A 113,792-nucleotide genomic window follows, 5' to 3' on the forward strand; every position below is an offset into this window, starting at 1 on the left:
AGCATGAAGAATGTCATGCCGAGCCCCGAAACGAACTGGGGCAAGCTCAGGGTCCAGAAATCGCTGTCGCTGGTCCAGAAGACCCGCATAAGCCCCACAGTCGATATCCAGAATATGCCTATCGAAACCAGCAAGCGGGGATCGAGCCGCGGCATCAGCATCACCACAAGAGGTGCTGTCAGAAGTCCGGCGATGGCGGTAAATGACGACGAATAGCCGGCTTGAGTCGCGGTGTAGCCCAACCAGGCCTGTTGCCACTGCGGGATAATCACAAAGCCCGCGAAATAGGCGCCAAAACTGATCGCGAGGACTACGAGGCTGACACTCAGCCCCCGATGCCGCAGAACCCGCAGATCGACGACCGGATGGTCTTCGGTGAGTTCCCAGACGACAAAAATCAGGAATGCGACAGCCGACGTTATCGCCAGCACGACGATCAGCGGGTCACCGAACCAGTCATGGTTGCGGCCAATATCGAGGATGACCTGCAAGCAGCCGACCCAGATCACCAGCAGCACAAGTCCAACATAATCGATTGGCAAGACGCGGCGTTCGGTTTCGATCGGGCGAAGGAGGACTGCCCCGCCGACGATGGCGAGCAATGCGACCGGCACGTTGATGAGGAATATCCAGTGCCAGGACCAGTTATCGGTCAGCCACCCCCCGATGATCGGGCCGAGTGCGGGGCCAAGCAACAAGGTCATCGCCCACATGCCCACGGCAATATTCTGCTGCTCGGGCGGGAACACCCGCAGCAGCAGGGTTTGCGACATCGGCATCAGAAAGGCGCCGAAAATGCCCTGTCCGATGCGGCACATCACCAGCATTTCGATCGAGACCGAAAGCCCGCAGAGCATCGAGAAGAAGCCGAACCCCAACATGCTGAACAGGAAGGTGCGAACCGAGCCGAACCGGAACGCGATCCAGGCTGTCAGGGGGACGCAGATCGCTTCGGCAATCGCATAGGAGGTGATAACCCACGCGCCTTGCTCGAGCGTGATGCCGAGGCTGCCTGCAATGTGCGGGATCGAGACATTGGCAATCGTCAGGTCGAGGATCACCATGAAGTTTGCAAAGGCCAGGGTCAGCCCCGCGACCAGTCGCAGCGAGGGCGGAATACCCGTCGAAGCGGTCGCGGAGCCGGTTGCCATTGTCAGTCGCCCGACACGTCGATTTCGACTTCCATCGACAGGCCGACCCGCAGCGGGTGGCGCTTCAGCTCGGCAGGATCGAGTTCGATCCGCACCGGCAGGCGCTGGACGACCTTGATCCAGTTGCCAGTCGCGTTCTGGGCGGGGATCACGGCCATCGACGCGCCGGTGCCGCCCGAAAAGCCGACCACCTTGCCGCGATAGGTCACACTCGAGCCATAGAGGTCAGCCGTCAGCTCGGCAGGCATGCCGATCCGCACCCGCTGCAACTGGTTTTCCTTGAAATTGGCTTCGACATAGACCTTGGTCAGCGGGACAACCGCCATGACAATCTGACCCGGATTGAGCCGTTGCCCGATCTGGACTTGTAGCTTGCTGACGACACCGTCGATGGGCGCGCGGATTTCCGTGCGGTCGAGATCGAGCTGTGCCGCATCGCGCCGCGCCATCGCAGCGAGCACGGCGGGATCGGTGTTCTCGCTCAATCCGCTTACCAGCGCGGTGTTCGCGGCAAGCTGGCCTTGCGCCGCGCGCCGCGACGAACTGGCCTCATCGATGGCGCCGCGCGCTGCATCAAGTGCAGCGAGCGTGGTGGCAAAAGTCCTACGCGCTTGGGTGAGTTCCTCGCCTGAAACCGCCCCGCTTGCGGCGACGTTTTCCCGGCGTTGCAGGTCGATCCGGGCTTTGTCATGCTCGGCCTGGGCCGTGCGATAGCGCGCCTGCACTTGGGTAAGGCCAGCGCCTGAGCTGTCCACCTGTGCCGCCAAAGCGGAGGTGTTGGCGACCGTCTGGCGGAACCGCCGACGCGCTGCGGCCAAATCTGCTTCCGCCTGCGCCAGCGCAATCTTTGCGTCGGCCTGATCGAGCCGGATAAGCACGTCCCCAGCCTTGACCTGCTGGGTGTCGCGCACAAGCACTTCGGTTGCCGACCCCGCAATCAGCGGCGTTACCTGCGCTGTCTGCGCGTTGACATAGGCATTGTCCGTGCTCACGAAATTTCGGGCGACCAGCACATACCACGCCCCCCAGGCAAGTCCGATCACGGCCAGCACAACGGCAAGGCGCACAAGCCATCGCTTCCGCGCCGCCTTGCGCGATTGGGTCAGCGCCGGATCGACGGCGGGGGTTTCGGGCGAAGTGTCGGTCATGGGTTGGTCGGTTCCGGTGAAGGTTGAGCGTCGGCAACAAATCCACCGCCAAGCGCGCGGATCAGGGCAAGCGTTGCGCCGCGCTCGAAGGTTTCCAGCCCGATCACGGCGAGCCGCAGTTCGTGAACACTCTTTTCGCTGGCCAGCACATCCAGCCGGCTGGCCAATCCTGCCGTGTAGCGATTGCGCACCAACGCCAGCGCATCTTCGCTCGCGTTCAGGGCAGAACGGGCTGCCGCAAGCCGCTTATCCGCCGACTCGCGCTGCGTCACCGCGTCGGCGACTTGCTGGAACGCGGAAATGACCGTCTGGTTGTAGCTCGCAACAGCCTCATCATAGTCGGCACCGGCGCGGCCATATTGCGCCCGAAGCGCGCCGCCCTGAAAGATCGGCAGGCTGATCGCCGGGCCGACCGCCCCGAACTGAGACCGGGAATCGATCAGATTGCCAAAGCCAAGCGCCTGCAGCCCGATCAAGGCGCTCAGATTGACCGATGGAAAGAATCCGGCGCGCGCCACCTTGATGCGGCTCGCCGCCGCCTCGACCCGCTCGCGTGCCGCCACGATGTCCGGACGCCTGCCCAGCAGGTCTGTTTTCAGCCCGGGCGGAATGCTCAGAGGGGTTGATGGTGAAAGCGGCGGCCTGGTGACGGCAAGGCCCCGATCGGGCCCCGCCCCTAACAATGCGGCGAGCTGATTTCGGCGCAGGCCGATGCTTTCTTCGACCGCAGCAAAGTCCTGCTCGGCATCAGCCAGCTCTGCTTCGGCACGGCGCACATTTATCCGATTGTCGAGGCCGTTGCGCTCACGCTCGGCAACAAGGGCCAGCGTGGCGCGGCGATTGGCCAGCACGGCGTCGGCATTGTCGCGTTCGCGGTAGTGCCTGCCGAGTTCCGCGTAGGCTGCCGTGATCGCCACCGAGAGCACGAGCCGCGCCTGGGCGGCATCGACCACCGCTGCGCGCGCGTCGGAAGTCGCGGCGGCATGGGCGGCGCGATTGCGGCCCCACAGGTCAAGGTCGAAACCGAATGATAGCGAGGCCTGGCCATAGTCTCGCCAGCTATCGGGGAGGAATTGCGCAGGAATGCCGGTGTTGCCGCTCTGGCGGCGCAATCCGCCTTCCGCGTTTGCCGTGACGGTCGGCAGCCGCGCCGCGCCCACACGCTGTGCCTCTGCTTCCGCGCGCCTAATTCTGGCCAGGGCAATCGCCACTTGCGGCGAGTTGGCGAGACCTTCCTCGATCAGCAAAGTCAGCTGCGGATCGCCCGCAAGCCGCCACCACTGGTCTGGCAACCAACCTGTATCGCCGCGAGGAGCGAGCGTCTGCGTAGCTTCGATGGTCTCGGCAGTCAGAATGGCGGGCCTGTCCCCGCGTTCCGGGATTGATGCGCACGCCGACAGCGCAAGCGCCGCGCCAACAACCGGGAATAGCCTCAGGTCAGCTAACATAGGCCCCCCTGCCACTCGCGAGCAGTCGGTGCGCAGAATCCTCGATTCTGGTTTCCGCGACGCTCAACTGCTTGCCCAGTTTGACCACACTGCCAATCGCGCGCAGCGGCCCGGAGGTTGCAGGACGGTGAAAATCGACGCGGAGGTCGGCAGTCGCCCGGGCGGTGCCGCCCAACGCGTTGACGGTGTAAAGTCCGGTCAGGTCGATCAATGCCGACAAGATGCCGCCATGCGCCGACCCGATCATCGGGTTGGATACGATCTCGTCCCGCCACGGCGTTTCGAGGATCAGTTCCCGCTCGGTCAGATCGACAATATCGAGGCCGAGCCAGCGGTGAAACGGCGCGATGTGAAGCATGTTGCGCAGGTCGGCGAGTTCGGGCCGTTCGGTGCGGCTGGTCATTTTGCATCGCTCATTGCATGCGTTTGCATCAGGAAGCCGGCAATCGCCGCGCCGAAAACATCGTTCTGGTCGCCGACCACCATGTGCGTGGCATCGGCAATGTCGCTGTAGGCGGCATGCGGGACCAGGTTGCGGAAATGCGCCACCGCTTCCGGCGAGACGAGATCGCTCGAACCGCCCCTGACCAGATGCACCGGTAGCGAGAGGTTCATCGCGGCTGTGTTGAGTTCGCTCCGCCCGTGATCACCCAGATCGCCGTTCTGCGCGTGGCGACGCATCACTCCATCGATAAAGGCTGGATCCCAGTGCCAGTAATAGCGCCCGTCGGGCTTTTGGCGCAGGTAATGGGCGAGACCCGCCGATGCCTTGCGGCTTGGGCGATGCGGCAAATATTCGGAAATGATGCGCGCGGCTTCGTCCGGGGAGGCAAAGCCCTCGCGCGCATGGGCGGCCATGAAGCCGACAACCCGGGCAACGCCGGTTGCTTCCATCTGCGGGGTAATATCAACCAGCGTCAGCGAGGCGAAGCTGCCGGGGGAAAGCTGCCCTTCGGCGACTAGTCCAGCAAGCCCCCCCAGCGACGCGCCGATCAGCGCTGGCTTGCGATCCAGCTTGCCGGCGATGGCGACAAGGTCGCTGGCGAAGTCGGCAACGTCATAGGCTCCGTCGCTGGCCCAATCGCTATCGCCATGTCCGCGCAGATCGATGGCGATGGCGCGGAAGCCATGACCGGCGAGCAGGGTCGAAATCTTCTTCCAGGCCCGCCGGGTCTGCCCGCCGCCATGCGCAAGAATGACCGGCATTCCCGTAGCGGGGCCTTCAGCGTCGGCTGCAATCCGGTGTCCGGCACGGCCAACGAGTGTCAGGTTCGAAGTCATGCTCGCCTCTTACTGTAAAATAACTTACAGTAAAGCCTTTTCCTTCACAGGCAAATGTGTTAGTGGCCATTTCCATGCTGAAAACAGCGCCAGGAAAGGGATATCTTACCGAGGCTGACGAGCTCGTCTTCTTGCTCGAGGAGGTGCCGCGCAAATTGCGCAAGCTGTTTGACGCAAGTACCGTCAAATTCAGCCTTTCCCGCACCCAATGGCGCGCGCTTGGATATATTTACCGGACCCCCGGCCTCACCCAGACAGAGCTAGCGAAACACCTCGAAAGGGAACGAGCGAGCGTCGGCCATGTAATTGACCAACTCGAGAACGCTGCACTCGTCGAACGCCGTTCCGCCGAAGGGAACCGCAGAATCTGGGAGCTCCACCTGCTACCCAAAGCGTTCGAACTTCTACCATCGTTGCGAATGGAAGCCGATAAGACTTATGATCGGGTTCTGGCCGGCCTTGGCGAAGACCAGGTTGCTATGTTACGAGAAATGCTCGCGACAATGTCCTCTAATCTTGAAGATTGAAAACCGGGAAGCGAACCAAGGCTGAACTTGAAAGATGACGGGACAGAGTCCCTTCAGACTCAAGCACCCAGCAACCTCAGTGGCTGCGAGACCGATCCGTAGCCAGCGTCGGGCGGTAACACCAGGACGCGCTCTCCGTTCTCGACCGAAACCTTCGGCAGCACTGTCACAAGCCTGCGTTGCCGTGCACGCGCAAGACAATCTTGCGCGCCTTCAGCCTCGGCGAGCAGCTTCAGGTTCATCAAGGTGGGGAAAATGATGGTCCGCTCGCCCGACGCCGCCAACCGGATGGCCTCGGATGGCGAAATCCATTCCGCATCGACAGTTTCGCGTCCATCGCATGCCGCGACCTGTCCCGGCGGCGCGCTCATGGCGTAGAACCAGGTGTCGAACCGTTTTGGCATGATGGTCGGGGTAATCCACCGGGCAAAGATGGCCAGTTCGTCCAGCCTGAGGCGGACATCCAGTTCGCGAACGACATCGATGAACGCGACTTCGCCCGCATCGACCGCGCTTCGCACCGCCACGTCACACGGGTCCTCGAACGGCGCGCCCTGAGCCGTTTGCGCCAGCAGAATTCCGGTTTCCTCGAACGCCTCACGGATCGCCCCGACCCGCAAAGTCCGTTGAACCGCGTCCAGATCGTCCCAGCCGATCGCATGACTCGTCCAGCGCTCGTCGGCGTCGCCGCCATGCGTCTTGCCGCCCGGGAAAACCAGTGCCCCCGACGCAAAATCGATCTGGTGGTGACGCTTGACCATCAGGACCTGGAATTCGGGCTGGTCGCGGACCAACAGTACCGTCGCTGCGGGTTTGGGTTCGGGAGCTTGGTCTGAAGCGGTCATGATGGCCTCCCTGGCTGTTGCTGAAGCTGCGCGCCTCGTTGTGCGACCGACACGGCAAATCCGGCTGCCGCCGGTCGGTCTCGGCGGATCGGATGGAATCGGCGCACGATTCGGTCAGCCATGCTTGGACCATTCTTCAAGGACAGCACGCAAGGCCGTCGCGAAAGCCAATGGCTGGTCGAGCATCAGGTGATGCCGCGCTTCGAGAACCGCGATGACCGGGATGCTGCCTCCTCCCAGTTCACGCAGATATTCGCGTGAATCCGGCGTGAAAAGCTGGCTCTCTTCGCCATGGACGATCGCCTTTCTGCCGGGTGCAGCAACCACACGCGGACCGATTTCAAGCCACATGCGGTTCGAATTTTCGCGGTTGAACACGGCCGGAGAGAACTTCCAGGTCCAATCGGTCCCTTCGCGGCAAAGGGCATGATAGGCCATGTAGTCCATCAGAAACGGCTCACCGACCTGCTGGGAAGGGGACAAGACATACCTTTTGCGGGCGCTCGGGAAATCGGGATAGCGGCGATGAGGCCGATTGGGATCCCCCGAACCGGGACCGGTCCGGCCCTTGCTCCAGTATCTTTCCAGCGCCGAGGGGCGCAGGATCATCATGTCGCAGATCACGGTCCCGGCAAAGGCGTCGGGCGCGAGTTCGAGGGCATTCAGCGCCACGGCAGAACCGAAGCTGTGAGCGACCACGATCGGCTTACGGGCATGACCGAACAAACCGAGCGCCTCGGCGACCCCGATCATCTCGTGTCCGCGCGCCGTCATGTCGCAGTCGGGGCGCGGGTCGCTGTCGCCCATCCCGGACAGGTCATAGGCCACCAGGTGGTAATCGCCCGCAAGAAACGGCGCAATGAAGGCGAAGCAGCGCGCGTGCGACAGGAATCCGTGGGTCATCAGCACCGGCGGCGCGCCCGGATTGCCCCAGCGGAAGTAATGCATCCGCACCCCGTCGACCGTGACGAAACCTTCCTCGCGCGGAACAGCCAGGGCCTCGGCAAACCAGCCTGGCAGAACCGACGGGTCGGGCGCCCATTCAGGGACAATATCGGATGCAGCCGATTCCATGAGTTGCAATTCCCCGTTCATGCCAGCGTGAAGCCCCGGTATCCGTTCGCCGCCACGTCGCTTATGATGTTCGAGTAACCCACCACGCTCGGGTAGTTTATCAGCTGCCGCGGCTTGCCTGGAATGTTGTCGCCCATGTACCAGGACTTGGCCCGGGGAAAGAGCGTCATGGCCCCGATCGCGGCAACGCTTGCGGTCCATTCGCGCTCCGCTTCGGCTTCCGCTTCAAATCGCGTCAGACCGTTGTCGCACAGCTTCACCAGGAAGTCCCGCAGCCAGTCGCCCTGGATTTCCGCCGCGGTCGGACCGTTGGAAAAGCCCGAGGGACTGAGCGGTCCGTACAGGTAGGCCAGGTTGGGAAAGCCGTGGACGGCGGAGCCAAGATAGGCAGCCACCCCATCGCCCCAGGCATCTGCCAGGCTGCGATCGTCCCGGCCCCTGATCTCCATTTGCGTCAACCCGCCGCTCCCGGCATCGAATCCGGTGGCGAACACGATCAGGTCGCATTCGATGAGGCCCTGTGCTGTGAGGATGCCCTCGGGCACGATGCCTTCGATGGGAGCCTGCTTGAGATCGACGAGCGAAACATTCCGCTGCGAGAAGATCTCGTAATAGTTCTGCTCTAGCGAAGGCCGCTTGGTCCCGAAGGGATGCGGCGGCTCGCTCGGCGCAAGGGACTCGTGTAAAGCCGGATCAGCAATCCGCGCCCGGGTCTTGTCGCGCCAGAAATCGTAGGCGTGACGGTTGGCCCGTTCGTCGGTCAGCAGATCGGCGAAATTGGCATACCAGAAACGCAAACCACCGGCCTGCCATTGCCTTTCGAACAGGTTTCGGCGTGTTTCCTCATCGACTGCGAGCGCGGAGGCTTCGACGCTGCCCACATCAAAGCCGCCGCTAGTTAACCGGCGGGCGTCAAAGATCGCCTCGTAATCGGCTTTCTCCCGCTCCTGCTGTTCCGCCGTCAGCACTTTCTGCCGCATCGGCAGAGCGAGGATCGGGGTGCGTTGCAGCACGGTGAGATGCGCTGCCTCGGCTGCCGCTTCCTGCGCCACCTGGACTCCGCTGGCTCCGGTGCCGATGATTGCCACCTTGCGCCCGGCCATGGACAACCCCTCCTGCGGCCAGTGACCCGTGTGATGCCATTCGCCGGCAAAGGTTTCCAGTCCGGCGAGTTTGGGCACATGGGCTTTGGCGGCAAAGCCAAGACAGGGCAACAGATAGCGCGCCGTGATCGTTTCGCCCGAGCCGGTCGTGACCCGCCACTTGCGCCCGCCTTCTTCCCACGCCGCGCCTGTCATTCGGGTTCCCATTGTCATGTGGGGCCAAAGCGAAAGACGATCGCAGACATGGCGGAAATAGGCGCGCAACTCGCGCCATCCGGGATAGCGTTCGCGCCAGGTCCAGTCGCGCCACAGTTCGGGCAGCGACAATTCGTACAGCGGAACCTGCGAATCGACCCGCGCGCCCGGATAGCAATTCCAGTACCAGATGCCGCCCGGAGCTTCGGCTGCATCGATCAGCCTGGCGTCGATGCCTGCCTCGCGCAGGCGGTGGAGCAGATATATCCCGCTGAACCCGGCGCCGACGATCAGCGCTTCGCAATCATCACTAGGCGTGCCGTTCACCTCGCCGCGCCCTGGTTGATGGCGAAGTCCCTGACGGCGGCATAGTCGGCCTTGCCGTTCGATGCGCGCAGTGCGATGCTGGCCAGATAGACCGCCTTCGGAGTCTTGTATCCGGCCAGTTGCTGGCGGACATGGGCCTTGAGGGTGGCCTCGTCGAAGTCGGCGCCGCCTTCCAGGATCACGACGCCGGTCACGGCTTGGCCCCATTTCTCGTCGGGTACGCCAACCACCAGGGCATCGGCTACCGACGGATGGGTCTTGAGCGCCTCCTCGACTTCTTCGGGATAGACCTTTTCCCCGGCGGTGTTGATGCAGACGCTGCCCCGCCCCAGCAGGGTCAGGCTGCCATCGGCCTCCACCTGGCACCAATCGCCGGGGATCGAGTAGCGCACACCAGCAATGGTCCGGAACGTCTTCGCGGACTTTTCGGGGTCCTTGTAATAGCCCACCGGAATGGCGCCTTTGCGGGCAATGAATCCGGGGACTCCACTGCCAGCTATCACCTTGGCGTCGTTTTCGTCGAACACGTCGCAATGCTCGCCGATCACGAATTTCGCGGTCTGGACGGAACCCAGCGCAGTTGTCACCGAAAGGCCATAGCCGAGCCCCTCGGATGCACCGAAGGCATCCATCAGCGCGACTTGGCGAATGTGCCGAACCAGCCCTTCCTTGACCTCGCGGCTCCACATGACGCCAGAAGAGACGATCGAGATCAGGCTCGAAGTATCGTAGCGCCCTGGATCCTTGTCGAGCGCGGCGAGCATCGGCTTGGCGAAGGCATCGCCGACAATCGCGACCGACTGCACGCGGTGCTTTTCGACCGCATGCCACAACTCTTCGGCATCGAACGACGGGCTGTCGAGCGTGACGATGCAGCCGCCGGTCATCATGGTGCCCAGGGCGGAAAGCAGTCCGGTGCCATGCATCATCGGGCAGGCCGGAAGGAACACCCGGCCCGGCCCTTCGGCGGCCAGCATTGAGACGGCTTCGGCCATGTCCCGCGGCGCCGGACCAAGCAGGCTGGCGGAATCGAGTTGCGCCTGGCGCAGGTCATGATGGCGCCACATCACCCCCTTGGGCATGCCGGTGGTACCGCCAGTATAGATGAACAGCAAATCGTCGGGCGAGCGGGCTATGCCCAGCGGCGAACCATCGCCTTGTGTCGCCAGCGCCTCATAGGGTTCGGCAAATGGCGCGATTGCCGCCGGATCCCCGATTTCGACAAAGATCCGGACCTTGCCGAGCCGTTCTTTCAACTCGTCGATGCATTCGCGGAATTCGCTGCTGTAAACGATCACTTCGGCATCGGAATCGTCGAAGATGTAATGGACCTCGTCCGGCTTGTAGCGGTAGTTGATATTGACGTGGGTCAGCCGGGCCTTGAAGCAGGCGGCCATCGCCTCGCCATATTCGGGCCGGTTGCGCATGTAGAAGGCAACCTTGGCCCCAGGCTCGATCCCCCGGTCGCGCAACGCGCGGGCCATTTTGTTGGACCTCTCGCCCATTTCCGGCCAGGTGATACGCCGATCGCCGTGGATCAATGCCGGGGCATCGGGCGGGAGCACCGGTTCGATGGCATCCAGAATATCGCCGAAATTCCACTCGGTCATGGTCTTCTCTCCCGGTTGGCCCTACTGTGTCGTCGCTGTCAATCCCTGCAGTTGCGCCGCTTCATCCCTGACCCGCTCCGGTCCTCCCAGGACCTGACGGTCGAACCCGATCCGCTTGAACCAGAAATGCAGGCCCAGCAGGTCGGTAAAGCCCATGCCGCCGTGCACCTCGGTCGCGGTTCGCGCCACGAAACGGTGGACTTCGCCGGTGTGCGACTTGGCGTGGCAGGCCATCAGCGCCGCCTCGCCAGGGGCGGCGTCGAACGCGTGCGCGGCATACCACACCAGCGCCCGGCATGGCTCGTGCCGTGCGGCCATTTCCGCGCACATGTGCTTGACCGCCTGGAAGCTGCCGATGACCCGCCCGAACTGTTCGCGCTCCCCGGCATAGGCCACCGCCTTTTCGATCATCGCCTCTCCCGCGCCCAGGCTGTCCGCGGCAAGCAGGATCCGTCCGGCGTCGCGCAGCCGCCGCGCTGCGACGCCGCCGTCGCCGGCGAGCGGTTCGGCCGCCGCGCCGCTCAACCGCAGCTCGCCGACGCTGCGGGTGGCGTCGATCGTGTGCAAGGCAATCCGCTCGACTCCGTTCGCAGCGGCGTCAAGCAGATGCAGCCGCCCCGATTCGTCGGCCACAATGAAATGGTCCGCGTCGGCAAAATCGAGTGCGAAGAGCGCGGTGCCGGTCAGCCCGGCGGATTCGGCGCGGACCTTCGCGCCGTCGCGCTCCTCGACGATACCGGCGATGGCGACGCCGAACCGCACTTCGCCGGTCGCAATCCGGGGCAGCCATTGGGCCTGCTGCGCGGGCGATCCGGCCAGCACCAGCGCCAAGGGGGCGAGTACGCTCCGGGCCAGGAACGGGGCCGGCGCCACTGCCCGTCCGAGCTGTTCGGCAACCACCGCCGCATCGAGCAGGGTCATCCCCAGGCCGCCTTGCGCTTCGGGTACCATTAGCCCGGTCAGGCCGATGTCAGCAAGAGCGGCCATGACCCGATCGCTGGCCGCGCTGCCCGAATCCGCGCAGGCACGGACGTGATCGAGCGGGCAGGTTTCTGCAAGGCAGCGCCCGACTGTTTCGCGGAGCATTTCCTGTTCGGGGGAAAGACCGAAATCCATCAGGCGACTTCCTTCCTGCCGGATGAGGCTTCTTGCGCCAGGCGCGGCTCGCGCGGCATATTCAGCCCGCGTTCGGCAATGATGTTCTTCTGGATCTGCGCGGTGCCGCCGCCAATGATGAGACCCAGCTGGAACATGTAGTTCCATTGCCAGGTGCCGCCTTCGCGCTGGCGCGGGCTATCCGCATAGAGGATGCCCATTTCACCCATCGTGTCGATCGCCAGGGCTGAGATCTGGTGCGCCAGTTCGCAGCTCTGGAGTTTGACGATCAGTTTGGCCATGCCGCCCGGCTCGCCCTTGATCTGGCCGGAAAGCACCCGCATCCCGTTGTATTTCATCGCCGCGACTTCGGCCTGGAGGGCGATCAGTCGGTCGCGCAGCACCGGATTGTCGATCGCGCGGGCCGATCCTACCTGCTCCTCCTGCATCAGTCGGATCAGCGCCAGCAACCGGTTTTCCAAGGCATCGGGATCGCCCAGCATGCCGCGCTCATGACCGAGCGTCGCATTGGCGACGAACCAGCCCTGGCCGCGCAGGCCGACGATCTGATCGACCGGCACCCGCACGTCGGTGAAGAACGTCTCGTTGAATTCGGCGTGCCCGGTCATCGTCTTGAGCGGGCAGACCTCGATCCCCGGCAGGTCCATCGGAAAGATCAGATAGGAGATGCCTGCGTGCTTTGGCGCTTCGGACTCGGTTCGCACCAGGCAGAAGATCATGTCGGCCTGGCGCGCGGTGCTGGTCCAGATCTTCTGGCCGTTGATCACGAAATGCACGTTTTCCTCGCGGGCGCTGGTGCGCAGACTGGCCAGATCCGAACCGGCACCGGGTTCGGAGTAGCCCTGGCACCAGACCACTTCGCCGCGCAGCGTCGGTTCGATCCAACGGCGCTTCTGCTCTTCGGTGCCAAGTTCGAGCAGGGTTGGAACCAGCATCGAGATGCCTTGGTTCGACAGTCCGCCCGGCACACCCGCACGGGCGAATTCCTCGGCGATGATCCGCGCCTTGAGGATGTCTGGTTCGGCGCCGTAGCCGCCATATTCGCGCGGAATGGTCCGCGCGGTATAACCATGTTCCAGCAGCAGGTTCTGCCAGGCGACCGCCTCGGCCGAAGGCCGCGCTGCGCGGTTCGCCGAGTCCGGCGCAAGCTGCCCGTTGCGGTCCAGGAAATCCCGCACTTCGGCGCGGAAGCGCTCGTATTCGGGGCCATAGTCAAGGTTCATGGCCTGCGCCCTCCTTTCGCCGCCGGGCGGAACACTGGCAGCTGGAAATCGTCGCCCAGGGGCTCGAAGGCCAGTTCGACTGGCATGTCGATTTCGACCTTGTCCCGGGCGCAGTCGATCAGCCGGCTTGCCATGCGGACCCCCTCCGCCAGCTCGACGACAACCGCGATGAACGGAATCTCGTCGGTAAACGCGGGATGCAGCGCCTGGTGCGTGATGGTCCACGAAAACAGCGTGCCCGTGCCCGAGCTGGGCTGCCAGGCGAATTCGGGCGAGCCGCAACGCGCGCACATGTAACGCGGCAAGTGGCGCCAGGTGCCGCAGGAGCTACAGCGCTGGAAATGCAATCGGCCATCCTGGCAGCGCTGCCAGAATTCCTGCTCGATCGGGTCCTGCGGGCGCGGACGCGGCTTGGCCGGCCGGACCTGTGCTTCGGGCCGCTGCTTGGGAGGAAGGTCGGCGTTGTCGCTCATGCAAATCTCCGCAGGATGGCGATACTGCCATCGCCCAGATCGCCCCAGCCGGTGACCAAGCCGGTCCGGGCGTTTTCGACCTGCCGGTCGCCGCAATCGTGGCGCAGCTGCCGGACCGCCTCGACAACATGGTTGAGGCCCCAGACATGCGCCTCGCTGAGCAGTCCGCCATGAGTGTTGAGCGGAAAGCGCCCGCCGAGCTCGATCTGGCCGTCGCGGACGAAATCGAGCTGCGCGCCCGGCTCGCAGTATCCCAGCGCTTCCAGCTGCACCAGGACGACATAGGTGAAGCAATCGTAGATCTGGAGAAAGTCCATATCCTCGCGGGTCACTCCGGCCATCTCGAAGGCTTTGGGGGCAGCGTAGGAAAGCCCGATCTTGAACGGATCAGGACGCGAGGGAATATCGTCGGCCGGATAGGGGTGTCCTTCCGCCGCCCCGGCAATCGTCACCGGCACGTGGGGCATGTCACGGGCGCGGTCGATCCGGGAAACCACCACCGCGCAGGCTCCGTCGGTTTCAAGGCAACAGTCGTAAAGCCGGAACGGTTCCGATATCCAGCGCGATGACGCGTAAGTATCCCAATCGAGCGGGCGGCCATGGGTGAAGGCCTTGGGGTTGAGCTGGGCATGCTTGCGACAGGCCAGCGCCACCGCGCCCATCGCTTCTTCGCCAACCCCGAAAAGCCGCGAGTGCCGGGTCGCCAACCAGGCATACATCTGCACCGGCAGAAATACGCCATAGGGAATGTAATAGCCCTGGATCGTATTGGTCAGCGTGGTCATGTTCATCGACCGGGTCGGCGGCGCGCCGGGCTTGGGGCGCAGCGCGGAAAACCCGTTCCAGCCAAGCGTCACAAGAACATGATCGCACAGGCCCGCCGCGATCGCCATGGCCGCGTTCTGCAGCGCTGTCGTCGGACTCGCGCCGCCCATGTGAACCGTCGCGGCATAGCGCAGTACGTCGATTCCCAGGTTGGCGGCCAGTTCCTCGGAGGTCGTGTAGATCGGCGGCGGAACCATGCCGTCGATGTCGCCCGGCTTGAGCCCCGCGTCGGCGATCGCCCGGCGCGAGGCTTCGAGCATCATGTCGACCGCACTTCGCTCGGTGCCCTTGACGAAATCGGTCTCGCCGATACCAGTGATCGCGGCCTTGTCGGAAAATCCGGTCACGAGCCTCGCCCCGATCAGCGAAAACGGCTGGCCAGCGCGAGCGCGCTTTCGGCATCGGCAACGAGATCCGCCAGGACTGCGGCAGCGGGACGCACGGCATGGATCAGACCAATGCCCTGTCCGGCAAAGCCGGGCAGGATATCCTTGCGCTTGGCCTCGATGCCGGCTGCCATGACCGGACCGGCGATCATCGACTGGTACGGCATCGGCAAGGGCTCCTTGCCGGCTGCGACCCAGGCGTCGGCCCACTTGTTGCGGATCATCCGCGCGGGCTTGCCGGTGATCGACCGGCTGACCACGGTATCGGCATCGCCGCCCTCAACGATTGCCTCTTTCTGGAAATCCTCGATCCCCGCCTCTTCGGTGGCCAGGAACGCCGTGCCGACCCACGCGCCTTCGGCGCCGAGCATGAACGCAGCGGCCACACCGCGCCCGTCGGAAATGCCGCCCGCGCCCAGAACTGGCACGCGGTCGCCCACTGAATCGACCACCTGCGGGATCAGCGAAATTGTCCCGATCGGCGAATTGTGCCCGCCGCCGTCGTGGCCCTGGGCGACGATCATGTCGATCCCGCTTTCGACCACCTGCCGCGCGTGCTGGACCTTGCCGACCACCGCCATGACGACCGTTCCATTGGCGTGGAGCCTGTCCATCCACGGACCGGGGTTGCCAAGGCCTGCGGCATAGACCGGGACCTTTTCCTCGATCACCACTTCCATCTGGGCTTCGAAGAACTCTTTCGAGAACAGTGGCGGCCCGCCCTCGGCATCGCGCCCGCCGATCGCCCGCCGTACCGCCTCGCCATCGGCACTGGCCAATCCTTCGCTGGCCATGAAATCTGCGGCAAACTGGCGGTATTCGGCCGCCAGCGCCATCGGATCGGCGGGTGCTGCGCCGCTCTGCGGGGGCTTGCCCCGGCGTACCGAGGCCGGCAGCAGGGTATCGACCCCGAAGGGCTTGTCGGTCAGTTTTCGGGTCTGGCGAATCCAGTCTCGCAGACGCTCGGGCGCGCAGGCTGCTGCACCCAGAACGCCAAGCCCGCCAGCATTCGAAACCGCGGCCGCCAGCGCCGGCACGCTGGCCCCGCCCATCCCGGCGAGGACAATCGGGTATTCGATCTTCAGCATTTGGCAGATGCGGCTGTTCAGGGCCATCGTTTCTCTCCCTTTCAGGTTTCCCGGTTTGCGTTCCCCCAGCGGACCTTTTGGGCGAGCAGTTCGGGACTGCGTTCGGCCAGGTATTGGGTCGATCCAGCAATCAGCCGGTCCATCTGGCGCCGCGCGCCGGCCACGTCACGCATCCGCACGGCATGAAGCACACGCCCCAGGCACCGCAACTGGGTGTCGCGCTCCTGGGCCGAATAGCCCAGGCCCACCGACATGCTGCGGGTCAGTAGGTGCAGCGCGGAAATCAGCAGGCCAAAGGTCGGGTTCCCGCTGGCCCAGCCCAGCAGGTCGTGAAATCGCCGGTTGGTTTCTTCGAATTGCGGACTTTCGCGTTCGCGCTCGAGCTGCGCCAGGCAACCCTCGAGCGCGGCAAGATCTGCGGCGGTGGCCATTTGCGCGGCCCTTGCCGCTACTGTCGGGGCAATCGCTTCGCGCAATTCGAGCAGCGCCTGGAGGTCCGCATCCATGAATTGCAGGATCAGCGCCATCGAGCTGGCGAAATCGGCGGTCTGGGGCCGGGCGACGACCGGTCCACCACCCCGACCCTTGGTGAGATGGATCACGCCTTGCAGTTCGAGAAAACGCAGTGCTTCGCGCAGCGTCGCGCGCGCCACGTCGTAGCGCGCCAGCATGGCATCCTCGTGAAGCAGCCGGTCGCCCGGTCCTCGGGCGTTGCTCTCGATATCCTCCACAATCTCGCGCGCCAGCACCAAGGCGCGCTTGGCCTTGGCCCGGCCCAAGCTTGCGGCAGCGGACGGATGGCGAGGGGAGGCGTGATCTGAGCGCATGATATTCTGATAAGAATTTATCAGAATTCTGTCAATCACCACGCATGAGATCGCTCATACTGGGAACCTTGCATGTTAATCTGATCCTATTTATTGACCGACTTGCCATTTGTCTCTACCATCCCCGGCGCAGACCGAGGTGTAAGAGGCGGCCATGACCACACTGACGATAAGCCCTGACCAGGATAGCGCGGAATTGTCCCGGTTCGTTGCCGGAATCCCGCTTGCGGAAATCGACGTTTCCCGCCCAAGCCTGTTCCAGAGCGACAAGATCGGAGCCTTCTTCGAGCGGCTGCGGCGCGAGGATCCGGTTCATTACTGCGCCGAAAGCTCCTACGGACCCTACTGGTCGATCACCCGATACGACGACATCATGGCGGTCGACACCAACCACAAGGTCTATTCCTCCGAAGCCAAGCTCGGCGGAATCGCAATCCAGGACATGCACCGCGACCAGAGCAATCTTGAGCTCGAGATGTTCATCGCGATGGACCAGCCCAAGCACGATGCCCAGCGCAAGGCGGTGACGCCGGCAGTGGCGCCATCCAACCTGCTGCTGCTCGAACCGGTGATCCGCGAGCGCGCCGGCGCGATTCTCGATGCGCTGCCGGTTGGCGAGGAGATCGACTGGGTGAAATGCGTCTCGGTCGAACTGACCACCATGACGCTGGCGACACTGTTTGACTTTCCCTGGGACGAGCGGGCGCGCCTGACCCGCTGGTCGGACGTCACGACCGCCATTCCGGGAGCGGGAATTGTCGATTCCTTCGAACAGCGCCGCGCCGAGCTGATCGAGTGCGCGATGTACTTCAAGGGGCTGTGGGACCAGCGGATCGATCAGCCGGAGGGGAACGACCTGATTTCGATGATGGCCAATTCGCCCGCCACGCGCGACATGCCGTTCCTTGAGTTTCTGGGCAACCTGCTGCTCTTGATCGTCGGTGGTAACGATACCACCCGCAATTCGATCAGCGGCGGCGTCCTGGCGCTGAACCGGCACCCCGACCAGTATGACAAGCTAAGGCGCGATCCCGCCGTGATCAGCAGCATGGTGCCGGAAATCATCCGCTGGCAGACCCCGCTCACCCACATGCGCCGAACCGCGCTTGAGGATAGCGAGATCGGCGGCAAGCGCATCGCCAAAGGTGACAAGGTGGTGATGTGGTACCTCTCGGGCAACCGCGACGAAACGGCGATCGACCGACCTGAAGAGTTCATCATCGACCGCAAGAATCCCCGCCAGCACCTTTCGTTCGGCTATGGCATCCATCGCTGCATGGGCAACCGCCTGGCCGAACTGCAATTGCGGATCATCTGGGAGGAAATCCAGAAGCGTTTTGACTTCGTCGAGGTGGTGGGTGAGCCCGAGCGACTCCTGTCGAACCTCGTTCGCGGCATCACCCGCCTACCGGTCAAGCTTCACGCGCATTGATTTGCACGCCAAGGGAAAGTCAGATCCCATGATCAAGGTCACATTTGTAGCTCACGATGGCCGCAAGCTCCGCGTCGAAATCGGCGAGGGTTTGACGGCGCGAGAAGCGGCGCTGTTCAACGACGTTCCCGGCATCGACGGCGATTGCGGCGGCCAGTGCGCCTGTGCGACATGCCACGTCCAGGTCGATCCAGCCTGGATCGACCTGGTCGGGCGCCTTGCGGATGACAGTATGGAAGCCGATCTGCTCCAGTTTGCCGAAGGGACCACGGCGGAAAGCCGCCTTGCCTGCCAGATCAGGCTCGACGCACGGCTTGACGGACTTGTCCTCCATGTTCCGGAGCAACAATACTGAGCTCGGGCTGACGGTTGTCCAGCCGGTGATCTAGCTCCTCAACCTTGTTGCGCCTTTTCCCGGTGCGCCGCGGTCCAGGCGTACCAGGCTCCGAGTACGATTACCGCATGAGCCGCCAGCGTTGTGAAGACGACCCATGCCGCCTCGCCGCTGCACAGCAGGCTGTAGATGTCCCAGGCCGCGCCGACCGCTTCGGTGAGCACGATCACCGGGACCAGCGCGACATATTTCCACGGCTGCCGCGCGCCCCACAGGGCGACGACACCGATCGCGGCCAGCTGTATCCCGACGATCAGCCAAGCATCGAGCAGCAGGCCGAACACCGGCTTGCCCTGGCCCAGATCAATTCCCGGGTAGATCAGGGGCAGGGCCCCCGCATAGATCGGCGGCCAGAGCAGGACCAGATTACACAGGTACCAGATTCCGCTGGCGATGAAGAAGATGCGCAGGCTTTGCATGGTTCAATCTCCAAAGGCTGCGCCGGTCAGTCGGCGACCGCGAAAATGTCGGACGTTGCGCCGGCGATCCGTGCAGCCTTGAACGGCGCATAGTCGGGGCAGGCCATGAACGCTTGGACATCCGCCATCGCGGGGAAGCGGAAGATCACCGTATAGTGCGGCACCGCGCCTTCGCCTTCGAATCGTTCGAACCGGTTGGAGCGGCAGATCAGTTCGCCGCCGAACCGCGCAACCATCGGCGGGACATTGGCTTGGTAGTCCGCAACCCAGCCATCGTCGTGTGAGGTGACGGAAGCGATGAAATAGGCGGCCATGATTGTTCCCTCCGTGTCGTTACCGGTCTGGTCGGCGGCTCCCGGTTCGCCGCGTCAAAAAAATCGGTTGCCGGGGCGCGGCAAACCGAAATGATCGCGCAGGGTGGTTCCTTCGTAGTCCTTGCGGAAAATGCCCCGGCGCTGCAATTCGGGCACGACCAGATCGACGAAATCGTCGAGCCCCGCCGGCAGATAGGGGAACATCACGACGAACCCGTCCGAACCGCGCTCCTCCAGCCATTGCTCCATCTCGTTGGCAATCGAATCCGGAGTGCCGACGAAGGCGAGCCCGGCATAGCTGCCGGCTTTCGCGGCGAGCTGGCGGATCGTGAGGTTGTGCTGCCGGGCTTGCGTGACCAGCATTTCACGAGAAGTCTTGCTGGCGTTGGTATCGGGTATCTCGGGGAGGGGGCCATCGGGGTCGAACCCCGAAACATCATGATCGAGCATGCCGCACAGCGAGTGAATCCCGCTTTCATAGTGAACTAAGCTGTCCAGGTGAGCGCGCTTGGCCTTGGCCTGCTCGACCGTGTCACCGACAACGACGAGCGCGGCGGGCAGGATCTTGAGATGATCGGGATTGCGTCCGATCGGGATCATCCGCCCTTTCACATCGGAATAAAAGCTCTTGGCGGCGGCAAGATTCGAAGCGGCGGCAAAGACGACTTCGGCGGTTTCGGCGGCAAGCTGGCGTCCGGGATCCGAGGCCCCAGCCTGGAAGATGACCGGCCAGCCCTGCGGGGGGCGGGCGATGTTGAGCGGACCGAGGACCGAGAAATGCGGCCCTCTGTGATCGAGCACGTGCATCCGCGCGGGATCGAAGTAGATGCCGCTTTCCGCATCGCAGACGAAGGCGTCTTCCGCGAAGCTGTCCCACAGGCCAGTCACGACGTCGTAGAATTCGCGGGCGCGTCCGTAGCGTCCGGAATGATCGGGCTGCACCTCGAACCCGAAATTCTTCGCGCTGTCGGGGTTGGACGTGGTCACGACGTTCCAGCCGGCCCGCCCGCCGCTGATGTGATCGAGTGAGGCAAAGCGGCGCGCGACGTGAAAGGGTTCGTCGAAGGTGGTGGAAGCGGTCGCGACCAGCCCGATCCGTTCAGTCGCGCCGGCCAGCGCCGACAGCAGGGTGAAGGGTTCGAACGAGGTGACGGTGTGGCTGCGGCGCAGCGCCTCGACCGGCATGTTCAGAACACCGAGATGATCGGCCATGAAAAAGGCATCGAACTTGCCCGCCTCGAGCTTGCGGGCGAATTGACGGATCGCGGCGAAGTTGAAATTCGCATCCGGGATTGCCCCGGGGTAGCGCCAGGCGCCGGTATGGATGCTGACCGGCCGCATGAACGCGCCGAGGTGAAGCTGGCGTTGCTGGCTCATGCGTTTCGTTCCTTCAGGTTCGCGAAGACTGCCGGGGATCACCTTCCCGGCAGCTTTTCCAGTATCTGGCGGGTCAGGTCCGCTGTACTGCCGTCGCCACCTAGATCGGGGGTCAGGTCCGCTTGCGGATCGAGCAGGACCGCTTCGATCGCGGCCAGCACCATCGCCGCGGCTTCAGCTTCTCCCAGATGGTCGAGCATCATTGCCCCCGACCAGATCTGGCCGATCGGATTGGCAATACCCTGGCCGGCAATGTCCGGGGCCGAACCGTGCACCGGTTCGAACATCGACGGAAAGCGCCGCGGCGGATTGAGATTAGCCGACGGCGCGACCGCTATCGTCCCGGTTACGCCGGGACCGAGATCGGACAGGATGTCGCCGAACAGATTGGATCCGACCACCACGTCGAAGCGTTCGGGTGACATCACGAAGCGGGCCGCCAGAATGTCGATATGGTACTGGTCGGTGGCGATCTCGGGATATTCCGCGCCGATCGCCGCGAAACGCTCGTCCCAGAACGGCATCGAATGGTATAGCCCGTTGGACTTGGTGGCCGAGGTGACGTGCGGCCGGCCAAGCTTGCGCGCGAAATCGAAGGCGTAACGCAGGATCCGGTCGGTGCCGCGGCGGGTGAATACTGCCTGCTGGATGACGATTTCATCCTCTCCGGTGCCGGTGCGGCCGCCGATCCGGGAATATTCGCCTTCCGAATTTTCCCGCACCACCCAGAAGTCGATATCGCCGGTACTCTTGTCGCGCAGCGGCGAGCGAATGCCGGGCAGCAACCGCACCGGCCGGAGATTGACGTATTGATCGAATTCGCGCCGGATCGGCAGCAGCAAGCCCCACAGCGAGACGTGATCGGGCACCCCGGGATAACCGACCGCGCCAAGGAAGATTGCGTCATGATCGGCAAGCCGGGTGAGCCCGTCATCGGGCATCATTTTCCCGGTGGCAAGATAGGTTTCGCAGCTCCAATCGAAGTCGCGAAACTCGAGCGCGAAGCCGCATCGCTGCGCGACCGCCGACAAGACCCGCACCCCGGCGGGCAGAACTTCGCGGCCGATGCCGTCGCCGGGGATATTAGCTATGGTATAGCGGTTCAAGACTGTTTCCCGTGCCGAAAGGTCAAAGGTAGCTGTTCAGGGTTTTGAGGACCCGGTAAGCCCCCAGGAATGTCGGCGCATCGACGCCGAGGCGTTCGGCGGCCTCGGCGAGCGGCCCCAGCACTTCGTCAACCTCCATGCGCCGGCCGGCCACCAGGTCATCGTGCATCGAGGTCCGCGCCGGCCGGTTCTCCGGCTTGAACCGGCCGACCATGGCCATCACCCCGGCAAGTGCTTCGTCGAAACTTTGGCCGTTGATCTCGACGAGCCGTGAGACAGGGGCAAAGAAATTTCGCGGTTCGTAACCCAGCGCCTTGTAAATCGCCAGCAGGTCCTTGACGATCAGGACATACTGGGCCGCGCCTTCGCGCACCGCCACACCGTCGATGAAATCGAGCTCTTTGATGCCGCCCAGGGTGCTGGCGCTCCACGATGAAGCACTTCCGACCTGGACCAGTTTTTCCCAATGGACATGGGTGATGTCGGCAGTCGAGCGGGACCCCATCCCGGCCGAGTCCAGCGCCTCGGCCATTGTCCGGGTGCGATCGCTTTCCCCGCCTCCCAGTTCGCCGAAATAGGCGGTTACCGGGACGGCCATATTGTTGAGCGCGCGGCCGGGTTCGAGCAGGGTTGCGCCGTCCATGATCGACCCGCCGATCACCTTGTCCTTGCCGAACGCGGCCTGCAGCCGGCCTTCCTTGCCAACCCCGTTCTGCAAGGTGAGGGCGCAGGCTGTCCGGTCAACCAGCACTGTCGCATCGGCCAGCGCCTGATCGGTGCCCTTCGCCTTGGTCAGCAAGATGTAATAGTCGATCGCGTCCTCGACCTCAGCCGGGGTCTCGACCGCGAACAGGTTGTCGCGCTGCACGAACTGTGCACGCACCCCTTCGATTTGCAGACCGCCCTGACGGATTGCCTCGACATGGGGTTTGCGCGCAATCAGCGTTACCTTGTGTCCGCGGCGGGCCAGGAAGCCGCCGACAACGGAACCAAGACCGCCTGCGCCGTGGATGCAGAAATGCAATTGCTTTGTCATTGGTAGTGTCCTGCGTTCGATCAGGCGATGCCGAGCTCGATGAGCTTGGCTCTGATCTCTTCCTTCTTCTGCGGGGTCACGTCGGCAACCGGCGGCAGGATCGGGCCGGCCTTGAGGCCGATCGCCTCATACCACGCCTTGATGTTCGCCAGTGCCGAAGCATAGGTCGCGGTGCGCGCAATATCCCAGACGAACTGGTCATGGTAATATTCGCGGACATCGTGCAGGCCTTCCCACTTGGTGCGGGCCTCTTCCCATTTGCCCTGGTTGGCGAGGTTGATATAGTCGCGCGCGAGGTGGCGCTTTTTGCCATAGAGCATGAACGACAGTTCGCCCCAGCACACCGTCCCGCCCAGCCGGAGGTCTTCGAGGAAGAAATATTCGAACGGCTCCATGGTGTTGAAGCCTTCGGGCATCAGGCTGCGGATCTTGATCGTCTCGGCGCGGTTAAGCGCACCCTGCTTGACCCCGATCACGGTATCGAGATCGGCTAGGCGGCGCATCAGGTTCCAGCTCAGCACCGTGCCCGAAACCGGGGTGCGGTAGAGGCAGACCGCCATATTGCTGCGATCGGTCAGATACTTGAACCAGGCGAAAATCTCGTCGTCGGTTCGCAGCTGGACGACCGGGTTGATGACTTCGGCGCCGTTGAAACCCAATTTCTCGACGAACTGCATCTTTTCGAGCGCGAGGTGGACCGACGGGTCGAGGATGATCGTCCACAGGTCGAGCCGCCCGGCGTTGGCATCGGCGACGATCTCGTGAAAGCGCATCCATTCGGACGGAGTGACGTTCCAGCATTCGGCAATGAAGCCGCCGACAACCAGGCCATCAAGGCCCATTTCGACGTATTTGTCGATGTTGTAGCGGATCCCGTCGATATCAAACTTGTGGTCGGCGGTCATCGGGGTGATCGGGCACTGGTAGAACCCCCGGACTGTCTCGGTGGCCCACTTCTTGGCGTCTTTGCGATCGTAGTCCATGTTAGTATTCCTTCACCCTTTGTCTGGTTGACTTGTTGGCAATGTGCCGAGCTAGGTTGCGGCCAGCGCCGATTGGGCAGCGGCAAGGCGCGCGATCGGAACGCGGAACGGAGAGGCGCTGACATAATCGAGGCCGACCCTTTCGACGACGCCCGCGCCCTCGTGGCCGAGCACAGCCGGCAGTGGCGTCGGAAAATGCTGGTCGCGCACGGTCAGGTCGGTGTGACACATGCCGGCCGCAGCAATCTTGACTAGTACCTCGCCGTCGCGAGGATCTTCGAGCGATACGGTGTCGAGGACGAATTCCCCGCCCTGACGTTCGATGATCGCGGCATAGGCTTCCATGCAAATTCTCCCGATCTGGCGCCAAATCGCGCATTTCTAACAAAAGAAATACAGATTCTTGTCTTGCGTGACTCTCGCATCGAGGATAAGTTTTCGCCGGAAGACCTTGAAACCATTGCCGTCCTGGCGCAACTTGTCTTCACGCCCCAATGTATGCACCGTGACTTCAGTCTGGCGGCGGTTGCGGTAGACAAGGATGTTCGACAGGACGTCCAATTCGCCGTTTTCGGCTTCAAAGGCTTCGACATTCGACACGAAGTACCGGATTTTGGATGGCGGATCCTCCATCCAGACCTGACCTGAATAAAGCCGTTCGACACGCTGCTTGAGCTCTTCGAAGTCGTCGTTGTAAATTGCCGCATCGTCTGGCGTTGGGTCCGGGCGCCGGTCTCTCACGAAGCGCTGTTCGTAAATCGGCATCCAGTAATGGATGTCTTCGGCGACCATTCCGTGCAGCCATTCCCGGTACTGCCCGGTCTGCAACAGTCTGACCTCGGCACGATAGTGCGCTTCGACGGCGTAGTGCACATCCGGCGTCACCGGAACTTGTTCGGTCGACATGTTCTCTCCGTAGTTGTCGATATTTGGACCGGCTCTGGCGATCATTCGGCCGCGTTGAGCTTTTCGTTCCAGAAATTGCGATTCGTGAAGACCGAATCCCAATTGTCGTCGTTTGCCTTCACGCTCGCCCAATCGGGGGCATCGATCATTTCCTTCCAGAACCGGTAGAAGCCCCGGTAGGATGTCTCGCCAATGAAGCTGATGCCGACGATTCCGGGATAAACCGGATGCGGTCCTTCGTAGCCGACGCCCATGGTCGAATTCATCATGCCGTCACGCGTGATCACGCCACGGTTCACGTAGGTTGCCGAAGACATGTTTTCGCCGTCGTCGCTTTCCAGCGTCCCGGCGGTTCCGAATGTTCTCGTCGCTTCGCGCTGTATCGCACTCTTGGTAGCGGGATCGGCATCGCTCGGCACCATGGTATAGGTCCATACTTCAATCTCGTGCGGCCCGCGTGGATGCCAGATTTTGAAGGTGTTGGTGCCATACAGGAACGAGCAATTGGGGAAGATCCCGCCGTTCCAGTGCCCGACATAAAGCCGTTCGCGATCCGCGCCAAACTTGCGGCGCACCTCGCCGCGGGTGTCCTCAAGATATTTGTTCCAGCCGTCGCCCTTTCGGTGGATCCCAGCCGCCGCGTTGTCGACCAACCCAAAGCCATGACCATGCCGGGTCGTGAACTGCAATCCAAGATCGTCGAAGGGAATGTCCGCGCGGTTGCCGGCCAGTCCCGCAAACGGACCACCGATCTGACCAAGCGCCGCCGCATGGGTCCATCCGACATGATATCCGTCGCCGACAAAATTTTCGGCCGGCACTTTCCAGTTGCAGTGAAGCAGGCTCTTCATCGGCGGACCGAGCAGTTCCAGCCCAGCGCCCCCTCCTTCCCAGATGGTGTCGAGATAAAAACGGAATTCGCCCAGGTAGTCTTCAAGGCTTGGCGCTTCGGGATCATGGCAACCGAAAATGAAACCCTTGTAGGTTTCGACCCGAACAGACTTCGCCGCCAGCTCTTGCTTATCGAGTTTGTTGTGGTAACAGCGCGACTCGAGTGGGACATCGACCAACGATCCATCCTGCCCGTACACCCAGCCGTGATAATTGCAGACGAACGCCTTGGCGTTACCGCTGTCGGCGTGGCAAATCTGGTTGCCGCGGTGCGTGCACGAATTGATAAAGGCGCGGAAGGTCCCGTCGCTCTGGTGCGAAAGGATGATCTTGTCCTCGGCCATATAAGTCGTGATGAAGTCGCCCGGCTTCGGGAGAAGCGATTTGTGGCCGAGCATCAACCATGCCCGGGAAAAAATCCGCTCTATTTCAAGATCATAAACGTCTCTGTCCCAGAACACCTGACGGGACTGGCTAGCATTGACAGTGTCTACGAGTGTGGTGTCGCCGCTCATGGCTCTCTCCGGTTTCACGCCCCCGATTGTCTTCGGCAGAATCGTGCACTAAGGGCAATGCGATGCACGATATGCAAAAAGTCGACGCTATGCAAGTGGGATTGAAATGGTCGGGCCGTTCCGTCTGATGGGCGCTGCCAACTGTTCCCCAGGCTGGCGGCGTGCCCCAGGTTACCTGTGGAATTCACCATTCTTGCTGCTTTCGCTCGCTTCGCTGTTCTGGGCCTTGAATCCCATCGTCGGCCGGGCGGCGCGCGACTTGCTTTCTCCCCTGTCGCTGGCCTTTTGGCGTTGGGTGGTTGCTTTGCTGTTCGTTCTGCCATTTGCCTGGCAGCACATCGTGGCCGATCGTCTGGTCCTGCGCGAGTCCTGGCGCCTGCTCGCGGTATTGGGCGTATTCGGCGTGGGGGTGTTCGCCTTCATCGTTTACTGGAGCCTGCAACTCACTACAGCCACCAACAGCCTGCTGCTGCAATCGACCATGCCGGTAATGACTCTGGTCATGCCCAGCATCCTCTTTGGGGAGCGGATCAGGCCGCTATTGGTTGCCAGTGCGACGCTGTCCTTTACCGGAGTCGTCTGGATCGTGACCAGAGGGCAGCCTTTCGCGTTGCATCTTGGCGGGCTCAACCACGGCGACTTGCTCGCCCTGACCGGGGTCTTCCTTTACTCGGCCTATGCGACGTTCTTGCGCAAGGTGCCCGCCATACACCACATCACTCTGCTCGCGGTGCTGTTCGCGGTCGGCATGGGAGCGCTGGCTGTACCTTACCTGGTCAGCCTGGCCGACAGCGGGGTCGCCACGCCACGAATTGAAGTGATTAGCGCAGTGGTCTATGTTGGCATCTTTCCCTCGCTGATTGCCTATGCGTTCTTCAACCGCGCGGTAGTCCTGATCGGTTCAGTAAGAGCCGGCGTCTACATGAACCTGCCTACAGTGTTTGGTGTTTTTCTGGCGGTGCTGCTGTTGGGGGAGAGACTCGAAACCTATCACATGGTCGGAGCGGCCATTGTGGTGGCCGCGATATTCGTTTCGCGCCGAGCAGCGGCGGGCCAGACAGAAAACAGGGGAGAGCGGAAACCATGAGTGATGATCCCCGAGACGGTTTTCGCGATGCTGGCTTGCGCGCGGCCCGGTGTGATCCATTCCGTTGTGTTCGGCGGGTTCGCCCCACCCGAACTGGCCAAGCGGATCGACGATGCCACCCCCAAACTGGTGCTCACCGCTTCGTGCGGAATCGAGGGCAGCCGCACCATTGCCTGCAAGCCGTTGGTCGACGAAGCGCTGGTCCTTGCCGCCCACTCGGTCGAGCATGTCGTCCTGGTCCAGCGCGAACAGCTAACCGCGGACTTGATGCCCGTCCGAGACATTGACTGGCACGATCTGCGGCGGAGGACCGCCGATATGCCGGTGCCTCCATGCGTTCCTCTCGCCTCCGGCGATCCGCTCTACATCCTCTACACTTGGGGCACCACAGGAACTCCCAAGGGTGTGGTGCGCGACAATGGCGGACATGCCGTGGCCCTGTCGTGGTCGATGGCCAACATCTATGGCATCGGGGCACGGGACACGTTCTGGGCTGCCTCGGACGTCGGTTGGGTGGTGGGGCATAGCTACATCGTCTATGCCCCGCTGCTGGTTGGGGCCACGACCGTCCTGTTCGAAGGCAAGCCTGTCGGCACACCCGATCCCGGCACGTTCTGGCGGACCATAGCGCGCCATAATGTCAAGAGTTTCTTCACCGCGCCGACCGCGATTCGGGCGATCCGCAAGGAGGATCCCGATGCCCGGTACCTGAAGGAGATCGGCGTCGGCGCGTGCCGTGCCGTGTTTCTGGCCGGCGAACGCGCCGACCCGGAAACGATTGCCTGGCTGGAGCGGAAAAGCGGTTTGCCGGTGATCGATCATTGGTGCCAGACCGAGCTTGGCTGGCCGGCCATCGCTTCGTGCTTCGCGATGGGGGATCTGCGCCGCAAGCCTGGCAGCGCTGGCTTTCCGGTGCCAGGATATCAGTTCGCCATCCTCGACGACGAAGGATTTGCTCTGCCCGACAAGGCAAGCGGCAATGTTGTGATCAAGACCCCGCTGCCGCCCGGCACTTTCCGTTCGCTGTGGAACAACAACGCCACGTTTGTCCGAAATTTCGAGACGTTCCCTGGGTACTACGAAACCGGTGATGCAGGCTTTCGCGACAGTGAGGGCTTCATGCACATCATGGGACGAACCGACGACATCATCAACATCGCCGGTCATCGGCTGTCGACCGGACAGATGGAAGAGATCGTGTCGCGGCAACCAGGTGTCGCTGAATGCGCCGTCGTCGGTGCGGACGATAACCTCAAAGGTATGGTACCGATTGCTTTCGTCACCCCGCAGATTGGTTATGCGGCAGACAAGAGCATAGCCGAGCGCGCTGTCCTTGCCGTGCGTAGCGAGCTTGGTGCGATCGCGGCGATGAAGGCGGTGCTGGTCGTTGAGCAATTGCCCAAGACCCGTTCTGGCAAGATCTTGCGTAGCCTGCTCCGCAAGATCGTGAACCGCGAACCCTTTGATATCCCCGCGACAATTGACGATCCAGAAACGCCGGCCAAGATTGCGGCGGTTTGTCGGGAAGAATTGGGACTAGACGACCCTCATCTGCAAAATCCCGGTAAGTGATTGACCTGCATCATGAGTTTTCGACCGTTTAGAGCGAACGCTGCCGCTTCAGGATTTCATTGGCCGGGAAAGGAGGCGTTCGCGATCGCTCGGCGCGAGGAACTGCTCGGGACGGTGGTCAGCGACAAGGCAGAGTGAATAGCCCCTAGATTTCTGGACGCCTTCGATCCTAATTTTGAGGACAGGAGGCTATTATGGGGAAGCCCAACTTCAGTGATGAGTTCAAGCGTGATGCGGTGGCCCAGATCACCGAACGCGGGTATCTAGTGGCGGAGGTCTCGCAGCGGCTCGGGGTCAGCGCGCACTCGCTGTATGCGTGGAAGCGGCAGCTGGCGAAAGTCGTGTCTGGTGATGCCAGCAAGGATGCCGAGATCCGCCAGCTGAAGCGCGAGCTGGCCCGGGTGACCGAGGAGCGCGACATCCTAAAAAACGTAAGGCCCGCCCCCGTCTGCAAGGATAGAATGGATGGCGTAGTGGGTCTGCATCAACGTATCCGGTCTCAGGCTTGCTGTCCTGGCCAAGATGGGTTCCGCGCGGGTGGGGCCTCATAAAGCTATCGGCGTCATGCGCCACATTTTTAACCAGGCTAACCGCTCCGCCGGTTCGACCGTTATGCCATCTTTCTCACCTCCACAGACATGTCGAGCAGCCGGTTCTGCCAGGCCGCAATTGCGTCAGGTCAAGCTTGCTTGCGGCCGATATGCGTCGCCGCGCCGAAGGACAGCCCAGGCGATCCGAGCCAGCTTGGCAGCCAGCGCAACCACCACAACATTGGGATGCGCGCGTGCAAGCAGATTGCGGATCCAGGCCCCGAGTGCCGTTGGTCTTTCGGCGAAGTGCCGCATCGCCGCCCGCGCGCCGTGGATGAGCTGGGTTCGCAGGTAGCGATTTCCGCGTTTGCTGATCCCGAGCATTTTGGTTTTGCCGCCGGTTGAATGTTGGCGCGGCGTCAGACCGAGCCATGCAGCCAGATCGCGTGCCTTGGCGAACGCGCTGGCATCACCCACTGCGGCGACCAAGGCCGTTGCATTGATCACGCCGATGCCGGGAACCGTAACCAGACGCCGTGCCAGATCGTCTTCCCGCGTCATTGCAATCAATTCCTCGTCATAGGCGCTGATCCTGCGATCAAGGTCCGCCCATTCCTCTCGCAAGTCGTTCAGTAGACGCAGCATTCGGGCGCTGATCGCAAGTTCGCCCGACATAAGTTCGCCCAGTCGCCGGATCAGAGGAGCACGCCGTTGCGGCAGGATGATGCCACGCTCCAGCAAGACCGCGCGCAATTGGTTGGTTAGCCGTGTTCGCTCCGCAACCAGCCTCGCTCGCGCCCGATGCAGAATTTGTAAATCCAGCTGCGCTTCGCTTTTCGGCGTCACCAGGCGCATTGTCGGACGGGTCGCGGCTTCGGTGATAGCCTCGGCATCCCGGTCGTCGGTTTTCTGGCGCCTTGACGTAATGCTGAACGTATTCCGGCGACATCAATCGCACGACGTGTCCCTGCGTCACGAAGATGCGGCTCAGAAAGTGCGCCCCGCAGCATGCCTCCATCGCCACCACGCATTGCGGCAACTTCGAGACGAACCTGATCAGCCCCTCGCGCGTCATTCGCCGACGCATCACGACCGCGCCCGTGGCATCAAGGCCTGCGACGCTGCAGCTGTTCTTGCCAAGATCTACGCCCAAAATGCTGATCGCCGGATTCGTCATAGATCTTCTCCACTTCCATTCCGGCAGCATGATAATGCCGGTCGGTGAGGGGCGGGCCATCCCATAAAGCCACCGCGTATTTCGCCCCAGATGCAAAGTGAGGTACGCGTTCATCGCCGAGCATCGTGATCGTTTCCGTGTGCGGGCAATGTGCCGGTGCCTCGCCGTGCAGCCCAGTGGCTATTATGCCTGGCAGAAGAGTCCGCTGAGCCAGCGGGCTCGGGAAGACGCTCGGCAGACGGAGTTGCTGCGGCAAGCCTGGAACGACAGCGGCAAGGTCTATGGCTACCGCAAGCTGCACGATGTGCTCGATCGGGGAGAGACATCCTGCCCGAACCGTATCGCCCGCCTGACCAGACTGGCGGGTATCAAGGCGCAGATCGGCTACAAGCGCCGGCCGGGCAGCTATGGCGGCAAGCCATCGCTGGCGGTCGACAACACTCTGGATCGCCAGTTCGACGTGGCTGCGCCAGACCGGGCCTGGGTGACGGACATTACCTACATCCGCACCATGGAGGGCTTTGCCTATCTGGCCGTCGTGATCGATCTCTACTCCCGCCGGGTGGTGGGGTGGTCGATGCAAAGCCGGCAAACCACCGATGTGGTGCTGCAGGCGCTGCACATGGCTGTATGGCGGCGCAAACCGAAGCAGCGGGTGCTGATCCACTCAGACCAGGGCTCGCAGTTCACCAGCATGGACTGGGCTGCGTTCATCCGGGCTCACAATCTTGAGCACTCGATGAGCCGACGCGGCAACTGCCATGACAATGCCGTCGCCGAGAGCTTCTTCTCCTCGCTCAAGCGCGAACGCATCCGCCGCCGCACCTACAAAAACCGCGAAGAAGCCCGACAGGACGTGTTCGATTACGTCGAGATGTTCTACAACCCGGTGCGCAAGCAGGTCAGGAACGGGATGCTGTCACCCGTCGAGTTCGAACGGCAGCAGATTTTGAAAGCGGAAGGCGTCTAGTCATCTGGAACTGAAATAAGCTTCATTGTATGCTGCCTGCGCGAGAGGAGCGCAGTATGGCCAACGCTATCGGCAGACCGACGAAACCAGTGGTTCTGGAAGCGGAGGAACGGGAATATCTGGAGCGGCAGGTGCGCCGACGGCGAGTGTCCCGTTCGATGTCGGAACGATGCCGGATCATCTTACGATGTGCAGACGGCATCCAGAGCAAGGTCGTGGCGGCTGAGTTGGGCGTGCACGAGCACACAGTCGGCAAGTGGCGCAGGCGCTTTCTCAAGGATCGTATCGAGGGGCTGCTGGACGAAGCTCGACCAGGCAGACCCCGGACGATCGCGGATGATCAGGTGGCAGCCGTGATCGAGCGGACACTGCGCTCGAAGCCAGATGACGCGACCCACTGGTCAATCCGTTCGATGGCAGGCGCGACCGGCTTTTCACATACCACGATCCGCCGAATCTGGGCGGCCTTTGGATTGCAGCCGCATCGCTCGGAGACGTTCAAGCTGTCCAGCGATCCGCTGTTCGTCGACAAGGTCCGTGATATCGTTGGCCTATATCTGTCGCCGCCCAACCGCGCATTGGTGCTCAGCGTGGACGAGAAGAGCCAGATCCAAGCACTCGATCGCGAGCAGCCGGTCCTGCCGATGATGCCCGGCATGCCCGAGCGTCGCACGCACAGCTACGTCCGCCATGGCACGACCTCACTCTTCGCCGCGCTTGATATCGCCTCGGGCTTTGTCATCGGGAAATGCTACAAGCGGCACCGCGCCGCCGAGTTTCTCGACTTTCTCAAGCAGATCGACGCGCAGGTGCCGCCCGACCTCGATGTCCACATCATCATGGACAATTACGCCACCCACAAAACCGCGCTGGTTCGGACATGGCTCGCTCGTCGGCCGCATTACCACGTCCATTTCACGCCGACCTCGGCATCCTGGATCAACCAGGTCGAACGTTGGTTTGCAGAGCTCACCCGCAAGCAGTTGAAGCGCGGTGTCCATACCTCCACCAGCGAGCTGGAGCAGGACATCCGCACCTTCATTGAACGCCACAATGAGAACCCGAAGCCATACCGGTGGACCAAGTCGGCCGACGAGATCCTCGCCTCCGTCAAGCGCTTCTGCCAAACCGCAGAACGTACATTATGCGGCGAACTTTAGATTCAGATGACTAGCTCGTCGCCCCATATCTCATCGTTGTATAATGTGCAAATATTATCCCATTACGCCATTTGCCGCGACCGGAACGGCGGCCGCCACTCGGTCTGGAATGAGGCCTGTTCGGAGGCATCAAACCGCACGCGACTGAAGCGAGTGATACCCACCGGCGCGCCGGGCTTCGTCCAGGCGCATTCCCGCATCAACGGCGGCGAGGATCGCTTTTTCGGCGATTTCTACTTCTTCGGCGATCGCAACGACTTCCTCGACCCGGCCCGCCGGAATCGCGACGACCCCATCGGAATCCCCAACCAGCCAATCGCCGGGCTCGATCCGCACCTCTACAAGTTGAATCGGCACACCATAAGCATGCGCGGTGGATCTGTCTTTGGCAGTCCGCATTGTGACGCTGCGGGAGAATACAGGGTATTTCAGCAAAACACAGCAATCGCTGTCTCGGCAGACACCATCGATCACCGTGCCTGCGACGCCCTTCTTGTGCGCCACACGGGTCAAGATATCGCCCCAGACGGTCTGATCCAATTTACCGCCGTTGTCGATTGCTACCACTGCCCCTTCGGGCACGTCGTCGATATAGTCTCCGACTATTCCCTGGGTCAGTCCGACCGGAAGCATCTGAACCGTGAAGGCTGGTCCCGCAAACTTCATCCCCCGTGCTACCGGCAGGATTCCAATCGCCTGGCCGCTGATCGCCAGACGATCCAGCGCATCGGACAAGGCGGTTACACCCACTGCATTCAGCCGCCTAACGAGTGTTTCCTCGCTCATCTCTTTCCCTGCCTATTTCAGCATTTCTTCGTAGTTCGCACCCATCACGTGATCAATTGGAGCGCCTTGCTCAAGCGCAGCGATCATGGCGGTTTCACGGCCAAGGATTCGCTCTGCCTCTGCCAGAACTTCGTCCACATGTTGTTGGTCGAAGAACACGACGCCGCTTCCATCCGCCACAACCCAGTCCCCGGGGTTGACCACTATGCTGCCGATTGTGACTCGGCAGCCCCAGTCATGCTCCGCGACCCGACCGCGCGCTGTAAGCGGAACAACTGCGCTACCGAAGACTGGGAAACCAAGCTCGCTGCTTTCATCCAGATCGCGACAAGCGCCGTCGACGATCACGCCGGCAATGCCTTTCCGTGCCGCGGCCCGGCTCAGCAGGCCACCCCAGCCAGAGGCATCGGTCCTTCCGCGATGCTCGACGACCACGATCTCACCCGGTTGTGCCGCCATGATGGCAGAGGCCCCCAGGTGCCGTTTGGGTAGTCCTTCGATAGCCGGTCCGAGTTTCACGGTCACAACCCTGCCGGAAATGCGCTGCCTGTTTGCGGTCAACCGGACGAGACCTGGGACGGTTCCGCGGAGACCGAGTTTGTCGAGTGCGTCTGAAATGGTGCAGGTGTCAAGGGCGGCGACACGCTGAGTAGCTGCCAAATAAGACGTTGGTGAGATGTCTTCAGGCATTGTCCGGCACCATCGCTATCGCTTCGCACTGCACCAGGATGTTGCCCGGGAGGTCATCGTAAACCAGCATATGCCGAGCCGGCCGCGACGAAGGATCGGGAAAGTGCGTGAGCCACAATTCGTTGATTGCCGGTCTAAGCTCTTTCGTCTTCACATAGAAGGTCAGTTTGGCAACATCGTCGAAACGCGCGCCGGCTGCTGCCAAGATCCGGTCCAGGTGCCAGAATGTCAGGCGGACTTGATCGCCAGCGTCTTCCGCCACTTCACCGGTTGCCGGATCCAAACCGTAGACCCCACCTGTCACGACAAGACGGTCCACCCGGCTCGCGGCAGGGATCGGATTGCCGGAATGGTGAAGGCCTTCAACTTCGATGCTGCGTCGTGTCACGATCCCCAATCCTTGAGAGCGACCTGTTGAATTACCGGAAGTCGCCGAAAATCTGCATCGTCGCCAGGCACGCAATCAAACGTCGAGACGGGAAAACAATCGACGGGCATTGCCTTCGAAAACACCGTTTAGAGCAGCCTGGTCAAGTGAAGGAAGCGCCTCGATCACGGGCTTGAGATCGTCGTAGTGACGCCCTGAAACAGGATCGATGCCGTCTCCCGATCCGGGCCTTTCCGTTCCGAAACAGCATCGGTCGTGTCCCACGGTCTTGAACAGAAGCGCGAGCGAATCCGGGTTATGAAGAACCGTGTCAAACCAGAATTTTCGTAGAATTTCATCGAATTGGGGTGCATCGGCAGCGATACGCCCCTGGGCCCGGGCCATTTCCCGATGCGAGCGCCACCGTCCGATCTGGTAGGGAATGGGACCGCCGCCATGGCTAATCATCAACTTGAGGTCGGGGAACCGGTCGAACACGTCGGCCCGGTAGATCGAGGTAATCGCCAGTCCCTCTTCCGCAATGAAATGCTCATCATAGGTCTCGCGCCCGTTGCAGCATTGTCCCGAATGGATATGGGCGGCAAGATCCAACTCACACAATTTCTCGTACAGCGGGTACCAATAGGGATCGCCGAGCGGAGGCGACCCGTTCATCCCCTCACTGGGGTCAGGGTTCAGCAAGACGCCCACGAAACCAAGCTCATCCAGCACTCGCTCGATTTCATCGAACAACGAGGTGACCGGCCGATCAACTTGCTGCGGCAAGGCTCCCACTCCCCGGAAGCGATTCGGATGCATCCGAACTGTCCGGGCAATCATGTCGTTTGTGTCACATGTCCAGTCGACGATGTCATTCCACCGGGCAGTTCCATTCAAGGTCAGGAATGGTCGAGGAGAAAGCAACTGCAGGTCGGTCCCCACCGCATCCATGATCCTGACGTTCTGGTCCGCGCTCTCTTCCAGCAGACGCTCGGACACCTGTGCACGATAGCTGCTGCCATATTGCCCCCCTGAAACCACAAGATTGCTCCTGTGCGCGTAGAGCGCCGCAGGCGCGACAAGGTGAGCATGGGCGTCGATTATCATTGCTTTGCGATCTTTCAGAGAAGTCCGGCCCTGGCTGGCAATTTCAGCAATGCTCAGCAGCCGATATCAAATCGGATATACCAGATACCGGGGCAGGACGGACGTATCGAGCTCGGCCCGTCTGGACAGCAGCTTCAACGCACCGGCTTTTTCCAAACGGATGGTATCCAGATATTGACCCGCAGCCAGGACTTGGGTGATGCCGCTATCGGTGGGCGTCATGAAGACCGAGAAATTCGATCGCATCGAGATAGTAGAGGCATCGGCGCGTTGATACGCGACGCGCTGGACGAAGTGACGGGTGCGATAGTCCTGGAACGTATCGACCCAGATATCGTTCACGAAAGTGACGCGATCCTCGAGCCGGGATCGGCAATCATCGTACATGAAACCCAGGGCGAGACCATTTTCCGAATTTTCGGCGGCACGGCAGATATAGGAGGCCTCGTCTTCCTCGGAATAGTTGGCGAGCCAGCCCTCCATGTCCTTGCCGTCAAGCGCGCTGGAGTCCGCTAGCAGAAGAGCGTCGAGCGCGGCCTCGATCGCAGTGTCGGTCTGCGTCATGCCTCGGCCCTCTCGAAACCCATCACCGACCGGTAATATTCCCAACGGGGAAGATTGCCGCTCTCGTCGTTCTGGAGGAATTCCGACTCCAGCTTCGACTGGTCGTGCACTCCCTTCTGGAAAATAGCATTGCCAGGGGTGTGATTGCCGATGTGGATGCGATGGAAGACCGACGCGTCCTCCATGCTGATCAGGCCGCAGGGGCCCAGCAGGTTGGAACTTTGCCGTAGGCGATGGCTGACCATGTCCTCATCATCGTCCTGGTGTGCGAAATAGGCGTAGTGGACTTCAACCGTCTCTTCGTCGATCGGGGTCGCGAAGCGCAGATTGATCACATCGAGATGCTTGGTCGAAACGAAGGTCGGGAAGAGCGAAACGATGCGCGACCCGACCGAGGGATCCTGCCCCTTGAAGGCGATCAGCGAAGCGTCCTTGAGCACTGTGGGGCCACTGACCACCGACAGCGCCGATTCGAAACAGATGTGCACGTGTTTCGTCGCGGCGAACTGGCGTCCCTTACCGCCTTGCCAATTGAGCATCTTGAATGCCTGGTGGAGCAATGGCGCATGGTAGCCATCATTGTCGGTATAGGACTTCCAGTTGCTGTCGTAGCGCACCTTCTGATAGCCCAGCAGCTTGAGCCTGCCGTCCCCTCCCAGCAGTTCGCGCAAGGTGTTCTGCGAATCGCCGAGGAATTCCGTCAACGTTTCGGTTTCAGCCGAAAGGGTCACGAAAATCAGGCCGTAGAAACTGTCGAACCGGGGCTGCGCCAAGGGATAGTCGGACTTGTCGAAGCCGGGCAGGAAATCGCGATGGTTGGGGCAACCGACCAGATCGCCCTTCGAATCGAAAAGCCAGCGGTGATAGGGGCATTCGAATTCGGTCTTGTTCCCCATCACCGCGGTTTCGAGCTGGTTGCCGCGATGCGAACAGGCGTTGTAAAACACCCGTACCAGCCCTTCAATATCGCGGGCAATCAGCAGCGGGACGCCAGCCAAGCGGAAGGTTTTGAAATCGCCTGGATTGGGCAATTCGCTTTCATGCGCGACCGGGTGCCATTCCTGCCCGAAAAAGATGCGCTTGATCTCCTCCGCGTAGATGTCCTTGCGGGTGAACGCCGCTTTCGGAACCTCGTTGAAGTTCTTGGGCCAGGTCAACCCCGTTTCGGTCATCGCGAACCTTCTAAGCGGCAGCCCCCAAATCTTCAGCTTCGAGCGCCTTGCCCAGTTCGGCCCACATCTGACCGGACTTGCGCGCGCCTGCCAGATAGGGCTCCGGACAGAGATGGTATGGCGGACGCACCGGCCCAGCCTTCATCCAGCCACCGGCGTCCATCCGCGCCTTTTCCAGCGCAATATTGTAGGTCGAGAATTCCTTGAAGCTGCCGTTCGGGAACAAGGGTGCCGCGGTCGGGCCGAGGCGGCCCATGAACGCCTTGGCCGCGCTCCAGTCGCCGCTTGCGCGAGCCTGGACGACCAGGTCGCGCAGGGTCGTGGTTACCAGCGGGTGGCAGACCGCGCCGCTCGACCAGAAGGCATCGACCGAATCATCCATCCGCGCCGCTCCGTAATAGTCGAAGTCGATCGGCAGCAGCTTGATCCGACCGCGGATCGCGGCCAGGTCGGGCAAGAGGTTGGCGACGCCGATATATTTGGCGGTCACGACCTGAGGAATTTCAGCCACCTGAGCCCAGAACGGCCGCGGGAAATCGAATTTGAAGGCTTCCGGGTTCGCGTAGATCGCGATGTTCATTTCCGGCACGGCCTCGGCAACGTCCTTGTAGAACTGGACAGCGACGTCGAGGCTCGGCGCGCACCACATCGGCACGCCGAGCATTGTGCCGTCGGCGCCCAGTTCAAGCGCCTGGCGCGTCAGCGCCACCGTATCGCGGGTGTTGATGCAGGTCGTGCCGACGAAGACCGGAACCCGGCCGGCCGCCGCGTCGACCAGCGCACGCATGAAATCCAGCTTTTCGTCAAGGGTCATGGTCGCCGCTTCACCAAGCGTTCCCATGCTCAGGATGCCGTTGATCCCGGCATCGATCAGCCCGTTGACCACGCGAGCGGTTTCATCGAGATCGACGGTTTTGGTCGCACGCCAGTCCGACGCGTTAGCCTTGGACGGGGTCGGAATGATTGCCCAAGCGCCCTTGACATCGGTGGCGCTCAACAAAGTCTTTGCCATGGCTCATGCTCTCCCATTGGAAATAGCCCCGCCTAAAGCGGGACGTTCCCCATTGTGTAATGCTTTTCCTTATGCCACTTCAAGTCCTAATATCGGATTCTCGCCGCTACTGGCCGAATTTTCCGAAAATCGAATAGATCTGGCGGCGCCAGGACGGACGCAAGGGAGGTTGTGTGGACGAGACTCTGTCGAAGCGATTCCATGACAAGGTGGCCGTGGTCACAGGCGGAGCGCAAGGTATTGGCCTAGCGACCGCAAGGCGCCTGGCCGAGGAAGGCGCAAGCGTGGTCATCGCCGACCGCGCAGCGGAGGCGGCTGAGGTTTCGGCCGCACAGCTTCAGGCAGAAGGCAGCAATGCTCTGGCTGTCGCGGTGGACCTGGAGCATTGCGAGGGCGCGGTCGAGTTGTATCAGTCGGTCATCGACCGCTTCGGGCGAATCGACGTCGCCGTCCACAACGTCGGCGGTACGATCTGGGCCAAGCCCTACTGGGACTACGCCCCGCAGGAAATCACCGCGGAAATCAACCGGTCGCTGTGGCCGACCCTGTGGTGCTGCCACGCAGTGCTGCCCCACATGCTGGCGGCAGGGCGCGGCGCGATCGTCAACATCGGCTCGGTTGCGACACGCGGGGTCAATCGCGTGCCTTACGCCGCTGCCAAGGGCGGGGTCGCTGCGCTGACCGCTGCGCTTTCGCTTGAACTCGAAGCCAGCGGCATCCGCGTCAACTGCGTCGCGCCGGGCGGGGTCAACGTGACCAGAGTCACCCCGCGCAATCCGGCTGCGCCCACCGACGCGGATCGCCTGGGGTTCGGCCAAGTGATGGAGCAGACGCTGCGCGATACGCCGATGGCCCGCTTTGGCGAGCCCGAAGAACTGGCCGCGGCGATCTGCTTTTTCGCCTCCGACGATGCGTCCTATGTCACAGGCCAGACGCTGTACGTGGCTGGGGGCGGCATCGGCTGACCGCGCCGCCGGAAATCAGCCCGCCTGCTTGAGCAAGTCCCGCAAGGAAACATTGGCGTCTGCCAGGCTTGCGGCGCTGGCGCGGGCTCGCCTTTCGACGAGCCGCTTGCCCACCCCCATGTCGGGCGCGCGGTTGACCGTCAGTACGCCTTCGATCGTTTCACCGGCCAGGAAGAAGGCGACGAAGGTGTTGCTGTCCATCTCGCCGCGAATTGCGATATCGGCTTCTACGGGAATTTGCCCGCAGAACTGGATGTTGAGATCGAACTGATCGCTCCAGTACCACATCGGCTTGCAGTAGGAGACCTCCTGCCCCAGCATCGCCAGGGCGCCCGCCTGCGCCTGGTCGGCAGCGTTCTGGTAGGTTTCCTGCCTGAACCGTCCGCCGAAAAACCCGTCCTGCTCGGCCACGTCGCCCGCCGCGAATACCGCCGGGTTGCTGGTCTGGCATCGACGGTCGACGATGATCCCGTTGTTGACCTCGATCCCGGCATCGCGGGCCAGCGAGGTGGCCGGCACGATCCCCACCCCCACGATCACGGCATCGCACGGAATCACGGTGCCATCGTCTGCCACGACCGCGCTGACACGGTTGCCGGCAAACCTGAAGCCGGTCACGCCGCAGTTGAAATGGGTCGCTACTCCCCGCCTGCGATGCTCCTCGCCCAGCCATTGCCCAAAGCGCCGGCCGAGCGCTCTTTCCATCGGCACTGGCATCGGCTCGACGACGGTGACCTTGCAGCCGAGTTTTACCGCACTGGCGGCGACTTCGGCGCCGATTACGCCCATGCCGACGATCACGATGCTGGCACCTTCGCGCAGGTCGAGCGCCATGCGGGTCGCATCGTCTCGTGTGCGCAGATAATGGACGTTCTCGCAATCGGCCCCGGCAAGGTTGAGCTTGCGGGCGTGACCGCCCGTGGCGAGCAGGATCCGGTCCGCCTGAACCAGCTCGCCCCCTGACAGGCGGACCCCGCCGCTCGCAAGGTCGATTGCTTCGGCTCGGGTGCCCAGGCGCATGTCGATACGGTTATCGTCGTACCAGGCCTCGTCCTGCAGGAAGAAATTGTCCGGAACATTTGCCGGTTCCCACAGCACTTCCTTGGAGAGCGGCGGCCGTTCATAAGGACGCCACGGTTCTTCGCCGATCAAGGTGATCCGCCCGTCGAACCCTGCCTGCCGCAGGGCTTCGACTGCGCGCCCACCGGCCAGGTTTGCACCAACTATAGCAATCGAGCGCACTTAGTTCTCTCCCAAATTTCTGTTTGCCACGTCAGGGCTGTTCAGGGCAGCCGCGGTGACTGTCTATCTTTGCATATTATACAACTCGTTGCAAGTGATGGATGATGAGGCACTCTCTACCGCCCGATCTTTTCCAGGCGCGATGCAGGTTGCCGGCGAGTCATGCCAAGGTCTCGAGCTACCTGCGCGACATTGCCCTGTGCAGCCTCAAGCGCTGCTTCGACGATCGTGCATTCAAATGTTTCCAGCCCTTCCCCGTTCTGTCGCAACAGTCCGACCAAGTGACTGATCGACTGATCCTGTTCTTTACCGACCTCGGCGCCCGACACCCGTCCATCGTTGGTCAAGGCCAGGTCGGCCCTGATGCACGCGCGACCCGAGCCGAGGAACAGGTGCCAAAGGTCGATCGCCTCGCCATCGTTCACCAGCAAAATCGCACGTTCAACCATCGTTCGATTTCCCTGACATTGCCCCCTCGTGGCCCTCATATCGCCCTCTATCTCGTATCCGCACTCCTGCTTGACCCGGAGAACCTTGCTCTGAGCCAGCGGGGACAGCATCGAGATTTCATCAAGGAACAGTGTGCCGCCATGCGCCAACTCGAACCGTCCCGCTCGGCCCGCCAGAGTCAGAGCCTTTATCATACTCAAATTATGTGTAGAGCGTTCGGCCATTCTGGCGCTCGTGATCGGGCGCGCTGGCAAAGATCGCGTTGGTCAGACCGCGCGACCCCCAACCGACAGTTGCACCCGAATGGGAATTTTTCTCTCTGATTACCCCCTTGCAACTTAGTCTAGGCCGCATCCCTTTTCGGGGATGCCGCGACTTCCATTTTACGCCATTCATGGCCAAGCAAGTACGCAGAGCCAGACCGAAGTCGATCGGGCAAACCCAGCTCTCAGTTATCGACCAGGATCATCTTTCGCACCATGTCCTGAACATCCACTTTTGCCTTGTTGTCCAGCAGCACGGCAACCCGGTTGATGGTTGCGATCACCGAGGTGTACTGGCCATGCGCATAATAGGCATCGATCGGGTAGACGACTGTCTTGTCGACCGGCGCCCGCTGGTAGCTGAGCTGGCCGATGCCATAGATCGCAAGCCCGCCTGCTTCGGCATGGCCCATCATGCGTTCGGCCCGATCCCGAGTGATATCGCCGCCGAATTCGACCAGTTCCGGCGGTGCAATCGTTGGTCCCACATGGGTTGGCTTCCACCGCGCGGCGCCGATCACACCCGCCACGTTCAGCAGTTCCTTGAACTCGAATTTTTCGGCCATGGTTCTCGATCCTCCACATTCGGATACAGGGTGTCGTTCCTGCGGTGTTTGCCGTCTGGCCGAACCGGCGGATCAGGCGTCGGGACGCTTGCCGATGCCGACGCCGCCGTCGCTGAGCAGGACCGTTCCGGTCATGTATGCGGAATCGCGGCGCGAAGCCAAAAGCGCGTAGAGACCTGCATGATCGTCCGGCTCGGCGATCCGCGCCAGTGGCGTCATGCCCGCGATCATTCCGTCCAGGCCAGGCATCTCCTCCATCTTGGTTTCGGAAAACCCGCCAGTCTTGGTGCCGCTGAACGGAGTTCGGGTGCCGCCCGGCGCGACGCCATTGACCCTGATATCGGGTGTCAGTTCCCAGGCCAGCTGCCGGATCAGGCCAAGCACCGCGTGCTTCGATGCGACATACAGCGTCCCGCCGCCGCCAGTGTAGTAGCTCGACGTCGAGGCGGTAAAAACGATGCTGCCTTTGGTTTTCCTCAGTTCGGGGAGAGCGGCGCGCGCACCGAAGAAATACCCCTTCAGGTTGACGTCAAAGATTTCGTCGAATGTCTTTTCCAGAATCTTGGGATCCTGCTGCTCGAGTGGCACCATGAAATCCCAGATCCCGACATTGCCGACAAAGACATCCAGCTTGCCAAATGCCGCGACAGTCTCGGCAACGGCCCGGGCATTGTCTGCAAAGGAACGGACGTCGCCCGCGACCACGGTGACCTTGTCACCGTGGCGCGAACGCACCAGCTGGGCCTGATCGTCGTCGCGGACGAGCACGCCGACCCTGGCCCCTTCTTCGATGTAGCGGGCGACCACCGCCGCACCAATTCCGGTTGCGCCGCCGGTCAGCAGCGCAACCTGTCCTTCAAGCCTTGCAGACAATGCCTCTCTCCTCTTCAAACCGATTGTACGGGTTGGACAACCTTACTGGTCGAACATCCCCACGCGCCCTTCCTGCAGATTGACGATAACCGACTTGGTCTGCGTGTAGTGGTTCAGCACCTCATGGCTGAATTCACGACCGAAACCGCTCTGCTTGTATCCGCCCAGCGGCATGTTGGGCTTGAGGTTGTAGTAACGGTTGATCCACACCGTTCCGGTTTCGAGCTTGCGGGCAATCCGGTGCGCGCGGGCGATGTCCTTGGTCCAGACGCCGCCGGCCAGGCCATAGGTCGTGTCATTCGCCAGCGCCATCATATCGTCTTCGTCGTTCCAGGTCAGCACGCTGGTGACAGGGCCGAAGATTTCCTCGCGAGCGATGCGCATCGAGTTGCTGACATTGGTGAAGACCGTGGGCTTGATGAAATGCCCGTCGGCCAAGCTATCGTTCCGGCTGCCGCCGGTAAGGACGGTCGCGCCTTCCTCGGTGGCCAGCTGGAGATAGCTCTGGACCTTGTCCATCTGCATCTGCGAAGCCTGCGCGCCGAGTTGGGTGCCGAAGTCGAGCGGATCCCCCTGCCGGATGCCTTCAAGAGCTTCCTTGAACTTGGCGAGGAACTCGTCCTGGATCGATTGGTGCAGGAACAGCCGCGAACCGGCCAGGCAGACCTCACCCTTGTTCAGCACCGTCGACATCGTGGCGCTCTCCACTGCCGCATCGATATCGGCATCCGCGCAAACGATGTGCGCCGACTTGCCGCCCAATTCCAGAGTCTGGGGAATGATGTTCGAGGAAGCATACTGGATGATCCGGCGAGCCGTCGCCACCGAACCGGTGAACGCGACCTTGCGGACATCCTCGTGGGTCACCAGCGCTTCACCGACGTCGGCGCCGTAACCGGTCACGACGTTGATTACGCCCGGGGGCAGAAGGTCGGCCATTTCGACGAAGAATTCGATAACCGAAAGGCAGACGGTTTCCGCGGGCTTGAGCACCACCGTGTTGCCTGAAGCCAGGGCTGGCGCGATCTTGCAGGCCATCATCAGGATCGGAACGTTCCACGGAATGATCTGCGCACAGACCCCCAGCGGCTCGCGGTGAACGATGCCGATCGCGTCGGGAAAGTCCAGCGCCTGGCCGTGCAGACCATAGGCCGCGCCGGCGAACACTTCGAACTGGCCGATCGCCTGCGGCATGTCGAAGTGCATCGATTCGCGGATCGGCTTGCCGTTGTTCAGGGTTTCGAGCGTGGCGTAGTGCTGGTGGCGTGCCTTGAGCCGGCGGGCGACCTCGATCAGGATTTCCTGACGTTCGGCGGGCGAGCTTTCCGACCACTTCGGGAAGGCGGCCTTGGCCGCTGCGACCGCGCGCTGGATGTCCTTGGCGTTGCCGGCCTGGATCTTGGTGAGCACCGCCCCGGTCGCCGGGTTGATCAGGTCGATCGTCTTGCCGCTGTCGCCCGAAACCCATTCACCGCCAATGAAGTGTCCGTATTCCGGCTTGATGCCGTATTCGTTTTCCGTGCTCTTCAGTTGGGTAGCCATTTCAAATCTCCTTCCAAAACTATTCTACTGCAATGACCAGGTTTCCGGCCGGAAACAGACGGCAAGCCAGGGCATAACCTGCCTGGAGATCGCTATCCGACACCTTCGCCGCACTCATCTTGCCGGTCCGATAATCGCCTTCGACTACCTTCACCCGGCAAATTCCGCAGCCGCCGCCCCGGCAACCAACCCCGATATCGCCGGCACCACAACGTTCCATTGCGAGGAGGACCCGCTCGTCCCCGCCGCAGGTAAACTCGCCGCCGCCGACCACGCGGATTTGATAGAGGCCGGTCACGGTTCTAGCCATGTCCAGCTGCCTTCGCGGCTGCTTTGGCAGCGAAGGACTCTCCACCCACCGCGAAATGACCCGGTGGAATCTCGCGCAGGATGACGCGAACCGATTCGCGCGGAGCGCCGATCGATTCGATGGCGGCAGCGGTCAAAGCCTGGATCAACCGCTCCTTATCGTCGGGAGTCCTCCCTTCGAGCATATTGACCTCGATGATCGGCATTCAGGCCTCCACCTGGAACATGACCGAACCCAGCCCCTGGACGGTCGTGCGCACCGTCTGGCCAGGCGCGAGATTGGGCGCGGCGGTAATCCCGCCCGCCATCACGATGTCTCCGGCCGAAATCTCCTCACCAGCTTCGGAAACAAGCCTGGCTGCCGCGACCAGCGAGCGCAGGGGGTGGCCGAGAATCGCGGCGGTCGAGCCGATTTGCGTGACTTCCCCGTCGATTTCGAGGTAAACGCCGAGGTTCGAGAAATCCATCGCCGGATTGTTCCAGGAACCGATCACCAGCCCGGACGACGAGGTGTTGTCGGCGATGACATCGGACAGCGCGAACTTGAAGTTCTCATAGCGGCTGTCGATGATTTCCATGGCTGGGGCAATCGCCTCGACCGCCGCCAGCGCGGCCGCCGCCGTCACTTTTCCGGCCAGCGGCGCCTTCATCAGGAAGGCGACTTCAGGCTCGACCCGCGGATGGACAAAACGCGCCCGCGACATGGCCGTGCCCTCCTCGATCAGCATGGCATCGGTCAATCGCCCCCAGGCGACCTCGTCGACCCCGACCTGCAGCATCTTGGCGCGGCTAGTCAGCCCCATCTTGACCCCGATGCGGCGTTCGCCCCGCGCCAGCCGCCGATCGACCGACAGCTGCTGGACCCGGTAGGCATCCGCGACGCTCAGATCGGGATCGGTATGGGTGAGCTGCGGAGTGGCACGCGCGTGCAAGGCGGCGCTGTCGAGGATTTCTGCGTATCGCTCAAGTTTGTCCATTGCGATGTGCCTATGCCGCGCGTGTGGAAACGAGATCGAGCGCGACATCGACGATCATGTCTTCCTGCCCCCCGACCATCCGGCGCTTGCCCAGTTCGATCAGGATTTCGCGCGTATCCAGCCCATACTGTTCGGCGGCCTTTTCCGCGTGGCGCAGGAAGCTCGAATAGACCCCGGCATAGCCCAGGCTCAGCGTTTCGCGATCCACGCGCACCGGGCGGTCCTGCAGCGGACGGATGATGTCCTCCGCCGCGTCCATCAGCGCCATCACGTCGCAGCCATGGTTCCAGCCCTTGCGGTCGGCGGCGGCGACGAACACCTCGAGCGGCGCGTTGCCGGCCCCTGCTCCCATTCCGGCAAGGCTCGCATCGATCCGCACCGCACCCTCCTGGGCCGCGACGATCGAATTGGCGACGCCAAGGCTGAGGTTGTGGTGGGCGTGCATGCCGCGCTGTGTTTCCGGCTTGAGCACGCGGTCATAGGCCCGCAGGCGATCGCGCACCCCGTCCATGTCGAGTGCGCCGCCGCTGTCGGTCACATAAACGCAATGCGCCCCATAGCTTTCCATCAGCAGGGCCTGCTGTGCCAGCGCCTCGGCATCGATCATGTGGCTCATCATCAGAAAGCCCGAGACATCCATGCCGAGGTCTCGGGCAATGCCGATATGCTGCTTGGCGACGTCGGCTTCGGTGCAATGGGTCGCGACCCGGACCGAACGCACCCCAAGCGCATAGGCGCGGCGAAGTTCCTCGACCGTGCCGATACCCGGCACCAGCAATGTGGTCAGCACGGAGTTCCTGATCACGTCGGCGGCGGCTTCGATCCATTCCCAGTCGGTATGGGCGCCGAACCCGTAATTGAACGAGGTGCCGTTGAGGCCATCGCCGTGCGACACCTCGATCGCATCGACGCCGGCATCGTCCAGCGCCTTGGCAATGGTGCGGACACTGTCGGTGCCATACATGTGAAGAATGGCATGCATGCCGTCACGCAGGGTGACGTCCTGGATGTAGAGCTTACCGGTTTCGGGGTTGAAGGTCATGCTGCCACCTTTTCGAGGTGCTGTTGGGCCAGACGCTCACCCGCTGCCTTGGCGGCGGCGGTCATGATGTCGAGATTGCCGGAATACTTCGGAAGATAGTCGCCAGCGCCCTCGACCTCGAGGAACACGCTGGTCTTCAGGCCGACGAATTCGCCGTAGCCGGGGATCTTCAGCGGCCGGTTGGAGCCGAACGGTTCGAACTGCACTTCCTGCTTGAGGCGATAGCCGGGCACATAGGCTTGCACGGTCTCGACCATTTCCTTAACCGAGGCGCGGATAGCCTCCTCGTCCACCTGATCGGTAAGCGTGAAGATCGTATCACGCATGATCATCGGCGGTTCGGCGGGATTGAGGATGATGATCGCCCGGCCGCGGCCGGCACCGCCCACTATCTCGATCGCCTTCGCGGTGGTCCGGGTGAATTCGTCGATGTTCGCGCGGGTGCCGGGCCCGGCAGACCGCGAGGACACCGACGCGACGATTTCAGCGTAATGAACGGGGGTCACCCGCGAAACCGCGGCGACAATGGGAATGGTCGCCTGACCGCCGCAGGTGACCATGTTGACATTGCGGATTTCGCTGTCGAGCACTCCGCCGACCGGCGGGACAAAAAACGGCCCGATCGCGGCAGGGGTCAGATCGACAACCAGCTTGCCGTCGGCTTGCAGGGCCGCATCGTGTTCCTTGTGGGCGTAGGCCGAAGTCGCATCGAATGCGATGCCAATCTCGGGGTAGGCCGACAGCTTGCGCAGCCCTTCAATACCCTCATGGGTTGTCGCCACGCTGCGTTCGCGGGCCATGGCGAGGCCTTCCGAGGCCGGGTCGATCCCGACCACCGCCGCCAGTTCAAGGGTATCGGACCCCTTGAGCAGCTTGATCATCAAATCGGTACCAATGTTTCCGGAGCCGATAATGGCGCACTTCATCTTGGTCATTCTTCGATCTCTCCGTTCATCTGCGTCAGCCGACCTCGGCAGCGAAAGCCGCCCGCACCGTTCCGACGCCATTGATTCTCGCTTCCACGACATCGCCGCGCGCGATCCCGGCCATTGGCCCGAGCGCACCGGACAGGATCACGTCGCCTTCAAGCAGCGGGCGTCCGACCCGGGCCATCACCCGCGCCAGCCACAGCGATGCGGTGATCGGGCTGCCGAGGCAGGCAATCCCCGCCCCCACGGAGATCGGCTCGCCCTTTACCTCCATCACCATGCCGCATTCGCGCAGGTCGAGCGCTTCGAGCTTGCGCGGCACCGCACCCAGCACGAACAGCCCGCTCGAGGCGTTGTCGGCGACGGTGTCCCAGATGCGGATGTCCCAGTTGGCAACGCGGCTATCGACGATCTCGATCGCGGGTACGACATATTCGACCGCACGGATCATCTCGGCGGTGGTGAGATCGGGATAAGGCAGATCACGGCCGACGACGATCGCGATTTCGGCCTCGACCTTGGGCTGGATGACCTGATCGAGCGAGATCGGAATCCCCTCGGGCACGTCCATGTCGGAAAACAGCATGCCGTAATCGGGCTGGTCGACGCCAAGCTGGCGCTGGACCGCCACCGAGGTCAAGCCGATCTTGCGGCCGACCAGGCGCCGTCCGCTGTCAAGGGCGTGCCGGGTGTTGATTTCCTGCACGGCGTAGGCGGCATCCACCCCGCCAGCCGAAATGAGATCGCGGATCGGCGCCACCGGCTTGCCGCTGGCAGCCGCGCCCCGTAATTGCTCGGCCGCCTGCTGGATGGCCATGGGATCGATCTTGGTTTCAGTCGTCATGGTCTCAAAGCTTCACGCAGACGTTTTCGGTTTCGGTGTAGAATTCGAGGCTGTGCACGCCGCCTTCGCGGCCGATACCGGAATGTCCGGAACCGCCGAATGCGGTGCGCAGATCCCGCAGGAACCAGCAATTGACCCAGCAGACGCCAACCTGCATCGAGGCGGCGACTCGGTGCGCCCGCGAGAGGTTTTCAGTCCAGATGGTCGCGCACAACCCGTAGTCGGTATCGTTGGCCAGGCCGATCACCTCGTCTTCGCTATCGAAGGGAATGACCCCGCAGCACGGGCCGAAAATCTCTTCGCGCATCACCGAACTGTCGTGCGCCAGGCCGGTCCACAGCGTCGGCTCGACATAAAAGCCACCCGCTTCATCCCCAGAAATCGCGGGAACCCCGCCCCCGGTGACGACAGTGGCGCCTTCGGCCACCGCGCGCGCATAGTATCCCAGCACCTTTTCCTGGTGCTCGGCGCTGATCAGCGGCCCCAGATAGGCTGGATCGCCGGTCGCGCCTGGCTTGAACGCCGTGGCCGCCACAGTCATCCGCTTGACTAATTCGTCGAAAACCGGCCGTTCGACATAGACCCGCTCGGTCCCAAGGCAGACCTGCCCGGTGTTGAGAAATACCGAACGCGACAATCCTTCGACCACCTTGTCGAGATCGGCGTCGGCGAACACGACGGCCGGATTCTTGCCGCCCAGCTCGAACGAAATGTCGCGCACCCCGACCGCAGCTTTCTGCATGATCGCCTGGCCGGTGCCGGTTTCGCCGGTGAATGTGATCGCATCGATATCGGGGTTCGAGGTCAAGAATTCCCCGGCCGAACCCGCCCCGAAACCATGCACCACGTTGTAGACACCCTCGGGCATCCCGACCGCGTTCATGACTTCGCCCAGCAGCGCCGCGGTCCGCGGCGTCTCTTCCGATGGCTTGACCACAACCGTGTTGCCGCACGCCAGGGCCGGTCCGACCTTCCAGGTCATCAGCAGCAGGGGAAAGTTCCACGGGCAGATCACCGCGATCACACCCTTGGGCTTGCGCACCACGTAGTTGAGCGCCTTCCCGCCGTCGGGCGTTGCCGTTGCAAACGATTCAGTCGGGGTCGTCGAAATGACGTCGGCAAACATCCGGAAGTTCGCGGCACCGCGCGGAATGTCGATATGCGAAGCGACATGGCGCGGCTTGCCGGTATCCGCCACTTCGGCTGCGAGGAAATCGTCCGCGCGGCGCTCGATCTCGGTGGCGACCGCGGAGATGAGCTTGACCCGTTCCGCCGTGTTCATCTTGCCCCAGGGGCCGTTAAGCGCCGCCTTGGCCGAAGCGACCGCATCGGCCACATCGGCCTCGCTCGCCTCGTGGACAGTACCAATGCGAAGGCCGGTCGCAGGAGCGAAATTGTCGAAGGTCTTGCCGGTGCTTCCACGGCGATAAGCGCCCCCGATGAAATTCAGGATGGTGTCGGTAACAGCCGGGGTATTCTCATTTGCCATGGGCTCTTCCATTCTCCGTAGCGTCTTGTTTCAATGCCGCGATGGCCGGACGCTCAATATTGCGTCGCCCCGATCGAGATGAGGGCTGCGTTTGCGCACTGCGTATCCAGTTCTTCGGTTCCGCCCGACACTCCGATCGCGCCGACGATTTCGCCGGCGATCGCGATCGGCAGTCCGCCGCCGAACATGGCGATTCCGGGCTTCGCGGCGATACCCCCGCTCAGCGCGGGATTGCCTGCGACCATCTTGTAGACGTCCGGCGACGGAACCTTGAAGCTGGCAGCGGTATAGGCCTTGTCCTGCGCGATCTGCGAGGATGGGAACGGTGCCCCGGTGGCGCGCAACAGGGCGACCAGCTCACCGGTGGCGCCAACCACTGCGGCGACGAGGGGACAGCCCGCCTCGCCGCCTTTCGCCACCGCGACCTGCACCGCCTTGGCGGCAAGATCGTGTCCCACCGACCGGATTGTCGCCACTCCGTTCATGCTCAGGTGTTCACCGTCATGAAGCGGTCGTTGAGCGCCTTCTCGTAATAGAAGATCGCCTTACCGGCATTCTCGGCCTGCCACATCCGGCGCGGATTGTCGGGATAGTAGGTGTAGCCGCCGCTGAACGTCTCGTTGCGGTTGCCCGACGGGTCGAAGAAATAGATCGTCTGCCCGCGCGTGATCCCATGGCGGGTCGGGCCGATATCGAGCGAAATGTCGTAGCGGCTGATGATGTCGGCGGCATGGCCGACGTCGTGCCAGGATTCGAGGAAGAACGACGTGTGATGGATCCGTCCGTCCTCGGGATAGCCCAGAAACGCCACGTCGTGGGCCTTGTTGCTGCACGAAAGGAAGATACCCAGACGAGTGCCCGAAGCCTCATCCAGCAATTCCTCGGTCACTGAGAAATCGAGTGCCTCGACAAAAATCTTTGCGCTCGCCGAGATATCCACGCCGTTGAGGGCGCAGTGATCGAACCGCGTCGCGCGCATGCCGCGCGGCTCGGCGATCCAGACATCCGGATTGCGTACGGCCGGTCCGGTCTCGGACAGCTCCATCTCGGCATAAAGATCGAACACGTGGGCGGTTGGCGTATTGAAGCGGATTTTTCGGCCAACGCCGGGATCTTCGCCCGCCGGAATGATATCGACGTGGACCCCCATGTCGAGCAGCCGCTCGGCAAAGTGGTCGAGATCGGCATCCTTGGCGACCTTGAATGCCATCCGGTCGAGTCCGGCAGAATCGGCCTCGCGCAGAATGATGCTGTGGCGATCGAACTCGTCGAAGGCCTGGAAGAAAGCCCTGCCTCCTTCGACGCTCACCAGGTTGAGGCCGATACGGTCACGATAGTGCTGGATCGCTTCATCCAGATCGAGGACGCGCAGCTGGACATAGCCAGGGCGAAGTACACCGGTCAGCGCCATTTCAGTTCTCCTTGTCCCTTCAGGCGTTGAGGCCGTTCTCGAAAAATTCGGTCACCATGCGGTTGAAGCTCGCCATCCGTTCGATCTGCACCCAATGGCCGCATTCCGCGAAAACGTGCAGGTCGGCGCGCGGCAAAAGGCTGGCAAGGCGAACGGTCGAATCCAGCGGAATCACCTGGTCGAACAGGCCGTGGAGGATCAGCGTTTCGTGCTGCAGTGCCGCCACGTCTTCCTCGCGGCTTGCCAGCATCGCGATGTTGGCCTGCCGGTCAAACCCGCCGAACGTCGCGTAATACGGCTCGTGCGCTTCAGGACGCGCACTCGCTTCGTAACGCGACTGGACAAGGTCTTCGGTCAGACGGCTGTGGTCCCAGGCGAGGTACTTGAGCGAGGCGCGCATTTCCTCCAGCGAAGGCTGGTAGCCCCAGACTAGGTCGAGCGCCGGCGTGATCGGGAAATCGAGCCCGGCCGGGCCCATCAGCACCGCCCGCTCGACCCGATCGGGATGCGCGATCATGAATGCCAGGGTTATGCCCCCGCCGAAGGAATTTCCGACCATCGAGACCTTGTCGATCCCGAGGCCATCCAGCAGGGATGCAACCTGATCGACCCACACCCGCTTGTCTTCGATCCGGCCCTTCGAATCCGAATAGCCAAACCCGAACATGTCGGGCGCGATGACGCGGAAGCGCTTCGCGAGCTCGGGCATGTTGAGCCGCCAGTTCGCCCAGGCGGTCACCCCGGGTCCCGATCCGTGGATCAGCAGGACCGGTGCGCCATCGCCCACATCGTGGTAGTTCGTGACGCTGCCGTCAACCGTGACTGACTTGCCAATCTCCGGGCGTGCGATGTCGATGGCAACGGCAGTCATGGCTCTCCCGATCAATTGTCAACAGCTTTTTGCCGGTTGCCTTGCCTGTCATCGCGACAGGCAAAGCTCACAACTCTCGCGTTCATCCGGTTTCTCGTTATTGCACCAACCAGAACGCATTTGCAAATGGAGAATGATTCAACTCCATCACATCATGCCGGAAGTCGGCCTGTCCGGCTCACGCCAAGCCTTCGGCCTTGAGCGCGGCACCCACGGCGGGACGCTGCGCGATCTTGCCAGCATAGGCGCCGAGCGCGGGGTAGGCGGCCATGTCGATACCGACGTAGGCTGGCCAACCCAGCATCACGTACAGATAGATGTCGGCAACACTGAAAGCATTGCCAGCATAATGGTCCCGCCCGGCCAATTCCTTATCGAGCGCGGCGAGGTGGTTCTTGACCGATTCCGCGGCCGCCGCCTTCGCTTCGTCGGAAGTGGCGGGGGCGAACAACGGCACGAATGCCTTGTGGAATTCGGAACCGAGGAAGCTGAGACGGCTCAGCAGCCGGTAACGATCGAGGCTGCCTTCGGCCGGTGCCAGGCCCGACGCGGGGTTCTGGTCGGCAATGTACAGCAAGATGGCGGGATTCTCGGTCAGGGTCTCGCCGCTGTCCAGGGTCAGGGCCGGGACCTTGCCGGACGGGTTGACGGTGAGGAAATCCTCGCCCGCCTCGGTCTTGCGCACGGCCAGATCGACCTTGACTGCTTCGAAATCGGCACCGGTTTCGCGCAGGGCAATGTGCGGGGCAAGCGAGCATGCGCCCGGGCTGATGAACAGTTTCATTGTGTTTCTCCTCTTGATTTCTTTTCGATGCCAAATCGATGTTCGGCCGTCAGATCGGAGTCGCCAGCAGCGTCGCGATCCTGTGGGTGTCATAGACGCACATTCGGCTCACCAGCTTGGCCAAACCGTCCTTGATCAGCAGCCGATCGACATATTTCCCGACATTGTAGATGCGGGTCTCACCGTCGTTGCGGGTCTGCAGCACGGCATAGCTTGCTTCGGCCGACACGGTGTCCCCGTCGATCCCGGTCAAGACCGCTCGCGAAATCAGGTGACGGCTGAAATGCTCCGGAAAAACATTTGCCTGGCGCAGCGCCACAACCCGATCGACCAGCATGCCCTTGCTGTCGCAATAAATGACTGCGGCGGGCAGCCCGTTGTCGACGTTTTCGCGGGCGATCACCTGATAAAGGCAATCATCGACAAAGAACTCGGGCCACTCCTCAAGCCGGCCGTCATCCAGACACAGACAGTAAGCGGCGTTCAAGGAATCGACGAGGCCTTGCAAAACAGGATCGACCATGCTCATGCCGATGCCTCCGCACTGACGGCAAGTGCATCACCCATCAGGTTCAGATAGCCTTTCCAGAATCCGCGCACTGCGTTTTCGTCCATGCCCAGCGGCGCGTAATAGCCGCGCACGTCGTCGCCCCCCATTTCGATGAAACTGTGCTTGCCTTCGGCCCCGACCGTGCCCTGCTGGCAAAGCTCGACCGCTTCACCGTCCTCCATCGAAATCAGTCCGGAAGGGCCGACAAGGTTCAGGTTGCGCAGCCGGTGACGGGTCGTTTCCTCATCGTCGTCGGCATAGCCGAAATAAGTCCATACCAGCTCGGTCTTATCGACACCGTGAGTCACAATCTGGCGTGTCGCCAGCGTGTTCTGGATCTGCTGCAGCACGACCGACGGAAACAGCGACTGGATGTGCAAGCCCACATCGTCCTCGATCTCGGGCCGGAATTGCAACAGGCGTTCGTCCTGCAGTTTGGCGGACCCTTGCATTTCGCGATTGGCCTCATCGCCGAACGATCCGTAATCGATGTCACCCTTGGGCTTGGAGAAGGTAAAGACATTGTGAAAGCCCTGCTCGGCCAGCTCACCCGCGCTGTCCTGACTTTGTCGGTAGATTCCGAAAGTCGGGTAGAACAGGTGCAGCAAGCCGCCGTGGTAGCTGTCGCGGCTGTTTTCGGAATAGAGCTTCCAATTGCCCGCCATGTATTGCCGGGAGTAACCCAGTACCTTGATCGGGCGCTGGAAAACGCGGTCGATATACTTGCGCATCACCGGGCCGAGAAAATCGTCAAGCGACTCGATGTCGGCTGAAAAAGTGCCGAACACCATGCCCTTGTAGCTTTCTACCCGGAGCTTCTCGAGCGAGTGACTGGCCAGATCGAAATCCTTTTCGTACCCTCCTACGCCCTTCATCCCGCGCCGGAAGGGTACGCCGACCAGCGTGCCTTCTGAATCGTAAGCCCACTGATGGTAGACGCAGACGAACGCGCCGTCGGCCTGGTTGCCGCGCAACGAACGGCACACCGTCGCGCCCTTGTGCGCGCACCGGTTTACCCAGGCATGAATCTTGCCTTCCTGTCCGCGCACGAGCACCACCGGCGTTTCGCCGAGATGGGTTGCGCGAAAGTCGCCAGCGTTGGGAATCTCGGCCTCAAGCCCAAGGTAGCACCAGGTGCGTCCCTTGAAGATATTGCGCTGCTCGGCGGCGAAAATCTGCGTATCGTGGTAGACTCTATAGTCCACCGCTGTCGGGAGCGAGGGCGCTCCCACTGGGGCCATGGCATTCATTGTGCTTCTCCTGTAAATCCCTGTCCGGATGCGAGCTGACCGCAAATGTGCATCGCGCTGAGCATCATCGCGGCGTCCGCCTTGCCCGTGCCGACAATATCGTAGGCGGTGCCGTGGGCGACCGACATGTGCAGATAGGGCGGACCCATTATGATCACGCAATTGCCCGAAAAGCCCCAGGTCTTTACGGCAATGTGCCCCTGATCGTGGAACATCGCGAGGACCATGTCGAAGCGCCCCTCGATGCACTGGCGGAACACCGAATCCGGCGCAATCGGGCCTTCCACCGCGATGCCCGTTGCCCGCGCCCGTTCAACCCCGGGAAGGATCGCGAGCCGGTCCTCGTCACCCATAGCGTGCGGGTTGAGTCCGGCCACGGCGATCCGCGGACGCGCGATTCCCCAGGACCGCATGGCATCATTGACTTGCCTGATTGCCTTGGCGACGAGGTCGGCGGTGATGACGTCGATCACCTGGCGCAGCGACATGTGATCGGTGAGATGCGCCACCCGCAAAGGACCGGTCAGCAACACCAGATAGCTTTCGCCCGGCGTGGGGCTGATCACCTTGTCGAGTTTTCCGGCCATCTTGAGCGAACCGCTGCTGATCGGTCCCATGACCGTCGCGGCGAAGGAGCCATCCCGGGCCAGCGCGTCGAGCTCGTCCAGCCATTGCGCGGTGGCATGGCCGGCCACTTCGGTATCCACACCCAGTGGCAAAACGCCGTCCGGCAAGGCTCCAGTGTCGATCACGTCGATCACCCCGACATCGTCACTGGGCTGTTCGAACGAACGCATCCGGCGCACCCGGGCCCTCACCCCGGTCATGTCGAGCGCACGCTCCACCGCCGCTGCCGAGCCAAGTAGCACCGGTATCGACACCTCGTGTACCGAACCGTCCGCCAGGGCCTTGACCGTCACTTCGGGTCCGATCCCCGCAGGATCGCCGATCATGGTTCCGACGACGGGACGCTCTTCTGGTGCTGCCATGGGTCGGTCAGATGCTGTAGACATCGAGCATGGTCTGCGCGAGGTCGTTGATGATCACGGTCTTCTTGCGCTTGATCACAAAACTCCCGCCGGCAGGCTCGAGATCATAGAAGGCCGATCCGCTGTAGACGGTTACCGCCCCATCGAGCACGGATGTTACCGTCCAGGATGTGCGCGCCCGCACCAGGCCATCGCCTTCTTCCGTCGAAAGCAGCGTGAACACGTGCGAAGTGCGCGGCCCGGGCGTACTTGCCGAGGACCGCCCGGTGCGAATACGGAAAACCCGATCCTCAAGGCCACCGCGATTGTGATAATAGATCAGCGAGATTTCACGCTGCGGATCAACGGTAAGGCGCTCGCGGTCATCCCAGGCCGGAGCCCAGTATTCCGCGTCTTCCGCGTAGAGCGACAGCCAGGCGTCCCAGTCCTTATCATCCAGCGCTACCGCCTCGCGTCCGAGAAAGCGGTAAACGGCAAGCCAATGCGTATCGGTAGCCGTCATTGCGCCAGCTCCAAGTCGCCCTTGGCAAGAAATTCTGCGGTCTCCTGGTCGATAGCGGAGTTCATCCGGCTGATCCACTCGTCGTGGATAGCTACATAGAGTCCCTCGTCAGCCACTGACGGACTGCTCATCACCGCATCCACCGAAAGGCCGGCGCCGAAACGCCCGGCCTTTTGTTCCCAGCGCGTCGAGCCGCGCGACATGTCGTTCATCCGACCTTCGCCTGCGCCATACCCGGCCTGGCAGTTGTTGAATTCGGTCAGATCGTCCGGGGTCGCCATGCCGCTGGCATTGAAGAAATCCTCGTATTGCCGGATCCTCAGGGCCCGGGCCGAGGCGCTTTCACCCACCGGAGCGATGCAATAGGTCGTGACTTCGGTCTCGTCGACGGAGATCGGCTGGATGATCCTGATCTGGGTGCTGGTCTGATCCATCAGGAAGACGTTGGGGAACAGCTGAAGATTCCGGATGCGTTTGTTCATCCACAGCGCCTTTTCGTCGCCGTAGGTATCCACCATCCAATCGAGGACCTCGAAATTCGGCCGATCCTTGAAATTCGCGTAGTCTGTCCACAGCACAGAATGTCCGTTATGGAAGGAAAACGAGCCGCCGTCCTGCCGATTGATATTGGTGATATCGACCGCCCTAGTGTCGTTCTTGGAGGCACCTTCGACCCGCCGCATCACCGTCATGAAGTAATTGGCGTGGACCGTCCCGACGTGATACCCGTCCAAGCCGTTCTCAACCTGCATCTTCCAGTTGCCGCGATAGCGGTACCGGGTTGCTCCGGGCAGCACTTCCATTTCGCCATGCTGGGATTGGTCGACCAACAGGTCGATGAACGCCTTCGAACCGGCCAGATATTTCTCGAGTGGCAAGACATCGGCCGACAGGCTGCCGAAGATGAACCCGCGGTAAATTTCGAGGCGTGCGATCCGGGGAAGTCCGAAATCGGCGCGGTCGAAACCGGACGCATAGCCTCCCGCCCCTTCTTCGGTGACGTCGAGAAGATCGCCTACGGACGAGTAGGTCCAGCCGTGGAAGGGGCACATGAAATTCTTCCTGTTGCCGGCCTTTTCGCGGCAGACCTTGGCGCCGCGGTGGGCGCAGGCGTTGACCAGTCCGCGGACAGTCCCAGACCGGTCCCGGGTGATGATCACGGGGATCCGCCCCATCTTGGTGGTAAGGAAATCGTGGGGTTTGGCGACCTGGCTTTCGTGAGCGAGGAATATCCAGTTGCGCTCGAAAATGTACTTCATCTCGATATCGAACAGCTCGGCATCAGTGAAAGCGGCGCGGTCGATCTGGTAGATACCCCTCGCCTGATCTTTCACGAGCCACGATTTCAGGCGCTGTTTGATCGCTTGCAAATCGGCAATCCGTCCGACACGCTTTTCTGCGGCTTCCATAACGCTCCACTCCCACTTTGCGGCAGCCGGTCGGACGGCTTCCGCTGAATGACTGGACTCCTTGGCGGTGTTCCCGAATCCGGTCCCGCGCCGCCCGCCCATCACGGGCGAATCGCTGGATCGACGTTCTGTTGCGCTATTCCTACACCAACAAATTACCCGGTGCAACGTATTGCACTATGGAGAACTATCGACTATCGCCTCGACTCGGCCGGCAAGACCGGCGGCAAGACAATCGGCGATGACGGTCCCGCGAGATGCGAGCCGCGTCCTCTGGGAGAGAAAGCAAATGGCAGCAGTCACGGAACTCGGTTACCTTGGGTTGACCGTCACGAACCTCGATGCATGGCGCAGTTATGCTGCCGAAGTGGCCGGCATGGAGGTTGTCGACGAGGGCGAAGGCGACCGCCTCTACCTGCGCATGGACCAGTGGCATCATCGCATCGTGTTGCATGCCTCCGACTCCGACGATCTTGCCTATCTGGGCTGGCGCGTTGCCGATCCGGTGGAATTCGACGCCATAGTGGCAAAGCTGACCGCCGCCGGAATCTCCTTGACGGTGGCAAGCGAGGCCGAAGCTCGCGAGCGGCGCGTGCTCGGTCTTGCCAAGCTGGCTGATCCGGGTGGGAACCCCACCGAAATTTTTTACGGGCCGCAAGTCGACACCCACAAGCCTTTCCATCCTGGGCGCCCCATGTACGGAAAGTTCGTGACCGGATCGGAAGGAATCGGGCATTGCATCCTGCGTCAGGACGATGTTCCCGCGGCGGCGGCGTTCTACGGACTGCTGGGGCTGCGCGGGTCGGTCGAGTATCACTTGCAACTGCCCAACGGGATGGTGGCGCAGCCGTACTTCATGCACTGCAACGAGCGGCAGCATTCGGTCGCTTTCGGGCTTGGCCCGATGGAAAAGCGCATCAACCACCTGATGTTCGAATATACCGACCTCGACGATCTCGGCCTCGCGCACGACATTGTGCGGGCGCGCAAGATCGACGTCGCGCTCCAGCTCGGCAAGCACGCGAATGACCAGGCGCTGACCTTCTACTGCGCCAATCCGTCGGGCTGGCTGTGGGAGTTCGGCTGGGGTGCCCGCAAGGCCCCGAGCCAGCAGGAATATTACACCCGCGACATCTTCGGTCACGGCAACGAGGCCGCAGGCTACGGCATGGATATTCCCCTCGGTTGAGCCTTCCATTAACCGCCAGTTCGGAAGCAAGATTGGAATTGCGAGACGCTATGTCGAACAAACTGCGCCTTTGCCAAGTAGCGGACGTTAAGGATGGTGAACCTGTCGCGGTTTACCAGGAGCAAATGCCTGCGCTTGCCGTCTACAACGTCGATGGCGATGTATTCGTCACCGACAATATGTGCACCCATGGCAATGCCATGCTGACCGATGGCTACCAGGACGGCGGAATCATCGAATGCCCGTTCCATGGTGGTTCCTTCGACATCGCCACCGGAGCAGCCAAAGCCTTTCCCTGCCAGGTTCCGATCAAGACCTACTCAGTCACGATCGACGACGGCTGGGTGTGCATCGATCAGCCGGAAGGGAGCGCCTGAATGCTCCTCGAGTCCCCTACGCGCTACGAGCTGCAGCAACTCGTGACCGAGCTCAATGCGCTCTACGCTGAACTGATCGACGACGACCGGCTGGAAGAGTGGCCGGATCTGTTTGTTTCGGACTGCGTCTACACCGTGATCGCGCGCGAGAATTTCGACCGGCAAATGGATACGTCGGCGATTTATTGCGACAGCCGCGGAATGCTGGCCGATCGCATCGTGTCGCTGCGCAAGGCCAACATCTTCCCGGTGCATGCCTACCGACATATTCTCGGTCCGACCCGAATCGTTTCCGCAACCGGAACGCTCGCCAAGTCGCACACCAGCTATGCGGTCCTTATGACCCGCACTGACGGACGCACCACAATCTACAATTCGGGCAAGTATATCGACGAGATCGACTTGTCTGGCGAGCGCCCCTTGTTCCGCTCAAAGATCGCCGTTTTCGATACCAACCTCATCGACACGATGATGGTTCGCCCGATTTAGTCCGCGACCAGGATTATTGATTATGACCGACACAGCTGTGCTAGACGAGAACCGCTCGAAAACCGCAAACGGAACTGGTCGCCGAGTTCCCTACCGGGTTTTCACCGATCCGGAGTACCACGCGCGCGAGCAGGAAACGATCTTCCAGGGCGAGACCTGGTCTTTCGTGGCGCTCGAGGCGGAAGTGCCCGATGCTGGCGATTTCAAATCGACCTTTATCGGAGAAACCCCGGTCATCGTCACCAGGGCCGCGGATGGCGCCGTTCATGTCGTGGTCAACCGCTGCGCCCATCGCGGGGCCCTGGTGTGCCGCGAACTGCGCGGCAATCGCCCCAATCTCGAATGTGTTTACCACCAATGGGCCTATGACCTCGCCGGCAATCTGATCGGGGTGCCGTTCCGCCGCGGCCTCAAGGGCCAGGGCGGAATGCCCGGCGATTTCGACATGAAGCAGCACGGGCTCAAGCAGCTGCGCGTCGGGATTGTTGGCGGGCTCGTGTTCGCGAGCTTCTCAGAGAGCGTGGTGCCACTGGACGATTTTCTCGGCCCGCTGGTTGTCGAGCATATCGAACGGATCATGCACAAGCCGATCAAGGTTCTGGGCGATCAGCGGCAATACGTTCACGGTAACTGGAAGCTCTATGCCGAGAATACCCGCGATCCCTATCACGCCAGCCTTCTGCACCTGTTCCACAACACGTTCGGTCTCTATCGGTCGACCCAGACCGGCAAAGCACTGATGGATAGCGAGAAGCGGCATTCGCTCCTCTATTCCATCGCCGCCAGCAACGACGATGCCGCCGACAAACAGGCCTATGGCGAATCCAGGACTTTCGATACCGAGTTCAAGCTTCAGGACATGTCGCTGATCAAGGGCCGCCAGGAATTCGATGACGGCATTACCTTGGTTATCCTCGCGGTGTTCCCGAACCTGGTTCTCCAGCAGATTCAGAACACGCTCGCAGTGAGGCAAACCGTGCCCAAGGGTCCCGAAGCGTTCGAACTGGTTTGGACCCACTTCGGTTACGCCGACGACGATGCAGAAATGCAGGCAATCCGGCGCAAGCAGACCAACCTGATCGGTCCGGCCGGGCTGGTTTCGATGGAAGACGGCGAAGCGGTGGAAATCGTCCAGAACGCCATTGCCGGCGAGCAGCAGGCAACCTCCTTCATCGCCATGGGGGGGGGCCGCGCCGAAGATGCCGACCATCTTGTCACCGAAGGCGCCATTATCGGCTTCTGGGACAATTACGAGAAGCTCGTCGGCTTCGGGACCGCACGATGACCCGCAAGATCGACTTCTATTTCGACTTCATCAGTCCCTTCAGCTACCTCGCGCAGCTGAAGCTCCCTGAAATCGCCCGCAAGGCCGGTTGCGAACTCGAATATTGGCCGATCGATATCCCCGAGGCGAAGATCGCGGCGGGGAACTACGGCCCGTCCAATCGCGAGGTGGTTCCGAAAATCAAGGTGATGATGGCGGACCTCAACCGGTGGGCCCGCAAATACGACGCTCCCTTGCGTTTTCCGGCCAGCTTTGCCTGCAAGGACTGGAACTGCGCCACGCTCTATGCGCGCGAGCAGGGCAAGGCGGGAGCATTCGTCGCCGCTGCTTACAATCGCATCTGGGGACAGGGGATCGATCCAAGCGACCGCGAAGAACTGCGCGCCTGCGCAGCCGAAGCCGGGCTTGATGCAGAAGCGTTGACTGCCTTCGTGGACTCGTCACTAGGCCAGAACGAATACCGGAAGGTTCGAAGCCAAGCCTATCAGCGGGGAGTCTTCGGCGCGCCATTAATGTTTGTCGACGATGAAATCTTCTGGGGCAACGACCGCCTGGAGTTCTTGGAAGAGTACTTAGAAAAATAGGGAGAGGAATTTATGTATAAGAAATCGTCAATCGAAACCGCTAAGCGAGTGCTTGCGGTTACCACGAGCTTGACATTGGCCAGCCTCGCGTTGGCTCCCACCGCAACCTATGCTCAGGAAGCCGACGCGGCTGTCCTAGACGAAACTTCGGACGGCGGTCTCGACGAGATCGTGGTCACGGCCCGCAAGCGCGAAGAGAATGCGCAGGAAACGCCGATCGCGGTTACCGCGATGAGCGGCAGCATGATCGAAGACCGGCAAATCGCTAACGTCGCCCAGGTGGCGTCCTACGCACCTAACGTGAATATCCAGCCGGTTGGCAACATCTCGGGTTCGAGTGCGACGCTAACCGCGTTCATCCGTGGCGTTGGACAGACCGACTACAACATCACCGTCGATCCTGGTGTTGGCATCTATGTCGATGGCGTCTATGTCGCCCGATCGATTGGTGGTCTGCTTGAAATGGCGGACATCGCAAATGTCCAGATCCTGCGAGGACCTCAGGGAACTCTGTTCGGCAAGAACACGATTGGCGGCGCGATCCTCGTCAACACGAATGAACCCGGAAACGACTTCGAACTTAAGCTTGAAGCCGCAACCGGACGCTTCAATCGCGCGGATTTCAAGGGCATCGTCAATGTTCCGATCAGCGACACGCTGGCAATGCGCGCGGTCGCTTCCTACGAGACCCGCGACGGCTATCAGCGCCGCCTACTCGATGGTGGGCGTCAAGGCAACAAGGACAGCTTTTCGGGCCGCGTCGCTTTCAAGTGGGAACCGACCGACAATTTCAAGGCGCTTCTCGCCGCCGACGTCAATATTCGGCGCGAGGAGATGGCCGCCAATTATCTGATTGAGAACCGTGATTCGCCGGATCTGCTGCAGTTCCAGACCATCAATGGGCGCGTGGTCAGCATCCCCAGCGCCCCTTTTGCGTACAATAAGCTTCGCGAAGGGGCAGGACAATGTGGCGCTCCTGGCCAACTGGCACCGACCGACAATCCAATCTGCTATTCCTCGCGGTGGGTGACAGGCAACATCGACGAGACCTGGGCGGGAGGGCCAAATCGTTCGAATTTCGATCTTTGGGGCACGAACCTTTCGCTTGAGTATGATTTCGGTAATGTTACTTTGAAGTCGATAAGTGCTTATCGTGACCAAAAATCGACCGTAGACATGGATTTAGACGTGTCTCCGATCGACATGGTTGGTTTTTCGTCCAATGTCCGCATTTGGCAGGCCTCTCAAGAGCTCCAGCTAACGGGTAAGATTCTGGACGATAAGCTGCAGTTTACGATGGGAGCCTATTATCTGAAGGAGAAAGGCAAAGATATTCAGCCTTTGCGCTTTGGATTTGCTGAGTTTTTGAGCGGCGGGCTGGTCGATAACGACAGTTATGCCGGATACTTGCAGTTCTCATACAAGGTGACGGATCGCCTCTCGATTACGCCGGGCATACGTTACACCGACGAGACCAAGCGCTACGATCCCTCGTTGTCGGTAATCACCCGTGACTTCACCGCGGGCATTCCTGGTTTGCCTTATCCCGATGGCGTGTTCATCCAGTTTAGCCGTTGCTTGGTTGGTCAGAACGTCCCGCAGCTGATCGTCGGTGGTCCGTTTGACGGTTTCCCGGATCCGACTTGTGTGGCGTCCGCTACCAACCCGGGTGGAAACCATACCGTTCCGGCGTTCGAAGTTTCAGTTCATTCCAAGGAATGGACCCCGGCATTGTCGGTAAACTACCAGTTCACCGACAATATCATGGGTTATGCGTCCTATTCAAAGGGCTTCAAGAACGGCGGATTCACGCAGAGGACCTTCGCGGAACAATTCACCCCGTCCTTTAAGCCGGAATTCGTCACGTCCTACGAAGTCGGCCTCAAAACCGAACTGTTCGACCGGCGTCTGCGCATGAATGTCGCGGTATTCCAGTCGGACTACAACGAGATGCAGATCGTAGTGAATGAAGGCATTGCGCCGAAGGTCCGCAACGGTGGCGAGGGCCGGATCAAGGGCTTCGAAATCGAAGGCCAGGCAGCCCCTGCCGACTGGTTGCGGATCGATTACGGTGTGGGCTATCTGGACGCATTTTACCGTTCGATTGACCCCGATGCCTTTCCGGTGAACTTGAACTCGAAGTTTTCTTTCGTTCCCGAATGGACAGCGACGCTCGCCGCCAATGCGACTGTTCACGAGAGCGAGATGGGCAAGTTCGTGCTGCGTGGCGACTGGTATCACCAGAGCGGCGCCTTCAAGGACGCTGTCAACGACCCGAGGCTCTATCAGCCCGCCTATAGCGTGTTCGGGGCAAGTGCCTCATTCACCGACGCCAGCGACCATTTCACCGTAACCGCTGGTGTCACCAACCTGAGCGACAAGCGCTACATTCAAGGTGGGTTTGTCCAGCTGGACTCATCGGGCGTTGCCCAGGCAACCTATTCGCGGCCGCGCGAATGGTTCCTCAAGGTCGCCTACAAGTACTGACGGCTCTCCTTGGGGTAACCGTAAGGTCACTCTATCGATTCCGGGGTTGATCCGTTCCGGCGGTTCCGCCCCGTTTCGTTTGAATCCCTTGAATTTCCCACCCGCGCGCAAAGGTTTCACGCCATGCCTGTTTCCCACCCATTCTTGTCCCGGCCAGAATTCGCTGAAGGCCTGCCGGTCGTCGATGGCGAGGCCATAGCCACTGCCGAGCGGGCGATTGCCGTGATCAATCCTGCGACGGGGATGGCGCTGACGGAAATCCCCCTCCTGGGTGCGGTCGAGGCGAACCGCGCCGTCGAAAGCAACGCCAGAGCCTTCGGGGAATGGCGGGCCCATTCGGCCGCCGAACGCGCCGCCATTCTGCACGCATGGTTCGCGCTCGTTCGCGAAAACCGCAACGATCTGGCAATGCTGCTCACGGCCGAGCAGGGCAAGCCGCTGGCCGAAGCGCTGGGCGAGATCGACTATGCGGCCAGCTTCATCCAATGGTTCGCGGAAGAAGCCCGGCGCATCAATGGCGAGATCATCCCCGCCCAGCGCGATCGCCGGATCCTGGTTCTCAAGCAGCCGGTGGGCCTGGTCGGCGCGATTACGCCATGGAATTTTCCCGCGGCGATGATCACGCGCAAGGTCGCGCCCGCCCTGGCAGCGGGGTGCACGGTTACGCTCAAACCCGCCGAACTCACCCCGCTCACGGCCTTCGCGCTGGCCCGGCTGGCGCTCGAGGCGGGTGTTCCGGCAGGCGCTTTCAATGTCATCGCCGGCGATGCGCCGGCGATCGGGTCGGTCCTGACCAGCCATCCCGGCGTTGCCAAATTCACCTTCACCGGCTCCACCGCGGTTGGCAAGCTGTTGACCGCGCAGTGCGCGACGACGCTCAAGCGGGTGTCGATGGAGCTGGGCGGCAACGCTCCGCTGATCGTGTTCGACGATGCCGATATCGATGTCGCCGTGGCGGGCACGATCGCTTCAAAGTTCCGAAACACCGGCCAGACCTGCGTCTGCGCCAACCGCATCCTGGTGCAGAACGGCATCCATGACCGGTTCGCCGAAGCGCTGGCCGCCAGAGTCGCGGCTTTCCGCGTCGGCAACGGCCTGGAAGGCGAGACCGATCAAGGACCGCTGATCACCGCCGCAGCATTGCACAAGGTGCGCGAACATGTCGGCGATGCCGTGGGGCGCGGCGCCCGAATCGTCACTGGAGGCGAAGGGCATGAAGCCGGCGAGCTGTTCCACCAGCCCACGGTCCTGACCGGCGCCAACCCCGACATGCGGCTGGCGCTGGAAGAGACCTTCGGACCGGTCGCTCCCCTCTTCCGCTTCGAAACCGAGGCCGAAGCCCTGACCCTGGCCAACAGCACCCGCTCGGGCCTGGCCGCCTACGCATTCACCCGCGACATGGACCGGTTCTGGCGCCTTGCCGAAAGACTCGAGGTTGGCATGGTCGGCTTCAACAACGGCATCATTTCTTCGGAAACCATGCCTTTCGGCGGGGTCAAGGAATCGGGACTGGGGCGCGAGGGATCGCGTCACGGGATCGACGAATTCCTGGAACTCAAGGCCATAAGTCTCGGCTTGCCGCCGCAGCCTGCGATTGAAGCGGAGAAGCCCCGAAGGACATAGCTGTTCGTCGTCAGAACATTCGGCACAACTCGCGGCGTAGATTAGCGGAGTGCGGGCCTCGTCTGGGGGTTGATGTTAGGCGGCGAGCTTGCGGTGCTGCAAGCGCCGATATTCGATGGTCTGTCGCTTGATCCTTTCTCGTCGTTCGATGATGGCCGGGGCCCTGCCGAAGTAGGCGTCGGCGGGCGTCACGTTATTTAGGCTCTCGTGATAGCGCTGGTGATTGTAATGTTCGACGAAGGCCTCGATCTGGGCTTCGAGGTCGCCGGGCAGGAAGTAGTTCTCCAGCAGGATGCGGTTTTTCAGGGTCTGGTGCCAGCGCTCGATCTTGCCCTGGGTTTGCGGGTGCATGGGAGCGCCGCGGACATGGCTCATTTTGTTGGCCTCGATATATTCGGCCAGTTCGCCGGCGATGTAGCTGGGGCCGTTATCGCTGAGCAGCCGGGGCTTGTGCAGCACCGTGGCGCTGTCACAGCCGGAAGCCGCCAAGGCGAGGTCCAGCGTTTCGGTTACATCCTCGGCACGCATGTTGGTGCACAACTTCCAGGCAATGATATAGCGCGAGAAGTCGTCGAGCACGGTCGAGAGGTACATCCAGCCCCACCCGATGATCTTGAAGTAGGTGAAGTCGGTCTGCCACATCTCGTTCGGGCGGGTAGTCTTGGTGTGGAACTGATCGGCGGCCTTTATCACGACATAGGCCGGACTGGTGATCAGATCGTGCGCCTTGAGCAGGCGGTAAACCGTGGATTCCGATACGAAGTAGCGCTTCTCGTCGGTGAAGCGCACCGCCAGTTCGCGGGGGCTGAGATTGGTCGCGTCGGCTTCCAGCGCCATTTCGATGATCTGGTTCTGGATGTCGTCACCGATGCGGTTCCACACGCGGCTCGGCGCCGATGGCCGATCCTGTAACGCTTCCGGCCCGCCCCCAAGATAACGGTCATACCAACGGTAGAACGTCCGGCGGGCGATGCCGAGCTTGTCCAGCGTGCGTTTGGCGGGCAGGTGCGACTGCTCGACGATCCGGATGATCTCGAGCTTTTCGGATGCGGGATACCTCATTCGTCGTCGCCCCCATCCGCGATCATGCTTTTTTTCAGCAGACGGTTTTCGAGTGTCAGGTCGGCCACGCATTCCTTCAGGGCACGCGCTTCGCGGCGCAGATCCTGCACCTCGCCGGTGGTCGCGGCACGGGCAGTGTCGCCCGCCAGGCGGCGCTTGCCCGCTTCCATGAACTCCTTCGACCAGGTGTAGTACAGGCTTTGCGCGATGCCTTCCTTGCGGCACAGCTCGGCAATGCTGTCCTCGCCGCGAAGGCCTTCAAGCACGATGCGGATCTTGTCCTCGGCAGAGAAGTGCCGCCGGGTCTGCCGCCGGATATCCTTCACCACCTGCTCCGCAGGGGCCTTCGACGGCGATTTTGAATAGGAGGATTTGGGCTTCATCTTCGTTCCTTCGTCACTACGACGAAGCCCAAATCCTCCTTAAATCACAACCTCAAATCTGTGCCATTGGTGCTGACGGCGGACACAGCGCACCGGGGTCGCCAGTCCCATCGTATTCGACGGGGTGCGGATGGTCTCGGATATTGCGGCGCCCGGCATCCCCGAAACGCTTGAGGAGCCATTGACCTCATCCTGAGGCAAGCTCCTATCGGCTCGGCGAATTGAGGCGCTAGAACAGCTTGCCCCGTTCGCTGAACAGAACAAGGGCCAAGGTCAGCGACCCGACCATGACCAGCGCAATCGCGAGCGGCAGCGGTGTGCCATCGTAGGCATAACCGATCAGGCCGCCGAGCCCAGCCCCCAGCACCAGCCGGAAGAATGCCTGAACCGATGCCGCGGCACCGGCGATATGCCCGAATGGCTGCAAGGCAATTGCAGTGAAATTGACGAAGACGGTAATCAGCAGGCACATGTTGAGAGACATGAGGACGACAAACTGGACCAGGGTTTCGCCGGGAGCTGAGGCCAGGAACAATTGTCCCACCGATGCCGCAAGGTGGCAGAAAATTGCGGCATGGCCGATCCGCCGGGTGCCAAAGCGCTCGACGATCGCCGAATTGACCAGGCTGGCCAGCGCCATGGTCGCCGCCATCGAGCCGAAGATCAGCGGATAGGCCGAGCCTGCGCCGAAATGCTCGCCGATCAGTTGCTGCGAACTGTTGATGAACCCGAAGTGCCCGCCGAAAATCAAGGACATGCCAATGACATAGCCGATCGACGCCCGGTTCCCGAGCACCGTTGCAACATTGCCCAGCAAATTGCCCGAGCGCTGCGACTGCCGGTTCTGCTTCGGATTGGTTTCCTCCATTCTGAGCAGGAACCAGCCCGTCACCACCAGCGCCAAAGCACCGATCACCAGGAAGATCGCCCGCCATCCCGCGAGCTCGAGAATCGCATAGCCCAGGCTGGGCGCGAAGGTCGGCACCGCCATAAACAGCATCGCCACCACCGCCTGCAGCTTGGCCATGCCGGCACCTTCATAGCGATCGCGGATGATCGCCAGCGGCAGCACCGTCAGCCCGGACGATGCGAACCCAATATCCCGCGCAGCGCCAGAAGCACGTTGAAGTCACGCACCAGCGCCGACACCGCATTGACGATTACGAACAACGCCATGTAGCCGAGCAGGACCGGCTTGCGCCCATAGCGATCGGAGATTGTTCCGGGTATCAGAGAACTCAATCCCGAACTGATCAGGAAAACGCTGATGATCAGTTGGCGCTGGTTCGATTGGGCAACCTCAAAATCGGCAGCGATGTGTCCGAGAGCCGGCAGCAGCGATGTGAAGGCCAGCGACTGGAGCGCCTGTATCATCGCCATCATGGCGATGAATTCACGCCGGCCTATGCCGGCTTCCGTCGTGGGACTTTGAAGGTTCACTGAACCGTGCTCTCCTGAAGCTGCCACAGGGCCGGATCGAACCCGCAACACGCTGTCAGGAGTTAAAGGAAGGCGCCGCCCTTATTGTGCAACGCATTACGCATATCGATACAAAGGGTCAAGCTGGGCCTGGCCAACCGATCGCTTCGCTTGCTTGCCGCGCCTGCTGCAAAATGCGTCCGATCTTTGCCTTGCTGAAATAAGCCTTGTCCTGTGAACGGGCAAGAACGCTCATTGTCGCGACCAGCCGATTTTGCGAATCGAAAATCGGCACCGATACTGCGGCAAGACCCGGCACCACGGACCCATAAGTTCTCGCATATCCGAGTTTGCGAACGGACTCGATTTGCTCAGCCAATTCCCCATCGTCGACAACAATCCCCTCGGCCCTCTCCCGCTCAACGCGATCGCGCGTTTGCGCAGGCGGACAATAGGTCAGGAAAAGGGTGCCGGTGGAGGAGCCTTGCAAAGGCAAGGTGGAACCAACATGCATTGACGTGAACAGGGGGACGCCGCCGTCGATCAAGCGAATTACCGTTGGCCCATAGTCGCCCCAAACACTGAGCAGCCCGGTCGTTTTCAACTCATCCAGCAGGCCCTCGAGGTATCCGGTAGCGATGCGTACGGGGTCTAGCCTGGCCATAGCCGCCAGGCCCAGGCGTACAGCGAGCGTGCCAAGCGAATACCGCCCGCTGGACGCATTCTGTTCGACCATTCCGGTGTTGACGAAGGCAAGTAAATATCGATGTGCCTGACTGCGCGAAAGCCCTGAGCTGGACGCAACATCTCGAAGAAACGCACCACCTGGGTCCGCCTTCAACAGGGCAAGAAGGACCCTTGCCCCAATTTCTACGGACTGAATGGACTTCCGCTGATTGCCACTCTCGGAAATATCGACACTCGATATCTCATCACCCTTGGATTTTGGTATACCCAATTTTCCCACCTGTGCTTCACGAGCCAATTCAATTCCCAGCAAACCTGCTAAATTAAGATGCTATCCGAACCTTCGCGTTCGGAAGGAGGCAAGCCTTGGCTCAATAGCCACGCTAGGAGGCCAGCCAGAATCTTGCAACCGCCTTGGACGCCAACACTACCACTCGCCTCAAACTGGCTATTGAACATGCAGCTGACGATAGCCGTTTGACCTGCTTCATTTCAATCGAGTAGAGAGCACGATCCGCGGGTCTGACGATTGTAGCGTCGGCTTGCTGGCCGATATGCCGATCGAGGTGCTCCAAGACAACGGTTTCAGTGATTTTGCCGAATGTGACCCTGTCCCGAAAATGTATCCGGTTGGAATGAGAGGATTCTGGCAAGATCGAAGCTGACCCATTCTGGAACGATGTTCCAAATCTTTGCGAGTACTACAAAAAGCCCTTGCCCGCGTGGTCACCAAATAATTCAGCTGAACGCACGTAGCCGAGCAGCACTTCGACCTTCTTCTGCCGCGATACCTCCTGCATCTTGGCTATCGAGGCGCCCGAACGCGCGGCTTCGGTCAGGAGCCCCGCCCGCAAAGAATGCCCCCCAACCGTTGCCGGATCGAGCCCGACCCTGGCCGCATATTTTTGCACAAGCCTGGCCACCGAGCGATCGGACATTACCCTGTCGACCACCCTGCCCTGCGGGTCGATCTGCCAGAGCAGCGGCCCCGGCGCCGAGCCTCGAACCGCCAGTCAGGCCTGGAGCCGCGCCACCTGCCCCTCGCCTTCCTGGTCGGTCTTCGAATGCCGAATCGTCAGCCGCAGCCCCTCGGGCACGAACTGAACATCGCGTAACTCAAGCCCGATCAGCTCCGACCGCCGCAGCGCCGCAGCCAGCCCCAGCGCCAGCACCGCCCGGTCACGGATGGAGCGCGTCCCCTCGCCATCGGCGCTCGCGATCATCGCCGCGAGGTCCTTGGCGCTAACCGCTGCCTTCTTTCGCGACGGCCGCGCGCGCTGCTCGCGGCGGATTCCGGCCAGCGTGTCGGCGATCACCATCCGCTCGTCGCGCTGCACCGGCGCGACCAACCCCTCCTGGCGGTGCTTCCACCCGATCGCCGCGAGATGCCGCGCGATGGTGCTGTCGGCCTTGCCCGCCATGGCCAGCGCGGCCAGATAGGTCGCCACCGCTTCGGGCCACGCCGGCAAGGGATCGAGGTCTCGTTCCCAGCACCAGCCCTCGAACTGCGCCCAATCGCTCGCATAGGCACGAATGGTGTTGGCGGCCTTGGCCTGGGTGCGGTAGGAACGGGCCGCCGCAATCTCGTCCTGCAACAGGGGATCGAAGACGGCCGAGGATGCCGCTGCGACGGGGTTGTCGGCTGCCAGAGTTAATGACAATCACCAAATCTCGTCGATCATTGCCGTGTCAAATTTAATGGCATTGCGGCACTTGAATAAGTGTACCTGCGACAGTCTGTCATGACGCCCTGTTGGGTTCCCCGCCTTTAGTCTTCGCGCTGGTCTCGGGTCGTTCCTTAGGATGGTGGAATATCCGATAAAGCGCGGGCAGGACCAGCAGCGTCAGGATCGTCGAGGAGATGATCCCCCCTATCACCACGGTTGCCAGCGGGCGTTGTACTTCGGAGCCGGCTCCAACGTTGAGCGCCATTGGCGCGAAGCCCAGGGAGGCGACCAGCGCGGTCATCATCACCGGCCTGAGGCGGGTCAGCGCGCCTTCGCGGATCGCCAGGTCGAGTGCCATGCCGCGTGTCCGAAGGTCGCGGATGAACGAGAGCATGACCACACCGTTAAGCACCGCCACGCCGGACAGGGCGATAAACCCGACCCCGGCCGAGATCGACATGGGTATCCCGCGGAAGGCCAAGGCGGCGACACCTCCGGTCAGCGCCAGTGGCACGCCCGAGAAGACTACGGCTGCGTCCCTAACCGAACCGAACAGCGCGAACAGCAGGCCAAAGATCAGCAGCAGCGCCAAGGGCACGACTATCTGCAACCGGGTCGCTGCCGACTGAAGCTGCTCGAAGGTGCCGCCATAGACCACGTAATAGCCTTCGGGCACCGTCACCTCAGCATCGACCGTCTCGCGCAGTTCATTGATGAACGAGCCGAGGTCTCGGCCTCGCACGTTGGCGGTGATCACCGCGCGCCGCTTGCCGTTCTCGCGGCTGATCTGGTTGGGGCCGACCGACATTTCGATATCGGCCAGTTCCGAAAGGGGCACAAAGCCCGCGCCTTCTCCTGGCAGACCGATCGGCAGTTGCCCCAGGGCGTCAAGGTTGGTGCGGTTCGCCTCCGGCAGCCGCACCACAATGTCGAAGCGTCGATCACCTTCGAAAACCTCGCCAGCCTTGCGTCCGCCCGTAGCCGTGGCGACCGCATCCTGCACCGAGGTGACACTGATCCCGTAGCGCGCAAGCATTTCGCGCTTGGGCGTCACCGATAGCACCGGCAGGCCGGTAACCTGCTCAAGCTTGACGTCTTCTGCGCCGTCGATGCCCTTGGCCACACTTTCGATCGACTTTCCGCTTTCGAGAAGCTGATCGAGGTCGTCGCCGAACAGCTTGATCGCCACATCGGCGCGCACGCCGGCGATCAGCTCGTTCATGCGCATTTGCACCGGCTGGGTGAACTCATAGTTGTTGCCGGGAATCTGACGAACCGCAGCGTTCAGCTCCTCTACGAGCTTTTCGCGTGGCTTCCTCGGATCGGGCCACTCGGAGCGATCCTTGAGGATCAGGAAATTGTCGGCGACCGAAGGCGGCATCGGGTCCGTCGCCACATCGGCTGTGCCGATCTTTGCGAAGACGCGTTCGACCTCGGGGAACTTGCGGATGCGATCCTCCAACCCCTCCTGCATGGAGATCGCCTGGCTGAGGCTGGTTCCGGGAATGCGCAGAGCGTGAAGTGCGATGTCGCCTTCCTCAAGGTTCGGGTTGAACTCCGAACCAAGCCTTGTCGCGCCAATCGCGCTGAGCGCGACAAGGGCGAAGGCGCTCCCGACGACCAACCGCCCGCGGGGCATCACCCAGTCGAGCAGCGGAGCATAGCGGGCATTGAGCCACGCCATGACGCGATTTTCCTTCTCCTCGACCTTGCCGGTGACGAACAGAGCGACAGCGGCCGGCACAAAGGTGAGAGAGAGGAGCATGGCAGCGGTCAGCGCGAGCACGACCGTGAGCGCCATCGGGTGGAACGTCTTGCCCTCGATCCCTGTGAGAGCGAAGATCGGCAGATAGACCACCGTGATGATGACCACGCCGAACAGGCTCGGGCGGATCACTTCGGCGCTTGCCTTGGCAACCAGCCCGAAGCGCTCGTCGCGGTCGAGCAGCCGGCCCAGCCGGTGCTGGGCCTCGCCAAGTCGGCTGAGGCAGTTCTCGACGATGATCACCGCTCCGTCGACGATCAGCCCGAAGTCGAGCGCGCCTAGGCTCATCAGGTTGGCTGAAACCCGCCCCTGGACCATGCCTGTCAGCGTCATCAGCATCGAGAAGGGGATCACCGCCGCCGTGATCAGCGCTGCACGGATATTGCCGAGCAGGAGGAACAGCACGGCGATGACCAGTATTGCGCCTTCGACAAGGTTCTTCTCGACTGTCGCGATGGTGCGGTCGACCAGTTCAGTGCGATCATACAGTGGCTGGGCGATCACGCCCGAAGGGAGAGATGCCTGGACTTGGCTGAGCCGTTCGGCGGCGGCCTGCGCGACGATGCGCGGGTTCTCGCCGGTCAGCATGAAGATGGTGCCAAGCACGATCTCCTTGCCGTTCTGGGTGGCGGCACCCGTCCGCAGTTCGGAGCCGATCAAAACTTCAGCCACGTCGCCGATGCGGATCGGCACACCTCCGCGCGTGGCGACGATGATCTGGGCAATGTCGACCTCGTTCTCGGCACGGCCCGGTAGACGGATCAGTATCTGCTCGCCCGCGCGCTCGACGTAGCCGGCGCCGCGATTGGCGTTATTGGCTTCCAGCGCCTCGACCACGTCCGTCAGCGACAGGCCGATCGCGGCGAGCCGCCCGGCGTCGGGCGTGACATGATATTGCCGCGCATAACCGCCGATCGAGTTAACCTCGGCAACGCCAGGGATGGTGCGCATCTGCGGGCGCACGACCCAGTCGTTGAGTGTGCGCAAGTCCATCGGCGTCCACTCGCTGCCGTCGGGCTTCTTCGCTCCCGGCTTGGGTTCGACCGAGTACATGAAGATTTCGCCGAGGCCCGTGGCGATCGGCCCCATTGCGGGTTTGATGCCGGGCGGAAGCTGGGACTTCACCGCCTGAATGCGCTCGTTGACAAGTTGCCGGGCGAAATAGATGTCAGTGCCGTCCTTGAACACCACAGTCACCTGGCTGAGGCCATAGCGCGAGACCGAGCGCGTATAATCGAGGTTGGGAATGCCGGCGATCGCGGTCTCCACCGGGAAGGTGACGCGCTGCTCGGCTTCGAGCGGCGAATAGCCTTCGGCCTCGGTGTTGATCTGGACCTGGACGTTGGTGATGTCGGGAACGGCGTCGATGGGCAGGCGCGTCGCGCTCCACGCGCCAAGACCTGCGAGCATGGCGACCACCGCCAGCACCATCCAGCGCTGACGGATTGAAAAGCCGATGATACTGGCGAGCATGGTTCTGTTCCTTCCCACCTATCAGTGATCGTGGCTCGCGCCGGACTTCTCGATGTCGGCGCGGATCAGGAAGGAACCCTTGGCGGCATAGCGCGTCCCGGGCTTGAGTCCGCCGAGCACCTCGGTCCACTCGGGCGACTTGCGCCCCAATTCGAGCATCCGGACCTCGTACTTGTCGCCAAAGTTCGCATAGACCACGGTGAAGTCGCGGAACGGCTGGAGCGCTTCGGTGCGCACGGCCAGCGGCACCGTCACGGCATTCACGGTCACTTTGCCCCGCAACGCCATGCCGGGGCGGAACCGCCCGCCCGGATTGGGCAGGATTGCGCGCAGCAGCGCCGTACCTGCGGCGGCATTGCCTTCGGGAAGGTAGTCGCCGAGCCTGGCGCCGGCGACCGCCTGGCCGTCCATGGTCTCGACGCTTACCCGTTGGCCGGGTCGTACCAGAGCGAGATCGCGCGGGAAGACGTTGAACACGACCGTGGTCTGGGCCGGGTCGGTGATGACATAGAGCGGCCGGTCGAAAGTCACGTCACCGGGATTGCCGTTGCGTTCGGCCACCACGCCGCTGACCGTCGAATAGACCGGATAGACCTGCAGGCTCTCGCCCGATTCGATGCGCGCCAGCAGTTGCCCGCGCTGGACGTAGTCTCCCACTGCCTTGGTAACGGAGACCACGCGTCCCGGAAACTGGCCGCGAATTTCCGAACGGCCGGTGCTGGCGAGTTGGACAGTGCCATACAACTCGCGCGTCTCGCCGATCACCGCCGGACCGGCCGTTTCGATCACCACGCCGTTGGCCCTGGCGGTTTCGGCTGGGATTTTCGTCTGGCCTTCGGGATTGGCGTATTTCCACTGGTGACGCTTGCCAGCGACCACAGCAACGACTTCGACGTCGAAGCTGTGCGGTTCAACTACCGTGCCCTGGCCGTCCAGCATCTCGCCGTTCGGCTTGAACTTGAACACGTTCACCTCGCCGTCGAGGCGGCGCAGCGTCACGGTCAGATCGACCTTCGCAGGATCGAGCTTCTCTCCGCCCATGGTCGGGAACACGCGGAACATCGGCGGCACGCCGTCCTCGAACACCGTCATTTCGAGCGCGAAGTCGCCGTCGCGCAGCATCCGGCCATTGTGCTGCCCCTTCTCGGGACCGGCAGCCTCGCCATGCTCGCCAGCGGGCTTTTCCGCGCCACCGCCGCAGGCGGCGAGCGGAATCACCGCCAAGAGGGTTGCGAGGATACGGGTCATGTTGCTGGAATGGGTCATTGTTCTGTCTCCCCCCGGGCGGACGCATCGAAGCGTCCCGACAGCCGGTCGATTTCTGTCTGAAGGTCGCGCCACTGGTTGGCGGCGGCGATCCATTGTTCCTGGACCTCTACGATCGCGTCGGCCGCGTCCTGAACGTCGCGGAAAGTGAAGCCGCCGCGCCGATAGCCCTCGCGCACCTGATCGAGCGTGCGCACGGCTTTCGGCAGCACTTCGATGCGGATGGCGTCGGCGCGAAGGCGCGAGGCATCGGCCTCGGCGCGCAGCGAGGCGAGCCGCCGCAACCGCTCGAGCCGGTCAGCCTCGGCCTCAAATTCAAGACGGCGGCGCTCGGCCTGGGCGCGTTCGATATTGCCCTGATTTCGATCGAAGCGGCCGATGGGGATGGTGATCCCGGTGACGAGCGCGACATCGCCGGTTCCGCGCAGGTATCGCACCCCGCCCGAAACCGTGTAATCCTGCACGCCGCGCGACTGCTCAAGCGTGACGGCAGCCTGCGCACGGGCGATCTTGGCTGTCTCGAAGGCTTCGTCGGATGGCGCAATCGCAAGCGGGCTTTTAACCTCGGTCAAGACACCGCCTGCGACCTCAAGCCCCTCGCCGCTTCCGCCCCAAAAGGATGCCAGCACATTGCGCGCCGCCACCTCTCGGCGTTTGGCCTCATGCAGCGCGATCTCCGACTGCGCCACTCGGGCGGCCGCACGGGTCTCGACGAACAGCGGGTCCTTGTAGCCGCGCACCCGTCGCAGCGCCTCGGCCTGCATTTCGCGTTCGGTCTTGAGCCGGTATTTCGCCGCCCAGACCACTTCGTCGGCGATGATGACATCGAACCAGGCCCGCTCGACCCGTGCGGCGAGATCGAGGCGCGTGACGCGAGTCGAGGCTTCCGCGACGCCAACGTCGCGCTGTGCCCAGGCGGTGCGCGCGTCGCGCTTGCCGCCGCGTTCGAGCATCTGGGAATAGCTTGCGGTGATCTCGGCTTGGGGCAGGAAGCCGTAACGACCGCTCCCGGCGATGTTCTCACCGGTCACCGTTACAGTGGGATTGGGACGCACCCCTGCCTGGGTCTGGCTGGCGCGGGCAGCTTCGACAGCCGCTTCGACCGCCTGCAATCGCGGCGCACCTTCACTGGCGCGCGCGATCGCCTGTTCAAGCGTCAGCGGCTCAGCGCCGGCCCGCCCTGCCGGTAAATACAGCGCACCCGCCAAAAGGGCGGCTGCCAACAATCGTGACATGAAGTCTCTCCTGATCCGAAACGCAATGGGCGCGCGCAATTGCGCACGCCTAGCGGCTTCGATCAGGCTGCCGGGGGCTCGATTGGCGGCGCGGTGGCCCAGGATGCCAGTTTGGACGCTTCGGCCAAATGATGAAGCGCCGAGGGAACCGGCACCGGCATTTCCATCCGCGCAGCCGCCACCGTCATGGCTGTCGGTCCATGATGGTCGTGCGCCACAGTGCCATGATCGACATCGGGCACCGCATCGGAAGTCCAATCGTGGTGATCGCTCGCGAAGAGCGTCGCGTGATCGTCGTGTCCGGCTTCCTCGGCGTGCAGCATCGAAGGCGAGTGCAAGTTGCAGATCACCAGGGTTGCTATCGCGATCAGGAGAAGAACCGATCTTGGCATGACACGTCGGTTAACATCGGCGCTGCGGCAAGACAATCCGGGTTTACCCAGTCGGATGAGGAACACTTTCAACCGCTCGCGCAATCTCCGTCGATGGCTTGGCAATCATTCTTGGGCAAAATTGACCCGCGCCGCAAATTGCCCAGCACCCGCGCCGCTGCATTGCTGCCCACAGCAAGCTCGCGTGCGTAGCGCAGCGCCGTTGTCTGCGACGACCAGCGCAGCGCCAGCGCAATCCCCGCACCATCCTCCCCGGCCGCGAACAGGTCCTGGGTCAACCCGACCCGAAACGAATGAGCACTCAAGGCCCGGACGGTGTCGCCTTCCATGCCTGGCTCGAGCTCGACATGGCCGAGATCGATCGCCTCCAGTACCCGGCGGCGCAGGATCGCGACCACACCTTGGCGGGTGAGCGGCTTGGCGCCAATGTAGTGCCGCACGATCTGCTGTCCGGCAGGATCCGGCGGACTGGTCAGCACATTGATCCGCCGAAACACCGGGCCTTCGCCAATTCCGCTGGCAAGCAGCCAAGCTGATATATGACCCATCGTCTCTGGCGACAGCCAGGCCAGAGCCCCCTCCCCCAGCTGGTCGGTCTTGGAATGCCCGATCTCGAGGCGGCCGCTGCCGTCGCCAACCTGCCGCAGATCAGCAACCTCGGTTCCGACCAATTCCGAGACCCTGAGACCAGCGTCATAGGCAAGGCTGATCAGCGCCGCATCGCGCAGACCGATGATGTCGGTGCTGCAGGATGCGAGCAGCGCCTTGACCGTCACGCCTTCGGGAGCCCCCTGCCCTTCGGCCATGGCGTCCCCAAGCCGGAGCGGCCCTGCCTGGCGCTGGCGATGCCGCTTGTCGCGGCGGATACCCTTCAAGGTATCACGGACCATCCCGGCCTGGGTGGGCAACGGCTCGGAATCGCCGAACCCGAGCATGCGATGCACCCGGGCAATGCTGGCGATCCGGCGCGCAAGCGTCGCGGGCTTTGCCGGTGTCCGGGTATCAGAACCCTTGGCCAGCCAGCGCAGGTAGTGGACGAGCGTCTCGGGTTCGGCGGGAACCGCGGTGGCGACGGGCCGGCGCGACTTGCACCAGGCGAGGAAGCACTTGAGGTCGGCGGTGATCGCCGCCTTGGTCGCCGGCGCCATCGCCGCGACCGCCGCCTCGAACCCGACCGAACTGGCGCCGCGCGCATCGACCAGCGGCGCGTAACGGCGCAAGACCAGCTCGACCGAAGACGGGAACGGCCCATCAGTTGCGGCGAGCATGGGAGTTTCCGGTGGGTTTCACCGGGTCTTTTTGGACAAAATCGGCCCTTTCGGCAACACCGATTTTACCATAAGTCCCGATTATGGAAAGTCCGTGTTTTTGACAGTCGGAAAGATAGGATACCAAACTGCACTTTAGGTAAACTTTGTATTTGACCCTGATTCCCGGCGCAGGTAGCCAATTCGGAGCCACAGCAACGAAGGTCATTCGCTTGAGCAGCGCGATCGACGCCGGCCCCATCGCCTTTCGTATCGGCCAGATCGACACTCTGGCCAAGTGCCTGCTCGCGTCCCATGCCCTCTATTCCCCGGAAATGCGCGCTTCGCTGGCGCTCCACTGGCTCTCGCGCGCCTGGGAGCAATACCGCCAGGACCGGGCGATCACACTCGGGGCCTCCCTGATCGGCGCCGAATGCGCCGCCCAGCGCAACGCCTTCCTCACCCTGCTCGAACGCGCCCTGTGCCCCCGCGAAAAGCCGCTCACCCAGGCGATCCGCACGGTGCGCAAAATCGCCATCCGGCCGATGGCCAGCGAGGCCGCCGACGCCGAGGCCATCGTCGCCGCGAGTACGGGCGACCTCGATGCGGTGCTGGGTGCATTCGACCAGGCCAAGCTGCCGCAGGCACCGCTTGAACGGCTGCTCACGCTCGTCGACCGGTTCCGCTATTCGAGCGGCGATGAGCGCGATGCCCTGTCGGCAACCGCCCGCACGCCGTGCTGGGCGATCAACCTGGCGGCTGTGGCGCTTGGGTCAGCCTTCCGGTTGAGCGAGACCCCCCTGCCCTTCGTCGGCGTCGTCCACCGCCGGCTGTTCCGCGCCGATCGTGACGCTGGCGAACGGCGCACAGACGGCCGCGAAAGCCTGCTTGCCGCGCTACACGACACCGCCTGCGACGTGGCCCGCATGCCGCGCGCGGCCGACATTTTCGCGCGCGAGTTTCCGAACCAGCGTTCGAACTCGCGGCTCTATCTGGCCTGGATGTTGCTGTTCGGGCTTGGCGGACTGACCCCCGCCCAGCTCGCCCGCGCGCTCCCCGCCACCAAGGCCGGCGCCGCCAAACTGCTGCGGCAACTCGAATCCCAGCACCTGGCCCGCGCGCACGGCCCCTTCGCGCCGTTTGTCTGCGCCATCACGATCCCCATGGCCCTGCCCGACTGGCGGCACGAGACAGCTGCCTAGGCGGCCTGGAGCACCGCCTCCCGACCTTGCCGGGCCCGCAGCGCACCATAGGCGCAAAGCAGGCTCAGCAACTCAGGAGCGATCCAGTGCGAGCGCGGTTTGGTCCTGAAAGCGGCTTGCAGGCGATAGGGCGGTTTCTGATCGGCCAGGCTGCCGCCGCCCGGCGTGGGCCTCTCGGGCAAAGCTTGCGAAATCAGGGTCTCGAAACGCCGAGGGGCCGCACCGCGCCGACCATGCGCCAAGGCCAGCATGGCGATGCGATCCGCTGAGAAATGGAACACATTTGCTGCAATCCGGTCCCGGTAGGCATGGTCGATTGCCCGGTGCCTCTGCCATTCCGACTGCCGGACCAACTGGGCAAGAATCGCGGAATTGCGCCGGATTGTCTTCTGCGATGGCCTCGCCACCGCAAGCGAGCGTTCGGCCAGAACCACCAAGCGCGCCAATTGCGCCAACGATAGCCGACCGCCCGGTTCGCCTGGCACTTTGCCCGGCAGGCCGTGCTCCCGGCACCGCCAGCTCGCCCGCAAGATCCATTCGCGCCGGATGAATTCGGGCTTCCCCGCCCGGCGCGCCTCGTACCAGCACCGTGCACAGGCATAGTGGCGCAATCCGCGCGGCAGCAGGGCGCTTGCCTCGCAAGCCAGAAATGTCGCGGAAATCCGCTCCTTCTCGCATTGCACCGCCCAGGCAAGCCGTTCGACCAGGCCATCGAAGGCCTGGTGCCACGTGGTGTCGAGGCCGCGCCTGCCGCGCCCTAGGTCCTGCCCTGCCAGCGCCGGTTCGATCCCGAGATGGCGGAAAAGCACGCTCCGCGTGACATCGTGCGCACGTCCGACCCGATCGATCCACGAATCAAAGCATTCGTCGGCAAGCGGGCGCACGCGGAATGCGAGCGGTTCCGGCTCGAGCCCGAGTGCAATCACCGCGACGGATGGCTCGGCAGCAGACCCGCCGCCTCGCGGATATCGGCGAACTCCACGCATTCGCGGCCATGGCGGCGGGCCACCTTCTGCCCCCAATGCAGCAACCGCTTGAAATTGCCAGTGACGCCGAGGCTGTGACGCCAGAGAAATTCGGCGATTTCGGGCTCGGCGAGCCGCTCAGGCTCGATCAGTTGCATCCCCTGCCCCAGAACCCGGATCAGCCGCTGCGATGGCTCTCCCGGCGGCCAGGGATTGAGCCGCACGATGATCGAGCGATAGGCCAGTTCGACATCCTCGGCAAAAATGTCCGCCGCGACGTCGAGCCCGGCCACCACCATCGGCACATTGCCCTCGCTCATCAGGAAGCGGAAGGCATCGAGCGTGTCGCGCCGCGCCCTCCCGCCGGCGGTGAGGATCGCATGGACATTGTCGATCCCCACAAGCCGCGTCCTTTGGCGGCGCAACAGCTCGACGACCTTGAGATCGGCGATCCGGTGCGTCTTGCCGGCAATCGGCCAGCCCTGCTTCCACAGCAGCGTCAGGTTGATCTTGAGCGCGGTCGAACCCGAAGGGATCACCGTGCGCAGCATCGGTTCGTAACGCGCCTCGCCCCATTCCTCGGGTTCGGGAAAGTCGAGCGCGATCCGGCGCTGGGTCTCACGCAGGATCGAGGTCTTGCCCATGCCCGACTGGCCGACCAGCAGGACGCAGGGTGGCCGCTCGTCCGGCTCGTCATGCGCCAGCTCGACAAGCGTCTCGACCGCGCGGCGCGCCTCGTCGAAATCGATCCAGAAGGCCGAATGTCCGCTCATTTGCGCCATTTGAGCCAGTCATCCTGTGGCAGATCGGCTGCCGGGAGCCAGCGAACCTCGGCCCTCTCGATCCCGCCTTTCGCTTGGGGCGAGTGCGATACCCCTTCCCGCTCCCGGCGCTTGCGTTCCTGCCGACTGCTGGCCGTGCGCTGCCGGGCCGCGACGACTTCGCGCCGCGCAGCCTCGATATAACGCGCGGTCGCCGCCTGCGCGCCGTCAGCCTGGAACGCTGACCCTTCGCGCCGCAGGCGTTGCCGTTCGGTTTCCGATTCGGGCTCGCTGACGTCGGGATAGTGGCCCACCACTGGTAGGACGACGAACTGTCCGTCGATTTCGGCGTAAACCTCCTGCAACGTGCGCTCGTCGTGATGCACGGTAATCTGCTGGCCAATCCGGGGCGCGAGCACCGGGTGCCAATAGCGGCGATGCAGGATCTGCACACCATAGGCCTGCACGGTTCGCTGCCGCACGGGCAGGAACTGGCGGGTGAGATGCTCGACATCGAGGCAGACCGGGACCAGCGGCAGATGGCCCGAAACCGCCATTTTCCAGGCCTGCGCGGGGCATTGTCCGCGCAATCCCTTGTGCGGCGCGTTGTGATAGATGGCGATCTGCAACAGCAGCCAGCGCTCGAACTCCGCCAGGGTCATCGCCGCCGCCATGCCGGCATCGTAACCATCACGCTGGGTCACATTTCCTCCGGTCGCACCTGGCAGCAGGCGCATCCTGCCGACCATAGTGCCGATCAGCCGCTCGATGTGCCCGCCAAAGTGGGCCGGACCGCGCGGACGGATATCGGGATCGATACCATTGGCCAGGCAAGCACGCCGGAAGCTCTCGGCCCGGTGCGGAGCGGCGTGGTCGGCATGAAGCCGCCGGAATTGCCCATACATCGGGTAGGAAACATCGACGCCCAGTTCCTCAAGCAGCGGTTCCTTGGGCAACAGGGCATTAGCGACCGCCCGGCCGCAGCGGAAGATCGAGGGGTCCCCAAAACTCACATAAAAGCCCAAAATACTGCGGGTCCAGACCTCCACCAGCAATGTGATCCACGGGCGCGCGAGTTCCTCGCGATGCTTGCTATCGACCAGAATCACATCGGCGCGGGTGTGATCCATCTGGACCAGATCGAGCAAACCCTCGCTTCGATACTCGCCAGGATGCGGTTCATGGGCGCTTCGCTGCTTCGAGCCCATGCTCGATCGTGCCCGCTGCGGCTCCGAAATCTCCCCGATCAGGCGGATCAGTGTGCGTTCGCTCGGGACCACGCCCGGCGAGAAGCGGAACTCCCCATCCTCCGCAAGCAGCAATCCGTGGATTTCGCGGGCCGCCAAGGCCGCCGTTGGCGGCGGCTTTGCCAGGAATATCTCATGGGTGAGCCGCTCGATTGCCGCTTTTACGGGCGCGGCGATGCGGTGGCTGCCAATCCGGGGGCCGCGCGGTGTCGGAGCGAGGCTAGCGGCCACCGGGTTTGCGCGGAATCTTGCCGCCAACCGGCGTACCTGGCGCGCGCTGAGGCCTGATGCGGCTGAAACTTCGGCGATGACCTGTGAGGACATCAATCCCTCGAGCGGAACATGTCGCCTGAAGATCGGATAGAGCTCGGCCCCTGTTGCCAGCGCCTCGGTTGAGATGGCCTTCGCCGACTGCGGCTTCCGCTCGATCACCCGCCCTCCCCTGGCCGGAAATCGACCCGTTCGATGACATCAATTCTGGCAGAGCGCCCGACATGTATTTCCGGCCTGCCAGAATTGCTGCTCCCGGAATCGCCTTAATGCATTGATACTTAGTGCATAAATTCGGTTGCCATAAACTTTGGCAGCCGACACCTGATCGAATGGCTCCGCCAGCTGCGCGAGGACGAGATCGACTTTCTCGAGGGCGGCAGCGAGGAGGTGGTGATCGAGGGCCGCGTGTTCCAGCGTTTTGCCGCGCGCGGGAGCGCCTGGGCCGCCTCGCTCGCCGCCGCGCTGCGCCCGCAGCTGTTCGCCCTGGGTGCGGCTCCACTGGCGCTCGCCGGGCTGGCGCCGCGCAGCATGTTCCGCGCCGAGCCCGAACACCCCCTCCCCGCCCTGCTGGGTAATGCGCTTGGCGTTGCCGCCAGTGACGTGGCAACGGACCTCGCCGCCGTCACGGCGATGGTTGCGCGCGGGGAAGCATGTCTCGCGGGCCTCTACGCATCGTCGCAGGCGCCGGCGATGTGGCAATTGATTGGTGGCCTCGGCCCGCTCACCCGCGCCGAACTGGCTCGGGCGCTCGGCGTGACCCGGCGCACCGCCTCACAAGCCGCCCAGGCGCTCGCGAAGGCCGATCTGGCGATCTTGCGCCCCGGAGATCATGCGCTGGCCCCCAAACGCCCCAAGATGGCCTCCTGAGGTCTTCCCGCGGCTAGAAAGAGACTTCACGGTACGCCACGTCGATCCGCTTGGGCGCGGACGACCGGTGACGCAGCAGCCGGCGGGTAAAACGCGATGCCTCGTCCTCGCTCGCAAACGAGACCGCCCTCCCCTGCCCGCGCGATCCGATCCGGCCCCAGGCGATTTGTGACGCAACTAACGGACCCAATGACGCCCCAAAAGGTCAGGACGTCAGGATAGCCTCTATGGCCTTCAACACTTCAGTTGCCGAAGCGCCGCTACGCGCGGGCACCTTGAAGGTATATCCGCTTCTTGCAGAATGGGCATAGCGCAAGATCACTTTGCCAGCGGCACCCTTCACTTCGACCTCGCCGCCAGCAGGCTTTGCAGGAGCGACAGTTGCCCGAATAAGGCGCTTTGCGACTTCGGGAGCGGGCAAAGCCGTTCCCAGATCGTCGCGCTCAGCAACAATGGCCATGCTTTCTGCGACCATCAAGTCCAGAGTGCGCTTCTCTGAAGTGAGTGGCTTAATGTCTCTTGCGATGCGGACGGTGATGCCATGCGTGTCGGGAAAGGCATTCACTATCTCTGCTGGCAACCGCGCCACATCGAGCAGACGGCTGAGCCATGAGCGCGAAATCTTCAGATGCTCTGCCATTTCACTCTGGTTGGAATCGTAGAACTCCTCCAGCGCCCGTGAATACTCCTTCGCCCGTTCCCAGTCTGAGATGTCTTTGCGCGACCGGTTCTCGATGTCCGAAACCCTGAACGCTTCCTCGTCGGAAACGTTTTGGATCGTGACGAGGTATTCATATTCCGGGTGATGATGCTCGCGGAGCCATTGAACGGTCCACCATCGCCTTACGCCCGCTATGATTTCGAAGTCGTAGTCTGGGTCATCCTTGAGGCGGCGCACGATCGCGGGAATGCGCTGCTTCTTAGCGGAGAGGAATGCGTCAATGAGATCGCGGCAACTCTCTTCGTTCAAGTGGTCCAGATCGCGGTTGTGCAGACGCCAGGGACGACAGCGAGCTGGGTCGACCCACTCGGTGCGATCCGTGACGACTTTACCGGCGGCAATTCTCGCAAGGCTCTGACTACGGCTCGCCATAATGCTTTCCGATGGCGCAGGGCTGCCGACGTCGATCTCGTCGTCGAGCCCCTCTGTCAAACTGCTGCCGAAGCCTCGGTTACCCTTTGCCATCGCCTACTCCAAACCTTTCAAATCACATTTGTCGGCCGCTTGTTGCCACGTGGCAACAAGCCCTGTCCGCGCCTCGCTTTCACCCTGATTCTTGGTACGTTGCCACGTGGCAACATCCCTCGTTCAGCCAATAAAATCTCGCGCTATCGCACCAATCGAGTCTCTCGAAAAATGATCTTAGTCGTTGTATTTTAACTGTATTATCCCGTTGTTGCCACGTGGCAACGGCCCTAGACCGCCTCACCTGCTCTGCTCGCCCAGGACCTAATGACATCCGCCTCGATTTCTCTGCAAACATCGCTTAAATACTTCACACACCGGTTGTGAACCTCGTGGGACGTCACAGGTCGATCAAGTTCAAAGACTGTCTTCATGCGCGAGCTGGCATTGTCGATTTCTGCGCTGGTCTTGAGGACAGAAGTCGCCATCGAACCACCGAAGACCTGCCGCATCATCGAGAGAATTTCGCGGTGCATGGACTTGCTTTCATCTACCCTGCTGCCAACGAGGCGGATGAAGTTGTAGGCAGGCTTCACCCGCTTCGCGAGCTGCTCGAGCTGCTTCATCGTTGTACGCGCCATGTCGATAAACGACACGGTCGATGCGAAGTCGATGACGCTCGGCGGTACAGGAATTACCATCGCATTAGCCGCCTGCAGCACTGCCATCGAAACCATGCCAAGTGCCGGAGGCGGATCCATGATGACGATGTCGTAGTCATCGACGACCGTATCGATGGCTTCGGCAATCAGGTCGATGATGTCGAAGTTCTGATTTTGTGCCAGGTAGCCCGCGATCTCGTATTCTAGATTATAGAGCTTGAGATTGGCGGGGATCAGGTCGAGCCCGAAAAAGTGCGTCTTCCGGATGATCGAGCGAACGCCCAACAGTTCAGGATTATGGAAGTGACCGTAGAGGGTATCATCCTCGGTCAGATCGACATCCGGCCGATAGCCAAACATCATTGTCGAACTGGCCTGGCTGTCGCAGTCGATAAACAGAACCCTGTAGCCGTGAATCGCAAAGTGCTGTGCGAGGTGGAGGGCCACGGTCGACTTACCCACGCCCCCTTTGAAGTTCGAGACGGAGATGACCGCCGGGGTGTCCGTCGGTGCGCGCCACGGGCGAGTGCCAAATACGGCACGCATATGATCCAGTTCTTCCAATGAGTACTGGACCCGGTGGCCAGAAGCGGTTCGGTCGCGCTGGGGAAGACGACCATCTCGCTCAGCTTCGCGAATTGCAGACGCTGTTCGCCCCACAAGGGAGGCTGCTTTCGAAATGGAATACGACGGGCCAACCTTTTGCCCGGTCTCCGGATCGAGCGCACCGTCACGAATACGCTTCAGGATGGTGAGGGCCTTGCGGTGTAGGTTGCCAAGGCCGTCTTCCAAGAGTTCATCGGGTTGTGCGTCGAGCGCTGCGTCGGTAGCCATGATCACCGCTTTGTGAGATTGAGGGCGCCAATTAGCACTCTTGGCAGTTTTGCGCAAACTTCGGCCACCAACCTTACAAATTCACCGATGATCTCCGTGCCTTTTTGCGAATCAGGAGTCAGCCCGATGCAGCACGTAGTGGTTCAGACCGATGAAGCCGGGTCTAGGGAAGGGGGCCAGCAGGCGACATTCCAATAGTCAGCTGAGCGCCCCGATGGCCGGATTGATCGCGCTGTGGACAACAACCGATGATCTCGGTGCAAGCCGATGAATTCAGTGCGTTTCCCCGATGATCTCGGTTCCCTTTGGACCGATGATCTCGGAGCCCATACCTACTAAAGGAATCTCCTAGAAAAACCGATTCGCGAATCGCTTTTTTTAAAATTGAGATTGGATTTGGTTTCGCCCCGCCAAACCGCTCCGAGATCATCGGGCAACTTGGAGGTTTTAGGCCCGGAATCCCGTCGAAACTGCCAATGGCCTTGCTTTCGAAGCTCAAACCTGTTGTTTAATGACCAACCCGAGGCTCCAATGAGTCGGGAAGGGACGGTTCAATGAGCGGAGACACACTGCGTCCAATCGGACATCAATACGCCCTAGCAATGCTAGGCGGCGGTGAAGAGCGGGTCCGCTCCCTCGCGCAGTCTGCCGGCACTCAGCTCACGATGGATGCCTTCCTACGTGTCCAGGACGAAGAACCCGTTCCGGCATTTCTGCATTCCGCATTGTGCGCCATGTCGCTTCCGACCAAGCGTCCGAAGGACGATACTCTACCGATTCTTCGCGAAGACGGAAAATATGCACTGGCCATCAATCCACGACCAGTTCTCCAGACGGTCGACGGTAAGCCCGTACTACGAAGCGTTGGTGTGCCCTATGGAGCTTATCCACGCGTTGCGCTGATCTATCTGCTTTCGCAGGCCGTCACCAAGCGATCGCGAGACGTGTACTTGGGCCGTAATTTCACGGAATGGATGCGTCGACTTGGCTACCAGACCGTCTCTTATGGCCCACGGGGAACTGCCAATCTGATGCGCGAGCAAGTCGACCGACTGCTTGCGTGTGAATGGCAAATTCGTTGGGAAGGCAACGACGCCGGCGACAACGCATTCGCCGTACGAGACGTAAAGATTTCAAACGAATACGCAGGATCTCTGGAAAAAAATGGCGCGTTTGCCCGCGAAATTCGGATGTCCGAGGCGTTCTATAGTCACCTTATCGACCACGCCGTTCCGTTGAACGAGATTGCAATCCGTGAGCTCAAGGGCACGCCCACAGCTCTCGATCTCTATACCTACCTTGCGTATAGACTCCCGCGTATCAGCAGCGATCGAGGCCAGGTGATATCTTGGGACCAGTTGGCCAAGCACTTGGGGAACGACGCCGATAGCAAGCGCTTCCGCCAGACCGTGCGCGAAACAATGCAATTGGTCTCCGCTGTCTACCCGAACGCTGACGTCGATTTCAGCGGCAGGAAGGTAGTGCTCCGGCCTTCGCCGGCACCTTTAGAGCGGAAGCTCGTTGGCCCGCACTTGCGGTTGCTGGGCGCTCCGGCCCCGGAAACCGCACCGAGATCATCGGTCGCCAAAGCTCCTCGGTCGACTGTTCGGGACATCAAGGTCTCCGAGCCCGTATTCCCTTTCCCAGCAGGCAGCCTGACCTATGGCGAAAGGGAAACTAAGTTCCGAGCAATCGGGCTTGAGAAGGGTAAGCCCTGGTGCGTCGACACCATGGCGAACGCATTCCGCACCGGCTTTCCCGGTATCAAACAAGAGCGGACCGATGCGGAGTGGCTGAGAGTCTGGGAATCCTTTGTCATTCGTTATGCCGAGCGACGCGCAAATTCGGATGCCGGCTGACCGATGATTTCCGAGCACTTCGGTTAGGCTGAAGCGCAGGACGAGGGGGAGGGGAGTAGGGTCGAACTGGGCAGTCATGCCCATCGTCAACAACAAACCCAGTCCGGACCTACGCAGCCTTGTTCGGCGCATCGGGGGCAATTGGTCCGGTAATACCGCGATGTGTCGGTGCCCTTGCCATGCCGACAGAACCCCATCTCTGTCCATCCGCCAAGGTGATCGAGCCATTCTCGTAACGTGCCACGCAGGTTGCGACAGCCGGGACGTAATCAGAGCTCTTCGCCGCATCGCAGACCTGCCGACGGTCGATGCCTCTGGCATGACCCCCAGCTTCCAGCGCAGCACTGGAATTCACCTCACTATCTGGCAAGCCGGTCGACCGATCGAAGGGACTTTGGCGGAGCGATATGTGCGAGGGGTGCGCCAGATCTGGGCACCACTCGAAGACCTGCGCTTTCACCCCCGGTGTCCACTAGGGCAGGGGAAGCTTGCGAGCTTCGAGCCGGCACTCCTCGTTGCGATGCGCAAGGCGGGCGCGATCGCCGCGATCCAGCGGATTTTCCTCGATCAGTTGACATCGACCTACACCGAGAAGCGCGTCCTCGGCCAGGCTATCGGCGCTGCATGGACCAACGGCCCGCCAGGCAAGACCATCGGCATCTGCGAGGGGTTCGAGACTGCGGCTGCCTATACGTCGCTCACGGGTATCCAGGCCTGGGCGACCATGGGCGCCAAACGCTTCCACCAAGTCAACATCCCGGCCTCAGTCGAAACCATAATCCTGCTGGCCGACAACGACGCCGAAGGCAGGCGGGCGCGCGATCGGGCATCCGAATCCTACCGACGCCCCGGCCTTGCTATCGAGACCGAATGGCCGCCGGGCCGCATGAACGACTGGGCGCAGCTTCTGAAGCGGTGAGGAGAGGGGGGCTGGAGCGGGCGTGCCGCTGATCGGCACGAGCTCAGGAGTTCACCGCATGACCACAACGATTCCGCGCGCCAGCGCCATTCTCGGCGCTGCGCGCACACTTGCCGCCAAGCTGCTGCTCGCTGTTCCGATCGACCGCGCCGCTCTGAGCGAAGCCATGACGGAGAGTGCACGCGGCAATGACGCCGCAGGTGCCTGGCAGCAGCGCGACAGTTTCGAAGCGCTGGAAGTCTCGCTCTCCCTGGCCATTCCCGAACTGGTAGGCCGCATGGACGTCGGCGCGTCGATCAGCGCGCTGGAGGCGCTGGCGCGCGAACTGCCAACCCACACGGTACGCAGCGAGGACCAGATCCAGTTCCAGCAGTTCTCGACGCCGCCGGCGCTGGCCCGTCTTGCAGTTCATCTGGCGCGGCTTTCGAGCGATGACATGTTGCTTGAACCGAGCGCTGGCACCGGGATTATCGCTTCGCTCGCCAAGGGCGCGGTCAAGGATCTGATCCTCAACGAACTCGAGCCAACCCGCGCCGACCTGCTCGAGGCCGTGTTTCCGGGCAAGAAGGTCTATCGCCACGATGGCGCTAAACTCAGCGCGCTGCTCTCCGGAACCGCGCGGCCGAGCGTTGTTCTGATGAACCCGCCGTTTTCGGTGTCGCAATCGCGCGGCGAAGATCAGAACACCGCCGCCAGGCACCTGCGGGCCGCGCTCGACCATCTGCTGCCGGGTGGCCGGATCGTTGCGATCATGCCGGACTGGTTCTCGCCCTCGGCCAGGTACGAAGAAACCTTCCGGCGCACCCTTGAAGGCGCGCGGGTCGTCCTGTCGCTCCGTCTGGACAAGGGCGGCTATGTCAAGCACGGCACCGGGATCGCTGTTCGCGTGCTGGTGATTGACAAGGTGCCAGGCGAGATCGGCGTATCCACGGTCAATCGCGGTTCGGTCGGCGAACTCTTCGCCGCGCTGCCAACCGTGCCACTCCGGGCGACGTTGCGCGACCCGACGCAGGCGGCAGCGCCCCGACCCAAGCTCAGCCTGTTCCGCTCGGTGAAGACCGGTCCAGCACGGCCCGTGATCGTGCGAGCTCCCCAGACCAACGACGTGCGCCACGTCGCCTACGAAGTGCTTGCCGAACCTGCTGCGATGGGCGAGCAGCGCGGGGTCTATGCCGATTACCGGCCTTCACGCGTGGTGATCGCGGAAGCGGGCGAACATCCGACCCACCTCGTCGAATCCGCCGCCATGGCCTCGATCGCTGCGCCGAAGCCAAGCTACGTGCCCTCTCTGCCCGAACGCACCGTCACGGCGCGACTGTTGTCTGCCGCCCAGCTTGAAACCGTGATCTATGCGGGCGAAGCCTGGAGCCGCGACCTCCATGGCCGCTTCAGCCATCCTGCCGGCGAAGTCGCGCTCCAGGAGGATCCTGAGGGCAAACTTTACCGCACAGGGTTCTTCCTCGGCGACGGTACCGGGGCAGGGAAGGGGCGGCAGGCAGCGGCCTGCATTCTCGACCAGTGGCTGAAGGGCAATCGCCGTCACATCTGGATCTCGAAGAACGCGCCGCTGCTCGAAGACGCGCAGCGCGACTGGACCGCGATCGGCGGCCTGCCGTCTGATATTCTCGATCTTGCCTGCTGGAAGATCGGCGAGGAGATCACCGCGCCCGAGGGCATCCTGTTTGTTCCCTACGGCACGCTGCGCAGTTCACGCGTCGAGGATACCCGGCTCGACCAGATCGTCCGCTGGGCCGGCAAGAAGTTCGAAGGCGTGATCGTCTTCGACGAGGCCCACGAAATGGGCGGCGTCGCGGGCGGGGAAGGGGCACCTGGCCAGAAGCAGGGCTCGCTCCAGGGCATTGCCGGGGTGCTTCTCCAGAATACGCTGCCGCGCGCCCGCGTACTCTATGCCTCGGCAACCGGCGCTTCGGACGTCAACAACCTCGCCTATGCGGTCCGGCTTGGCCTGTGGGGACCGGGCACGGCGTTCGCAAACCGCGAGCAGTTCATCAGCGAAATCCGCGACGGCGGCATTGCCGCGATGGAACTGGTGGCGCGCGACCTCAAGGCCTCCGGGCTCTACCTCGCGCGGGCGCTCAGCTTCGCAGGGGTAGAGTACGACATCCTGCGCCATGACCTGACCTCTGAGCAGATCGCGATCTACGACACCTATTGCGAGGCCTGGACGATCATTCACCAGAACCTTGAAGCGGCGCTCGAACTCACCGGGATTGTCGACGGGCTTGAGAACAAGACGCTCAACAGCGGCGCCAAGGCGGCGGCCCGCAGCCGGTTCGAAGGCACCAAGCAACGCTTCTTTGCGCAAGTCCTGCTCTCACTGAAGCTGCCCTCGATCTATCCCGCGATCGACGAGCATCTTGCGAACGACGAATGCGTCGTGGTTCAGCTGGTGAGTACGGCGGAATCGATCCTCAATCGGCGTCTCAATGAACTCGATCCCGACGAGCGCGAAGCGCTGGAACTGGACCTTTCGCCCAGGGAAGCGATCTAATGTTGAGCTCAACATTACACATATTCTTTGCAGTCGCAGTTTATGTCGAGCGTGGTGGCGGGAGGCGCAGGTTTCCTTCGGTTTTCCATGATTTCACTCCAGATAATTACGGTTCCCTCGACCTCAACAAGTCGAAGGAACCAACATGCGATCAAGATCATCATTGCCGTTTCGAGCGGCCCCGCTCCGGGTCGAAGACCCGCCCAGTCACGGCGCCCTTCTCACCGCATTCCTCTCCTCTCTGTCGCTCGACGAGAAGTCAGGCTGTGCGGTTCTGTATGGCGCGGCGGTCCGCCATTTCCTGCATTGGCTGGGCCTGCATAAGATCGCGATCCGCACGATTGACGATCGGGCTGTCCGGCGGTTCGAGAAGCATGGGTGCCGGTGCCACCGGTATTCGGCGCAGCAAGCGCACTACAAGGCTGACCAAGCAGCAAGGGTCAGGCGCTTCGTCCGGTTCCTGGAAGATCAAGGCTACGTCGAAGTCGACGACGGGATCGACGATCTGCCACGGCACCTCGCCGACTATTCCGATGCGATCGATCGCCTGCAACTTGCCGAGGGACCGGCACAGGCCTATCGGTCCGAGGCCGAGCATTTCGTGGCCTGGCTTCGCATGGCGCGGCGCCAATGGATCGAGATCGATGACGCGATCATCGACCACTATGCAGCGCATGATTGCCGATGCCCGGTCTGGCGCAAGCGGGGCAAGCTGGTCGCAACGGGCACCAAGCGGCGGCGGCGATGCGCACGGCACTTCGTCGAGTTCCTGCGAGGCCGGGGCGCCATCCCATTGGTTGAACCGGTGGCGGACGATGACCCGCACATGTCGGCTTACTTGGCATGGCTCAAGCAACACCGCGGCGCCACGGACGAGACGATCCGGCGCTACCGGACTGATATCAGACGGCTCATGCCAATGCTGGGCGAGCCTACGCAATGGGATGCCGCCGGACTCAGGAGCGCATTCCAACGACGAAGCAAGGAGACGCCGGGCTCGGCATCGCTGCTCGTCACGATAATGAGGAGCTACATCCGGTTTCTGGTCGTGCGTGGCGAGTGCCGGCCGGCTTTATTGCATGCAGTTCCATCAGTGCAGCGCTACCGCCTTTCGACGCTGCCGCGCCATGTCGACCCGGCAACGATCGAGAGGATCATTGCGGCCTGTCCGACAGATCGTCCGGTGGAAGTCCGGGACAAGGCCATCATTCTCCTGCTCGCCAGGCTCGGCCTGCGGGCTGCCGATATTCAGGACATGCGTCTCGACGACATCGACTGGCGATCCGGCCACCTGACGGTCAAGGGCAAGACGCGTCGACCGGACCGCCTGCCATTGCCGCAGGATGTTGGCGACGCGATCCTGGCATATCTTGCGGCAGCCCGCCCGAAGACCGCCGAAAAGCATCTGTTCCTGCGTGCACAAGCACCGTTTCGGCCATTCCGCTCGTCCGCTGAGATCGCGGGCATCGTCGCTCGTACGCGCGACCGCGGTGGGATCGAAGGAGTGCCGACCGGGTCACACATATTCCGGCATTCGCTTGCCACCAACCTGCTGCGCGCAGGCGCAGGCCTGGAGTCCGTCGGGACCATCCTGCGTCACAGCTCGCCCGAGACCACTGCCATCTACGCCAAGGTCGATCTGCCGATGCTCATGAAGATCGCGCAGCCCTGGCCGGGAGAACAGTCATGCTGAACATCCACATTTCCAGATACGTGGCGCTGCATCGCAGCCTCGGGCGGAAGTTCTCTGAACAGGAACGCATGCTGCGCCTGTACGCCGCCTACGCCGAAGGATTCGGCGACCGGCACATCCAAGTCCAGCGGATCTACGACTGGTGCCACACGGCGAGTTCGCAAAATGTGGCCCGCCGGAGGTTCGATACCGTTCGCAACTTCAGCCGCTTTATCCAAGCCGATGATCCAGTTTACGAGGTTCCGCCTGTCGGTGTCTTCGGTCGGGGCAAGCGGCCACGCCCGACCCCGACCATCATCGAACCGGAACAGGTCCGGGCGATCATGACCGCGGCGTTGGACGTTGCGTCCCAAGACACGATCAGCCCATACACGTACCATTATTTGTTCGGCTTGCTGGCGGCGACAGGTCTCCGGATTTCCGAGGCCCTCGCTCTTCAATGCAACGATCTGGTCGAGGATGGCCTGATCGTCCGCAACGGCAAGTTCGGCAAGCAGCGGCTGATTACCTTGCAGCCATCGACCCGTCAGGCGCTCGAAGCATATCTCGCCACCCGAGCAAGGCTTGGCGCCACGGGCAATGACCTGTTCGTGACCATTCGGGGGAGAGCACCACACAAGGTGCGCGCCCACGTGGTGTTCGTCAGGCTGGCCCGGCAGCTCGGATACCGCGGACCGACCGGAACGGCCGGGATGCGGTTACACGACCTGCGGCACACTTTCGCCGTGCGTTCCCTTGAGTCCTGTCCGCGCGACAGGGAAGCCATCGCACACCACATGGCCGGACTCAGCGTATATCTGGGGCATGCGTCGGTCGCCAACACCTATTGGTATCTCGAGGCCACTCCGGTGCTGCTGCGCGATATCGCTGTCGCCAGCGAGCAACTTTACCGGGGAGAAGCGGCATGACGGCACTCGCTCCGCATCTCTCGATCTACCTGCGTGAACATCTACCGCGCGAACGTGCTGTCAGTCCGCACACGGTGAAGACCTATGCCAACTGCTTTGTCCTCCTGGTCCAGTTCGCTGCCGATCGGCTGAAGCGTCGGCCGACCGATCTCGAGATCGAGGATCTCGGCACCGACATGATCATGGCCTTCCTTGACCATGTCGAGAACGGTCGCGGCAGCTGTGTTCGGACCCGCAATGGCAGGCTCGCCGCGATCCGGTCCTTCTTCCGCTACATCGAGTATCGTATTCCGGCCTGCCTGGATCAGGCCCTTCGCGTCAGATCGATCCCTACCAAGAAGACCGACAAGGCGCTGATCGACTACCTCGACCGGGCAGAGATCAAGGCTTTGCTCGACGCCCCGGATCCCCGGACACGCCTTGGCACCCGCGATCGCGCAATGCTGCATCTGGCCTATGCTGGCGGGCTGAGGGTGTCGGAACTCGTAACGCTACAACTGCGCGATTTCCCGGACCGCTTCCTGTCCACCGTGCACATCATGGGCAAGGGACGGCGTGAACGGGTCCTCCCGCTCTGGAAGGAGACTCAGTTCGCATTGCGCGCGTGGCTTGCGATCCGTCCCGATGCGCAAGCTGCCGAGATATTCCTCAATGCCAGCGGGCAACCCATGACCCGCGACGGATTTGCGTTCCGTTTGGCGGAGCACGTCAAGCGCGCGGCAGAGAAGCAGCCGTCGATCCTTGGCAAGCGCGTAACACCGCACGTGCTGCGCCATTCCTGCGCAATGCACACGCTCGCGGCGACCGGGGACATTCGCAAGGTCGCATTATGGCTCGGGCACGCCAGCATCCAGAGCACTGAGACCTATTTGCGCGCCGATCCCGAGGAAAAGCTGCAAATTCTCGCGGCGCACGGCGCCCCTGCCATCAGGCCCGGGCGCTTCAAGCCGCAAAGCGACGATCTACTATCAATGCTTCAGGAAATACGTGCAGGAGGTCATGTCAAAATTTGACACAGTTCCGCATCGCAGTCCGAAGCGCCAGTGGCGCTCCCGCCAACAAAGCTTCGCCTTCGAGGCGGCCGTTGATGCGCAGCATAACCGAACCGTTTTGACGGAGAAGCATCGGAATGAGTTGGGAACCAGTGAGGTTGGCCTGCCAAAACGTGCTCTGAGCGTTAGCGCGGCCGGTCGGAATGTCAATTAATCGACCAGCAAAATTCCATGTAACCGTAACGCGCGGCACCGTCGCGGGCTTGTTAAGGAGCATGGCCATCATGGGGCGGTTGCCTTCACAAAACAGGCTAAACGACTTGATGTTTGGCGAAGCAGCTACATCGACATAGGCCATTGGGGCGCGACCTTGGACCGGCACGACCTCCCAAGCAGTCCCAGGCAGCGGCACTGCGTCCTCAGGTGGGCTGTCCATAAGCAGGCGAGCAATGTCCTGGGGCACGGGCAAGCGGCCTCCTTGAGGCGCATAGACCGTCAACTTTCCCTTTTCCCAAAGGCCAATTTGAACAGCACGGCGATTTGCATCAAGCAAAACATAGGCTTGCTCTACACCGCCTTGATGCGGCGCATTTCCGGTAACCCAATAGAGAGACCCTTGTCGCTGGAGACCGGATATCGCCGAAAGATTGCTGGCCAGCAGGTCTGTTTTGCGGCCCAAACGCGAACGTATCGCGTCAGCTATCGGACCACTTGTCAAAAGATCTATTCCGTTGGGATCGGAATCACTTTGGAATTTCCCTACGGAACTGGCAAGATTGGTCCAGGTTAGCGGCGTCGGTTTTCCCAAGACTGGCCTTGCTTGCAGCGGTGCTTTTGAAGCAGCAGATGCCAGCCCAGACCCATTGCACAAGAGCAATGGGGATTGCGACACGAGCGCTGACTTGAACGGATCCAGGCGCTGTCCCGGCGCGACGTCTGCTTCAAGGCGGACTACGCCTCGCTTTTCGTCGTCATTGACCGTCAAGATCACGCGTCCGAAATCGTTGGCATTGACAGGAAAAGGAAAAAAGACCGCGCTAATGCCTTCATAGGTCGGGCCAAGAAACGAAGCCGCGTACTCAAACCGGGTGCTTTTTACAGTCTGACCAGACGCTTTGAAAGTAAAACCGGTTTCGTTGATCTCAAGGCTCGCCCCTCGGGAGCAATCGCCACGCGGCGCATACGAGCCATAGCTTCCTTCGAGATCCATGCCTTTTAATGACGTCAATGTCACTGCACATGCGACGCCGGGCAAGCCCAGAAAAATCCCTGCGAGAAAAACGATAATGGGGCGCTTGGGCAGTTTGCTCGGCATGGCAGATCTCCATGGCGGACAGCCTTGCATCGGGACCTCGATTGAAAGCGACGAACGACTGCCTCGGGGATTTTCTACAACCTGCACCATTCCAGCGGTGCCGACAATCCTAACGGCCCTAGCATTCAACCTTGTCAGGCAATTATCTGGAGTGAAATCATGGAAAACCGAAGGAAACCTGCGCCTCCCGCCGCCACGCTCGACATAAACTGCGACTGCAAAGAAGCGATCGTGGATTACCTCATCCGGGCCTTCCCGACCCGGCAGATGGAGGAATACAAGGATGAGCTCGGCGACGTGCGTTCGCGGCCGATGTGGGACGAGGCGGGCAATCCGGTCCACAACCCGCAGGCCGAGGCTGCACGCGCGGATCTGATCGAGCATATCTGCGCCATGCCGCCGATCCCGACCGCGCTCGATGCGCTGCTCGAGCACTACGGCGTGACCGCGGTTGCCGAGGTTACGGGGCGCAGCAAGCGCCTGGTCCGTGATGGTTCGGGCCAGCAGCGGCTCGAAAGCCGCTCGCCCCGAACCAATCTTGCCGAGACCACGGCGTTCATGACAGGGGCCAAGCGCATCCTCGTGTTCTCGGATGCGGGCGGCACGGGTCGCAGCTATCATGCCAGCCTTGATGCCATGAACCAGCAGCGCCGGGTCCATTTCCTGCTCGAGCCCGGATGGCGTGCGGATCGGGCGATCCAGGGGCTGGGACGCACCCACCGTACCCATCAGGCCTCGGCGCCGCTGTTCCGTCCCGTCACCACCGACTGCAAGGGCGAGGCCCGGTTCACCAGCACGATCGCGCGGCGCCTCGATGCCTTGGGCGCGCTGACCCGTGGCCAGCGCCAGACCGGCGGGCAGGGCATGTTCGATGCATCCGACAACCTCGAGAGCATCTACGCCAAGCACGCGCTGCACGACTGGTATGGCCTGCTCGCCACCGGGAAACTCAAGAGCACGACCTTGTCCGAGTTCCAGCGGATGAGCGGGCTTGAGCTCACCGACCAGGACGGAATCCTGCGCGAGGATCTGCCGCCGATCCAGCGCTGGCTTAACCGCATTCTCGCGATGAAGATTGCCGTCCAGAACGCCATCTTCGACGAGTTCCTGACCCTTGTCGAAACCCGCGTCTCGGCCGCCAAGGAAGCCGGGACCTTCGACATTGGCGTCGAGACGGTGGCGGTCGAGGCCTGCGAGGTGCTGTCCGACACGGTGATCCGAACCGATCCCGTGACGGGCGCGACCTCGCACCTGCTGGAGTTGTCGCTGACCCAGCGGCGCAAGGTCCTCTCGCTCGAACGGGTGCTCAAGTTGGCATCTTACGAGGAACAGCCGCTGTTCCTGCGCAATGACAAGTCGGGCAAGGTCGCGCTCGCGGTTCCGGCGCCCTCGCACATGGACGAGGAAGGCCAGATGATCCGCCGCTACGAGCTCGTGCGGCCGCTGCGCAGCGAGTACCTGCGCGCTGACCGGCTCGACGAGTCCGCTTGGGAGCCTGTTACCAAGTCCCGGTTCAGCGCATTGTGGGACGAAGAATACGCCGCCGATGAGAGCCAGCTCGTGACCGAGACCGTCTATCTCGCAACGGGGCTGCTGCTGCCGATCTGGGGCGCGCTTCCCAAGGAGGACCTCACCGTCAACCGCATCGTCGACAAGTCAGGTGCTTCTTGGCTCGGCCGCCATGTCCACGACCTCTACGTCGATGCGACCCTCGAGAAGCTTGGGGTTGCCCGCAAGGCGCAGACCGATCCTGCCAAGATTGCCGCCGCCATTCTCGGCGGTGGGACATGGAAGGCCCCGCATCCGCTCAATTTCACGATCCGCACAGCCCGCGTGAACGGCTCGCGCAGGATCGAGATCGTCGATGCCGAAGCCGCGCGCATTCCCGAGCTCAAAGCAAAGGGCTGCTTCACCGAGATCATCGCCTACAAGACACGGGTGTTCGTGCCGTTGGACGGCGCCGAGGCAATCATCGCCAGCATTGCGGGGCAGGCCTGAGCTTCGGCCCATTTAACATTACTGCTGTTAGATGGGCGCGTCGATGTTAGGGGGGCTCAATCCGTTTCGACCAGCGGATGGTTGGTTCTACTTCGGTCACGCCAGTGCTGCGAAGAATTGCCCCATTAGGTCCGCTACCTGCCGTTGGCGCAGGATGCGCAGATCCTGGATCTCCTCGTTGTCGTCGACATCTGCGTCGTTGTCTTCGAAACGCGCAACTGCGACCGCCCCATCCCGGCGGTAAGACTGATCGGGATCCTCGTGGACGAAACGAGTCTTCAGCTTTGCGAGCGCCTCCTGCACGGCCTCCGCGTGCGGTCCCGCCAATGCATCCTTGAAGGCCAAGATCGCCGGGTCCAGTCCGCCGGGATAGTGTTCAAGGCAATAGACGAGATCGTGTGCGTCCTTGCGCGCGTTGCGGTGATCGAAGGCGAAGGCCTTGAGGCAGGTGAAGCTCACGATGTTTGCGTACCGAACCACTTCGGTGGCCAGCCCTCCGCCGTTCAGGAGTTCCGCGGTTAGTTCGGTCGTGTCGTGCAGGTCGAACACCATCGACGCGTGCGGGATATTGAGCGCGGAGACGTTGCCTTCGGTTGGGAGCACCTTGACCTTTCCTCCCCCGAGTTCGGGATGCTCGGCGAGAAATTCGAGGACCATCGTAGCGCCCGTTTCAAGACGCGCCTCCCAACGCCAGGAAACCTTCACCCCGTTCTCATTAGTCGCCCGATCAAAGCCCATCGCATGGAGGTTCTCTTCCAGCGTGCTGTAGGCCTCAGTGTCAATGAGGATTGCCACGTCGACGACGACATCCACATCGCCCGTTCCGGCATGCTGGGGAACTTCCGGCGGTCGCGCGGCAACGAGGTAGCGCGGCGTCAGGCCGCCCACGAGGAATACGGTGTCCTTCCAGGGGCCGAAGCCGCGGAGGAGGGTCACGAGTACACGCTCGGCGGCTTCGGTGACTGCGCCATTGTATGCGTCAAAGGTCTTGGGTTTGGTCATCATCCTGGCAGTCGTTCGGCGCGGAGGTGGTCGGCCAGTTCCCTGGCGCGACCGGACCCCTGCATAAGATCGAGATAGACCTGAACCGGCGGCGCATAAGCAACGCCATCGATCCGTTCTCCCACAGCAATGTCGCGCTTGCCGGTATCTTCGATCACGCCGAGGTTCCATCCCTCCGACACGGGCCGGGCATCGAGACGCGCGAGAACTTCTCGGCGAAGTCGCCCACCCTGGATCCGGCACCTGACCTGCGAGATCGCTGAGAGATACGGCGCATAAGCCTGTGCGGCTGCCTCCGCCGTTACCGCATATTGTGCGCCAAGGTCGCGACATGCTTCGTCGAGCCGACGCGCAATCTGGCCAGCATCCCCGCCCGGCACATAATAGCGCTCGATCCGTGGCGGCTTCTGATCGGCGATCAAGCGAACCCATTCATCGAGAACCGGGCCTCGTTCGCGCAGGCGGCGCAGCTTGGCTGGCCCCGCCCCCTCAACCTCGAGCCAGTCGCGCCGCTCCATCTCGGTCAGGGTCTCCGATGCGGTCGCTGGCGACACGCCCGTCTCTTCCGCCAGTTCCTTAACACTCACCCATCTGGGCGCGGTTCCGATGACCGCCTGCGCGACGCGAGCTCGTTGGCCCTGAAAGATTGAACCGAAGGCGCGTCCGGCCTTCTTGAGCAGTGGCCGTTCGATTAGCACATAGGCACACGACGATGGGACGAAGAGCGAGCCACCGAGGTCGTAGTAGCCGACTTGTTCCTGCTGCAGGATTTCGCGCGCACCCTTCGAGATTGCGCCTGCAATCAGCATGGGAACCTTCTCACCGGTTTCATCCATCTGATTGAGAAAATCGCGAAGGCGCCAAACCTGCTGATGAACATCGCGGGGAAAGAGCTCGCGCTTGGCCTCGACGACCAGTTTGAACTGGTGGTGATTGATGTCCACATCGAGTATGCCATCAGGGGCATATCGGCCGCCGACGTGCCGTTCGGAGGCGCGCTGATAGACGGAAGCGCCAGGCAGTTCCGACAGGGCATGGGTTAGCTCATCGAGCAACTCTTCCTCTCTGATCTCAAAATTTCTCATATTTTCCTGGCAGTGAATAAGGCATCTTTAGCGAATATTCGCGCCATATGCAATATTTGCTGTGCAGCAAATTTCGAAAGAGGCCATTCGCCAGCCCCATGAGGCATAAGTCCGAAATTTATGCCTCATGGGGCCGAGCGGACCGCCTCGGGACGCGCGGTCGTGCCCAGGAGTTCGGGCAACCCTGAAACCGTGAGGGGAGGGGGGCTGGAAGGGGTGAGCCGAAGGGCTCGGCCAAATCCGGCCTTCAGGAGCACTCCCATGAACGACATCGAGTTGATCCCGCTCGGCAAGCTACGCCTGTCCGAAGCCAACGTCCGCAAGAATGACAGCAACCTCTTCATCGAGGAACTCGCCGCCAATATCGAGGCCAAGGGCCTCCTCCAGAACCTGATCGTGGTGCCCGCCAAGAAGCGCGGCATGTTCGACGTGACTGCGGGCGGCCGTCGCCTCCGCGCCCTCAACTTCCTTCTGGCGGCGGGCAAGCTTCCCAAGGACCACCCCGTCGCCTGCCGGGTGCTCGACATCGATGCCGCCGAGCAGTCCGAGCTCTCGCTGATCGAGAACGTCATCCGGCTCGATATGACGCCGACCGACGAGATCCGGGCCTACAAGCACTTCGTCAACGAGGGCAGTGACCTCGATGCGATCGCCAAGCGGTTCGGTCGCACCCGCCGGTTCATCGAAGGCCGCCTGCGGCTTGCTGACCTCGCCGATCCGATCTTCGCCGCGCTCGAAGAAGGCAAAATCACCCTCGACGTCGCCAAGGCCTATGCGACGACGCCAAACCACGACCGCCAGATGATGGTCTGGAACGAGCTGTCGAACAGCTGGCAGGGCAATAACCCGGACTCGATCCGCCGCATGGTCACGCACAGCGCGATCCGCTCGTCCTCACCCATGGCCAAGCTCGCGAGCGAAGCCGACTACCTCGCCGCCGGCGGCAAGATCGAACGCGACCTCTTCACCGAGGACGGCGGCGAGACCTGGATCGATGCCGAGATCGCCCAGCGCATTGCCGGTGAGAAGCTCCAGGCCTTTGCGGCCGAGGTCGCCCAAACCTCCGGCTATGCTTGGGTGCGCCCGATCCTCGAAACCCGCGTCACCTACAACGCAACCGAAGACCTCCACCAGGTCCATCTCGAACCCGCGCCGCTCACGGACGAGGAACAGGTCGAGGCCGACAAGCTGCTCGAGACGATCTCGGCGCTGGAAGCCGAAAGCGAGACGCTCGACGAGGACGACGAGGCTGCCGCCGCCGAGTTCCAGAGCCGCTGGGATGCCGCGAGCAGCGCTTACGACGCGCTCCACGACAAGCCCCCGGTGATCCCCGAGGAGATGAAGGCCAATGTCGGCTGCTTCGTAATCATCGGCGCCGACGGTCAGCCCACGGTCGCGAGCGGCCTCTATAGCGACAAGCCGCTCGAGCGCCGCAAGGCACGCGGTGGCGACGCGGGCGAGGGCGCCAGTGGGAATGCAGGGCAGGGCGGTAGTGCCTCTTCCGCACCCAAGCCGCTCTCGCAGAAGCTGGTCGAGGAACTCGCCGTCCAGCGCCGCGATATTCTCGCGATCAACCTCGCCTCGAACCCGGCGATCGCGCTCGACTACCTGATCTTCGCCATCGCCGACTCCCGTGCGCTCTACAGCGCGCAGGCGCTCGGAACGACGCTCCGCGCCCCGTCGCCCTCGCTCTACCTCGCCAATTACCCTGAAAGCCCGGCGCATACGCTGATGGCCGACATGCGAGAGACGCTGGACCTGTCATGGACCGAGCATCGCCGCACGGTCGACCGGTTCTCCGCATTCAGCGCGCTCGACGACGATGCCAAGGCAAGCTGGCTCGCCTGGTGCATGGCGAAGACCCTCGAGGCCAGCATGGGGATCGACAAGAAGGCGGGCCAGTCCGGCCCTGAGCCGATCGACCTTCACGACCATCTCGCCGCCCTGATGGGGATCAACGTCGCCAGCCACTGGCGGCCGACCTCGGCCAACTACTTCGACCGCGTCAGCAAGCAGGCGCTGCTCGCCCACGTCAGTGAAGTTGGCGGCCCTACCATGGCGGCAAGCTTCATGGGCTCGAAGAAGGGCGACCTCTCGGCCTCCTGCGAGAAGCTGTTCGCTGGCGAGACCATCGTCGCGCCTGAGGTCAAGGAAGCTGCACTCGCCTGGGTGCCCGAGGCCATGCGCTTCAGGGTGCTCGCCGCGAGCGAGCCCGATGAGGGAGCGCCGGTCGAGCACGAGCCGGGCAGCGATGCGGGCGATCTCGAACCTGCCGAAGAGCAGGACGCCCACGCCGGCGAGACCGTCGACGCCTGACCCAGCCTTGTCGGCACGCTGCCCGCGCATCCCTTGCGCCCTGCGGCAGCGTGCCGGTCCATCCAGGAACCACCTCCATGACCATGATCACCAAGCTGCGCGCCCGGGTTTCCCCCGAGGCGATCTCAAAGGTTACCCGCATCTTCAACGGGACCCTCGACGACATCTTCAACGAGCTCTTCCAGAATGCTCGCCGCGCGGGCGCTGGCCACATCACCGTCACCGCCGAGCACATGGCGGAGGCCTGTCTCATCACGGTGAGCGATGACGGTGCCGGGATCGCCGACCCGGTCGACCTTCTCTCGCTCGGACAATCCGACTGGTCCGAGGAGTGCCGTACCCGCGAGGACCCGGCGGGCATGGGGTTCTTCAGCCTCGCGGGCCTCGACACCGTGGTCAGTTCGCGGAGCGCGGGCGGCGCGTTCTCGCTGGCGATTGCGGGCGATGCCTGGACGGGCGAGGCCGGCATCGATGTGCTGCCCTTCGACGGGCCACGCGGCACGGCAATCGCCTTCCGGTTCGATCCGCAGCCTGACGGCAAGCTCGAACGCTGCGTCGAGGCGGCGGCGCGGTTCTTGGCCGTCCCAGTCAGCTACAACGGCAAGGATCTCGCGCGGGCCGATTTCCTCGCCGATGCGCACAAGGTCATCGAGCGGGCCGGCTTCCGCATCGGCGTGTTCCGTGACCGGCATTCACCGCATATCGCGACGCTCAATTTCCATGGGCTTACCCTCAAACACGCCTTCCCGGTCGTGAAGGAAGTCCACCACACCCAGTGGTCCGTGCAGGTCGATGTCGTCGACGCGCCTGATCTCATCCTGGTGCTGCCCGCCCGCAAGGAAATCTACCGCAACGCCGCGCTCGTCCGGCTCGTGGCGCTGTGCCGCGAGGCGATCTTTTCGGTCATCCGCGAGGAGCCGTTCCACCGGCTGAGCTTCGAGAACTGGCTCGAAGCAAGCTTGTATCACGACGACTTCCCGCAGGCAGCGCGGCAATTGCCGCTGTGGTACCCGACGCTGGCCCGCGATAATTACCGTGAGGTGCCGCGCTTTGCCGACCTCGAGCCGGGGGCAGCGATCTACGATGACACCGACTCCTTCGACGCCGTCACCTTCGGCCGCGCCTTGCGGCGCTCGAACGGCGGCGAGATGCATCGTCTGGGCGGCCCGGATCCGCGCGCCTTCTACGAGCCGATCACCAATTTCATCGGCTATCCCTGGTACGATGCCCTCCCGGCCTACGTCCGCACCGGCGAGCGTTTCACCTTCGATGGCGGCAAGCCGACCGATGAAGAGGGTGCCGTCACCCTGCGCCCCGACGCGATCACGATCGAACTCACCGACCAGCACGACCGGCGCCTCGATCTCGAGACCGACTTCGCGATCCTGGAAGATGCCGACTCCTGGGGCGACCCCGACTGCGCGCGCATTGCACTGACCCGGACCACCGCGCTCGGGCCCGATGATCTCACCGACCTCATCATCGATGCGGTGTTCAGCCCTTCGGACGATTCCGATGCCGACAGTTACGACACCCAGGAGACCCGTTTCCGTCACGATGCGGCGGTGCGCGCCCACGCCATCCTCGAAGGCGAGGACGCGGCGATCCTTGCCGGCATCCGCATGGCCTTCGCTGACCGGGTCGCCTGGCGCATCCCGCGCGGGCGTACGCTACGCCTCTCCTGGTCGAGCGCGGCTTCCGACATCTCGCTCGATCCTGCCCAGGAGGGTTCGGCGCAATGACCCGTCACCCGAAACCAGACGTCGCAAAGGTCATCACCGACCTGATCCTTGAAAAGATCGCCGCCGGCACGGCCCCGTGGCTCAAGCCCTGGACCTCGACCAGCACGCGGCCGCTCCGCCACAACGGGGTTCCCTATTCGGGGATCAATACCTTCTTCCTCTGGGCGGTGGCCGAGAGCCGGGGCTAAGCCAGCCCCTACTGGATGACCTTCCGCCAGGCGCTCGAACTCGGCGCCCAGGTCCGCAAGGGCGAGAGCGGCTCGTTCAGCGTGTTCTACTCCTCTGCGCGCAAGACCGACACCGATCGCGAGACCGGTGAGACGACCGAGAAGACCATCCGGTTCATGAAGTGGAACCACGTGTTCAACGCTTCGCAGATCGAGGGGCTGCCGGCGCACTACTACCCCGAGCCGCCCGATCCCAAGACGATTGGCGAACTCTCGGCCGGGGTGCAGGCCTTTCTCGACGCGATCCCGATCCGTGTCGTCCACGGCGGCGACAGCGCGCATTACGCGCCGAGCACCGACACGGTCACCTTGCCGTCGCCAAACGCGTTCCACTCGATCGAGGCGTATTTCTCGATCCGCTGCCACGAACTCGGGCACGCTACAGGGTCGGCCAAGCGGCTCAATCGCCAGTTCGGCAAGCGCTTCGGTGACGACGCCTATGCGTTCGAGGAAATTGTCGCGTCGCTCTGCCAAGCCACCCTCTGCGCCGAGTACGGCCTACCCAACGAACTCCACGACAGCCACGCCTCCTACATCCACCACTGGATGAAGATCCTGCGCGGCGACAAGACCGCGATTCTCCATGCGGCGGCCAAAGCCGAGCAAGCAGTAAAGTGGCTGCGCCAGTTCGATCCGGCGCTCGGCTCGACCTTGCCGGACGACCTCAAGGAGGCGGCCTGACGGCGGCCGGAAAGCCGAGACACTGCGGCCGCTCGCAAGGCGAGCGGGAAGGGGAGGGGGTGGGAGCCCGATGCGCCAGGGGCGCAAAGGGAGACTTCACCGATGAACTATGATCTCGATTTCCGCTATCGCCGTGCCCTGCAGCCCGACGCGCTGGCGACCATTGCTACTGCCACCCAGGCCGTCGTCGATGCAATGCAGGACGCCCGCAACGCCGGGATCGACCCGGCTCGCGATCCCGCGACCATCCTGCTCGCGCGCCACGTCGGACGCATCGCACTCGGCCATGCGCCCGACGAAACCTTTGCCGAAGACCTGCCGCTGCGCCGGCAGTGCCTCGCCAAAATCGACGAGCTGAAGTCCAAGCCCGCGCTTGTCGCGCTGGCCCGCCGCGGCATCGGCTACGATCCTGAAGCCAAGCGCGCCTTCCACCGCGAGGCCCGCTCGGCGCTGCGGGTCGCGGCGCGCCATCTCGGGCTCGAACCTGACCAGTACGATCTGCGCAGCAACTTTGCGGGGCCTGCGGTCTCGGGCGAGATCACGCTCCACGGCGACGAGATCTATGTCCAGGTCTCGATCCCCTGCATCCGTCCGGGCCGCGAGGTCATGTTCCGCCGCTGCAAGGGCCGCCAGGACTACCTCGGCGATCGCAATCACTTCTGCGACATCGCCGTCCTTGCAGCGCCGCAGAGCTTCCGCGCCCTCGTCGTCCGCGAGACCGGCCTTTCCATCAACCCGCGCCAACAGGCGCTCGTCTAGGAGACAAGCCCATGGGTTGGCTGTTCATGTCACGCGGCGGCATGGCCCCGTTTGCCACGCCGAAGGCCTATCTCGACAACCAGTGCACCTATCCGCCCGACCCTGAGAAGGGCCGGGCGACGGGGCTGCGCGTTCTCAAATCGACCGTCCGTTCGGGCGCCTACTACGCCGCCTGCCAGAGCTACGATGTCGAGGGCCCGCGCGAGACATTCGCGATCATCTGCCTCGTCAAATGGAACCCCGGCACGCGCAGTGGCGAGGAGTTCGGGTATAAGGACATGAGCGAAACGATGGGGCCGTACAATTACGACTGCCCGGGCTCGATCCTCGACCTCCTCGGGCCACCCGGCAACGAATACGCCGCGCAGTGGCGCGAGCACTGCCGCCAGCGCCTTGCCCTGACCACGCGCCGCAAGCCGGCGCCGGGCGACATGCTGGTGCTGGCCGAGCCGCTGACCTTCACCGACGGGCAAAGCGAGCGCAGCTTTCGGGTGGTCCTGTCGGGCAGGAAGACGATATTGCGCCGGGTCAGCGACGGGGTCGGGGTGAAAATCAGCAAGCTGATGAGCCGGGCCTGGACGATCGTGCCGCCGCCCGCGGCTCCGTCCACATCGTGACCCGGAACCCAAGCGAGTAGCCATGACCGATTCCGCCCCACCGCAGCGCTCGTCCAAGCGGGCGCGCCTGTGCAGCATCGAGAACGCCAACCGGATCGCGACCCGGGTTGCCGAGCACGTCCAGGGCGACACCGCCGTGGTCAAGACCGGCAATCCCCTGCAGCCGTTCCGCGTGGTCCTGGCAAGCAAGGCGGCGCCGGGGCGCACTGTCTCGCGGGTCGTCACTTGCAACGACGACGAGCCCGATGATCAGTAGGGCTCCGGCCCCCGCTCGACGAACCACGATTGCCCGAGCTCGAAATCGGGGCTGGCCGATACGACCGGGCCGTCGGGCGCTTCGCTGACATAGGGCGAAACGAGGTCCCTCCGCCGCAGCCGCAGTCGGCTGAGCCAGGCGGCGGTGCGGCCGCGGGCCTTGAGGATCGTCAGCAGCCAATCCATCGCCTCGGCCATCTCGACCACGCCGCGCCCGGCCAGGCAATAATAGATCGCCCGCTGGAAATCGTCGCACTGCGTGCTGAGGATACCGGCAAGCTTTGCCCGCCCGCCGGGGGCGGCTTCATGCACGAGAGACACTGCCTCGCGCAGTTCCCGAACCGACAGATAGGCGTCATCCACGCTGACCCCGATGCACAGCGCCGCGATCGCTCGGCGCACTGGCGGCAGGTTCTCGTCGCACGACGCATCGCGCAGGCCGATGTCGAGATCGAAATGGTCGAGGTGGCTGAGAGCGGGCATGGCGAGGTCCTTTCCAAAAGAACGTAGCGTGAACGCTCAGGCCCCGTCAATCGGACAGCGGAGGGGAGGGGGCACTCGGCGGGGGATCAATCTTGAAAGGAAGAGCACATGACTCAGCTTGCCCAATCTACGTCTGTCGCTGTTGACCACACGGCCGAGATCGCCCGGCTCAACGACGCTGCCCGCGCAGGCTCGCTGCCCACTTCGCGCACTGTGTTCACCCGGACGCTGGCTGACATTCTTGCTGGCGACGCCGAGGACCCTGGCGCCCGCCAAGCCAGTCTGATGCTGGGCCAGGCCGCGCTGCGCAGGCTCATTAACGAGACCCCTATCGAGCCGGGAAACGACCCTCACGGCGAGCGCGATTTTGGTGCGGTCGAGTTTCAGGGGCACAAGATCTTCTGGAAGATCGACGTCTATGCCAACGACGGGACGTTCGCCTGGGGGTCCGAGACGCCGTGGGACGCGCAGCAAAGCTTCCGGGTGGTCACGATCATGCTGGCGAGCGACTGGTAAGGCGATGAGCCGGTATTCGTTGAAGCCTCTGCCGGAGCACTCGGACATCTTCGAGGTTGCGATTGGCTGGGACCCGGGGCTTGATACCTATTTCGTGCAGGTCTTCGGAACTCCGGATGCATCGTCCGAGCCTGACGTCCGGCTGTGGCGGGGCACGAGCTTTCAGGAGATTGAGACGGTTCGGGAGCTGCTGGCAATTGCAGGTGACTTTGCGGAAATCTCCGGCGAGCTTTCCGGGCGGCTTACTTCGGACCGCCGAAGCTTCCCGCATGATCCGACCTGGCCAATCACCCGGATTTTTGCCGAGCTAGTGGGTCATCGGGCACGCCGCGAATAGCCGCCATTTCGAATGTCGGCGGCCGATTTTCAGCTTCTTTTCAACCAACCATCGCTTACTTCCACATTGGGCGCTGCTTCCAATTTGCTGGAAACCCCATCGAAGCCAAATCATTCTCGGGATGCGAATCAATGTGAGCCGCGAAATCCCCGCGCCAAGTGGAATCCGGTGCCACTGTCCTGACCACATGGGCGATAAGGCAGGCGCCGTTATAAAGTTTTGCTGGCGCTTGCGTCGCTGTCTGGTCCAGCGTGTCTCGTAGGTCGGCCGGCTTTTGGGCCAGCCGAGGTGGAATGAGGAACCCGCGGTTCCACAGTCGGCCATGGTGGGCGCAAATGTTCCTGAGGTCGGTAACGTGACGGACTAGCGGTACAAGAATCGTTTCCGGAAGACCGAGCGGTCGTGCAATTAAATTCCGCAACGAGCGGTCGGTGAGGTTGGAATACCAGCGTGAAAGCTGGCCGAACGACATCATCTCCGCCACCATCCAGACGGGCGGAATGGCTGGTACGTCATAGGATTCCCGGTAATGCTTCACATACGTCTCGCGGGAAAAGCCCGTCTCACTCGCCAGTTTCGATAGGTTCGAATGGAACTCCCGTCGGTCGTCGTACAAGCTAGCATCAAGGTAGCTATGGCCGTCTCCGAGTTGACCGAGGTGATAGGCCCAGCTGCCTCTCAATGCGACTTCAACATGTTCGGTGCCGCGCATAACAAGGCGCCGCAAAACTCGGTCGAAATCATATAAGGCTGTTACCCGGTCGAAGGTGGTCCGGTCACGGAACCTCGGGCCTACATGGCTTTTTGGGTGCTCAAAATAGAGCCAGTATGCGCTTAGGCGATAATAGCTGACATGGCGCAGCGTAAGCGTGGCGTGGAGGCCGCGTTGTCAGCGTGATTTTCTTGCTTGAGCGGCTTTTCCGGCGGCGCGTCGTTTGGCGATGGCGCCGATCCTGAGCTTTGCGTCGCGTTCGTCTATCTCGTCAGGATTGAAGGCTTTGCCGTAGCAGCCCTGGTGCCACTCGGTGGCATCCTTGTGCTCGGGGTGCTTGGGATCGGTGACGGCTTCAAGGAAGGCTTCGAAGCCGGGCGTGCCGCCGCAGTCTTCGGGCGGAGCGCGGTGTTCGCCCTCAATATATCGCGGATATTTGGTTCCTGCTTCGCCATCCCTGACCGCTTCGACGGTGACGATGTGCTCCCAGCTGTCGCCCATGTCGTAAGTGTAGAGGAACTGACGGACATCGCGGTCGAGCAGCGCCTTGAGTCTGGTGTTTTTGGCCGCGAACAGGCGATCGTCGGGCCAGTCGGGATCGGTCACGCCGTAGCGCCTGTCGCCTGCCTCGAACTCCCAGAGATGATAGTCGAGCCAGCCCATTGCGCCCTGGATGACATCGTGGAGCATCTTGAGGTTGGCATCGACCGGAACATCGACCCGCCGCCAGATCGAGGGATCGGTATCGGCAAGCGCGATATGCAGGCGGGCAATGGTCTCGCTCATGCCGCCATGCTGACTGGCGTGACTTCGGCTGTCCAGTTCCATGGCATGAGTTCGTCCCAGCGCGAGGCCGGCCATCCGCTGGCGATCTTCTCGATCACATCGGCGATGTAGGCTTGCGACTCCAGACCATTGAGCTTGGCGGTCTCGATGACGGAATAGATCGCGGCCGCCCGTTCGCCGCCCGCCTTCGAACCGGCGAACAGCCAGTTCTTCCGACCAATGGCGATTGAACGCATGGCCCGTTCGGCGATGTTGTTGTCGATCTCGGCACCGCCCTCGTCGAGGAAGAGGGTGAGCGCCGTCCAGCGCTTGCGGCCATAGGCGAGCGCCTTGGCCATCGCCGACTTGGGCGACAGGCGGTGCAGGGCATCATGGATGGCTACGCGCAGGCTCTCGATCTGCGGCTTGCTTCGTTCCTGGCGACATCGCCGGCGGACGTCGGGCGGCCTACCGCGTATCTCTTCCTCGATCCGGTAAAGCCTGGCGATCCGTTCCAGCAGATCCGTGGTCAGCGGCGTCGGGCTGGTCTGGTGGTTCTCGAATATCTTGCGCCGGAAATGCGCCCAGCAGGCGACTTCCCTGATCCGACCGCCCGCATAGAGCTTGTCGTAACCGGCATAGGCGTCGGCCTGAAGAAGACCGGCAAAGTGCTTGAGCTCGGTCTGCGGATGGATGCCGCTGCGATCGGACGTGAACCGGTACCAGACCAGAGCCGGACCAGTGGCACCCGATGCGCGATCATCGATGACATAGGTCCACAGCCTTGCCTGCGCGGTCTTGCCCTTGCCCGGCACCAGCATCGGCACGGGCGTATCGTCGGTGTGTAGCTTGCCGGCCTTGAGGCCCTGTTCACGAATGCGGGCAACAATGGGATCGAGCAGCGCGGCTGCCTGTCCTGCCCAACCGGCCAGGGTCGAGCGGTCGATACTGACCCCTTGCGCCGCCATCATCTCGGCCTGGCGATAGAGATGCGGTGATCGGGCTGAGGCCTGGATCTGCCGATGAGTTATGTTGGAATTGGTCAACCAGGAGAGAAGCAATGCAATTCTTCGTTGGAGTCGACGTTTCGCTGGAAAGCTCAAGCATCTGCGTCATTGACGAGCGCGGTGTCGTGATCAAGGAAGGCACGGCTGCCAGTGAACCCGAAGCAATAGGCCGTTTTATCCGCCACCAAGGCCGCAAGGTCGAGCACGTTGGCTTGGAGACCGGGTCGTTGTCGCAATGGCTTCACGCGGGCCTGGTGCGGCAAGGCTTCAAGGTCTCGGTCATGGAAGCTCGGCATGTACATGCGGCGTTCGGCGCGATGCGGGTCAAAACCGACCGCAACGATGCACGTGGTCTCGCGCAGCTGATCCGACTCGGATGGTTCAAGTCCGTGCACGTGAAGGCGCCGAGCGCCCAAGAAACCCGGGCGCTGCTCAATGCCCGGCAGTTTCTTGTCGATAAAGTCACGGGCATAGAGAACTCGATGCGAGCGAACCTACGGAATTTCGGGCTGAAGATGGGCGTGGTGTCCCGGAAGACATGGCCGACGCGAGCACGCGATTTGGCCAGCGGCATCCCAGCGCTGGAGATGTTGGTTGAAGCTCTGCTCAAAGTGCGCGACGTCCTGCTCCAGGAACTGCGCACGCTGGATCGCAAGCTGCTGGAGACTGCACGCGCCGACCCTATTGTACAGACGCTTATGACCGCGCCGGGCGTCGGTGCCATCGTGGCACTGACATACCGGAATGCGATCGATGACCCTAACCGCTTCAAGCGGTCCAAAGATGTAGGTCCGTGGCTGGGTTTGACGCCGACCCGATATCAGTCCGGGCAGATCGACAGGCGCGGCCACGTGACCAAGGCTGGCGACGGCTCAGTGAGAACAGCATTATACGAGGCGGCAACGACGTTGCTCGGCCGCGTCGTGAGATGGTCAGCGCTGAAGAATTGGGGCCTGCGGGTCGCGCGGCGAAGTGGAATGAAGAAGGCCCGCGTCGCTGTGGCGCGCAAGCTCGCCGTCATCCTCCACAGCATGTGGCGGACACAATCGCCATTTGCCTGGGCCGCCGACAAGGAGGAGGTCTTCGCCTAATTAGAGATACCGCCTGCCACGGAGCTGGTAGTCGGTGACGAGGTCCCGAGCAGGGACGAAGGTTGATTGAGCACGCATCTGCCGGAGTCGCCTCGAGCACGGGGTAGAGATAGTGCCATCCGCCTCCTTAGTTCGCATCATGTGACGGCCTCGCCGATCACGGACAGAAGCATGGCCCTGCTCGTGGATTATGTCGTTGACGAAAACAGCCCGATCACAGAAGCGGCAGGTGATGGTCGAACTTGTTCACGACCACATGGGCGAGCGTCGCGAAGCTGGCCTTGCCGCGCGCGACCGCTTTTACCGGGGCGGACGCCTGGACGATCTTCTCGCAGGACCGGCAGGAATACTTGGGCCGCACGGTGCGGATGACGCGCCACTTCACCGGCGCCACGTCGAGCATCTCGTCGCTGTCCTCGCCCAGCGGGCGCAGGGCGCCGCCGCAATCGGGGCAGGCGCAGCTTCCCGCTTCCGGTTCGATCCGGCGCTCGCTGCGGTGAAGATGACCGGGGAACTGACGGATCGGTGTCGCGCGCTGGTTGCCGGTTGCCGATGCCGTTGCGGCAACATCAGCAACAGCGGCTTCGCCTTCCAGTTCCTCAAGCGCCAGTTCGAGTTGCTCGATCTGGCGGCTGAGCTTCTCCGACGACTGGCCGAATGTCATCCGCTTAAGCTGGGCGAGCTGAAAACGCAGCGTCTCGATCAGCGTATCGCGGGCCGCCAGAGCCGCTTCCAGCTCGGCGATCCGGGCATCCTTGTCGATGGGGGAGGAGGCTTGATCCGACACCGTGATCCTTTAGCGAATCGGGTGGTCCAATGCCAGAAAAACCAACGGAATCCGTGAGCTTTTATCCCGCCAGAAGAGGCACAGTCGTCCGCTCGGGCCGACGCCAGTCGATGCCTTCCAGAAGCATCGAAAGCTGCGCCGAGGTGAGACTGACCTTGCCTGTCTTCGTCACCGGCCACACGAAACGCCCACGATCCATACGCTTCGAAAACAGGCACATGCCCTGACCATCGTACCACAGCAGCTTGACCAGATCACCGCGCTTGCCCCGAAAGGCGAACAGCGCCCCGCAATGCGGGTTCTCGTGCAGCACTTGCTGCGCCAATACTGCCAGACCGTTAAAGCCCTTACGCATGTCGGTCACACCGCAGGCAAGATAAATGCGTGTCGAAGGAGGCAACGGGATCATTGAGACAGCACGCTGATCACCCGCGCCAGCGCATCGGCATCGACTGCAGTGTCCACCGTCAGCTTCACGCCCGAAGGCAGTTCGATCCCGATCTCGCCACCCGCTCGGGCGGGAGATGAAACAGCCGGAAGCAAGGGCTCCGATATCTCAACCTCGGCAAAAGCCGGCAATGCCGTCCGCCTCGTTCCCGTCAACTCACCAGACATCGCCAGGCGCCGCCAGGTGTAGAGTTGCCCGCTGCCGACTTCATGCCGTTCACAGGCCGACCGAACCGAGCCATCCGGTCCGAAGGCGTCCCGCAAAATCGCCAGCTTCTGCTCCACCGTCCAGCGCCGACGGCCCGACACGCGCCCTACGATCTCGACGCGACCAGTCATACGAGTGCTCATATGACCAGTCGTATGACTGCTCGTTCCGTCATCGTCGATATCGTCCATCGGCACCGCTCCACAAGAGAGCGGTAATCAGCCTATCCCAACGCCATCATGCAAGGCGGCCTTCACACCACGCTTACGGCGCAGCCAATACTCGGCACGCTCCTCATCGTCGATATGCATGCCGCTGGCACGAAGATGTTCGATCTGCTGCTGCCAAGTGAGCGCAGGCTTTGTAAAGGTGCGGGTCATTCTGGCCCGTTTGTGCAACGCATTGGCCAAAAATAAAAGACCCGCCCAGTGTGCATATCCTTGCGGACAGAGGCCGGGCGGGTGCGATCGACACCGACATATGCGCCGATTCCCAACAAATCAATAACCGAAGCTTCGGTT

At 62.3% G+C, this 113,792-nt stretch carries 106 protein-coding genes and 8 pseudogenes (1 of these 114 running past the window's edge); 34 read left to right on the top strand and 80 right to left on the bottom strand.

Annotated features, from left to right (window positions below; genetic code table 11):
- The 5 genes in view from AB433_RS17870 to AB433_RS17890 are tightly spaced (at most 2 nt apart) and all read right to left on the bottom strand, a layout consistent with a single transcriptional unit that may run on beyond the window.
- A protein-coding gene (locus tag AB433_RS17870; protein ID WP_047824472.1) for a DHA2 family efflux MFS transporter permease subunit crosses the window boundary here: on the bottom strand, nt 1–1,151 show its 5' portion. It extends 382 nt beyond the left edge of the window; the window shows 1,151 of its 1,533 coding nt (coding positions 1–1,151); the start codon lies at nt 1,149–1,151; the stop codon falls past the left edge of the window.
- Nucleotides 1,152–1,153: 2 nt separating this feature from the next.
- Nucleotides 1,154–2,299, bottom strand: a complete 1,146-nt coding sequence (locus AB433_RS17875) for an EmrA/EmrK family multidrug efflux transporter periplasmic adaptor subunit (RefSeq protein ID WP_047824474.1) — start codon at nt 2,297–2,299, stop codon at nt 1,154–1,156.
- Nucleotides 2,296–3,747, bottom strand: a complete 1,452-nt coding sequence (locus tag AB433_RS17880) for an efflux transporter outer membrane subunit (RefSeq protein WP_047824476.1) — start codon at nt 3,745–3,747, stop codon at nt 2,296–2,298. The genes AB433_RS17875 and AB433_RS17880 overlap by 4 nt, the downstream gene beginning before the upstream one ends.
- Nucleotides 3,737–4,150 carry a hotdog fold thioesterase gene (locus tag AB433_RS17885; protein ID WP_047824479.1) on the bottom strand — a complete coding sequence of 138 codons (414 nt, stop codon included), beginning with the start codon at nt 4,148–4,150 and terminating at the stop codon, nt 3,737–3,739. Before AB433_RS17885 ends, AB433_RS17880 begins: the two co-directional genes overlap by 11 nt.
- Nucleotides 4,147–5,028 carry an alpha/beta fold hydrolase gene (locus tag AB433_RS17890; RefSeq protein ID WP_047824481.1) on the bottom strand — a complete coding sequence of 294 codons (882 nt, stop codon included), beginning with the start codon at nt 5,026–5,028 and terminating at the stop codon, nt 4,147–4,149. Before AB433_RS17890 ends, AB433_RS17885 begins: the two co-directional genes overlap by 4 nt.
- Nucleotides 5,029–5,090: 62 nt before the next feature.
- On the opposite strand from AB433_RS17890, the gene AB433_RS17895 reads away from it, so the two are divergent.
- On the top strand, nt 5,091–5,555 hold the full coding sequence (locus AB433_RS17895) for a MarR family winged helix-turn-helix transcriptional regulator (protein ID WP_245626749.1): 465 nt from the start codon (nt 5,091–5,093) through the stop codon (nt 5,553–5,555).
- Between the two features lie 59 nt (nt 5,556–5,614).
- Here AB433_RS17895 and AB433_RS17900 read toward each other — a convergent pair whose 3' ends face one another.
- The 10 genes from AB433_RS17900 to AB433_RS17945 form a co-directional block, all read right to left on the bottom strand.
- On the bottom strand, nt 5,615–6,400 hold the full coding sequence (locus tag AB433_RS17900; RefSeq protein ID WP_047824487.1) for an NUDIX hydrolase: 786 nt from the start codon (nt 6,398–6,400) through the stop codon (nt 5,615–5,617).
- Between the two features lie 114 nt (nt 6,401–6,514).
- The gene (locus tag AB433_RS17905; protein WP_245626750.1) at nt 6,515–7,474 is read right to left on the bottom strand and encodes an alpha/beta fold hydrolase; all 960 of its coding nucleotides are present in this window, start codon (nt 7,472–7,474) and stop codon (nt 6,515–6,517) included.
- 17 nt (nt 7,475–7,491) lie between these two features.
- Nucleotides 7,492–9,099 carry a flavin-containing monooxygenase gene (locus tag AB433_RS17910; protein WP_047824492.1) on the bottom strand — a complete coding sequence of 536 codons (1,608 nt, stop codon included), beginning with the start codon at nt 9,097–9,099 and terminating at the stop codon, nt 7,492–7,494.
- Complete coding sequence (locus AB433_RS17915; RefSeq protein ID WP_047824494.1) at nt 9,096–10,709, bottom strand: acyl-CoA synthetase; 1,614 nt, start codon at nt 10,707–10,709, stop codon at nt 9,096–9,098. Before AB433_RS17915 ends, AB433_RS17910 begins: the two co-directional genes overlap by 4 nt.
- A gap of 21 nt (nt 10,710–10,730) precedes the next feature.
- Nucleotides 10,731–11,825, bottom strand: a complete 1,095-nt coding sequence (locus tag AB433_RS17920; protein WP_047824496.1) for an acyl-CoA dehydrogenase family protein — start codon at nt 11,823–11,825, stop codon at nt 10,731–10,733.
- A complete protein-coding gene (locus tag AB433_RS17925; RefSeq protein WP_047824498.1) occupies nt 11,825–13,048 on the bottom strand; it encodes an acyl-CoA dehydrogenase family protein in 1,224 nt (407 codons plus the stop codon). Before AB433_RS17925 ends, AB433_RS17920 begins: the two co-directional genes overlap by 1 nt.
- The gene (locus AB433_RS17930; RefSeq protein ID WP_047824500.1) at nt 13,045–13,521 is read right to left on the bottom strand and encodes a Zn-ribbon domain-containing OB-fold protein; all 477 of its coding nucleotides are present in this window, start codon (nt 13,519–13,521) and stop codon (nt 13,045–13,047) included. Before AB433_RS17930 ends, AB433_RS17925 begins: the two co-directional genes overlap by 4 nt.
- Entirely contained in the window at nt 13,518–14,693 is a 1,176-nt protein-coding gene (locus tag AB433_RS17935) for a thiolase C-terminal domain-containing protein (RefSeq protein WP_047824502.1), read from the bottom strand. The genes AB433_RS17930 and AB433_RS17935 overlap by 4 nt, the downstream gene beginning before the upstream one ends.
- A gap of 14 nt (nt 14,694–14,707) precedes the next feature.
- Nucleotides 14,708–15,847 (bottom strand): NAD(P)H-dependent flavin oxidoreductase, encoded by a 1,140-nt coding sequence (locus AB433_RS17940; protein ID WP_047824504.1) that lies wholly within the window; start codon nt 15,845–15,847, stop codon nt 14,708–14,710.
- A 14-nt stretch (nt 15,848–15,861) separates the two neighbouring features.
- Nucleotides 15,862–16,599: a FadR/GntR family transcriptional regulator gene (locus AB433_RS17945; RefSeq protein WP_007016022.1), complete on the bottom strand. Its 738-nt coding sequence runs from the start codon at nt 16,597–16,599 to the stop codon at nt 15,862–15,864.
- 202 nt (nt 16,600–16,801) lie between these two features.
- On the opposite strand from AB433_RS17945, the gene AB433_RS17950 reads away from it, so the two are divergent.
- Both AB433_RS17950 and AB433_RS20220 read left to right on the top strand, forming a co-directional pair.
- Nucleotides 16,802–18,079 carry a cytochrome P450 gene (locus AB433_RS17950; RefSeq protein WP_007016021.1) on the top strand — a complete coding sequence of 426 codons (1,278 nt, stop codon included), beginning with the start codon at nt 16,802–16,804 and terminating at the stop codon, nt 18,077–18,079.
- A gap of 28 nt (nt 18,080–18,107) precedes the next feature.
- On the top strand, nt 18,108–18,434 hold the full coding sequence (locus AB433_RS20220) for a 2Fe-2S iron-sulfur cluster-binding protein (RefSeq protein ID WP_081474106.1): 327 nt from the start codon (nt 18,108–18,110) through the stop codon (nt 18,432–18,434).
- Between the two features lie 38 nt (nt 18,435–18,472).
- On the opposite strand, the gene AB433_RS17960 is transcribed toward AB433_RS20220, so the two are convergent.
- From AB433_RS17960 to AB433_RS18000, 9 genes and pseudogenes are all read right to left on the bottom strand, one after another.
- The gene (locus AB433_RS17960; RefSeq protein WP_007016019.1) at nt 18,473–18,892 is read right to left on the bottom strand and encodes a BphX family protein; all 420 of its coding nucleotides are present in this window, start codon (nt 18,890–18,892) and stop codon (nt 18,473–18,475) included.
- Between the two features lie 26 nt (nt 18,893–18,918).
- Nucleotides 18,919–19,206 (bottom strand): DUF1330 domain-containing protein, encoded by a 288-nt coding sequence (locus AB433_RS17965; protein ID WP_007016018.1) that lies wholly within the window; start codon nt 19,204–19,206, stop codon nt 18,919–18,921.
- A 54-nt stretch (nt 19,207–19,260) separates the two neighbouring features.
- Nucleotides 19,261–20,583: an LLM class flavin-dependent oxidoreductase gene (locus tag AB433_RS17970; RefSeq protein WP_037485717.1), complete on the bottom strand. Its 1,323-nt coding sequence runs from the start codon at nt 20,581–20,583 to the stop codon at nt 19,261–19,263.
- 38 nt (nt 20,584–20,621) lie between these two features.
- Nucleotides 20,622–21,689, bottom strand: a complete 1,068-nt coding sequence (locus tag AB433_RS17975) for a tartrate dehydrogenase (RefSeq protein WP_007016015.1) — start codon at nt 21,687–21,689, stop codon at nt 20,622–20,624.
- 22 nt (nt 21,690–21,711) lie between these two features.
- Complete coding sequence (locus AB433_RS17980) at nt 21,712–22,725, bottom strand: ketopantoate reductase family protein (RefSeq protein ID WP_007016014.1); 1,014 nt, start codon at nt 22,723–22,725, stop codon at nt 21,712–21,714.
- A gap of 20 nt (nt 22,726–22,745) precedes the next feature.
- Nucleotides 22,746–23,708, bottom strand: coding sequence for a dihydrodipicolinate synthase family protein (locus AB433_RS17985; protein WP_007016013.1), 963 nt, complete (start codon nt 23,706–23,708; stop codon nt 22,746–22,748).
- 108 nt (nt 23,709–23,816) lie between these two features.
- Nucleotides 23,817–24,053, bottom strand: a pseudogene (locus AB433_RS17990) (alcohol dehydrogenase catalytic domain-containing protein); the annotation flags it as partial.
- A 36-nt stretch (nt 24,054–24,089) separates the two neighbouring features.
- Nucleotides 24,090–24,614, bottom strand: a complete 525-nt coding sequence (locus AB433_RS17995; RefSeq protein ID WP_037485814.1) for an aromatic-ring-hydroxylating dioxygenase subunit beta — start codon at nt 24,612–24,614, stop codon at nt 24,090–24,092.
- A gap of 41 nt (nt 24,615–24,655) precedes the next feature.
- Entirely contained in the window at nt 24,656–26,020 is a 1,365-nt protein-coding gene (locus AB433_RS18000; protein ID WP_047824509.1) for an aromatic ring-hydroxylating oxygenase subunit alpha, read from the bottom strand.
- A 127-nt stretch (nt 26,021–26,147) separates the two neighbouring features.
- Here AB433_RS18000 and AB433_RS18005 point away from each other — a divergent pair, with 127 nt between their 5' ends.
- From AB433_RS18005 to AB433_RS18015, 3 genes and pseudogenes are all read left to right on the top strand, one after another.
- Nucleotides 26,148–27,107 (top strand): DMT family transporter, encoded by a 960-nt coding sequence (locus tag AB433_RS18005; RefSeq protein WP_047824562.1) that lies wholly within the window; start codon nt 26,148–26,150, stop codon nt 27,105–27,107.
- 3 nt (nt 27,108–27,110) lie between these two features.
- Nucleotides 27,111–28,679: an AMP-binding protein gene (locus tag AB433_RS18010; protein WP_007016007.1), complete on the top strand. Its 1,569-nt coding sequence runs from the start codon at nt 27,111–27,113 to the stop codon at nt 28,677–28,679.
- Between the two features lie 194 nt (nt 28,680–28,873).
- Nucleotides 28,874–29,107 (top strand): annotated as a pseudogene (locus tag AB433_RS18015) (transposase); the annotation flags it as partial.
- Between the two features lie 246 nt (nt 29,108–29,353).
- Here AB433_RS18015 and AB433_RS18020 read toward each other — a convergent pair.
- Nucleotides 29,354–30,386, bottom strand: a pseudogene (locus AB433_RS18020) (IS110 family RNA-guided transposase).
- A 67-nt stretch (nt 30,387–30,453) separates the two neighbouring features.
- Here AB433_RS18020 and AB433_RS18025 point away from each other — a divergent pair.
- Together AB433_RS18025 and AB433_RS18030 are read left to right on the top strand one after the other, a co-directional pair.
- Nucleotides 30,454–31,356 (top strand): annotated as a pseudogene (locus AB433_RS18025) (IS3 family transposase); the annotation flags it as partial.
- Between the two features lie 56 nt (nt 31,357–31,412).
- Nucleotides 31,413–32,516 (top strand): IS630 family transposase, encoded by a 1,104-nt coding sequence (locus tag AB433_RS18030; RefSeq protein WP_007016001.1) that lies wholly within the window; start codon nt 31,413–31,415, stop codon nt 32,514–32,516.
- 129 nt (nt 32,517–32,645) lie between these two features.
- Here AB433_RS18030 and AB433_RS18035 read toward each other — a convergent pair whose 3' ends face one another.
- The 7 genes from AB433_RS18035 to AB433_RS18065 all read right to left on the bottom strand — a co-directional run bounded on the left by AB433_RS18035 (nt 32,646) and on the right by AB433_RS18065 (nt 38,214).
- The gene (locus AB433_RS18035) at nt 32,646–33,302 is read right to left on the bottom strand and encodes an RraA family protein (protein WP_047824514.1); all 657 of its coding nucleotides are present in this window, start codon (nt 33,300–33,302) and stop codon (nt 32,646–32,648) included.
- Nucleotides 33,303–33,314: 12 nt separating this feature from the next.
- Nucleotides 33,315–33,992, bottom strand: a complete 678-nt coding sequence (locus AB433_RS18040) for an RraA family protein (protein WP_007015999.1) — start codon at nt 33,990–33,992, stop codon at nt 33,315–33,317.
- Nucleotides 33,985–34,380 (bottom strand): RidA family protein, encoded by a 396-nt coding sequence (locus tag AB433_RS18045; RefSeq protein WP_037485723.1) that lies wholly within the window; start codon nt 34,378–34,380, stop codon nt 33,985–33,987. Before AB433_RS18045 ends, AB433_RS18040 begins: the two co-directional genes overlap by 8 nt.
- Nucleotides 34,381–34,455: 75 nt before the next feature.
- The gene (locus AB433_RS18050) at nt 34,456–35,466 is read right to left on the bottom strand and encodes an amidohydrolase family protein (RefSeq protein WP_007015997.1); all 1,011 of its coding nucleotides are present in this window, start codon (nt 35,464–35,466) and stop codon (nt 34,456–34,458) included.
- A gap of 66 nt (nt 35,467–35,532) precedes the next feature.
- A complete protein-coding gene (locus tag AB433_RS18055) occupies nt 35,533–36,030 on the bottom strand; it encodes an aromatic-ring-hydroxylating dioxygenase subunit beta (protein ID WP_007015996.1) in 498 nt (165 codons plus the stop codon).
- Nucleotides 36,027–37,202, bottom strand: a complete 1,176-nt coding sequence (locus AB433_RS18060; RefSeq protein WP_007015995.1) for an aromatic ring-hydroxylating oxygenase subunit alpha — start codon at nt 37,200–37,202, stop codon at nt 36,027–36,029. Before AB433_RS18060 ends, AB433_RS18055 begins: the two co-directional genes overlap by 4 nt.
- Before the next feature lie 10 nt (nt 37,203–37,212).
- The gene (locus AB433_RS18065; RefSeq protein ID WP_007015994.1) at nt 37,213–38,214 is read right to left on the bottom strand and encodes a dihydrodipicolinate synthase family protein; all 1,002 of its coding nucleotides are present in this window, start codon (nt 38,212–38,214) and stop codon (nt 37,213–37,215) included.
- A gap of 173 nt (nt 38,215–38,387) precedes the next feature.
- Between AB433_RS18065 and AB433_RS18070 the strand changes: the two genes are divergently transcribed.
- Entirely contained in the window at nt 38,388–39,179 is a 792-nt protein-coding gene (locus AB433_RS18070; protein ID WP_007015993.1) for a 1,6-dihydroxycyclohexa-2,4-diene-1-carboxylate dehydrogenase, read from the top strand.
- 15 nt (nt 39,180–39,194) lie between these two features.
- Here the strand turns inward: AB433_RS18070 and AB433_RS18075 are convergent, their stop codons facing one another.
- The 21 genes from AB433_RS18075 to AB433_RS18175 all read right to left on the bottom strand — a co-directional run bounded on the left by AB433_RS18075 (nt 39,195) and on the right by AB433_RS18175 (nt 57,471).
- Nucleotides 39,195–40,421: an NAD(P)/FAD-dependent oxidoreductase gene (locus AB433_RS18075; protein ID WP_007015992.1), complete on the bottom strand. Its 1,227-nt coding sequence runs from the start codon at nt 40,419–40,421 to the stop codon at nt 39,195–39,197.
- A gap of 116 nt (nt 40,422–40,537) precedes the next feature.
- Nucleotides 40,538–41,095 (bottom strand): helix-turn-helix domain-containing protein, encoded by a 558-nt coding sequence (locus AB433_RS21590; RefSeq protein ID WP_138921581.1) that lies wholly within the window; start codon nt 41,093–41,095, stop codon nt 40,538–40,540.
- Nucleotides 41,096–41,319: 224 nt separating this feature from the next.
- Nucleotides 41,320–41,700, bottom strand: a complete 381-nt coding sequence (locus AB433_RS18085) for a hypothetical protein (RefSeq protein WP_007015990.1) — start codon at nt 41,698–41,700, stop codon at nt 41,320–41,322.
- 72 nt (nt 41,701–41,772) lie between these two features.
- The gene (gene hcaB, locus AB433_RS18090) at nt 41,773–42,573 is read right to left on the bottom strand and encodes a 3-(cis-5,6-dihydroxycyclohexa-1,3-dien-1-yl)propanoate dehydrogenase (RefSeq protein ID WP_007015989.1); all 801 of its coding nucleotides are present in this window, start codon (nt 42,571–42,573) and stop codon (nt 41,773–41,775) included.
- Nucleotides 42,574–42,615: 42 nt separating this feature from the next.
- On the bottom strand, nt 42,616–44,115 hold the full coding sequence (locus AB433_RS18095) for an aldehyde dehydrogenase family protein (RefSeq protein ID WP_007015988.1): 1,500 nt from the start codon (nt 44,113–44,115) through the stop codon (nt 42,616–42,618).
- A 19-nt stretch (nt 44,116–44,134) separates the two neighbouring features.
- Nucleotides 44,135–44,425: a 2Fe-2S iron-sulfur cluster-binding protein gene (locus AB433_RS18100; protein ID WP_047824518.1), complete on the bottom strand. Its 291-nt coding sequence runs from the start codon at nt 44,423–44,425 to the stop codon at nt 44,135–44,137.
- Nucleotides 44,418–44,630, bottom strand: coding sequence for a 2-hydroxymuconate tautomerase (locus AB433_RS18105; RefSeq protein WP_007015986.1), 213 nt, complete (start codon nt 44,628–44,630; stop codon nt 44,418–44,420). The genes AB433_RS18100 and AB433_RS18105 overlap by 8 nt, the downstream gene beginning before the upstream one ends.
- Entirely contained in the window at nt 44,631–45,401 is a 771-nt protein-coding gene (locus AB433_RS18110; RefSeq protein ID WP_007015985.1) for a 2-keto-4-pentenoate hydratase, read from the bottom strand. It lies immediately after the preceding gene.
- 10 nt (nt 45,402–45,411) lie between these two features.
- Nucleotides 45,412–46,443, bottom strand: coding sequence for a 4-hydroxy-2-oxovalerate aldolase (dmpG, locus tag AB433_RS18115; protein WP_007015984.1), 1,032 nt, complete (start codon nt 46,441–46,443; stop codon nt 45,412–45,414).
- Nucleotides 46,440–47,378 (bottom strand): acetaldehyde dehydrogenase (acetylating), encoded by a 939-nt coding sequence (locus AB433_RS18120; RefSeq protein ID WP_007015983.1) that lies wholly within the window; start codon nt 47,376–47,378, stop codon nt 46,440–46,442. Before AB433_RS18120 ends, dmpG begins: the two co-directional genes overlap by 4 nt.
- A 25-nt stretch (nt 47,379–47,403) precedes the next feature.
- Complete coding sequence (locus tag AB433_RS18125; protein ID WP_007015982.1) at nt 47,404–48,216, bottom strand: 2-keto-4-pentenoate hydratase; 813 nt, start codon at nt 48,214–48,216, stop codon at nt 47,404–47,406.
- A 4-nt stretch (nt 48,217–48,220) separates the two neighbouring features.
- Complete coding sequence (locus AB433_RS18130; protein WP_037485729.1) at nt 48,221–49,705, bottom strand: 2-hydroxymuconic semialdehyde dehydrogenase; 1,485 nt, start codon at nt 49,703–49,705, stop codon at nt 48,221–48,223.
- Nucleotides 49,706–49,758: 53 nt separating this feature from the next.
- Nucleotides 49,759–50,190 (bottom strand): GlcG/HbpS family heme-binding protein, encoded by a 432-nt coding sequence (locus tag AB433_RS18135; protein WP_007015980.1) that lies wholly within the window; start codon nt 50,188–50,190, stop codon nt 49,759–49,761.
- 2 nt (nt 50,191–50,192) lie between these two features.
- Nucleotides 50,193–51,116 (bottom strand): catechol 2,3-dioxygenase, encoded by a 924-nt coding sequence (locus AB433_RS18140; protein WP_007015979.1) that lies wholly within the window; start codon nt 51,114–51,116, stop codon nt 50,193–50,195.
- Nucleotides 51,117–51,135: 19 nt separating this feature from the next.
- A complete protein-coding gene (locus AB433_RS18145; RefSeq protein WP_007015978.1) occupies nt 51,136–51,987 on the bottom strand; it encodes an alpha/beta fold hydrolase in 852 nt (283 codons plus the stop codon).
- A gap of 178 nt (nt 51,988–52,165) precedes the next feature.
- Nucleotides 52,166–52,771, bottom strand: coding sequence for a glutathione transferase GstA (gstA, locus tag AB433_RS18150; RefSeq protein ID WP_007015977.1), 606 nt, complete (start codon nt 52,769–52,771; stop codon nt 52,166–52,168).
- Nucleotides 52,772–52,820: 49 nt separating this feature from the next.
- Nucleotides 52,821–53,300, bottom strand: a complete 480-nt coding sequence (locus AB433_RS18155; protein WP_007015976.1) for an aromatic-ring-hydroxylating dioxygenase subunit beta — start codon at nt 53,298–53,300, stop codon at nt 52,821–52,823.
- A complete protein-coding gene (locus AB433_RS18160; RefSeq protein WP_007015975.1) occupies nt 53,297–54,571 on the bottom strand; it encodes an aromatic ring-hydroxylating dioxygenase subunit alpha in 1,275 nt (424 codons plus the stop codon). The genes AB433_RS18155 and AB433_RS18160 overlap by 4 nt, the downstream gene beginning before the upstream one ends.
- Nucleotides 54,568–55,584 (bottom strand): PdxA family dehydrogenase, encoded by a 1,017-nt coding sequence (locus AB433_RS18165; RefSeq protein WP_047824522.1) that lies wholly within the window; start codon nt 55,582–55,584, stop codon nt 54,568–54,570. The genes AB433_RS18160 and AB433_RS18165 overlap by 4 nt, the downstream gene beginning before the upstream one ends.
- Complete coding sequence (locus AB433_RS18170; RefSeq protein ID WP_007015973.1) at nt 55,568–56,062, bottom strand: aromatic-ring-hydroxylating dioxygenase subunit beta; 495 nt, start codon at nt 56,060–56,062, stop codon at nt 55,568–55,570. Before AB433_RS18170 ends, AB433_RS18165 begins: the two co-directional genes overlap by 17 nt.
- Nucleotides 56,059–57,471 (bottom strand): SRPBCC family protein, encoded by a 1,413-nt coding sequence (locus tag AB433_RS18175; RefSeq protein WP_007015972.1) that lies wholly within the window; start codon nt 57,469–57,471, stop codon nt 56,059–56,061. Before AB433_RS18175 ends, AB433_RS18170 begins: the two co-directional genes overlap by 4 nt.
- 289 nt (nt 57,472–57,760) lie before the next feature.
- Here AB433_RS18175 and bphC point away from each other — a divergent pair, with 289 nt between their 5' ends.
- From bphC to AB433_RS18210, 7 genes are all read left to right on the top strand, one after another.
- A complete protein-coding gene (bphC, locus tag AB433_RS18180) occupies nt 57,761–58,660 on the top strand; it encodes a biphenyl-2,3-diol 1,2-dioxygenase (RefSeq protein WP_007015971.1) in 900 nt (299 codons plus the stop codon).
- Nucleotides 58,661–58,710: 50 nt separating this feature from the next.
- Nucleotides 58,711–59,037 carry a non-heme iron oxygenase ferredoxin subunit gene (locus AB433_RS18185; RefSeq protein ID WP_037485736.1) on the top strand — a complete coding sequence of 109 codons (327 nt, stop codon included), beginning with the start codon at nt 58,711–58,713 and terminating at the stop codon, nt 59,035–59,037.
- Complete coding sequence (locus AB433_RS18190; RefSeq protein WP_007015969.1) at nt 59,038–59,526, top strand: aromatic-ring-hydroxylating dioxygenase subunit beta; 489 nt, start codon at nt 59,038–59,040, stop codon at nt 59,524–59,526.
- A 22-nt stretch (nt 59,527–59,548) separates the two neighbouring features.
- On the top strand, nt 59,549–60,811 hold the full coding sequence (locus AB433_RS18195; RefSeq protein ID WP_007015968.1) for an aromatic ring-hydroxylating dioxygenase subunit alpha: 1,263 nt from the start codon (nt 59,549–59,551) through the stop codon (nt 60,809–60,811).
- Entirely contained in the window at nt 60,808–61,395 is a 588-nt protein-coding gene (locus tag AB433_RS18200; protein WP_007015967.1) for a 2-hydroxychromene-2-carboxylate isomerase, read from the top strand. Before AB433_RS18195 ends, AB433_RS18200 begins: the two co-directional genes overlap by 4 nt.
- A 12-nt stretch (nt 61,396–61,407) precedes the next feature.
- Nucleotides 61,408–63,882, top strand: a complete 2,475-nt coding sequence (locus tag AB433_RS18205) for a TonB-dependent receptor (RefSeq protein WP_047824524.1) — start codon at nt 61,408–61,410, stop codon at nt 63,880–63,882.
- A 123-nt stretch (nt 63,883–64,005) separates the two neighbouring features.
- Entirely contained in the window at nt 64,006–65,505 is a 1,500-nt protein-coding gene (locus AB433_RS18210) for an NAD-dependent succinate-semialdehyde dehydrogenase (protein ID WP_047824526.1), read from the top strand.
- A 75-nt stretch (nt 65,506–65,580) separates the two neighbouring features.
- Here AB433_RS18210 and AB433_RS18215 read toward each other — a convergent pair.
- The 10 genes and pseudogenes from AB433_RS18215 to AB433_RS18265 form a co-directional block, all read right to left on the bottom strand.
- Nucleotides 65,581–66,950, bottom strand: a protein-coding gene (locus AB433_RS18215; RefSeq protein WP_148650901.1) for an IS3 family transposase whose coding sequence is annotated in 2 segments (ribosomal slippage) — nt 65,581–66,600 and nt 66,603–66,950 — 1,368 coding nt in all. Because the reading frame shifts where the segments join, the coding sequence is not laid out codon by codon here.
- A 229-nt stretch (nt 66,951–67,179) separates the two neighbouring features.
- Nucleotides 67,180–68,333: pseudogene (locus AB433_RS18225) on the bottom strand (MFS transporter).
- Nucleotides 68,334–68,508: 175 nt separating this feature from the next.
- Nucleotides 68,509–69,369, bottom strand: coding sequence for an IclR family transcriptional regulator (locus tag AB433_RS18230; RefSeq protein ID WP_007015960.1), 861 nt, complete (start codon nt 69,367–69,369; stop codon nt 68,509–68,511).
- A 388-nt stretch (nt 69,370–69,757) separates the two neighbouring features.
- Nucleotides 69,758–69,994 carry a site-specific integrase gene (locus AB433_RS21430; protein ID WP_007015957.1) on the bottom strand — a complete coding sequence of 79 codons (237 nt, stop codon included), beginning with the start codon at nt 69,992–69,994 and terminating at the stop codon, nt 69,758–69,760.
- Nucleotides 69,995–70,069: 75 nt separating this feature from the next.
- Nucleotides 70,070–70,717 carry a site-specific integrase gene (locus AB433_RS19665; protein ID WP_007015956.1) on the bottom strand — a complete coding sequence of 216 codons (648 nt, stop codon included), beginning with the start codon at nt 70,715–70,717 and terminating at the stop codon, nt 70,070–70,072.
- Nucleotides 70,718–70,796: 79 nt separating this feature from the next.
- Entirely contained in the window at nt 70,797–73,961 is a 3,165-nt protein-coding gene (locus AB433_RS18245) for an efflux RND transporter permease subunit (RefSeq protein ID WP_007015955.1), read from the bottom strand.
- A gap of 21 nt (nt 73,962–73,982) precedes the next feature.
- On the bottom strand, nt 73,983–75,227 hold the full coding sequence (locus AB433_RS18250; protein WP_007015954.1) for an efflux RND transporter periplasmic adaptor subunit: 1,245 nt from the start codon (nt 75,225–75,227) through the stop codon (nt 73,983–73,985).
- A complete protein-coding gene (locus AB433_RS18255; RefSeq protein ID WP_245626753.1) occupies nt 75,224–76,435 on the bottom strand; it encodes a TolC family protein in 1,212 nt (403 codons plus the stop codon). The genes AB433_RS18250 and AB433_RS18255 overlap by 4 nt, the downstream gene beginning before the upstream one ends.
- Nucleotides 76,436–76,524: 89 nt before the next feature.
- On the bottom strand, nt 76,525–76,938 hold the full coding sequence (locus AB433_RS18260; RefSeq protein WP_156170930.1) for a hypothetical protein: 414 nt from the start codon (nt 76,936–76,938) through the stop codon (nt 76,525–76,527).
- Nucleotides 76,923–78,122 carry a tyrosine-type recombinase/integrase gene (locus tag AB433_RS18265; protein ID WP_007015951.1) on the bottom strand — a complete coding sequence of 400 codons (1,200 nt, stop codon included), beginning with the start codon at nt 78,120–78,122 and terminating at the stop codon, nt 76,923–76,925. The genes AB433_RS18260 and AB433_RS18265 overlap by 16 nt, the downstream gene beginning before the upstream one ends.
- Before the next feature lie 212 nt (nt 78,123–78,334).
- Between AB433_RS18265 and AB433_RS18270 the strand changes: the two genes are divergently transcribed.
- Nucleotides 78,335–79,303, top strand: coding sequence for a hypothetical protein (locus tag AB433_RS18270; protein WP_047824532.1), 969 nt, complete (start codon nt 78,335–78,337; stop codon nt 79,301–79,303).
- Here the strand turns inward: AB433_RS18270 and AB433_RS18275 are convergent.
- From AB433_RS18275 to AB433_RS18285, 3 genes are read right to left on the bottom strand one after another with little or no spacing between them, the layout of a single operon-like run.
- The gene (locus AB433_RS18275; protein WP_245626754.1) at nt 79,300–80,187 is read right to left on the bottom strand and encodes a TniQ family protein; all 888 of its coding nucleotides are present in this window, start codon (nt 80,185–80,187) and stop codon (nt 79,300–79,302) included. The two genes, AB433_RS18270 and AB433_RS18275, sit on opposite strands and share 4 nt — an antisense overlap.
- A 38-nt stretch (nt 80,188–80,225) precedes the next feature.
- The gene (locus AB433_RS18280; RefSeq protein WP_081796382.1) at nt 80,226–81,041 is read right to left on the bottom strand and encodes a TniB family NTP-binding protein; all 816 of its coding nucleotides are present in this window, start codon (nt 81,039–81,041) and stop codon (nt 80,226–80,228) included.
- Nucleotides 81,038–82,708 (bottom strand): Mu transposase C-terminal domain-containing protein, encoded by a 1,671-nt coding sequence (locus tag AB433_RS18285; protein ID WP_037485760.1) that lies wholly within the window; start codon nt 82,706–82,708, stop codon nt 81,038–81,040. Before AB433_RS18285 ends, AB433_RS18280 begins: the two co-directional genes overlap by 4 nt.
- Before the next feature lie 231 nt (nt 82,709–82,939).
- Between AB433_RS18285 and AB433_RS18290 the strand changes: the two genes are divergently transcribed.
- Nucleotides 82,940–83,416, top strand: a complete 477-nt coding sequence (locus tag AB433_RS18290) for a helix-turn-helix domain-containing protein (protein WP_223308166.1) — start codon at nt 82,940–82,942, stop codon at nt 83,414–83,416.
- Between the two features lie 13 nt (nt 83,417–83,429).
- Here AB433_RS18290 and AB433_RS21595 read toward each other — a convergent pair whose 3' ends face one another.
- From AB433_RS21595 to AB433_RS18300, 3 genes are all read right to left on the bottom strand, one after another.
- Nucleotides 83,430–83,606, bottom strand: coding sequence for a WGR domain-containing protein (locus AB433_RS21595; RefSeq protein ID WP_081796376.1), 177 nt, complete (start codon nt 83,604–83,606; stop codon nt 83,430–83,432).
- A 15-nt stretch (nt 83,607–83,621) separates the two neighbouring features.
- Nucleotides 83,622–84,602 carry a ParB/RepB/Spo0J family partition protein gene (locus tag AB433_RS18295; protein ID WP_037485761.1) on the bottom strand — a complete coding sequence of 327 codons (981 nt, stop codon included), beginning with the start codon at nt 84,600–84,602 and terminating at the stop codon, nt 83,622–83,624.
- Nucleotides 84,603–84,832: 230 nt separating this feature from the next.
- Nucleotides 84,833–86,038: an AAA family ATPase gene (locus AB433_RS18300; protein ID WP_037485764.1), complete on the bottom strand. Its 1,206-nt coding sequence runs from the start codon at nt 86,036–86,038 to the stop codon at nt 84,833–84,835.
- Between the two features lie 554 nt (nt 86,039–86,592).
- Between AB433_RS18300 and AB433_RS18305 the strand changes: the two genes are divergently transcribed.
- The 6 genes from AB433_RS18305 (at nt 86,593) to AB433_RS18330 (ending at nt 94,942) form a co-directional block, all read left to right on the top strand.
- Nucleotides 86,593–87,897 carry a replication protein RepA gene (locus AB433_RS18305; protein ID WP_037485767.1) on the top strand — a complete coding sequence of 435 codons (1,305 nt, stop codon included), beginning with the start codon at nt 86,593–86,595 and terminating at the stop codon, nt 87,895–87,897.
- Between the two features lie 319 nt (nt 87,898–88,216).
- Nucleotides 88,217–88,816 carry a DUF7146 domain-containing protein gene (locus tag AB433_RS21435; protein WP_223308167.1) on the top strand — a complete coding sequence of 200 codons (600 nt, stop codon included), beginning with the start codon at nt 88,217–88,219 and terminating at the stop codon, nt 88,814–88,816.
- Nucleotides 88,817–88,874: 58 nt separating this feature from the next.
- Entirely contained in the window at nt 88,875–91,328 is a 2,454-nt protein-coding gene (locus AB433_RS18315; protein ID WP_037485772.1) for a strawberry notch-like NTP hydrolase domain-containing protein, read from the top strand.
- Nucleotides 91,329–91,473: 145 nt separating this feature from the next.
- Nucleotides 91,474–93,021, top strand: coding sequence for a tyrosine-type recombinase/integrase (locus AB433_RS18320; protein ID WP_037485774.1), 1,548 nt, complete (start codon nt 91,474–91,476; stop codon nt 93,019–93,021).
- Nucleotides 93,015–93,929, top strand: a complete 915-nt coding sequence (locus AB433_RS18325; RefSeq protein WP_007015935.1) for a tyrosine-type recombinase/integrase — start codon at nt 93,015–93,017, stop codon at nt 93,927–93,929. The genes AB433_RS18320 and AB433_RS18325 overlap by 7 nt, the downstream gene beginning before the upstream one ends.
- Entirely contained in the window at nt 93,926–94,942 is a 1,017-nt protein-coding gene (locus AB433_RS18330; RefSeq protein WP_007015936.1) for a tyrosine-type recombinase/integrase, read from the top strand. Before AB433_RS18325 ends, AB433_RS18330 begins: the two co-directional genes overlap by 4 nt.
- Here AB433_RS18330 and AB433_RS18335 read toward each other — a convergent pair.
- Complete coding sequence (locus AB433_RS18335; protein WP_080993750.1) at nt 94,932–96,236, bottom strand: hypothetical protein; 1,305 nt, start codon at nt 96,234–96,236, stop codon at nt 94,932–94,934. The genes AB433_RS18330 and AB433_RS18335 overlap by 11 nt on opposite strands.
- A gap of 231 nt (nt 96,237–96,467) precedes the next feature.
- On the opposite strand from AB433_RS18335, the gene AB433_RS18340 reads away from it, so the two are divergent.
- Nucleotides 96,468–98,234 carry a strawberry notch C-terminal domain-containing protein gene (locus tag AB433_RS18340; RefSeq protein WP_245626757.1) on the top strand — a complete coding sequence of 589 codons (1,767 nt, stop codon included), beginning with the start codon at nt 96,468–96,470 and terminating at the stop codon, nt 98,232–98,234.
- A 96-nt stretch (nt 98,235–98,330) separates the two neighbouring features.
- Here the strand turns inward: AB433_RS18340 and AB433_RS18345 are convergent, their stop codons facing one another.
- Both AB433_RS18345 and AB433_RS18350 read right to left on the bottom strand, forming a co-directional pair.
- Nucleotides 98,331–99,236: a hypothetical protein gene (locus AB433_RS18345; RefSeq protein WP_037485780.1), complete on the bottom strand. Its 906-nt coding sequence runs from the start codon at nt 99,234–99,236 to the stop codon at nt 98,331–98,333.
- Nucleotides 99,236–100,321 carry a MarR family transcriptional regulator gene (locus AB433_RS18350; protein ID WP_037485783.1) on the bottom strand — a complete coding sequence of 362 codons (1,086 nt, stop codon included), beginning with the start codon at nt 100,319–100,321 and terminating at the stop codon, nt 99,236–99,238. Before AB433_RS18350 ends, AB433_RS18345 begins: the two co-directional genes overlap by 1 nt.
- A gap of 261 nt (nt 100,322–100,582) precedes the next feature.
- On the opposite strand from AB433_RS18350, the gene AB433_RS18355 reads away from it, so the two are divergent.
- The 6 genes and pseudogenes from AB433_RS18355 to AB433_RS18385 all read left to right on the top strand — a co-directional run bounded on the left by AB433_RS18355 (nt 100,583) and on the right by AB433_RS18385 (nt 106,919).
- Nucleotides 100,583–102,637, top strand: a complete 2,055-nt coding sequence (locus tag AB433_RS18355; RefSeq protein ID WP_037485785.1) for a ParB/RepB/Spo0J family partition protein — start codon at nt 100,583–100,585, stop codon at nt 102,635–102,637.
- Between the two features lie 77 nt (nt 102,638–102,714).
- Nucleotides 102,715–104,379, top strand: a complete 1,665-nt coding sequence (locus AB433_RS18360; protein ID WP_037485787.1) for an ATP-binding protein — start codon at nt 102,715–102,717, stop codon at nt 104,377–104,379.
- Nucleotides 104,376–105,287 (top strand): annotated as a pseudogene (locus AB433_RS21860) (ArdC family protein). The gene AB433_RS18360 and the pseudogene AB433_RS21860 overlap by 4 nt, the downstream one beginning before the upstream one ends.
- Nucleotides 105,288–105,389: 102 nt before the next feature.
- Nucleotides 105,390–106,046, top strand: coding sequence for a hypothetical protein (locus AB433_RS18375; protein ID WP_037485801.1), 657 nt, complete (start codon nt 105,390–105,392; stop codon nt 106,044–106,046).
- An 11-nt stretch (nt 106,047–106,057) separates the two neighbouring features.
- Complete coding sequence (locus AB433_RS21455) at nt 106,058–106,663, top strand: DUF6927 domain-containing protein (RefSeq protein ID WP_047824544.1); 606 nt, start codon at nt 106,058–106,060, stop codon at nt 106,661–106,663.
- Nucleotides 106,664–106,685: 22 nt separating this feature from the next.
- Nucleotides 106,686–106,919, top strand: a complete 234-nt coding sequence (locus AB433_RS18385; RefSeq protein ID WP_037487449.1) for a hypothetical protein — start codon at nt 106,686–106,688, stop codon at nt 106,917–106,919.
- On the opposite strand, the gene AB433_RS18390 is transcribed toward AB433_RS18385, so the two are convergent.
- A complete protein-coding gene (locus AB433_RS18390; protein WP_037487452.1) occupies nt 106,913–107,401 on the bottom strand; it encodes a hypothetical protein in 489 nt (162 codons plus the stop codon). The genes AB433_RS18385 and AB433_RS18390 overlap by 7 nt on opposite strands.
- 108 nt (nt 107,402–107,509) lie before the next feature.
- On the opposite strand from AB433_RS18390, the gene AB433_RS18395 reads away from it, so the two are divergent.
- Complete coding sequence (locus AB433_RS18395; protein ID WP_037487453.1) at nt 107,510–107,917, top strand: DUF3768 domain-containing protein; 408 nt, start codon at nt 107,510–107,512, stop codon at nt 107,915–107,917.
- A gap of 4 nt (nt 107,918–107,921) precedes the next feature.
- A complete protein-coding gene (locus AB433_RS18400; RefSeq protein ID WP_037487456.1) occupies nt 107,922–108,254 on the top strand; it encodes a hypothetical protein in 333 nt (110 codons plus the stop codon).
- 55 nt (nt 108,255–108,309) lie between these two features.
- Here AB433_RS18400 and AB433_RS18405 read toward each other — a convergent pair whose 3' ends face one another.
- The 3 genes and pseudogenes from AB433_RS18405 to tnpC form a co-directional block, all read right to left on the bottom strand.
- Nucleotides 108,310–109,116, bottom strand: a complete 807-nt coding sequence (locus AB433_RS18405) for an Abi family protein (protein WP_037487457.1) — start codon at nt 109,114–109,116, stop codon at nt 108,310–108,312.
- A 27-nt stretch (nt 109,117–109,143) separates the two neighbouring features.
- Nucleotides 109,144–109,752 carry a plasmid pRiA4b ORF-3 family protein gene (locus tag AB433_RS18410; RefSeq protein WP_037487460.1) on the bottom strand — a complete coding sequence of 203 codons (609 nt, stop codon included), beginning with the start codon at nt 109,750–109,752 and terminating at the stop codon, nt 109,144–109,146.
- Nucleotides 109,749–110,720, bottom strand: a pseudogene (gene tnpC / locus AB433_RS18415) (IS66 family transposase); the annotation flags it as partial. The pseudogene tnpC and the gene AB433_RS18410, both read right to left, overlap by 4 nt.
- Nucleotides 110,721–110,791: 71 nt before the next feature.
- Here tnpC and AB433_RS18420 point away from each other — a divergent pair.
- Nucleotides 110,792–111,829: an IS110 family RNA-guided transposase gene (locus tag AB433_RS18420; RefSeq protein WP_047820959.1), complete on the top strand. Its 1,038-nt coding sequence runs from the start codon at nt 110,792–110,794 to the stop codon at nt 111,827–111,829.
- Nucleotides 111,830–112,049: 220 nt separating this feature from the next.
- On the opposite strand, the pseudogene AB433_RS18425 reads toward AB433_RS18420, so the two are convergent.
- The 4 genes and pseudogenes from AB433_RS18425 to AB433_RS20725 all read right to left on the bottom strand — a co-directional run.
- Nucleotides 112,050–112,616 (bottom strand): annotated as a pseudogene (locus tag AB433_RS18425) (transposase domain-containing protein); the annotation flags it as partial.
- A gap of 61 nt (nt 112,617–112,677) precedes the next feature.
- Nucleotides 112,678–113,025 carry an IS66 family insertion sequence element accessory protein TnpB gene (gene tnpB, locus AB433_RS18430; RefSeq protein ID WP_007015837.1) on the bottom strand — a complete coding sequence of 116 codons (348 nt, stop codon included), beginning with the start codon at nt 113,023–113,025 and terminating at the stop codon, nt 112,678–112,680.
- A complete protein-coding gene (tnpA, locus tag AB433_RS18435) occupies nt 113,022–113,462 on the bottom strand; it encodes an IS66-like element accessory protein TnpA (protein ID WP_223308190.1) in 441 nt (146 codons plus the stop codon). The genes tnpB and tnpA overlap by 4 nt, the downstream gene beginning before the upstream one ends.
- 27 nt (nt 113,463–113,489) lie before the next feature.
- A complete protein-coding gene (locus AB433_RS20725) occupies nt 113,490–113,651 on the bottom strand; it encodes a hypothetical protein (protein WP_156170931.1) in 162 nt (53 codons plus the stop codon).
- Nucleotides 113,652–113,792: the final 141 nt, after the last annotated feature.

Source organism: Croceicoccus naphthovorans, assembly GCF_001028705.1.
GTDB lineage: Bacteria > Pseudomonadota > Alphaproteobacteria > Sphingomonadales > Sphingomonadaceae > Croceicoccus > Croceicoccus naphthovorans.

What these genes read in the sequence shown, in the direction of transcription:
- AB433_RS18360 (WP_037485787.1), top strand. Translation starts at nt 102,715, where the DNA reads ATGACCATGATCACCAAGCTGCGCGCCCGGGTTTCCCCCGAGGCGATC.
- AB433_RS18185 (WP_037485736.1), top strand. Translation starts at nt 58,711, where the DNA reads ATGTCGAACAAACTGCGCCTTTGCCAAGTAGCGGACGTTAAGGATGGT.
- AB433_RS18190 (WP_007015969.1), top strand. Translation starts at nt 59,038, where the DNA reads ATGCTCCTCGAGTCCCCTACGCGCTACGAGCTGCAGCAACTCGTGACC.
- AB433_RS18265 (WP_007015951.1), bottom strand. Translation starts at nt 78,122, where the DNA reads ATGCTCGCCGCAACTGATGGGCCGTTCCCGTCTTCGGTCGAGCTGGTC.
- AB433_RS18105 (WP_007015986.1), bottom strand. Translation starts at nt 44,630, where the DNA reads ATGCCGATCATCGAGGTCAATATGCTCGAAGGGAGGACTCCCGACGAT.
- bphC (WP_007015971.1), top strand. Translation starts at nt 57,761, where the DNA reads ATGGCAGCAGTCACGGAACTCGGTTACCTTGGGTTGACCGTCACGAAC.
- AB433_RS18170 (WP_007015973.1), bottom strand. Translation starts at nt 56,062, where the DNA reads ATGACGGCTACCGATACGCATTGGCTTGCCGTTTACCGCTTTCTCGGA.
- AB433_RS18315 (WP_037485772.1), top strand. Translation starts at nt 88,875, where the DNA reads ATGACCACAACGATTCCGCGCGCCAGCGCCATTCTCGGCGCTGCGCGC.
- AB433_RS18005 (WP_047824562.1), top strand. Translation starts at nt 26,148, where the DNA reads ATGGGCGCTGCCAACTGTTCCCCAGGCTGGCGGCGTGCCCCAGGTTAC.
- AB433_RS18145 (WP_007015978.1), bottom strand. Translation starts at nt 51,987, where the DNA reads ATGACTGCCGTTGCCATCGACATCGCACGCCCGGAGATTGGCAAGTCA.
- AB433_RS20220 (WP_081474106.1), top strand. Translation starts at nt 18,108, where the DNA reads ATGATCAAGGTCACATTTGTAGCTCACGATGGCCGCAAGCTCCGCGTC.
- AB433_RS17920 (WP_047824496.1), bottom strand. Translation starts at nt 11,825, where the DNA reads ATGGATTTCGGTCTTTCCCCCGAACAGGAAATGCTCCGCGAAACAGTC.
- AB433_RS17960 (WP_007016019.1), bottom strand. Translation starts at nt 18,892, where the DNA reads ATGCAAAGCCTGCGCATCTTCTTCATCGCCAGCGGAATCTGGTACCTG.
- AB433_RS18400 (WP_037487456.1), top strand. Translation starts at nt 107,922, where the DNA reads ATGAGCCGGTATTCGTTGAAGCCTCTGCCGGAGCACTCGGACATCTTC.
- tnpA (WP_223308190.1), bottom strand. Translation starts at nt 113,462, where the DNA reads ATGGACGATATCGACGATGACGGAACGAGCAGTCATACGACTGGTCAT.
- AB433_RS18110 (WP_007015985.1), bottom strand. Translation starts at nt 45,401, where the DNA reads ATGGACAAACTTGAGCGATACGCAGAAATCCTCGACAGCGCCGCCTTG.
- AB433_RS18165 (WP_047824522.1), bottom strand. Translation starts at nt 55,584, where the DNA reads ATGTCTACAGCATCTGACCGACCCATGGCAGCACCAGAAGAGCGTCCC.
- AB433_RS17915 (WP_047824494.1), bottom strand. Translation starts at nt 10,709, where the DNA reads ATGACCGAGTGGAATTTCGGCGATATTCTGGATGCCATCGAACCGGTG.
- dmpG (WP_007015984.1), bottom strand. Translation starts at nt 46,443, where the DNA reads ATGACCTTCAACCCCGAAACCGGTAAGCTCTACATCCAGGACGTCACC.
- AB433_RS18330 (WP_007015936.1), top strand. Translation starts at nt 93,926, where the DNA reads ATGACGGCACTCGCTCCGCATCTCTCGATCTACCTGCGTGAACATCTA.
- tnpB (WP_007015837.1), bottom strand. Translation starts at nt 113,025, where the DNA reads ATGATCCCGTTGCCTCCTTCGACACGCATTTATCTTGCCTGCGGTGTG.
- AB433_RS21435 (WP_223308167.1), top strand. Translation starts at nt 88,217, where the DNA reads ATGACCCCCAGCTTCCAGCGCAGCACTGGAATTCACCTCACTATCTGG.
- AB433_RS18060 (WP_007015995.1), bottom strand. Translation starts at nt 37,202, where the DNA reads ATGACCGAAACGGGGTTGACCTGGCCCAAGAACTTCAACGAGGTTCCG.
- AB433_RS17925 (WP_047824498.1), bottom strand. Translation starts at nt 13,048, where the DNA reads ATGAACCTTGACTATGGCCCCGAATACGAGCGCTTCCGCGCCGAAGTG.
- AB433_RS17995 (WP_037485814.1), bottom strand. Translation starts at nt 24,614, where the DNA reads ATGTCGACCGAACAAGTTCCGGTGACGCCGGATGTGCACTACGCCGTC.
- AB433_RS17880 (WP_047824476.1), bottom strand. Translation starts at nt 3,747, where the DNA reads ATGTTAGCTGACCTGAGGCTATTCCCGGTTGTTGGCGCGGCGCTTGCG.
- AB433_RS18085 (WP_007015990.1), bottom strand. Translation starts at nt 41,700, where the DNA reads ATGGCCGAAAAATTCGAGTTCAAGGAACTGCTGAACGTGGCGGGTGTG.
- AB433_RS18125 (WP_007015982.1), bottom strand. Translation starts at nt 48,216, where the DNA reads ATGACGACTGAAACCAAGATCGATCCCATGGCCATCCAGCAGGCGGCC.
- AB433_RS18175 (WP_007015972.1), bottom strand. Translation starts at nt 57,471, where the DNA reads ATGGAAGCCGCAGAAAAGCGTGTCGGACGGATTGCCGATTTGCAAGCG.
- AB433_RS18040 (WP_007015999.1), bottom strand. Translation starts at nt 33,992, where the DNA reads ATGCCTGAAGACATCTCACCAACGTCTTATTTGGCAGCTACTCAGCGT.
- AB433_RS17940 (WP_047824504.1), bottom strand. Translation starts at nt 15,847, where the DNA reads ATGGCCCTGAACAGCCGCATCTGCCAAATGCTGAAGATCGAATACCCG.
- AB433_RS17885 (WP_047824479.1), bottom strand. Translation starts at nt 4,150, where the DNA reads ATGACCAGCCGCACCGAACGGCCCGAACTCGCCGACCTGCGCAACATG.
- AB433_RS18375 (WP_037485801.1), top strand. Translation starts at nt 105,390, where the DNA reads ATGAACTATGATCTCGATTTCCGCTATCGCCGTGCCCTGCAGCCCGAC.
- AB433_RS18000 (WP_047824509.1), bottom strand. Translation starts at nt 26,020, where the DNA reads ATGAGCGGCGACACCACACTCGTAGACACTGTCAATGCTAGCCAGTCC.
- AB433_RS18200 (WP_007015967.1), top strand. Translation starts at nt 60,808, where the DNA reads ATGACCCGCAAGATCGACTTCTATTTCGACTTCATCAGTCCCTTCAGC.
- AB433_RS18130 (WP_037485729.1), bottom strand. Translation starts at nt 49,705, where the DNA reads ATGGCAAATGAGAATACCCCGGCTGTTACCGACACCATCCTGAATTTC.
- AB433_RS18210 (WP_047824526.1), top strand. Translation starts at nt 64,006, where the DNA reads ATGCCTGTTTCCCACCCATTCTTGTCCCGGCCAGAATTCGCTGAAGGC.
- AB433_RS18195 (WP_007015968.1), top strand. Translation starts at nt 59,549, where the DNA reads ATGACCGACACAGCTGTGCTAGACGAGAACCGCTCGAAAACCGCAAAC.
- AB433_RS18065 (WP_007015994.1), bottom strand. Translation starts at nt 38,214, where the DNA reads ATGGCAAAGACTTTGTTGAGCGCCACCGATGTCAAGGGCGCTTGGGCA.
- AB433_RS18050 (WP_007015997.1), bottom strand. Translation starts at nt 35,466, where the DNA reads ATGATAATCGACGCCCATGCTCACCTTGTCGCGCCTGCGGCGCTCTAC.
- AB433_RS18205 (WP_047824524.1), top strand. Translation starts at nt 61,408, where the DNA reads ATGTATAAGAAATCGTCAATCGAAACCGCTAAGCGAGTGCTTGCGGTT.
- AB433_RS20725 (WP_156170931.1), bottom strand. Translation starts at nt 113,651, where the DNA reads ATGACCCGCACCTTTACAAAGCCTGCGCTCACTTGGCAGCAGCAGATC.
- AB433_RS17905 (WP_245626750.1), bottom strand. Translation starts at nt 7,474, where the DNA reads ATGGAATCGGCTGCATCCGATATTGTCCCTGAATGGGCGCCCGACCCG.
- AB433_RS17950 (WP_007016021.1), top strand. Translation starts at nt 16,802, where the DNA reads ATGACCACACTGACGATAAGCCCTGACCAGGATAGCGCGGAATTGTCC.
- AB433_RS17900 (WP_047824487.1), bottom strand. Translation starts at nt 6,400, where the DNA reads ATGACCGCTTCAGACCAAGCTCCCGAACCCAAACCCGCAGCGACGGTA.
- AB433_RS18395 (WP_037487453.1), top strand. Translation starts at nt 107,510, where the DNA reads ATGACTCAGCTTGCCCAATCTACGTCTGTCGCTGTTGACCACACGGCC.
- AB433_RS18100 (WP_047824518.1), bottom strand. Translation starts at nt 44,425, where the DNA reads ATGGCTAGAACCGTGACCGGCCTCTATCAAATCCGCGTGGTCGGCGGC.
- AB433_RS18245 (WP_007015955.1), bottom strand. Translation starts at nt 73,961, where the DNA reads ATGCTCGCCAGTATCATCGGCTTTTCAATCCGTCAGCGCTGGATGGTG.
- AB433_RS18295 (WP_037485761.1), bottom strand. Translation starts at nt 84,602, where the DNA reads ATGGCAAAGGGTAACCGAGGCTTCGGCAGCAGTTTGACAGAGGGGCTC.
- AB433_RS18095 (WP_007015988.1), bottom strand. Translation starts at nt 44,115, where the DNA reads ATGGCTACCCAACTGAAGAGCACGGAAAACGAATACGGCATCAAGCCG.
- AB433_RS17965 (WP_007016018.1), bottom strand. Translation starts at nt 19,206, where the DNA reads ATGGCCGCCTATTTCATCGCTTCCGTCACCTCACACGACGATGGCTGG.
- AB433_RS21430 (WP_007015957.1), bottom strand. Translation starts at nt 69,994, where the DNA reads ATGTCCGATCGCTCGGTGGCCAGGCTTGTGCAAAAATATGCGGCCAGG.
- AB433_RS18305 (WP_037485767.1), top strand. Translation starts at nt 86,593, where the DNA reads ATGAGCGGAGACACACTGCGTCCAATCGGACATCAATACGCCCTAGCA.
- AB433_RS17985 (WP_007016013.1), bottom strand. Translation starts at nt 23,708, where the DNA reads ATGGACTACGATCGCAAAGACGCCAAGAAGTGGGCCACCGAGACAGTC.
- AB433_RS18300 (WP_037485764.1), bottom strand. Translation starts at nt 86,038, where the DNA reads ATGGCTACCGACGCAGCGCTCGACGCACAACCCGATGAACTCTTGGAA.
- AB433_RS18335 (WP_080993750.1), bottom strand. Translation starts at nt 96,236, where the DNA reads ATGCCGAGCAAACTGCCCAAGCGCCCCATTATCGTTTTTCTCGCAGGG.
- AB433_RS18155 (WP_007015976.1), bottom strand. Translation starts at nt 53,300, where the DNA reads ATGAGCATGGTCGATCCTGTTTTGCAAGGCCTCGTCGATTCCTTGAAC.
- AB433_RS18010 (WP_007016007.1), top strand. Translation starts at nt 27,111, where the DNA reads ATGATCCCCGAGACGGTTTTCGCGATGCTGGCTTGCGCGCGGCCCGGT.
- AB433_RS17980 (WP_007016014.1), bottom strand. Translation starts at nt 22,725, where the DNA reads ATGACAAAGCAATTGCATTTCTGCATCCACGGCGCAGGCGGTCTTGGT.
- AB433_RS18250 (WP_007015954.1), bottom strand. Translation starts at nt 75,227, where the DNA reads ATGACCCATTCCAGCAACATGACCCGTATCCTCGCAACCCTCTTGGCG.
- AB433_RS17970 (WP_037485717.1), bottom strand. Translation starts at nt 20,583, where the DNA reads ATGAGCCAGCAACGCCAGCTTCACCTCGGCGCGTTCATGCGGCCGGTC.
- AB433_RS18055 (WP_007015996.1), bottom strand. Translation starts at nt 36,030, where the DNA reads ATGACGCAGACCGACACTGCGATCGAGGCCGCGCTCGACGCTCTTCTG.
- AB433_RS18345 (WP_037485780.1), bottom strand. Translation starts at nt 99,236, where the DNA reads ATGACCAAACCCAAGACCTTTGACGCATACAATGGCGCAGTCACCGAA.
- AB433_RS18140 (WP_007015979.1), bottom strand. Translation starts at nt 51,116, where the DNA reads ATGGCGCTGACCGGTGTACTTCGCCCTGGCTATGTCCAGCTGCGCGTC.
- AB433_RS18325 (WP_007015935.1), top strand. Translation starts at nt 93,015, where the DNA reads ATGCTGAACATCCACATTTCCAGATACGTGGCGCTGCATCGCAGCCTC.
- AB433_RS17875 (WP_047824474.1), bottom strand. Translation starts at nt 2,299, where the DNA reads ATGACCGACACTTCGCCCGAAACCCCCGCCGTCGATCCGGCGCTGACC.
- AB433_RS18420 (WP_047820959.1), top strand. Translation starts at nt 110,792, where the DNA reads ATGCAATTCTTCGTTGGAGTCGACGTTTCGCTGGAAAGCTCAAGCATC.
- gstA (WP_007015977.1), bottom strand. Translation starts at nt 52,771, where the DNA reads ATGAAACTGTTCATCAGCCCGGGCGCATGCTCGCTTGCCCCGCACATT.
- AB433_RS18160 (WP_007015975.1), bottom strand. Translation starts at nt 54,571, where the DNA reads ATGAATGCCATGGCCCCAGTGGGAGCGCCCTCGCTCCCGACAGCGGTG.
- AB433_RS21590 (WP_138921581.1), bottom strand. Translation starts at nt 41,095, where the DNA reads ATGGCCGAACGCTCTACACATAATTTGAGTATGATAAAGGCTCTGACT.
- AB433_RS18385 (WP_037487449.1), top strand. Translation starts at nt 106,686, where the DNA reads ATGACCGATTCCGCCCCACCGCAGCGCTCGTCCAAGCGGGCGCGCCTG.
- AB433_RS18120 (WP_007015983.1), bottom strand. Translation starts at nt 47,378, where the DNA reads ATGACCAAGATGAAGTGCGCCATTATCGGCTCCGGAAACATTGGTACC.
- AB433_RS18410 (WP_037487460.1), bottom strand. Translation starts at nt 109,752, where the DNA reads ATGAGCGAGACCATTGCCCGCCTGCATATCGCGCTTGCCGATACCGAT.
- AB433_RS18135 (WP_007015980.1), bottom strand. Translation starts at nt 50,190, where the DNA reads ATGAACGGAGTGGCGACAATCCGGTCGGTGGGACACGATCTTGCCGCC.
- AB433_RS18320 (WP_037485774.1), top strand. Translation starts at nt 91,474, where the DNA reads ATGCGATCAAGATCATCATTGCCGTTTCGAGCGGCCCCGCTCCGGGTC.
- AB433_RS21455 (WP_047824544.1), top strand. Translation starts at nt 106,058, where the DNA reads ATGGGTTGGCTGTTCATGTCACGCGGCGGCATGGCCCCGTTTGCCACG.
- AB433_RS18280 (WP_081796382.1), bottom strand. Translation starts at nt 81,041, where the DNA reads ATGAGCGGACATTCGGCCTTCTGGATCGATTTCGACGAGGCGCGCCGC.
- AB433_RS18355 (WP_037485785.1), top strand. Translation starts at nt 100,583, where the DNA reads ATGAACGACATCGAGTTGATCCCGCTCGGCAAGCTACGCCTGTCCGAA.
- AB433_RS18035 (WP_047824514.1), bottom strand. Translation starts at nt 33,302, where the DNA reads ATGAGCGAGGAAACACTCGTTAGGCGGCTGAATGCAGTGGGTGTAACC.
- AB433_RS18390 (WP_037487452.1), bottom strand. Translation starts at nt 107,401, where the DNA reads ATGCCCGCTCTCAGCCACCTCGACCATTTCGATCTCGACATCGGCCTG.
- AB433_RS18030 (WP_007016001.1), top strand. Translation starts at nt 31,413, where the DNA reads ATGGCCAACGCTATCGGCAGACCGACGAAACCAGTGGTTCTGGAAGCG.
- AB433_RS17930 (WP_047824500.1), bottom strand. Translation starts at nt 13,521, where the DNA reads ATGAGCGACAACGCCGACCTTCCTCCCAAGCAGCGGCCCGAAGCACAG.
- AB433_RS17890 (WP_047824481.1), bottom strand. Translation starts at nt 5,028, where the DNA reads ATGACTTCGAACCTGACACTCGTTGGCCGTGCCGGACACCGGATTGCA.
- AB433_RS18350 (WP_037485783.1), bottom strand. Translation starts at nt 100,321, where the DNA reads ATGAGAAATTTTGAGATCAGAGAGGAAGAGTTGCTCGATGAGCTAACC.